The sequence below is a fragment of the Martelella sp. AMO21009 genome (genome assembly GCF_053484295.1).
The window spans coordinates 113114-204056 of the sequence record NZ_JBAKFR010000007.1; the positions used below are offsets into that span (position 1 = coordinate 113114).

General features: G+C 62.6%; 86 protein-coding genes and 1 tRNA gene (1 of these 87 only partly in view). 46 read left to right on the forward strand and 41 right to left on the reverse strand.

From position 1 onward, the window contains the following. Nucleotides 1-670, reverse strand: partial view of a LysR substrate-binding domain-containing protein gene (locus V6766_RS10785; protein ID WP_448466277.1) — the 5' portion only. The gene continues 344 nt to the left of window position 1, outside the view; 670 of the gene's 1014 nt are visible here — the first part of the coding sequence; it begins with the start codon at nucleotides 668-670; its stop codon lies off the left edge, out of view. A 259-nt stretch (nucleotides 671-929) separates the two neighbouring features. On the opposite strand from V6766_RS10785, the gene ytfQ reads away from it, so the two are divergent. The 8 genes from ytfQ (at nucleotide 930) to V6766_RS10825 (ending at nucleotide 10452) form a co-directional block, all read left to right on the forward strand. Then, nucleotides 930-1880, forward strand: a complete 951-nt coding sequence (gene ytfQ, locus V6766_RS10790; RefSeq protein ID WP_448466279.1) for a galactofuranose ABC transporter, galactofuranose-binding protein YtfQ — start codon at nucleotides 930-932, stop codon at nucleotides 1878-1880. Between the two features lie 140 nt (nucleotides 1881-2020). Next, nucleotides 2021-3532: a sugar ABC transporter ATP-binding protein gene (locus V6766_RS10795; RefSeq protein WP_448466281.1), complete on the forward strand. Its 1512-nt coding sequence runs from the start codon at nucleotides 2021-2023 to the stop codon at nucleotides 3530-3532. Beyond that, the gene (locus V6766_RS10800; RefSeq protein ID WP_448466283.1) at nucleotides 3532-4545 is read left to right on the forward strand and encodes an ABC transporter permease; all 1014 of its coding nucleotides are present in this window, start codon (nucleotides 3532-3534) and stop codon (nucleotides 4543-4545) included. The genes V6766_RS10795 and V6766_RS10800 overlap by 1 nt, the downstream gene beginning before the upstream one ends. Next, nucleotides 4542-5513: a galactofuranose ABC transporter, permease protein YjfF gene (gene yjfF / locus V6766_RS10805; protein WP_448466285.1), complete on the forward strand. Its 972-nt coding sequence runs from the start codon at nucleotides 4542-4544 to the stop codon at nucleotides 5511-5513. Before V6766_RS10800 ends, yjfF begins: the two co-directional genes overlap by 4 nt. A gap of 67 nt (nucleotides 5514-5580) precedes the next feature. After that, a complete protein-coding gene (locus V6766_RS10810; RefSeq protein ID WP_448466287.1) occupies nucleotides 5581-7242 on the forward strand; it encodes a ribulokinase in 1662 nt (553 codons plus the stop codon). An 89-nt stretch (nucleotides 7243-7331) separates the two neighbouring features. Beyond that, nucleotides 7332-8840 carry an L-arabinose isomerase gene (gene araA / locus V6766_RS10815; protein WP_448466289.1) on the forward strand — a complete coding sequence of 503 codons (1509 nt, stop codon included), beginning with the start codon at nucleotides 7332-7334 and terminating at the stop codon, nucleotides 8838-8840. Nucleotides 8841-8850: 10 nt separating this feature from the next. After that, nucleotides 8851-9543: an L-ribulose-5-phosphate 4-epimerase AraD gene (gene araD / locus V6766_RS10820; protein WP_448466291.1), complete on the forward strand. Its 693-nt coding sequence runs from the start codon at nucleotides 8851-8853 to the stop codon at nucleotides 9541-9543. A 114-nt stretch (nucleotides 9544-9657) separates the two neighbouring features. After that, entirely contained in the window at nucleotides 9658-10452 is a 795-nt protein-coding gene (locus V6766_RS10825; RefSeq protein ID WP_448466293.1) for a metallophosphoesterase, read from the forward strand. Nucleotides 10453-10455: 3 nt separating this feature from the next. Here the strand turns inward: V6766_RS10825 and V6766_RS10830 are convergent, their stop codons facing one another. Both V6766_RS10830 and V6766_RS10835 read right to left on the reverse strand, forming a co-directional pair. Next, a complete protein-coding gene (locus V6766_RS10830; RefSeq protein WP_448466295.1) occupies nucleotides 10456-11715 on the reverse strand; it encodes a surface lipoprotein assembly modifier in 1260 nt (419 codons plus the stop codon). Between the two features lie 244 nt (nucleotides 11716-11959). Beyond that, nucleotides 11960-12754 carry a transferrin-binding protein-like solute binding protein gene (locus tag V6766_RS10835; RefSeq protein ID WP_448466297.1) on the reverse strand — a complete coding sequence of 265 codons (795 nt, stop codon included), beginning with the start codon at nucleotides 12752-12754 and terminating at the stop codon, nucleotides 11960-11962. A gap of 204 nt (nucleotides 12755-12958) precedes the next feature. Between V6766_RS10835 and V6766_RS10840 the strand changes: the two genes are divergently transcribed. After that, nucleotides 12959-13711 carry a SapC family protein gene (locus V6766_RS10840; protein WP_448466299.1) on the forward strand — a complete coding sequence of 251 codons (753 nt, stop codon included), beginning with the start codon at nucleotides 12959-12961 and terminating at the stop codon, nucleotides 13709-13711. Nucleotides 13712-13753: 42 nt separating this feature from the next. Here the strand turns inward: V6766_RS10840 and V6766_RS10845 are convergent, their stop codons facing one another. From V6766_RS10845 to V6766_RS10860, 4 genes are all read right to left on the reverse strand, one after another. Next, nucleotides 13754-14518 (reverse strand): SDR family NAD(P)-dependent oxidoreductase, encoded by a 765-nt coding sequence (locus tag V6766_RS10845; RefSeq protein WP_448466301.1) that lies wholly within the window; start codon nucleotides 14516-14518, stop codon nucleotides 13754-13756. Nucleotides 14519-14657: 139 nt separating this feature from the next. Further along, nucleotides 14658-15161, reverse strand: coding sequence for an invasion associated locus B family protein (locus V6766_RS10850; RefSeq protein ID WP_230721064.1), 504 nt, complete (start codon nucleotides 15159-15161; stop codon nucleotides 14658-14660). Between the two features lie 224 nt (nucleotides 15162-15385). Further along, a complete protein-coding gene (locus V6766_RS10855; protein WP_448466303.1) occupies nucleotides 15386-15763 on the reverse strand; it encodes a YkvA family protein in 378 nt (125 codons plus the stop codon). Nucleotides 15764-15802: 39 nt separating this feature from the next. Next, complete coding sequence (locus V6766_RS10860) at nucleotides 15803-16108, reverse strand: 4a-hydroxytetrahydrobiopterin dehydratase (protein ID WP_448466305.1); 306 nt, start codon at nucleotides 16106-16108, stop codon at nucleotides 15803-15805. 47 nt (nucleotides 16109-16155) lie between these two features. Here V6766_RS10860 and V6766_RS10865 point away from each other — a divergent pair, with 47 nt between their 5' ends. Then, the gene (locus V6766_RS10865) at nucleotides 16156-16626 is read left to right on the forward strand and encodes a low molecular weight protein-tyrosine-phosphatase (protein ID WP_448466307.1); all 471 of its coding nucleotides are present in this window, start codon (nucleotides 16156-16158) and stop codon (nucleotides 16624-16626) included. On the opposite strand, the gene thpR is transcribed toward V6766_RS10865, so the two are convergent. Both thpR and V6766_RS10875 read right to left on the reverse strand, forming a co-directional pair. Beyond that, nucleotides 16578-17171, reverse strand: a complete 594-nt coding sequence (gene thpR, locus V6766_RS10870; protein ID WP_448466309.1) for an RNA 2',3'-cyclic phosphodiesterase — start codon at nucleotides 17169-17171, stop codon at nucleotides 16578-16580. The two genes, V6766_RS10865 and thpR, sit on opposite strands and share 49 nt — an antisense overlap. Before the next feature lie 65 nt (nucleotides 17172-17236). Then, nucleotides 17237-17890 (reverse strand): arylesterase, encoded by a 654-nt coding sequence (locus V6766_RS10875; protein ID WP_448466311.1) that lies wholly within the window; start codon nucleotides 17888-17890, stop codon nucleotides 17237-17239. Nucleotides 17891-17994: 104 nt separating this feature from the next. On the opposite strand from V6766_RS10875, the gene V6766_RS10880 reads away from it, so the two are divergent. Then, on the forward strand, nucleotides 17995-18687 hold the full coding sequence (locus V6766_RS10880) for an ABC transporter ATP-binding protein (protein ID WP_448466313.1): 693 nt from the start codon (nucleotides 17995-17997) through the stop codon (nucleotides 18685-18687). Next, entirely contained in the window at nucleotides 18684-21233 is a 2550-nt protein-coding gene (locus tag V6766_RS10885; RefSeq protein ID WP_448466315.1) for an ABC transporter permease, read from the forward strand. Before V6766_RS10880 ends, V6766_RS10885 begins: the two co-directional genes overlap by 4 nt. A gap of 18 nt (nucleotides 21234-21251) precedes the next feature. Here V6766_RS10885 and V6766_RS10890 read toward each other — a convergent pair whose 3' ends face one another. Then, nucleotides 21252-21455, reverse strand: coding sequence for a YqaE/Pmp3 family membrane protein (locus tag V6766_RS10890; protein WP_230721072.1), 204 nt, complete (start codon nucleotides 21453-21455; stop codon nucleotides 21252-21254). Between the two features lie 276 nt (nucleotides 21456-21731). Here V6766_RS10890 and V6766_RS10895 point away from each other — a divergent pair, with 276 nt between their 5' ends. The 5 genes from V6766_RS10895 (at nucleotide 21732) to phnN (ending at nucleotide 25739) form a co-directional block, all read left to right on the forward strand. Continuing rightward, a complete protein-coding gene (locus V6766_RS10895) occupies nucleotides 21732-22487 on the forward strand; it encodes a Bax inhibitor-1/YccA family protein (protein ID WP_448466317.1) in 756 nt (251 codons plus the stop codon). Nucleotides 22488-22608: 121 nt separating this feature from the next. Further along, nucleotides 22609-23142 carry an N-acetyltransferase family protein gene (locus tag V6766_RS10900; protein WP_448466319.1) on the forward strand — a complete coding sequence of 178 codons (534 nt, stop codon included), beginning with the start codon at nucleotides 22609-22611 and terminating at the stop codon, nucleotides 23140-23142. Between the two features lie 131 nt (nucleotides 23143-23273). Continuing rightward, nucleotides 23274-24029, forward strand: a complete 756-nt coding sequence (locus V6766_RS10905) for a DUF1045 domain-containing protein (RefSeq protein WP_448466321.1) — start codon at nucleotides 23274-23276, stop codon at nucleotides 24027-24029. Then, on the forward strand, nucleotides 24026-25165 hold the full coding sequence (locus V6766_RS10910; protein WP_448466323.1) for an alpha-D-ribose 1-methylphosphonate 5-triphosphate diphosphatase: 1140 nt from the start codon (nucleotides 24026-24028) through the stop codon (nucleotides 25163-25165). Before V6766_RS10905 ends, V6766_RS10910 begins: the two co-directional genes overlap by 4 nt. 4 nt (nucleotides 25166-25169) lie before the next feature. Then, nucleotides 25170-25739 carry a phosphonate metabolism protein/1,5-bisphosphokinase (PRPP-forming) PhnN gene (phnN, locus tag V6766_RS10915; RefSeq protein ID WP_448466325.1) on the forward strand — a complete coding sequence of 190 codons (570 nt, stop codon included), beginning with the start codon at nucleotides 25170-25172 and terminating at the stop codon, nucleotides 25737-25739. A 3-nt stretch (nucleotides 25740-25742) separates the two neighbouring features. Here the strand turns inward: phnN and V6766_RS10920 are convergent, their stop codons facing one another. The 3 genes from V6766_RS10920 to V6766_RS10930 all read right to left on the reverse strand — a co-directional run bounded on the left by V6766_RS10920 (nucleotide 25743) and on the right by V6766_RS10930 (nucleotide 28557). After that, entirely contained in the window at nucleotides 25743-26828 is a 1086-nt protein-coding gene (locus tag V6766_RS10920; RefSeq protein ID WP_448466327.1) for a 2Fe-2S iron-sulfur cluster-binding protein, read from the reverse strand. Between the two features lies 1 nt (nucleotide 26829). After that, nucleotides 26830-28074 carry an aromatic ring-hydroxylating oxygenase subunit alpha gene (locus tag V6766_RS10925; RefSeq protein ID WP_448466329.1) on the reverse strand — a complete coding sequence of 415 codons (1245 nt, stop codon included), beginning with the start codon at nucleotides 28072-28074 and terminating at the stop codon, nucleotides 26830-26832. Between the two features lie 114 nt (nucleotides 28075-28188). Beyond that, complete coding sequence (locus V6766_RS10930; RefSeq protein ID WP_448466331.1) at nucleotides 28189-28557, reverse strand: RidA family protein; 369 nt, start codon at nucleotides 28555-28557, stop codon at nucleotides 28189-28191. A gap of 67 nt (nucleotides 28558-28624) precedes the next feature. Between V6766_RS10930 and V6766_RS10935 the strand changes: the two genes are divergently transcribed. Both V6766_RS10935 and V6766_RS10940 read left to right on the forward strand, forming a co-directional pair. Continuing rightward, a complete protein-coding gene (locus V6766_RS10935; RefSeq protein ID WP_448466333.1) occupies nucleotides 28625-29608 on the forward strand; it encodes an L-threonylcarbamoyladenylate synthase in 984 nt (327 codons plus the stop codon). Next, nucleotides 29609-31033 carry an FAD-binding oxidoreductase gene (locus V6766_RS10940; protein ID WP_448466335.1) on the forward strand — a complete coding sequence of 475 codons (1425 nt, stop codon included), beginning with the start codon at nucleotides 29609-29611 and terminating at the stop codon, nucleotides 31031-31033. Nucleotides 31034-31056: 23 nt separating this feature from the next. Here the strand turns inward: V6766_RS10940 and V6766_RS10945 are convergent, their stop codons facing one another. Further along, nucleotides 31057-32466, reverse strand: coding sequence for an MATE family efflux transporter (locus V6766_RS10945; RefSeq protein ID WP_448466337.1), 1410 nt, complete (start codon nucleotides 32464-32466; stop codon nucleotides 31057-31059). A gap of 561 nt (nucleotides 32467-33027) precedes the next feature. Further along, a complete protein-coding gene (locus V6766_RS10950; RefSeq protein ID WP_448466340.1) occupies nucleotides 33028-33846 on the reverse strand; it encodes an aspartyl/asparaginyl beta-hydroxylase domain-containing protein in 819 nt (272 codons plus the stop codon). A 167-nt stretch (nucleotides 33847-34013) separates the two neighbouring features. Between V6766_RS10950 and V6766_RS10955 the strand changes: the two genes are divergently transcribed. Both V6766_RS10955 and V6766_RS10960 read left to right on the forward strand, forming a co-directional pair. Next, on the forward strand, nucleotides 34014-37385 hold the full coding sequence (locus V6766_RS10955) for a hybrid sensor histidine kinase/response regulator (protein ID WP_448466342.1): 3372 nt from the start codon (nucleotides 34014-34016) through the stop codon (nucleotides 37383-37385). Then, nucleotides 37378-38286, forward strand: a complete 909-nt coding sequence (locus V6766_RS10960) for a response regulator (protein ID WP_448466344.1) — start codon at nucleotides 37378-37380, stop codon at nucleotides 38284-38286. The genes V6766_RS10955 and V6766_RS10960 overlap by 8 nt, the downstream gene beginning before the upstream one ends. A gap of 356 nt (nucleotides 38287-38642) precedes the next feature. Here the strand turns inward: V6766_RS10960 and cysK are convergent, their stop codons facing one another. The 3 genes from cysK to dut all read right to left on the reverse strand — a co-directional run bounded on the left by cysK (nucleotide 38643) and on the right by dut (nucleotide 41600). Beyond that, entirely contained in the window at nucleotides 38643-39611 is a 969-nt protein-coding gene (cysK, locus tag V6766_RS10965; protein ID WP_448466346.1) for a cysteine synthase A, read from the reverse strand. Between the two features lie 159 nt (nucleotides 39612-39770). Continuing rightward, complete coding sequence (locus V6766_RS10970) at nucleotides 39771-41039, reverse strand: MgtC/SapB family protein (RefSeq protein WP_448466348.1); 1269 nt, start codon at nucleotides 41037-41039, stop codon at nucleotides 39771-39773. Between the two features lie 102 nt (nucleotides 41040-41141). Next, complete coding sequence (dut, locus tag V6766_RS10975) at nucleotides 41142-41600, reverse strand: dUTP diphosphatase (RefSeq protein ID WP_448466350.1); 459 nt, start codon at nucleotides 41598-41600, stop codon at nucleotides 41142-41144. Between the two features lie 386 nt (nucleotides 41601-41986). On the opposite strand from dut, the gene V6766_RS10980 reads away from it, so the two are divergent. Together V6766_RS10980 and V6766_RS10985 are read left to right on the forward strand one after the other, a co-directional pair. Then, nucleotides 41987-43570 (forward strand): peptide chain release factor 3, encoded by a 1584-nt coding sequence (locus V6766_RS10980; protein ID WP_448466352.1) that lies wholly within the window; start codon nucleotides 41987-41989, stop codon nucleotides 43568-43570. Nucleotide 43571: 1 nt separating this feature from the next. Then, nucleotides 43572-44441, forward strand: a complete 870-nt coding sequence (locus tag V6766_RS10985) for an NAD(P)-dependent oxidoreductase (RefSeq protein ID WP_448466354.1) — start codon at nucleotides 43572-43574, stop codon at nucleotides 44439-44441. Between the two features lie 3 nt (nucleotides 44442-44444). Here V6766_RS10985 and V6766_RS10990 read toward each other — a convergent pair whose 3' ends face one another. Continuing rightward, nucleotides 44445-44849 (reverse strand): GFA family protein, encoded by a 405-nt coding sequence (locus V6766_RS10990; protein ID WP_448466356.1) that lies wholly within the window; start codon nucleotides 44847-44849, stop codon nucleotides 44445-44447. Nucleotides 44850-45001: 152 nt separating this feature from the next. Between V6766_RS10990 and cueR the strand changes: the two genes are divergently transcribed. Next, nucleotides 45002-45403, forward strand: coding sequence for a Cu(I)-responsive transcriptional regulator (gene cueR / locus V6766_RS10995; RefSeq protein ID WP_448466358.1), 402 nt, complete (start codon nucleotides 45002-45004; stop codon nucleotides 45401-45403). Nucleotides 45404-45407: 4 nt separating this feature from the next. Here the strand turns inward: cueR and V6766_RS11000 are convergent, their stop codons facing one another. Continuing rightward, nucleotides 45408-46289 (reverse strand): 3-hydroxybutyryl-CoA dehydrogenase, encoded by an 882-nt coding sequence (locus V6766_RS11000; protein ID WP_448466360.1) that lies wholly within the window; start codon nucleotides 46287-46289, stop codon nucleotides 45408-45410. 196 nt (nucleotides 46290-46485) lie between these two features. Between V6766_RS11000 and dxr the strand changes: the two genes are divergently transcribed. Next, the gene (gene dxr, locus V6766_RS11005; protein WP_448466362.1) at nucleotides 46486-47649 is read left to right on the forward strand and encodes a 1-deoxy-D-xylulose-5-phosphate reductoisomerase; all 1164 of its coding nucleotides are present in this window, start codon (nucleotides 46486-46488) and stop codon (nucleotides 47647-47649) included. Here dxr and V6766_RS11010 read toward each other — a convergent pair. Both V6766_RS11010 and hemA read right to left on the reverse strand, forming a co-directional pair. Beyond that, nucleotides 47639-48766 carry a serine hydrolase domain-containing protein gene (locus V6766_RS11010; protein ID WP_448466364.1) on the reverse strand — a complete coding sequence of 376 codons (1128 nt, stop codon included), beginning with the start codon at nucleotides 48764-48766 and terminating at the stop codon, nucleotides 47639-47641. The genes dxr and V6766_RS11010 overlap by 11 nt on opposite strands. A gap of 121 nt (nucleotides 48767-48887) precedes the next feature. After that, nucleotides 48888-50102: a 5-aminolevulinate synthase gene (gene hemA / locus V6766_RS11015; protein ID WP_448430676.1), complete on the reverse strand. Its 1215-nt coding sequence runs from the start codon at nucleotides 50100-50102 to the stop codon at nucleotides 48888-48890. A 416-nt stretch (nucleotides 50103-50518) separates the two neighbouring features. Between hemA and V6766_RS11020 the strand changes: the two genes are divergently transcribed. The 11 genes from V6766_RS11020 (at nucleotide 50519) to V6766_RS11070 (ending at nucleotide 66761) form a co-directional block, all read left to right on the forward strand. After that, nucleotides 50519-50800 (forward strand): glycine zipper domain-containing protein, encoded by a 282-nt coding sequence (locus tag V6766_RS11020; RefSeq protein ID WP_230721098.1) that lies wholly within the window; start codon nucleotides 50519-50521, stop codon nucleotides 50798-50800. Between the two features lie 208 nt (nucleotides 50801-51008). Beyond that, nucleotides 51009-52931 carry an autotransporter assembly complex protein TamA gene (locus V6766_RS11025; RefSeq protein WP_448466366.1) on the forward strand — a complete coding sequence of 641 codons (1923 nt, stop codon included), beginning with the start codon at nucleotides 51009-51011 and terminating at the stop codon, nucleotides 52929-52931. Nucleotides 52932-53035: 104 nt separating this feature from the next. Next, nucleotides 53036-57202, forward strand: a complete 4167-nt coding sequence (locus tag V6766_RS11030) for a translocation/assembly module TamB domain-containing protein (RefSeq protein WP_448466368.1) — start codon at nucleotides 53036-53038, stop codon at nucleotides 57200-57202. 159 nt (nucleotides 57203-57361) lie between these two features. Next, nucleotides 57362-58513: a calcium:proton antiporter gene (locus V6766_RS11035; RefSeq protein ID WP_448466370.1), complete on the forward strand. Its 1152-nt coding sequence runs from the start codon at nucleotides 57362-57364 to the stop codon at nucleotides 58511-58513. 20 nt (nucleotides 58514-58533) lie between these two features. After that, nucleotides 58534-59655 (forward strand): transporter substrate-binding domain-containing protein, encoded by a 1122-nt coding sequence (locus tag V6766_RS11040; RefSeq protein ID WP_448466372.1) that lies wholly within the window; start codon nucleotides 58534-58536, stop codon nucleotides 59653-59655. A gap of 159 nt (nucleotides 59656-59814) precedes the next feature. Further along, a complete protein-coding gene (locus tag V6766_RS11045) occupies nucleotides 59815-60696 on the forward strand; it encodes an aldo/keto reductase (protein ID WP_448466374.1) in 882 nt (293 codons plus the stop codon). 97 nt (nucleotides 60697-60793) lie between these two features. Further along, entirely contained in the window at nucleotides 60794-61774 is a 981-nt protein-coding gene (locus V6766_RS11050; protein ID WP_448466376.1) for an aldo/keto reductase, read from the forward strand. 402 nt (nucleotides 61775-62176) lie between these two features. Further along, the gene (locus V6766_RS11055) at nucleotides 62177-63442 is read left to right on the forward strand and encodes an ABC transporter substrate-binding protein (protein ID WP_448466378.1); all 1266 of its coding nucleotides are present in this window, start codon (nucleotides 62177-62179) and stop codon (nucleotides 63440-63442) included. A 256-nt stretch (nucleotides 63443-63698) separates the two neighbouring features. Beyond that, complete coding sequence (locus tag V6766_RS11060) at nucleotides 63699-64769, forward strand: carbohydrate ABC transporter permease (protein WP_448466380.1); 1071 nt, start codon at nucleotides 63699-63701, stop codon at nucleotides 64767-64769. A gap of 3 nt (nucleotides 64770-64772) precedes the next feature. Next, entirely contained in the window at nucleotides 64773-65654 is an 882-nt protein-coding gene (locus V6766_RS11065) for a carbohydrate ABC transporter permease (RefSeq protein ID WP_448466382.1), read from the forward strand. A gap of 12 nt (nucleotides 65655-65666) precedes the next feature. Beyond that, on the forward strand, nucleotides 65667-66761 hold the full coding sequence (locus tag V6766_RS11070) for an ABC transporter ATP-binding protein (RefSeq protein WP_448466384.1): 1095 nt from the start codon (nucleotides 65667-65669) through the stop codon (nucleotides 66759-66761). A gap of 52 nt (nucleotides 66762-66813) precedes the next feature. Here the strand turns inward: V6766_RS11070 and ampH are convergent, their stop codons facing one another. Next, nucleotides 66814-67917 (reverse strand): D-alanyl-D-alanine-carboxypeptidase/endopeptidase AmpH, encoded by a 1104-nt coding sequence (gene ampH, locus V6766_RS11075; protein WP_448466386.1) that lies wholly within the window; start codon nucleotides 67915-67917, stop codon nucleotides 66814-66816. A 262-nt stretch (nucleotides 67918-68179) separates the two neighbouring features. Here ampH and V6766_RS11080 point away from each other — a divergent pair, with 262 nt between their 5' ends. Continuing rightward, a complete protein-coding gene (locus tag V6766_RS11080; RefSeq protein WP_448466388.1) occupies nucleotides 68180-69040 on the forward strand; it encodes an SDR family oxidoreductase in 861 nt (286 codons plus the stop codon). A 33-nt stretch (nucleotides 69041-69073) separates the two neighbouring features. On the opposite strand, the gene V6766_RS11085 is transcribed toward V6766_RS11080, so the two are convergent. The 7 genes from V6766_RS11085 to V6766_RS11115 all read right to left on the reverse strand — a co-directional run bounded on the left by V6766_RS11085 (nucleotide 69074) and on the right by V6766_RS11115 (nucleotide 73820). After that, the gene (locus V6766_RS11085; protein ID WP_448466390.1) at nucleotides 69074-69496 is read right to left on the reverse strand and encodes a secondary thiamine-phosphate synthase enzyme YjbQ; all 423 of its coding nucleotides are present in this window, start codon (nucleotides 69494-69496) and stop codon (nucleotides 69074-69076) included. 82 nt (nucleotides 69497-69578) lie between these two features. Continuing rightward, nucleotides 69579-70508 (reverse strand): electron transfer flavoprotein subunit alpha/FixB family protein, encoded by a 930-nt coding sequence (locus V6766_RS11090; RefSeq protein ID WP_448466392.1) that lies wholly within the window; start codon nucleotides 70506-70508, stop codon nucleotides 69579-69581. A 14-nt stretch (nucleotides 70509-70522) separates the two neighbouring features. Then, nucleotides 70523-71272, reverse strand: coding sequence for an electron transfer flavoprotein subunit beta/FixA family protein (locus tag V6766_RS11095; protein ID WP_448466394.1), 750 nt, complete (start codon nucleotides 71270-71272; stop codon nucleotides 70523-70525). 191 nt (nucleotides 71273-71463) lie between these two features. After that, nucleotides 71464-72030: a cob(I)yrinic acid a,c-diamide adenosyltransferase gene (locus V6766_RS11100; RefSeq protein WP_448466396.1), complete on the reverse strand. Its 567-nt coding sequence runs from the start codon at nucleotides 72028-72030 to the stop codon at nucleotides 71464-71466. A 93-nt stretch (nucleotides 72031-72123) separates the two neighbouring features. Further along, a complete protein-coding gene (locus V6766_RS11105) occupies nucleotides 72124-72321 on the reverse strand; it encodes a twin transmembrane helix small protein (RefSeq protein WP_018064827.1) in 198 nt (65 codons plus the stop codon). A 144-nt stretch (nucleotides 72322-72465) separates the two neighbouring features. Beyond that, nucleotides 72466-72975, reverse strand: a complete 510-nt coding sequence (locus V6766_RS11110; RefSeq protein WP_448466398.1) for an O-acetyl-ADP-ribose deacetylase — start codon at nucleotides 72973-72975, stop codon at nucleotides 72466-72468. An 11-nt stretch (nucleotides 72976-72986) separates the two neighbouring features. Next, nucleotides 72987-73820 carry an SDR family oxidoreductase gene (locus V6766_RS11115; RefSeq protein WP_448466400.1) on the reverse strand — a complete coding sequence of 278 codons (834 nt, stop codon included), beginning with the start codon at nucleotides 73818-73820 and terminating at the stop codon, nucleotides 72987-72989. Between the two features lie 80 nt (nucleotides 73821-73900). On the opposite strand from V6766_RS11115, the gene V6766_RS11120 reads away from it, so the two are divergent. After that, on the forward strand, nucleotides 73901-74815 hold the full coding sequence (locus V6766_RS11120) for a YihY/virulence factor BrkB family protein (protein ID WP_230721117.1): 915 nt from the start codon (nucleotides 73901-73903) through the stop codon (nucleotides 74813-74815). Here the strand turns inward: V6766_RS11120 and gluQRS are convergent. Continuing rightward, nucleotides 74780-75658: a tRNA glutamyl-Q(34) synthetase GluQRS gene (gene gluQRS / locus V6766_RS11125; protein ID WP_448466402.1), complete on the reverse strand. Its 879-nt coding sequence runs from the start codon at nucleotides 75656-75658 to the stop codon at nucleotides 74780-74782. The genes V6766_RS11120 and gluQRS overlap by 36 nt on opposite strands. Nucleotides 75659-75699: 41 nt before the next feature. Between gluQRS and V6766_RS11130 the strand changes: the two genes are divergently transcribed. Both V6766_RS11130 and V6766_RS11135 read left to right on the forward strand, forming a co-directional pair. Continuing rightward, nucleotides 75700-76344, forward strand: a complete 645-nt coding sequence (locus V6766_RS11130) for a DNA-3-methyladenine glycosylase family protein (RefSeq protein WP_448466404.1) — start codon at nucleotides 75700-75702, stop codon at nucleotides 76342-76344. Nucleotides 76345-76459: 115 nt separating this feature from the next. Beyond that, nucleotides 76460-77017 carry an HNH endonuclease gene (locus V6766_RS11135; protein WP_018064833.1) on the forward strand — a complete coding sequence of 186 codons (558 nt, stop codon included), beginning with the start codon at nucleotides 76460-76462 and terminating at the stop codon, nucleotides 77015-77017. Between the two features lie 860 nt (nucleotides 77018-77877). Here the strand turns inward: V6766_RS11135 and amt are convergent. The 3 genes from amt to tesB form a co-directional block, all read right to left on the reverse strand. Beyond that, the gene (gene amt / locus V6766_RS11140) at nucleotides 77878-79212 is read right to left on the reverse strand and encodes an ammonium transporter (protein WP_448466406.1); all 1335 of its coding nucleotides are present in this window, start codon (nucleotides 79210-79212) and stop codon (nucleotides 77878-77880) included. Nucleotides 79213-79234: 22 nt separating this feature from the next. Further along, a complete protein-coding gene (locus V6766_RS11145; RefSeq protein ID WP_018064835.1) occupies nucleotides 79235-79585 on the reverse strand; it encodes a P-II family nitrogen regulator in 351 nt (116 codons plus the stop codon). Between the two features lie 329 nt (nucleotides 79586-79914). Then, nucleotides 79915-80811 (reverse strand): acyl-CoA thioesterase II, encoded by an 897-nt coding sequence (tesB, locus tag V6766_RS11150; protein ID WP_448466408.1) that lies wholly within the window; start codon nucleotides 80809-80811, stop codon nucleotides 79915-79917. A 99-nt stretch (nucleotides 80812-80910) separates the two neighbouring features. Here tesB and V6766_RS11155 point away from each other — a divergent pair, with 99 nt between their 5' ends. Beyond that, nucleotides 80911-82125, forward strand: a complete 1215-nt coding sequence (locus tag V6766_RS11155; RefSeq protein ID WP_448466432.1) for a ubiquinone biosynthesis hydroxylase — start codon at nucleotides 80911-80913, stop codon at nucleotides 82123-82125. Between the two features lie 121 nt (nucleotides 82126-82246). Here V6766_RS11155 and V6766_RS11160 read toward each other — a convergent pair whose 3' ends face one another. Together V6766_RS11160 and V6766_RS11165 are read right to left on the reverse strand one after the other, a co-directional pair. Then, nucleotides 82247-82813, reverse strand: coding sequence for an RNA polymerase sigma factor (locus V6766_RS11160; RefSeq protein WP_257789098.1), 567 nt, complete (start codon nucleotides 82811-82813; stop codon nucleotides 82247-82249). Nucleotides 82814-82818: 5 nt separating this feature from the next. Beyond that, nucleotides 82819-82977 (reverse strand): NepR family anti-sigma factor, encoded by a 159-nt coding sequence (locus V6766_RS11165; protein WP_230721132.1) that lies wholly within the window; start codon nucleotides 82975-82977, stop codon nucleotides 82819-82821. A gap of 206 nt (nucleotides 82978-83183) precedes the next feature. On the opposite strand from V6766_RS11165, the gene V6766_RS11170 reads away from it, so the two are divergent. Continuing rightward, nucleotides 83184-83978, forward strand: a complete 795-nt coding sequence (locus V6766_RS11170; protein ID WP_230721128.1) for a response regulator — start codon at nucleotides 83184-83186, stop codon at nucleotides 83976-83978. A gap of 112 nt (nucleotides 83979-84090) precedes the next feature. Next, nucleotides 84091-84255: a DUF1328 domain-containing protein gene (locus tag V6766_RS11175; protein ID WP_174802119.1), complete on the forward strand. Its 165-nt coding sequence runs from the start codon at nucleotides 84091-84093 to the stop codon at nucleotides 84253-84255. Nucleotides 84256-84377: 122 nt separating this feature from the next. Here the strand turns inward: V6766_RS11175 and V6766_RS11180 are convergent, their stop codons facing one another. Further along, nucleotides 84378-84578 carry a CsbD family protein gene (locus V6766_RS11180; protein WP_448466410.1) on the reverse strand — a complete coding sequence of 67 codons (201 nt, stop codon included), beginning with the start codon at nucleotides 84576-84578 and terminating at the stop codon, nucleotides 84378-84380. Nucleotides 84579-84854: 276 nt separating this feature from the next. Between V6766_RS11180 and V6766_RS11185 the strand changes: the two genes are divergently transcribed. After that, nucleotides 84855-86582, forward strand: coding sequence for a CHASE domain-containing protein (locus V6766_RS11185; RefSeq protein WP_448466412.1), 1728 nt, complete (start codon nucleotides 84855-84857; stop codon nucleotides 86580-86582). 43 nt (nucleotides 86583-86625) lie between these two features. Here V6766_RS11185 and V6766_RS11190 read toward each other — a convergent pair whose 3' ends face one another. From V6766_RS11190 to V6766_RS11200, 3 genes are all read right to left on the reverse strand, one after another. After that, nucleotides 86626-87417 (reverse strand): DUF3037 domain-containing protein, encoded by a 792-nt coding sequence (locus V6766_RS11190; protein WP_448466414.1) that lies wholly within the window; start codon nucleotides 87415-87417, stop codon nucleotides 86626-86628. Nucleotides 87418-87420: 3 nt separating this feature from the next. Beyond that, a complete protein-coding gene (locus V6766_RS11195) occupies nucleotides 87421-88230 on the reverse strand; it encodes a HipA family kinase (RefSeq protein WP_448466416.1) in 810 nt (269 codons plus the stop codon). 105 nt (nucleotides 88231-88335) lie between these two features. Beyond that, nucleotides 88336-88420: transfer RNA gene (locus V6766_RS11200), tRNA-Leu, on the reverse strand. Nucleotides 88421-88591: 171 nt separating this feature from the next. Between V6766_RS11200 and V6766_RS11205 the strand changes: the two genes are divergently transcribed. Together V6766_RS11205 and V6766_RS11210 are read left to right on the forward strand one after the other, a co-directional pair. Continuing rightward, nucleotides 88592-89173 (forward strand): YqaA family protein, encoded by a 582-nt coding sequence (locus V6766_RS11205; protein ID WP_448466418.1) that lies wholly within the window; start codon nucleotides 88592-88594, stop codon nucleotides 89171-89173. A gap of 39 nt (nucleotides 89174-89212) precedes the next feature. Then, nucleotides 89213-89716 carry a disulfide bond formation protein B gene (locus tag V6766_RS11210; RefSeq protein ID WP_448466420.1) on the forward strand — a complete coding sequence of 168 codons (504 nt, stop codon included), beginning with the start codon at nucleotides 89213-89215 and terminating at the stop codon, nucleotides 89714-89716. A 6-nt stretch (nucleotides 89717-89722) separates the two neighbouring features. On the opposite strand, the gene V6766_RS11215 is transcribed toward V6766_RS11210, so the two are convergent. Next, nucleotides 89723-90715 (reverse strand): KpsF/GutQ family sugar-phosphate isomerase, encoded by a 993-nt coding sequence (locus V6766_RS11215; RefSeq protein WP_448466422.1) that lies wholly within the window; start codon nucleotides 90713-90715, stop codon nucleotides 89723-89725. Nucleotides 90716-90943 lie beyond the last annotated feature (228 nt).

Below are 90943 nucleotides of genomic sequence, written 5' to 3' on the forward strand. Positions count from 1 at the left end.
GCCGCAGCGGCGTGCCGACAGGCTGCATCACCCAGTCATAGTCAAGGCACTCGCCGATCGAGATCGACTCCCGGCCGGCGAGCGGATGGTGAACGCCCGCAATCATGGTCACCGGCTCGACGCCGAGCGGCCGCATGGTCACGGATTTCGCGTCCATATCCTCCGGCAGGCGACCGATGTAGAAATCGACAGCGTGGGAGAACAGCGCCTCGGCGAGCTTGTCCGAGGTATCCACCTGCACCGAAACTTCGATCTCGGGAAAATCTCTCCTGAGCTGCCGGATCACCGGCATGATCAGTTGCAGCGAGGGGCCGGTCACCGCGCCCATGCGCACCAGCCCGCGCGCGCCCTCGACGATCTGCGCGATCTCGCGATGGGCGTAATCGAGCTGGTTGAGGATAACCAGCGCCTGCTCGGCCATCGCCTGGCCCGCCTCGGTCAGTTCGACGCCGCGGCCGTGGCGCTCATAGAGCTTGGCGCCCACCGTGTGCTCCAGTTCCGACAACAGCCGGGAGGCCGCGGACTGGGTCATGCCGAGCTGGGCGGCGGCCGATGATATCTGGCCCTTGCGGTCGAGCAGCGCGATCAGACGCATCTGAGAAAACCGCAGTCCGCGCCGGATGAATTCGTCCTGTCCGCTGTAGCGCTCGCCGTCTGACGTCATATCCATACCATTTCTGCTATATCAGAAACACGATTATTCATTTGTCCCTATAGCGGTAAATTGCAACACTCCCCTCATCGCAAGGACATTTTTTGCGGGAAGCCGGGCCGGGAAACCTGCCGGCTGCCGCAAGACGAACGGTCGTGGCGGGAGGACATGCCCCCGACCGTGCGGAATGTCTCGGCGTATTGCCGGGCGGCTCATAGGCGCCGCCCGCATCTGCGGCAAAGCCTTGCCGCGTTCTGTTAACGGGAGGACATAACAGATGAAGTCTCTATTGCTTACAACCGTCGCCGCCATCACCATGACGGCAGCCGCCGCCTCGGCCCAGACCGTCGGCTTCTCGCAGATCGGCTCCGAATCGGGCTGGCGCGCAGCGGAAACCACGCTCACCAAGCAGCAGGCCGAAGAGCGCGGCATCGACCTGAAATTCTCCGACGCCCAGCAGAAGCAGGAAAACCAGATCGCCGCCATCCGCGCCTTCGTGGCCCAGGGCGTTGACGCCATCCTGCTCGCGCCGGTCGTTGCCACCGGCTGGGACAGCGCGCTGGAAGAAGCCAAGGATGCCGACATTCCGGTCGTCCTGCTCGACCGCCAGGTCGACAGCTCCGACGATCTCTATCTGACGGCGGTCGGCTCCAACCTCGTGCATGAGGGCGAAGTGGCCGGCGGCTGGCTGGTCGACGAGGTCGGCGACAAGGATTGCCGCGTTGTGGAACTTCAGGGCACGACCGGCTCCTCGCCGGCGATCGACCGCGCCACCGGGTTCCGCAATGCCATCGATGGCCATTCCAACATCGAGATCGTCCGCAGCCAGACCGGCGACTTCACCCGCTCGCAGGGCAAGGAAGTCATGGAAAGCTTCCTGCAGGCCGAAAACGGCGGGGCCGATATCTGCGCGCTCTATGCGCATAATGACGATATGGCCGTCGGCGCCATCCAGGCGATCAAGGAAGCCGGCCTGAAGCCCGGTTCCGATATCCTGATCGTCGCGATCGATGCCGTTCCGGACTATTTCCAGGCCATGGCCGCCGGCGAGGCGAATGCCACCGTGGAGCTGACGCCGAACATGGCGGGCCCCGCCTTCGATGCTCTGGAAGCATACTGGGCCGACGGCACCATGCCGCCGAAATTCATCCAGACGGAATCCAAGCTCTACACCCAGGCAGACGATCCCGCGGGTGAGGCGGAGCGCCGCAAGAGCCTCGGCTACTAAGCCATCCTCCCGGGCGCGGTCGGGGTCATCGGGGTCCCGGCCGCCTCGGCACGCCTGGAGCATATTTCGGTCGGGCGTCTCGCCCGCCGACATTGCTTGCAAGACAAAGGCGCCGCGCGATCGATCCAGGGTGCTCGAAAATGCTTCTGACAATTCAAAACCTCACCAAGAGCTTCGTCGGCATGAAGGCGCTCGACGATGTCGGCTTCGAGCTTGCCGCCGGCGAAGTGCACGCCCTGCTCGGCGAAAACGGCGCTGGCAAATCCACGCTGATCAAATGCCTGACCGGCGCCTATAGCCGCGACGAAGGCACGATCACGCTGGAGGGCCAGACCATTTCCCCCCGCTCGACGCTGGAGGCGCAGGATCTCGGCATCGGCACGGTCTATCAGGAGGTGAACCTGCTTGCGAACCTCACGGTCGCGCAGAACCTCACCTTCGGCCGCGAACCACGCCGCTTCGGCATCATCGACGGCGGCGCGATGCGCCGCGAGGCCGAAGCGATGATCGCCGGCTACGGCCTCGACATCGATGTCAATCGCGATCTCGGCAGCTATTCGGTCGCCGTCCAGCAGATCGTCGCCATCGCCCGCGCGGTGGCGCTTTCCGGCAAGGTGCTGATCCTCGACGAGCCGACCGCCAGCCTCGACGCCCGCGAGGTCGAGATGCTTTTCGACGTGGTGCGCAAGCTGCGCGATCAGGGTCTCGGCATCATCTTCGTTTCCCACTTCCTCGATCAGGTCTTCGCGCTCACCGACCGCGTGACCGTGCTGCGCAATGGCTGCAAGATCACCACCGAAAAGACCGCCGAGCTCGACCGGGTGCGGCTGATTTCCCACATGCTCGGCCGCGAGCTGGACGAGAGCGAAGCCGACGCCCAGCGCCGCGGCACCGAAGGCCGGGTGGGCAGCGAACCGCTGATCAAGGTCCGCGATTTCGGCAAGCGCAATTTCATCGAACCCTTCGATCTCGACATCCATCGCGGCGAGGTGGTCGGGCTTGCCGGGCTGCTCGGTTCCGGCCGCACCGAAACCGCGGAACTGATCTTCGGCGTGCGGAGCGCCCAGTCCGGCTCGATCTCCGATGACAACGGCAAGATCTCGATCGCCAATCCGCGCGATGCGATCGCGGCCGGCTTCGGCTTTGCGCCGGAAGACCGCAAGACCGACGGCATCATCGCCGATCTGTCGGTACGCGAGAACATCGCGCTGGCGCTTCAGGCGCGGCGCGGCTGGGCCCGCCCGATCAGCCGCGCCGAGCAGGACCGGCTGGCCGCAGAATATATCGAGAAGCTCGATATCCGCACCTCCAGCGCGGAAAAGCCGATCGGCGAACTCTCCGGCGGCAACCAGCAGAAGGTGGTGCTTGCCCGCTGGCTGGCCATGAACCCGCGCTTCCTGATCCTCGACGAGCCGACGCGCGGCATCGATGTCGGGGCGCATGCCGAGATATTGCACCTGATCCAGACCATTACCGAGGAGGGCATGGCGATCCTGATCATTTCATCCGAGCTTGACGAACTGATCGCGGTGTCCGACCGCGTGATCGTCGTGCGCGACCGCCGCCATGTCGCCGAACTGACCGGCGCGGAGATCGCCACCGACAATATCGTCAAGACGATCGCCTCCTCCAAGAAAACGGAGGCCGTGTAATGCCCGCCGGACTGAAACGCGTCGTCCCGCAACTGATCACGCTCGCGGTTCTGGTGGCCCTCGTCAGCCTGTTCTTTCCGAGCTTCCTGCAGATCGAATATTCGTCCGGCCGCTTCGTCGGGCCGGTGATCGATGTTCTGAAGCGCGGCGCGCCGGTGGCGCTGCTCGCGATCGGCATGACGCTGGTGGTCGCCACCCGCGGCATCGACCTTTCCGTCGGCACGGTGATCGCGATTACCGGCGCGATGGCGGCCGCCACCATCGGCGCGGGATATGGCCTTGCGGCAGCCATCGCCATGGCGGTCATTGCCGGTCTCGCGGCGGGCCTCTTCAACGGCGTGCTGGTCGCCTTCATCGGCATCCAGCCGATCGTCGCCACGCTGATCCTGATGATCTCCGGGCGCGGCATCGCCCAGCTCATCACCGAGGGGCGGATCCTCACATTCAACCTGCCGGGCTTTGCCTTTCTCGGCTCCGGCTCCGTGCTCGGCATGCCGGTGCCCGTGTGGATCTGGGTGCTGACGGCGGCGCTTGCGATCCTGCTGGTGCGGCGCACGGCGCTCGGACTTCTGATCGAGGCGATCGGCGTCAACCGGCGGGCGAGCGCGCTGGCCGGCATCAATGCCCGCGTCCTGCTGATCGCCGTCTACATGGCCTCCGGCTTCTGCGCGGCGCTGGCCGGCATCATCATCACCGCCGATATCCGCGGCGCGGATGCCAACAATGCCGGCCTCTGGCTCGAACTCGACGCCGTGCTCGCCACCGTCGTCGGAGGCAACTCGCTGATGGGCGGGCGGTTCTCGATATCGGCTGCGGTGATCGGCGCGATGATCATCCAGACCATCGACACCGGCATTCTGCTCGCCGGCTTCCCGTCGGAATACAATCTGGTGATCAAGGCGGTGTTGGTGATCTTCATCCTGGTTCTGCAATCGCCCAATATTACCGGCGACCTGAAATATCTGCGGCAGAAACTGCTTGCCCGCAAAACCGCACAGGAGGCGGGAGAATGAGAAATCCGCGCCTCTATCCGCTCTATGCGACGATCGCGATCTTCATCGTCGCCTATGCGATCTGCTACATCCAGTTCCCGTTCATGCTGTCGACGCGGGTGGTGGGCAATTTGCTCACCGACAATGCCTATCTCGGCATCGTCGCCGTCGGCATGACGGTGGTGATCCTGTCGGGCGGCATCGATCTTTCGGTCGGCTCGGTGATCGCGTTTTCCGGCGTGTTCATCTCGGTTCTGCTGCGCGATACCGGGCTCCATCCGCTGGTGGTTTTCGCACTGCTTCTGGCCGTTACCACGGCCTTCGGCGCGGCGATGGGCTGGCTGATCTACACGCTCGGCATGCCGGCCTTCATCGTCACGCTTGCCGGCATGTTCCTGGCGCGCGGCGTCGCCTATATGCTGACCATCGATTCCGTGCCGATCGACAATGAATTCTTCAACATGCTGCAGAAGACCTACTGGGTGATGCCCGGCAAGGGCCGGCTGACGCTGATCGGCATCGTCATGCTGCTGTCCTTCGTCGCCGGACACCTGGTCGCGCACAAGACAAGGTTCGGCGCCAATGTGTTCGCGCTTGGCGGCGGCGAGCAGACGGCGCGGCTGATGGGCTCGCGGATCGGGCGCACGACGGTCTCGATCTATGCCTTTTCCGGCTTCATGGCCGGGCTTTCCGGCATCGTGTTCGCGATCTACACCGGCTCCGGCTATCCGCTCGCAACCGTCGGCACCGAGCTGACGGCGATCGCCACCGTCGTGATCGGCGGCACGCTGCTGACGGGCGGCGCGGGCTATGTGTTCGGCACGCTGTTCGGCGTGCTGACCATGGGCCTGATCCAGACCTACATCGTCTTCGACGGGACGTTGTCGAGCTGGTGGACCAAGATCGCCATCGGTATTCTTCTGCTCCTGTTCATCCTGCTGCAGAAAGGCTTGCTGCGCTTGACCACGGAGCGGGCAACAGCACAATGAAAACAACAGCACAGTCTCCGGCCTGCCGGGGACCCGCGAATAAATGAATGGTTTAGGCGAGGCACCCATGTTCTCCATCGGTATCGATTACGGCACAAACTCGGTGCGCGCTCTGGTCGTCGGTTGCGATGACGGGTTTGAATACGGCACCCATGTCTTCGATTATCCAAGCGGCGATCAGGGCGTAATGCTCGACGCGGATGATCCGCTGCTGGCGCGCCAGAGCCCGGCCGATTATCTGCAGGGCCTGGAAGCGAGCGTTCGCGGCGCGCTGGAACAGGCGGCCCGGCACGAGAAATTCGATGCCGCGAAGGTGATCGGCATCGGCGTGGACACCACCGGCTCCAGCCCGCTTCCGGTCAACGCGCAAAACGGCGCGCTGGCGATGGACCCGGAATTTACCGACAATCTCAACGCCCATTGCTGGCTCTGGAAAGACCATACGAGCTGGCGCGAGGCCGAGAAGATCACCGCGCTCGGCAAGGCCGAACGGCCGCATTATCTCGCCATGGTCGGCGATACCTATTCATCGGAATGGTGGTGGTCGAAGATCTGGCACTGCCTGAATGTCGACCGCGCTGTCTTTGATGCGGCGGCCTCCTGGGTCGAGCTTGCCGACTGGATCCCCTCGGTGCTTTCCGGCGTCAAGGCGCCCGTCGATATCAAGCGCGGCGTCTGCGCGGCCGGCCACAAGGGGCTCTACAACCCCAAATGGGGCGGCCTGCCGGACAAGGAATTCCTGGGCATGCTCGATCCCGCGATCGCCGACCTGCGCGACCGGCTTTATGACACCGCGCAGGACATTTCGGTGCCCGCCGGCACGCTATGCGCCGAATGGGCGGAGAAACTCGGCCTGCCGGAGGGCATCGCGATCGCCACCGGCGCTTTCGACAACCATCTCGGCTCGATCGGCTGTGGCATCGAGGAGGGCATGCTGGTCAAGGTCATCGGCACGTCCACCTGCGACTGCGCGATCGTCGATCTGTCGAAATCGGACACCATTCCCGGCCTTTGCGGCATTGTCGAGGGCTCGATCCTGCCGGGTTTCTACGGCATCGAGGCGGGACAATCCGCCGTCGGCGATATTTTCAAATGGTGGGTCGAGCGCGTCTGCCAGGGCGGCCCGGCGCTGCATGACGAGCTTTCGCGCGAGGCGGCTGGCATGAAGGCCGGCCAAAGCGGGCTCCTGGCGCTCGACTGGAACAATGGCAACCGCACCATTCTGGTCGACCAGCGCCTGACGGGTCTCATTCTTGGCCAGACGCTATATTCGACCCGGGCGGAGATTTACCGCGCGCTGGTGGAGGCCACCGCCTTCGGCGCGCGCGCCATCGTAGAGCGCATGACCGATTACGGCGTGCCGATCGACAAGGTCGTCTGCGCCGGCGGCATCGCCGAGAAGAACCCGATGCTGATGCAGACCTATGCCGACGTCATGAACCGGACGATGCTTGTGACCCGTTCGGCGCAGACCTGCGCGCTGGGCGCGGCCGTGGCCGCCGCCTCCGTCGCCGGCGCCCATGAGGACATCAAGGCGACCACGCGGGCGATGACCGGGCTGAAGGATATCCGCTACGACCCGATCCCCGAAAACGTCGCGGTCTATGAGGAGCTCTATGGTCTCTACCTGACCCTGCACGACGGTTTCGGCGGGATTACCCGCGATTCCGACCTGTCGAAGATCATGAAGGACCTGATCGAAATCCGCGACAGGGTTCGCGCCGCATAACAGGGCGCGAAAGCGCCACACACTTGCTTCACGCGCGTCAGAACGGAAAACGACAATCCACCGACGCGCTCACATTCCGGAGGATAAACATGATCGGCCTCAAACCACTGAAAATCTGGTTCGTCTGCGGCTCGCAGCATCTCTATGGCCCCGAAACGCTCGCCCAGGTCGACGCACAATTCACCGAGATCGCCACCGCGCTGTCGACGGATGGCAATCTGCCGCTCGAAATCGTGCCGCAGCCCGTGGTCAAAAGCCCGGCGGAAGCGACCGAACTGGCGGTGCGCGCCAATTCCGATCCCGAATGCGGCGGTCTGATCCTGTGGATGCACACCTTCTCGCCGTCGAAAATGTGGATCCGCGGGCTCAACCTGCTCAACAAGCCGTTCCTGCACTTCCATACCCAATATGCCCGCGACCTGCCGTGGGACACGATCGACATGGACTACATGAACCTGAACCAGGCCGCCCATGGCGACCGCGAAGCAGGCTTCATCCACACCCGCATGCGGCTCGGCCGCAAGGTGGTCGCGGGCCACTGGAGCGACCCGGAAGTGCATGCCCGCATCGACGCCTGGATGCGCGCCGCGCGTGCCTGGGACGACTGGCAGGGCGGCCGGTTCTGCCGCTTCGGCGACAATATGCGCGAAGTCGCCGTCACCGAGGGCGACAAGGTCGCGGCCGAAATGAAGCTCGGCTTTTCGGTCAACGGCTACGGCATCATGGATCTCGTCGACGTGATGAACACGCTCTCCGACAGCGATGTCGCCGATCTCGCGGCGAGCTATGAGAACGAATACAATGTTGCCGACGTTCTGAAAAAGGGCGGCGATCGCCATGACAGCCTGCTGAACGCCGCACGCCAGGAGCTCGGCCTCAAGACCTTTCTCGAGGCCGGCGGCTTCAAGGGCTTTACCGATACGTTCGAGGACCTGCACGGCATGGAGACCCTGCCGGGCATGGCGACCCAGCGGGTGATGGCGGCCGGCTACGGCTTTGCCGGCGAGGGCGACTGGAAGACGGTCGCGCTGGTGCGCGCGCTGAAGGTGATGGGCCACGGCATGAGCGGGGCGACCTCTTTCATGGAGGACTACACCTACCACATGGCGCCCGGCCACGAGCAGGTACTCGGCTCGCACATGCTGGAAATCTGCCCGTCGATCGCGGATGGCAAGCCGTCGATCGAAATCCACCCGCTCGGCATCGGCGGCAAGGCCGATCCGGTGCGCATGGTCTTCAACGCGAAGCTCGGCCCGGCACTCAACGCCAGCCTGATGGACATGGGCAACCGCTTCCGCCTGCTGGTCAACGAGGTGACCTCGGTTACGCATCCCGATCTGCCGAAGCTGCCGGTCGCCCGCGCCGTGTGGGAATGCAAGCCGGACTTCAAGACCGCGCTTTCCGCCTGGATTCTGGCCGGCGGGGCGCACCACACAGCCTATTCCAACGACGTGACCACCGAAATGCTTGAGGATTTCGCCACCATGGCCGGCATCGAGCTCGCCGTCATCAACGACGACACCCGCCTCGACCGGTTCAAACAGGATCTCAGGAACAACGAGATCTACTGGCATCTCGGCCTCGGCATCAAGGCTTGAGGAGAAAGCCATGTACAAGGAAATCCGGCGCGAGGCCTATGAGGCCAATATAGCGCTTCCGAAACAGGGGCTGATCAACCTCACCTTCGGCAATGCCAGCGCGGTGGATCGCGACAGGGCCGTGTTCGCGATCAAGCCGAGCGGGGTCGGCTATGCCGATCTCGCGCCGGAGAACATGGTGATCGTGGATTTCGATGGGAAGATCGTGGAGGGCAATATGCGCCCCTCCTCCGATACGCCCACGCACCGCTGCCTGTTTCTGGCCTTCGAGGAGATCGGCGGCGTGGTTCACACCCATTCGACCCGCGCCACCGCCTTTGCCCAGGCCGGCCGCGCCATCCCAAATTTCGGCACCACCCATGCCGATTATTTCTACGGCGAGATACCGGTGACCCGGAAAATGACGCCGGAGGAGATCGCGTCCGCCTATGAGTGGGAGACCGGCAATGTCATCGTCGAGCGGTTCAAGAACCTCAATCCGCTCGATTTTCCCGCCGTGCTCGTCAACCGCCATGCGCCGTTCACCTGGGGCAAGACCGTCGCCAAGGCTGTCGAGGTTGCCGTCGCGGTGGAATGCATCGCCGACATGGCGCTGTCTTCGCTGCAGCTTGAGCCGAACCTTCAGCCGATCGAGCAGGAACTACTCGACAAGCACTTCCTGCGCAAGCACGGCGCGACCGCCTATTACGGACAGCCGGAATAGCGAGGCAATCTGCCGGCCGGCAGGGTTCTTGCCCGCCGGCCCTCATCTCTGTTAGCGTCGGTGCATGTTTTCCGGTCGCGTCCGCGACCCATGCTGTCTTGCGCTGGAGCGCCGATGAAATCGCTACGCCGCCTGTTCTCCCGTCCCGCCCCGGCAAGTCCGGAGCCCATGCCGCCGTCCTTTTGCGGCGGTCTGCCGACGCCGGACGAGGGCTTTGCCGCGATCGGCGATGTTCATGGCTGCGCCGATGCGCTCGCGGCGCTGTGGGACAAGATCGCCGCCGCCGCGCGCGGTATGAAGATCATCCATGTCGGCGATTATATCGACCGCGGCGAGGATTCCGCCGGCGTGTTGAAAATGCTCCACGAGCGCCAGACCCGCGACGGCGATATCCTCTGTCTCAAGGGCAACCATGAGGAAATGCTGCTCGACTTCCTGAGAGCGCCGGAAGAAAAGGGCGAGCGCTGGCTGCGCAATGGCGGGCTGCAGACGCTTCAGAGCTTCAAGGAAATTTCCCTCGGCAACGCGCTGGCGGACCGCAATTTTTCCGTGGTTCGCGATGCCCTGCTCCAGCAGCTCGGCGACATGACCGGCTTTTTGGAGGAAATGCCACGGCTCTGGAAAAGCGGCAATGTCGCCGTGGTGCATGCCGGCGCCGACCCCCGCAAGCCGCTGGAGAACCAGCGCCCGGCCAACCTGACCTGGGGGCATCCGGCGTTCGGGCAACTGCCGCGCGAGGACGGCACATGGATCGTCCACGGCCATACCGTGGTCGACCGGCCGATCATCGCCAACGGCGTGATCTCGATCGACACCGGCGCCTATGCCAAGGGCCGGCTGACCGCCGCGATCATCCGCCCGGGACGCGAGGTCGAGTTCCTGCAGGCTGCCGCGCAGCGGCAGGGTTGAGCCCTAAAACTGCTTGGTCACGAACAGCGAGACCGTGCTCTTGTTATAGTCGTAGAGCTCGACATTCGAGAAGTTCTGCGAATAGGCGTATTCCAGCCGCGGCGCGAAGCCCTTCATCGCCAGCGTGCGGAACGTCGCGCCGACTTCGATATCGATGCGCCGGTCGAGACGCGACTCGGTCATCAGCGGAAAATCGCCGACATAATCGAGAAGCGTGCCCGAAACCGCGATATCGGTGAGGATGCCGCCCGACCATTCGCGTGCATATTTGGCGTTCAGATTGTAGCCATCATAAGAGTTGATGTCGTTTTCGGCATGGACATAGTTGTAGCCGCCGCCGAGGCGGATGCTGCTCGCCGCCGTCAGCGCATAGCGGTGGTTGAGGCTGAAACCGACCTGATAGCCGTCAAAGGCATCGACCTCGTCGTAATCCAGCCACTGATAGGAAACGCTTGCCGAGGTGACGCCGAAGGCGCCGAACGACCGCCGCACCGAAAACACCGGACCATAGCCCACGCGATAAGGCTCATTGCCCAGGAGCACCCGCTCCGCCGCGATGCCGCCGCTGAAGATCCAGGGATCCATGCGCCAGGAAAGCTGCGAGAAGCCGCCAAACTGGGTCTGGTTATAGACGGTTTCCTTATAGGCGAGGCCGGTGACCGAGCCGCCGAAGGTGAGCGAGAGATCGTCGACAAGTTCGAACGTATAGGTGCCGTTCACGCCATAGTTCAGCCCGACGCCGCTTTCGGCCTTTTCGCCGGGCACAAGCGGAATGCCGCCGATATGAACGAGGTCCTCGTCGGTCGAATTCGAGATGTTGGTGCTGGGGGCGATCGCCACATAACCGCCGAGCGTCCATGGCCGATCGAGGTTCACGCGATCGATGAAATCCTCGTAGAAGGAGCGCAGCGATTCGCTCGGCGCATTGTCAGCCAGGATCGAAAAATGGTAGATCGCGGCCTTCTTCTCGCCCATCAGCGAAAGCGTATGGGCAAGTTCCTGGCGCACGCGCGACAGGTTCGGCTTTTCCGCGAGGATCGCGCGCATGATCCCCGCTGCCTCTTTCAGCTTGCCCTGGCGCTTCAGGATCAGCGCATAGGTGAATTTCTGCGACAGGGCGGACATTTCCGGATCCCGGGTCAGATGCGCCGAGAGCGCCATCGCCTGATCATACTGACCCGATTCGATCAGCATCTTGATCTCGGGAAACGGGTTGGCGGCCAACGCCGCGCCGCCCGAAAGGCCGATGACCAAGACTGCCATGGCGGCCGCCGCCGCCTTTCGTTTCATACGGAGAATGAGGCGCGAAAACTGCATCCGATGACCGCGAACTCTGTACCACTGCGTTTCGCGACCGGATGGGGTTTGCCCGAGGTCTGCGAAAAGGCTTGAATTACATGCCTAGAACGAACCCGCACACTTGCGGAAGGCGACCGCTCCATTGACCGGGATATCTCCCGATGAATGACCGCGGGCCGAAAGCGACCCGCGATCACAATGGCGACAGTCAGTCCCGGTCGGCGACGAAGGCGCCGACGGCGCCCGCGCCATCCAGCGACCCCTGCCCGTTCAGCTTATAGGTCCCCGCCATGCCGGCAGCGCCAGCGCCGTAGAAGCCGCCCTCGACGGACGAAGCCCCCTGGTTGATGACGCCATAATCATTGCCGATCGCGATCGAATTGGCGTTCGAGTTGAACTCGGCCCCGGAAATGGTGGCATCGAAGGTGATATCGCCGAGATCGCTTTGCATGGCGCCGGCAAGCTGACCGGCGCCGAAATCGACATTGGCCTGGAAACCGCCCTCGATATAATCGAGATACTGGCCGGGGATCGTCGCCCCGCCCAGATGGCTGCCGGTATAGGTGGCAAAGCCGGAGAGCGGCATGTCGGATTCGGCCGTCATGTCGTTGCTCGAGCGGAGCGCCATCAGGGTTAGCTCTTCGTCATCACCACCAACGTCGATCAGGGCCACCACCGGACCATCCTTGACGTTCGGATTATCGAAATAGCCGAGCTGCAGATAGGCATCGGCATCGTCGGAATAATAAACGCCGTCGCCATCGTAATAGAATGTTGTGGTTTCTCCGGAATAGGGCCCCTCATTGATCTGAACGGTCACGCTGTCATCGTCGTTGACACGAATGCCGGCCTCCGCCGTCCCCGACCCGTCGATCCGGCCCGTGTCCCAGTTCACGTCCCCGTAATAGCCAAGCGCGTTGGTCGCGATGCCATCATTGCCATTGTTGCCGCAGCCAGCCGCGAGCGCGGCCGCGCCCAGCACGACACATGTCAGATATTTCATTGTCCCTCTCCAGTCACTCGTCAGATTAACAAGTAGTTAACTTTCTCAATCTCCGCTTGTAATGTCAACCAGAGGTAAAGGGAATTATAACCTGCAACTCAGGCAAGACGAATCGAGAAGAGATCAGCGATTGTTCCGTTCCGGCAACCCATGTAAGAGAGCGGTACGTCATACCGGACAGGGCCGAGAGGAGACCATAATTCAATGACCACCCAAACCCAGTTGCCGCTTTTCTACAGGAAGCCGCAGGTGCTGCGCTTCGAGGACCACAAGGCGATGGGGCTTGTCGGCAGCCAGGATTTTTCCTTCACGGCCGAGGCCACGGCAATCCCGCTTTCGGTCAGCGAATTCATGCCCTCGATCCGGCATTATCCGATCGTGTTCGTCGGGGACAAGGAACCCTCGCCGGTCGCGATCGTCGGCTTGAAACAGGGCCGCAACCTGATGCTCGAGGAAGGCGGCGCCTGGGCGGCGCACACCTACATTCCGGCCTATATCCGCCGCTATCCCTTCATTCTGGTGCAGTCGCCGGACCAGGACACCCGCTACCTCGCCTATGACAGCGAGAGCGGCCGGATCAAGCCGCTTTCCGAAGCGCCGGATGCAGCGCCGATCTTCAACGAGGATGGCACCGCCAGCAAGGCGGTCGAGCCGATGCTGCATCTGTGCGAGGCCTATCACCAGCACCGCGCGCAGGATACCGCCTTCCTGAAGGCGATTTCCGAGGCGGATATTCTGGTCGCCCGCCATGTCGACATGGATTTCCCGGACAAGTCGCGCTACCGCCTCGACGGCTTCAGCGTGATCGATATCGAACGTTACCGCGCGCTGCCCGCCAGAACCCTGAAGCAATGGACGGAAAAGGGCTGGACGGACGCCATCGCTCTTCACCTCGCTTCCGCCCAGAACTGGGGCCTATTGATGGAACGCAACCAGCGCTTCGTCAAAAGCGCCTGATCGGCCCGATGCGGCGCCGCGAAGAAAGCCGGCGCCGCCAACTTACGGCATATACTGCCCGCCATTGATGTCGATGATCTGGCCGGTGATAAAGCCGGCCATGGTCGGCGAGGCCAGGAACACGAAGCTCCAGGCGCAATCCTCCGCCGTGCCGAGGCGGCCGAGCGGAATCGCGTTCAGCGCCGCGTTCATGGCCGCATGCGGCGTCTCGTCGTGAAACGGCGTCTCGATGACGCCCGGCGCGAGCGCATTGACGCGGATGCCGTCGCCGGCAAGCTCCTTGGCAAGGCTGCGCGTCAAGGAATGGACGGCTGCCTTGGCCGCGGCATAGACCCCCGACCCCTTGTTGCCGCCATGGCGCGCGGCGATGGAGCCGAGATTTATGATCGAGGCGCGATCGCTTTCCCTGAGCAGGGGTGTTGCGTGGCGCACCATTCTGAGGATCGAGCGGGTGTTGAGATCGAAGACCTGCTCATAGATCGCCTCATCGAAATCGGAGACCGCGACCCGGCCGATAGCGCCGGCATTGTTGACCAGGCAATCGAGCCCGCCCATCAGCTCCGCCGCTTCCTTGACGATCCGCTCGGTATCCGGCGCGCGCGAGACATCGCCGCCAACCACATGGGCCTTGCCGCCAGCCGCTCTCAGCTCCGCCGCCAGCGTTTCGGCCGCCTCCCTGCCGCTGTAATAGTGCAGGCACACCTCGGCCCCGGAGCGGGAAAAGGCGACTGCGGCCGCAGCGCCAATGCCGGAGCTTGCGCCCGTTATCAGAACCTTCATTCCAACGAGATCGTCGACAGGTATCATGGGATCGCCCTTTCAATCGAGAGTGCGGGTTTTATAGACCGGAAGCCGCCGGCGATGCCACTGATGATTTCCTCGAAGTCTGCCGCTGAAATGCAAAAACCCGGCCGGAGCCGGGTTCCTGGCGTCAGTCAGCGCTTGATCAGTTGCAGGTGCTGATCTTGTTCAGCGCCGCGGTGATGCCGATCAGGGAATAGGTGTGGGACGTCTTGGTGCCGCGGGCGGAGGTGGCGTCCACCTCCATGGTGCGGCCGGCCTTCATGGCGGCCACCAGCGTCGGCTCCTGCGCGGCGTTTTCAAGCCAGCCGCCCTTGCCCTTGTGGTACATCGGGAAGCTCTTGCCATCGACCACGACATCGATAGTCGAGCCTTCCTTGAGGGTGAAGCCCATCATCGCCTGCGGCTCCAGCGAGACGTTCTGGCCCGGATATTTGGTCACCACGAAGAAATTGTCGCCGTGATCGACATTGGACGGTTCCTTCTTGGCCGGCACCGAAAGGGCGTAGCAAACCTTGCCGGCATCCGACTGGTAGGAATAGGCGACCCACGCATCGAATTTCTGGATGGGCGTCGGCGTCTGCGCGGAAGCGATCGAGGCGCCGGTGAATAGAAGTACCAGTACGAGGACGATTCTTTTTGCAAACATGTGATCCTGCCGATTTTCTCTGCTTTGGGCCGGTCGCGGCACCATAAAGATGCGCGCCCCGCGACTTTGAGACTTGTCCGAATACATACGCAAGCGAGGTTACCAAAATCTCAACACCGAAACGGTTTCCGGCCTGGTCTCGCGCATGTGCGTCCTGACGATTATGCCACGACAAATGCCGCCAATCACGGCAAGATTGCGGCAGAGGGGGAATCGCATTCCAATCAGCGCTTGCGGATCGATGTCAGCGCCGAATCCGCGCGATCATAGTGCTCATCCTCGATGTTCCTGCGGATCATGGTCAGGGCCGTGGTCAGCACCGCCAGATCGTCGGTAAAGCCGACGAACAGGAAGATATCCGGAATGAGATCGGCGGGCATGATGAAATAGGCCAGCGCCGCATAAAGCACCACCCGCGCGCCGAGCGGGGTGTTTCGGTCGGTGGCGCAGTAATAGGCGGCCACCGCGTCGCGCGCAAAGGGAATGCGCGCCGCCGTGCGGGTCAGCTTGCGCCAGAAGCCCTCGCGCACGATCCGCTCGTTTTCGGCCTGCGTCTCCTCGTCGCCCGGCTCAAGAATGTCGCCATATTTGATATCGCTCATGACAAACTCCGTGTTACCGGCGATATAGGGCGTGTACGATCAAATGCCATAGCGCCGGGCCGCCGCATCCATGATCTTCGACATTTCGATGTCGCGGGCGGAAACGCCGCCGGAGGAATGGGTGGTCAGCGACACGCCGACCCTGTTATAGACATTGTTCCAGGAGGGATGATGATCCATCCGCTCGGCGGCAAGGGCGCATTCGCTCATAAAGGCGAAGGCCTCGCGGAAGTCGGCGAACTTGAAATCGCGGGTGATCGCGGTCTCGTCTTCGGCAAGCGCCCAGCCCTCGCGCGCGTCAAGCGCTGTGCTCAGCTCTTCCGGTTCCAGTCGGGTGTCATCCATGGCATCCTCCATTTCGAGAATATCGTTCATGAAATTGCGCAAACATCATGGCACAACCGCATAAACACGCCGTCCTGTTCGTCTGCAGCGGCAATATCTGTCGCTCGCCGCTGGCCGAGGGCCTGTTCGCCCATCTCGCCGAAAACGCCGGGCGGCGTGACGAATTCAGGCTGGATTCCGCCGGCATCGGCCACTGGCACCAGGGCGAACTGCCCGATCCGCGCTCACGGGCGACGGCGATCCGCCATGGCTTCGATATCGCAAATCAGCGCGCCCGCCAGATCACCCGGCAGGATTTCAGCCGGTTCTCGCTGATCCTCGGCATGGATTTCAACAATGTCACGGCGCTGAATCGACTCGCCGGCCCCGCTCCGGATGCGACCGTGGTGCTTTTCAGCGAATACGCGCTCGGCCGACGCGAAGAGATCCCGGATCCCTATTACGATGCGGAAGACGGGTTCGAGACTGTCTACCACATGCTGTTGGCGGGCTGCCAGTCGCTGTTATCGAAGCTATAGGCATCCTGCGGATCGTAGAGATCGAACGCCTCCTCGACCTTGTAGGGCCCACCGCCGACGGAATCGCGCGATGACATCAGCACGAACCGGCCGACCGTGAACGGCAGGGTCTGGAAATTGCCGCGCGCCGAAAGGTAATCGACGACATCGGACACCTTGGCGCCGCGCAGCCGCGCCAGCGTGACATGGGGCATGAACTTGCGCGGATCGGCCTTCAGCCCGAGCCTCTGACAGATGCGGTCGATATCGGCCTGCAGCGCGAAAAGCTCCGGCGAGGGCGACACGCCGGCCCAGATCGAATGCGGCTTCTTGGAGCCGAAATGGCCGGTTCCGGCGAGGCTGAGGCGAAAGGACGGACGCTCGATCCGGTCAAGCCAGTGAACGACCTCGTCGGCGGTGCGGAAGTCGACATCGCCGATGAACCGCAAGGTGATGTGGTAGTTTTCCACATCGATCCAGCGGGCCCCGGGCAGGCCGCCGCGCAACAGCGAAAGACTTAACGCCTGTTCGCGCGGGATTTCGAGGGCGGTGAAAATTCTCGGCATGGCGAGCTCCCCGAATCTGCTAGTCGTAACCTCAGCGAATCATTTAACCCGCCATGAGGCAAGCGTTAATTTGATTGTCCCCCGCTCTGTGGCCTGATCGACCGGATGAAGTCTTCGACGCTGGGGAGGGTGTTTTCGACCATCACGTCCACGCCAGCGGCATTGGGATGCATGCCATCGGCAAGCTGATATTCGGCATGTGTGGCAACGCCATCGAGGAAGAACGGATAGAGGTCCAGCCCGTACTCGCTGGCAAGTTCGGGGTAGATCGCGTTGAAGTCCGCGCCATAATCGGCGCCCATGTTCGGCGGCGCCATCATACCCATCAGCATCACCGGAATTTCTCGGTCCCGCAGCCGCTCGATGATCGTCGACAGGTTTTCGGCGGCCTGGTCGGGCGAAAGGCCGCGCAGCGCGTCATTGGCGCCAAGCTCCAGGATCACGGCATTGGCGCTGTCGGGCACCGACCAGTCGAGCCGGGCCAGACCGCCGCTGGTGGTATCGCCCGAAACGCCGGCATTGGTGATCGCGACATCGTAGCCGGCCTCCTTGAGCGCGGTTTCAAGCTTTGACGGGTAATCCTCGCCGGGCGCGAGTTCGTAGCCGGCGACCAGACTGTCGCCGAGCACAACGATTTCGAGCGGCGTTTCCGCTCTTGCCGTTGTGGCCGTAATCGCCAAAGCGGCAAAAACAATCGGCGCTGTCGCTTTTAATCGCATGGTCGAACTCCTAAATCCAGTTTTCTACCCAGTCCATCGGGACCGAAGCTGCGTATTCCTCTATGTGTTGAGCCGATCATCGAATTTCAAAGCGGGAAGCGAATTTGTCCGAAAATCTGATTGCACTTGAAGACGCCCACCTGACATTAGGCAGGGGCACTGCCGCCGTTCATGTGCTGAAGGGCATGTCGCTTGACATCGGCAGCGGCGAATCTGTCGGCATTCTCGGCCCCTCCGGCTCCGGCAAATCGACGCTGCTGATGGTGATCGCCGGCCTCGAGCGGCTCGACAGCGGCGAAATCACCATTCTCGGCACCCCTTTGTCCGGCCTTTCGGAAGATGCGCTTGCCGCATTCAGGGGCGAGAATATCGGCATCGTGTTCCAGTCCTTCCACCTGATCGCCAACATGACGGCGCTGGAAAACGCCGCGATCCCGCTGGAGCTTGCCGGCAAGCGCGACGCCTTCGAGCGCGCCCGCGCCGCCCTTGAAAGCGTCGGCCTCGGCCATCGCCTCAGCCATTATCCGGGCCAGCTTTCCGGCGGCGAGCAGCAGCGGGTGGCGATTGCCCGCGCGCTTGCCCCGGAACCGGCGGTGCTGATCGCCGACGAGCCGACAGGCAATCTCGACGGCGATACCGGCGCGCAGATCGCGGACCTGCTTTTCGCTCGCCAGCGCGAGATGGGCACCACGCTGGTGCTGGTGACCCATGATGCAACGCTTGCCGCGCGCTGCGACCGGCAGGTCCATGTCCGCTCCGGCGAGATCGTTTCTCCCGCCGGGCTCGCCGCGCAATGAGGCAAAACCGGCTTAACCTTCTCCTCGCGCTGAAATTCGCGCTGCGCGAAATGCGCGGCGGGCTTTCGGGCTTCTACATTTTCCTCGCCTGCATCGCGCTCGGCGTTGCCGCGATCGCCGCCGTCAACTCGGTGTCCGACGCCGTCAATGCAGGGATTGCCGAACGCGGCCGCGAGATTCTCGCCGCCGATATCCGCTTCGAGCGCGACAACGAGCCGCTATCCGGCGATGCGCTCGCCTGGATCGAGACGCTGGGGCCGGTGTCGCAATCGGTGACGATGCGCTCAATGACGCGGCTTCCCGACGGCACAGACCAGTCGCTGGCGGAGATCAAGGCCGTGGACGGAGCCTATCCGCTCTATGGCGAAGTCATAGCCGATCCCGCCATGCCCGTCGGCGAAGCGCTTGCCGAGACCGATGGCCGATACGGCGTTCTTGTCGCGCCACTCCTGGCGGAGCGGCTGGGGCTTGCCCCCGGCGACAGCCTACTGCTTGGCAATGCCGAACTCGCCGTCTCCGGCACGCTGGTGCAGGAGCCCGACGCTTTGTCGGAAGGCTTCGCCTTCGCCCCGCGCATCCTGATCAGCCGGGAGGCGCTTGAAGCCTCGGGCCTCGTCCAGATCGGCAGCCTTGCCGAATACGGCTACCGCGTGCGGCTCGCCGATCCGTCGACAACGCCGGAAGCGGTAAAGACCGAGGCGGAGGAAAAGTTCCCCGATACCGGCTGGCAGATCCGCACCAGCGACCGCGCGGCGCCCTCGCTCAGCGAGAATGTCGATCGCCTTTCGGAATTCCTGACGCTTGTGGGCCTTGCCACGTTGATCACCGGCGGCGTCGGGATTGCCAATGCCGTCAGCGCCTATCTCGAAAGCCGCCGCCGCGCGATCGCCGCCTTCAAATGCATGGGCGCGCCCGCCGATATGGTGGTCGCGATCTATTTCCTGCAGATCATGCTGGTGGCGCTGATCGGCATCGCGATCGGCCTCGTTTTCGGGGCCATCATCCCGCTGATCGCGCTGCCGCTGCTCTCCTCTCTGCTCGAAATCGCGATCCCCGCCGGCATCTTCCCTCTCGCTCTATCGCTTGCGGCGCTGTTCGGCATCCTGACCGCGCTCGCCTTCGCGATCCTGCCGCTCGCCGCCGCCCGCAATGTGCCGGCGACCGCACTGCTGCGCGAGCACAGTTTCGACGAGGGCGGCCGCCCGGCATGGCCGTTTCTGGCGGCCACCGGCGTGACGCTGGCGCTGCTTGCGGCACTTGCGATCTTCACCGCCGAGGAACGGTTCGTCGCCGCCGTGTTCCTCGCCTCCGTCGCCGGCGCCTTCGTGGTGCTGCGGCTGGTGGCGCTCGCCATCAAATGGCTTGCCGCGAAGTCCCCGCGTCCGCACGCGCCATCGCTCAGGCTCGCGGTCGGCAATATCCACCGCCCCGGCGCGCTGACGGGATCGGTCGTGCTCTCGCTCGGCCTCGGACTGACGCTGCTGGTCGGCCTGGCGCTGATCGACGGCAATCTCAACCGCGAGCTTTCGCGCTCGCTGCCGGAACGCGCGCCGGATTTCTTCTTCGTCGATATCCAGGGCAGCGAGGTCGACGACTTCAAGGCGTTGATCGCCGAGGAAGCGCCGGAAGGCGAGCTCGCGCTGGTGCCGATGCTGCGCGGGCGCATTCTGAGCCTCAACGATATACGGGCGAGCGAATGGGACGCCCCTTCGGAAGACGCCAAATGGGTGCTGAGGGGCGATCGCGGCATCACCTATGACGCCGACCTGCCGGAAAACTCGACCCTTGCCGGGGGCGAATGGTGGCCGGAGGATTACAGCGGCGATCCGCTGGTGTCGTTTTCCGCCGAGGAGGGCCAGGAGCTCGGCCTCAAGCTCGGCGACACCGTGACCATCAGCGTGCTCGGCCGCGATATCACCGCGACGATCGCCAATTTTCGCAACGTCGAATGGGACTCGCTGTCGATCAATTTCGTGATGGTGTTTTCGCCCAACACCTTCGCCGGCGCGCCGCATGCCTGGCTCGCCACCCTCACCGATCCGGGCTCCGACACCGCCAAGAATGCCGAAATCCTGGGCGCCGTCACCCGCGCCTTCCCGACCGTCACCACGATCGAAGTAAAAGCAGCCCTTGAAATTGCGGGCGATCTCGTCAGCCAGCTTGCGACCGCGATCCGGGCGGCGGCGGCCATCGCGCTGATCGCCTCGGTGCTCGTGCTCTCCGGCGCGCTTGCCGCCGGCAACCGCCGGCGCGGCCATGACGCTGTGGTCATGAAGACGCTGGGCGCGACCCGCCCGGCGCTGATCCGGGCCTTCGTCTACGAATATCTGCTCTTGGGGCTCGCAACCGGCGTCTTCGCGCTCGCCGCCGGTTCGGTTGCGGCATGGTATGCGCTGACAAAGATCATGATGCTGCCCTTCGCGCTGCTGCCGGCGGTGGCACTTGCCACCGTCGCCGGGGCGGTGATCGTCACCGTCGCCATCGGCCTTGCCGGCACCTGGCATCTGCTCGGCCAGAAGCCCGCGCTTTACCTGCGCGAGCTTTGAGGGCCTAAAGAAACGAGACTATTTGTCGCGGCGCAGCGCGTCCATCAGTTCGGCGTTACGACGGTCGGCCCAGTAGTTCTGGACGGCGAACAGCGCCCAAAGCGCGGCTACCGGCCAGCCGATCAGCGTGATCTGCAGGATCAGGCAGATGATTCCCGAAAACGGTTTGCCGATGGTGAAAAACGAAAGCCACGGCAGAATGACGGCGATGAAATAGCGCATGAATATCCTCTTATATCGCATTCGGCAGTATTGCCGGATGTAGGGGCTTTGCAGGAGAAATGGTGCTTGCGATAGCGGTTTTGCAGGCCGCCGGCGCGTTTCTTACGAAAAATTGAGGATTTGCCGACGGATTCCAAACGGATATGCCTTGTATCGCGTTGCCATTCCCCTCATATTATCGCCAGGCTTGCTGGAGCCCCCCAGCGGCGCCTGGGCTGTCGCCTTGCGGCGATGCCCGACACCGTGAACAACGAGGGGCTTTTTTAGAGGAACTCAATGGCTGATCTTCGCAACTATCAGAACCACGCTCAGGCGGGAGCCCAGGCGAGTGCTGAAATCGATCAGGGACTGCGCGCCTACATGCTGCGCGTCTACAATCTCATGGCTCTTGGCCTCGTGATCACCGGTATCGCGGCTTTCGGAATCTTCACGGCTTCGGTATCGGGCGATGCCAGCGGCCAGGTTCAGCTTACCCAGTTCGGTCAGGTCATGTACGCCTCGCCGCTGAAGTGGCTCGTCATGTTCGCTCCGCTGATCGCCTTCTTCTTTCTGGCGTTCCGCATCAACAAGATGAGCGTCGCCGCCGCCCAGACGGCGTTCTGGGTCTATGCCGCGCTGACCGGCATTTCGCTGTCGACGATCTTCCTGGTTTATACCGGCCAGAGCATCGTCCAGACCTTCTTCATCACTGCGGCCTCGTTCGGCGCGCTGTCGCTTTACGGCTACACCACCAAGCGCGACCTGTCGGCGATGGGCTCGTTCATGGTGATCGGCCTGTTCGGCGTGATCATCGCCATGATCGTCAACATCTTCCTGCAGTCGAGCGCGCTCGGCTTCGCGATCTCGGTTCTCGGCGTGCTGATCTTCGCCGGCCTGACCGCGTGGGACACGCAGAAGATCAAGGAAATGTATTATGAAGGCGACGGCCATGAAGTGGCTGGCCGCAAGGCGGTGATGGGCGCTCTGACGCTCTACCTCGACTTCATCAACATGTTCCTGTTCCTGCTGCGCCTGCTCGGCAACCGGAACTAAGTCGGTTGATGATGGAATACTGATCGAGGCGGCCTCCGGGCCGCCTTTTTCATACCCGCTTTTCCCGGCCCCGAAAGCGGTCTATCGTTCTCCGAAGCTTTCAACCGCCGCGACAGAAATCATGACCATAACTCTCCGCCCCGCCTCGCCCGCCGACCTTACCGCGATCACCGAGATCTATGCCGAATGCGTGCTGAACGGCGTCGCGAGCTATGAGCTGGAGCCGCCGGGCCGGGACGAAATGGAAGCGCGGATGTCTGCAATCACCGCCGCCCATTACCCCTATCTCGCCGCCGTCGAGGGCGACCGCGTCATCGGCTATGCCTATGCCAGCGCCTTCCGCACGCGGCCTGCCTATCGCTGGCTGGTCGAAAACTCGGTCTATCTCTCTCCGCAAGCGCGCGGCAAGGGCGTCGGCAAAAGCCTGCTCTCGCGGCTGATCGAGGAATGCGAACAACGCGGCTTCCGCCAGATGGTCGCCGTCATCGGCGGCGCCAGCCCGGCCTCGATCGCGCTTCATACCGCGCTCGGCTTCACCGAGGCCGGCCGGCTGACGGGCACCGGCTTCAAGCACGGGAGATGGCTGGACACCGTGTTCATGCAGCGCCCGCTCGGCGAGGGCAACCGGAGCGATCCGCTGCCCTTGTCGCTTTGAGCGCCTGCGACATCACCGCGCGCGGAACCAACGGCTCGGGCCGCGCATTGAAGAAGACGGGACGCCTTGCAAAGAGGGACGAATCCCTGCACTTTCCTCATCCTCCCTTCATTTCGGGCAAGGAAAACGATTTGCGCTACGCCATCTATTTCACTCCCGCCATCGACCATCCCCTGACGATTGCCGCCAGCCGCTGGCTCGGCTACGACGCCTTTGCCGGCGAGGAACGGCCGTTTCCAGACAGTATCGCGCTCGCCGCCGGCCGGATGAGCGCCGTGACGGCGGCGGCCGCCCGCTACGGCTTCCACGCCACGCTGAAGGCGCCGTTCCGGCTTGCCGACAACGCCACGCCGGCAGCGCTGGAGGCCGCCTTTGACGTGTTCTGCCGCAAGCACAGCCCGTTCGACATACCCGAACTGAAACTCGGCAAGCTCGGCAGGTTTCACGCCCTCGTCCCGGCGCAAGAGAGCGATACGCTCCAGGATTTCGCCGCCGATGTGGTGCGCTATTTCGAGCCGATGCGCGCGCCGCTCGCCAACGAGGAGATCGCGCGGCGCAAGCCGGAGGAATTGAGCGAGACGGAGCGCGACAATCTGGAGCGCTGGGGTTACCCTTATGTCTTCGACGACTTCCGCTTCCACATGACGCTGACCGGACCGGTGACCGGAACCGACATGCACGTGATCGAGACCGCCATCGAAGACTATTTCGCCCCCTTTGTCGGCAAGCCGCTTGAAATTTCCGGCATCGGCCTGTTCATGGAGGAGCGGCGCGGCGCGCCCTTCGTCATCCGCCGCTGGCAACCGCTGACGGGCGGCCAGACCACGCTTTTCGGGGCGGAAGACACAGGGACAAGTGAGACCGGGGCCGGAGAAAGCGAGGAATGAGCGCCGAAGCCGTTTTCACCAATGCGCGGATCGTGCTTGAGGACGAAATCGTACACGGCGCGCTCCTGGCGCGCGACGGTGAAATCGTTGACATCTCGGGACACCCGACCCGCCATGGCGAGGACATGGAGGGCGACTACCTGGTCCCCGGTCTGATCGAGCTTCACACCGATCATCTCGAAGGCCATTATGCGCCGCGTCCCGGCGTGCGCTGGGACAAGATCGCCGCCGTCCAGGCCCATGACAGCCAGATCATAGCGTCCGGCATCACCACCGTTTTCGACTGCCTGCGCATGGGCTCCGACGATACCGACGGCTTCGATCTCGGCGAGATGCGCGACATGGCCGACGCGATCCAGCAGGCCGAGCGGGAGAACCGGCTGAAGGCCCAGCACTTCCTGCATCTGCGCTGCGAGGTCTCAGCCGCCAATGTGATGGAGCATTTCGCCGGCTTCGAGAACGATCCGCATGTCAGGCTGACCTCGCTGATGGACCACGCGCCGGGCCAGCGGCAGTTTTCAGATCTCGATCAGTACGAGCTCTTTTACAAGCCGAAGCGTGGGCTTTCCGACGCGGCTTTCGCCGCCTTCATTGCCCGTCGGCAGGCGGAATCCGAAAAACATTCCGACCGCCACAGGCAGATGATTTCCGATCACTGTGCCGCCCGCGGCATCGCCATTGCCAGCCATGACGACGCCACCGTGGCCCATGTCGAAGAGGCAATCGGCCACGGCGTTGCGGTTGCCGAGTTTCCGACAAGCCTCGAGGCCGCCAACGCCTCGCACAAGGCTGGAATGTCGGTGCTGATGGGCGCGCCCAACGTGGTGCGCGGCAAATCGCATTCCGGCAATATCGCCGCGCGCGATCTGGCCGAGCGCGGCGTGCTGGACATTCTGTCATCGGATTACGTGCCCTTCAGCCTGCTCTATGCCCCTTTCATTCTCGCCGATACCATCGAGACGATCAGCCTGCCGCGGGCGCTCAGGATGGTGACGGCGACGCCGGCCAGAACCGTCAAGCTCGACGATCGCGGGCGGATCGCGCCGGGGCTGAGGGCCGATCTGGTGCGCGTCCACCGCCCCGCCGGCGCGCCGGTAACCCGCGCGGTCTGGCGCGCGGGCAAGCGGGTGGCCTGACCGGATGGCCGAGCCGGGCAGGATTATCGTCGTGGTCGGCCCCAGCGGAGCCGGCAAGGACAGCATGATCAACTACGCGGCCGGTATTCTTGGCGACCACCCGCGCTTTGCGGCGGTCCGCCGAGCCATCACCCGGCCCAGCGACCACGACAGCGAAATCCACGACACCATGGCGCCGGACGCCTTCGCGGCAAAAAAGGCTGCGGGCGGCTTTGCCGTTTCATGGTCGGCGCATGGCCTGGACTACGGCATTCCGGCCGAACACCGCGCCTTTGTCGCCAATGGCGGGGTGGCGCTCTGCAACGGTTCGCGCAAGGCGCTTGATGATTTCCGCGCGGCCTTTGCCCGGCTCACCGTGGTCAATGTTACCGCACGGCCCGAAATCCTTGCGGCAAGACTTGCCGCGCGCGGTCGCGAAAGCGGCGATCAGATCACCGCCCGGCTGGCCCGCTCGACCATGGCGGTTCATGGCGATTTCGATGTGGTGACGATCGACAATTCCGGTTTGCTCGAAACCGCCGGCAATCAGCTGGTCGCGCTTATCAGGGAAAGCCTTGCGGCCAACGAGCCCTGAACGTCAGGCCTCGACCTCGACATCGGTCAGCGGCCGCGAGCAGCAGGCGAGGATATAGCCCTCCTCGATCTCGTCATCGAGAATGCCGCCATTGTGCTGCATGTCGACCTTGCCGGATTTGCACATGGTGCGGCAGGTGCCGCAGATGCCGCTCTCGCAGGCGGCGGGAATGCGGACCCCGGCATTGCGGGCGGTCTGCAGGATCGTGAAGCCGGGCGGCACCTCGGCGCGCACGCCCGAATCGGCGAATTCGATCACCAGCCGCCTGTCCTCGTCCGCGCTTTCGCCGACAAAGACCGCCGGCGTCGGCGCTTCCGGCTTGAAGGTCTCCTGGAAATAGTTGTTTTCCATGTCGAAGCTGGAGCTTTCAAGCGAATCCCGGACCGTCGCCATGAACGGGTCCGGCCCGCAGCAGAACACCCGCCGCTCCAGGAAATCCGGCACCAGCAGCGCGATCTTGGCGCGGTCGATAAAACCCTTCAGCCCGGACCAGAGCTGGGTGCGCTCCAGCTCGGTGACGATGAAGCCGAGATTGAAGAACGGCATGTAGCGCGCCTTGTACTCCAGCTCCCAGCGGAAGATGATGTCGTTCGGCGAGCGGGCGCAGTGGATGAAGGCGATATCGGTATCGGGATCGCGGTCGCCGAGATCGCGCGTCATCGACATCATCGGCGTGATCCCCGAGCCCGCCGAGATGAACAGGTATTTCTCTGCCGGCTTGGTAACGTAGGAGAAATCGCCGAGCGGGCCGATCGCCTTCAGCTTCATGCCCGGATGCAGGTTCTCGAACATCCAGCGCGTGCCGATGCTGTCCTTCTGCGCCTTCACCGTCACCGCGATGGTGAAGGGACGGGTCGGGCTGGAGGAGATCGTGTAGGTTCTCAGAATCGGCTCGGGGCCGACAGGAAGTTCCAGCGTGATATACTGGCCCGGCATATAGCGGAACCAGATGTTTTCCTGCTCCGCCTTGAAGGTGAAGGTCATCACGTCCGGCGCTTCCGGCGTCCAGGCCACGCATTCGAGCATATGCTCGCGGCCATTCCACGGCACCATCTCGTCGATATGCTTGAAGGGCTGCGGCTTGATCATGTCAGGCAACGATCGACAGCGGCGCGGCGGTGTCGGAAAGCCGCGAAATCGAGGTGTTCGCGTACCATTCGACGAACTGCATCACGCCGCCCTCATCCTCTTCGCAATAGGGGCCGGGCTCATAGGCGGGCGAGCGGATGCCGCGCGCGTTCTCTTCCACGATCTGGCGGTCCTGGTCGTTGGTGAAGGTCCAGACATGGGTGAGTTCCTCGAGATCGTAGTCGATGCCCTCGACCGCGTCCTTCGGCACCAGCCAGGTGGTGGTAACCTCGGTTTCCTCTGGCCCGAGCGGCAGCACACGGAACGAGATCGCGTGGTCGCCCAGGAAGTGGTTCCAGGTGGTGGGATAATGAAACAGCAGGAGCGCGCCGATGCCGGCGGCGTTGGTCTTCGGCCCCATCGGCTTCTTCACCGCGCGCTGGCCCGACATGGTGTAGCTTTCCGCCCCCGCGATCAGCGGCATGCGGGTGATGCGGAACTGGCCGTCCGGATTGATGAAGAACTTCGCCTCCAGCCCCGCTGCCTCGCAATGGGCCCAGTGCGCCTGGATTTCCGGATCATCCGCCATGCCCTGCACCCCGGTGACGGAGGCGGCTTCGGGATAGGTCCGGCAAAGCTCCGGGTGATTGGCGGCGCAGTGATAGCACTCGCGATTGTTCTCCCAGACGAGCTTCCAGTTGCCCTTCTCGACGATCGAGGACTTGAAGGCCACTTTGGTTTCGCGAATATTGTGGGGCGCGATATAGGGCGCGATCCTGTCCCTCAGCGGCGCGATATCGGGCGCGTCATCGGCGAGACAGATGAAGATATAGCCCTCGATGCTCTCGCAATGGACCGGTTTCAGCCCGTATTGCGCCTTGTCGAAATCCTCGCCCATGTGGCGGACATATTGCAGCGATCCGTCGAGATCGTAGGTCCACTGGTGATAGGGACAGACGAGCTTGGCGGTGGTGCCCTTTTCCGCGGAGCAGACGCGCGAGCCGCGATGGCGGCAGGAATTATGCAGCGCCCGAATGACCTTGTCGCGACCGCGCGTGATGATCACCGAATAATCGCCGATCTGGATCGTCAAGTAATTGCCCGGACGCGGCAGCTCGCAATCATGGGCGACGAACAGCCAGTCGCGATAATAGAAATTCTCCATGTCGACGCGGAAATAGTCCGGGTCGGTATAAAACGGCCGGGCGAGCGTGAAACCGTCGCGGCGGTTCTTCAGCTCTTCCAGCATCTTCTGGCGTATCGTCATGGCGGCCTCCGGGGCGAAGACGGGCAATAGTTTTCATTTAATCACCCGCGCCCTTCGGCATGCATTCCATTCACGACATGACTTTCAGAAAAGACGACACGCGTCTTTTGCGCGTCACCCGCGCGCCAGCGCCGTGACTTCGATCTCGATCCGGTATTTCGGGTCGATCAGGCCGCATTCGATCATGGTCGCCGCCGGCGGGTTGTCGCCGAAGGTTGCCGCCAGCAGCGGCCAGCAGGCCTCGAAATCCGGCGCATGCGGCAGGTAATAAGTGACCCGCACGACATCGGCAAAGCTCGAGCCGGCCTCGCCGAGCGCCTTCTCGATGGCCGCCAATGCTGAGCGGCACTGGCCTTCGACATCCTCGGGAATATCGGTGCCCTGTGCGGTGGTGCCCGCCACATGCACGAAGCCGCCCGCGACCACGGCGCGGCAATAGCCGATCTTCTTCTCGTAAATCCCGCCCGAGAAAATCCGTCGCATCAGAAAATCCTTTGTTCAGCGTTTGGGTTGTTTTAAACGATGATGGAACAGGAAGGGCGGGATTACCATGGCGCGGATCATCGATATCAGCCGGGAAGAAGAGCTTGCGCTGGCGGAGGGCCGGCAGTTGCTGATCGCCGGCGAACTGGTCGCGATCCCGACCGAAACCGTCTACGGCCTTGCCGGCGACGCCACCGACGCCGACGCGATCGCGAAAATCTACGCCGCCAAGAACCGCCCCGCCTTCAACCCGCTGATCTGCCATATGGCAGACCTCGCAATGGCGGAGCGCTACGCCGACTTCTCGCCGCTGGCGCGCGAACTTGCCGAGGCCTTCTGGCCCGGTCCGCTGACGCTGGTGCTGCCGCTGAAACCGGAGGCCGGGATCGCAACCGCGGCCACCGCCGGGCTTTCCACGGTCGCTGTCCGAGTGCCGCGCGGCTTCGCCGGCCGGCTGATCGCCGAAACCGGCCGCCCGCTGGCAGCCCCCAGCGCCAATCGCTCCGGCCGGCTGAGCCCGACCACGGCCCATCATGTGGAGGCCGATCTCGGCGATCGGCTGCAACTGATCATCGACGCCGGCCCCGCGATCGTCGGCGTCGAATCGACGATCCTCAAGGTCGATGGCGAGACCATCACGCTTCTGAGGCCCGGCGGCATACCGGCCGAGGCAGTCGAGCGGCTGACGGGGCTTTCGGTGACACGACCTGCCACCCCCGGCGCGATCGAGGCGCCCGGCATGATGGCCTCGCATTACGCGCCGAACGCCGCCGTGCGGCTTAATGTCAGCCATGTCGAGCCCGGCGAGGCGCTGATCATGTTCGGCGCGCCCGTGATCGACAATGCCGCGGCCGCCCATGTCACGCTGCAGCTCTCCAAGACCGCCGACACGGCGGAGGCGGCAAGCCGGCTCTATGACGTGATGAAACAGGCGGACCAGAGCGGCGCCAGCGCGATCGCCGTGACGCCCATTCCCCATGATGGCATCGGCGAGGCGATCAACGACCGGCTTGCTCGCGCCGCGGCCCCCCGCCCCAAGGATTACGACTGAATGCCCGGCCCTGAGAAAGACCTGATCGCCCGTTTCGTCGAAATTGTCGGCCCCGGCCACGCCCTGACCGAGTCCGGCGATATCGCGCCCTACCTCACCGAGACCCGGGGGCTCTATCACGGCGCGACGTCGCTGGTGCTGAAGCCCGGTTCCACCGCCGAGGTCGCCGCGATCATGAAGCTCGCGAGCGAGACGAAAACCCCGGTGGTGCCCGCCTCCGGGCGCACCGGCCATGTCGGCGGCGCGGTTCCGCGCGAGGAGGGCACCGATATCGTGCTCTCACTGGAACGCATGACCACGATCCGCAAGATAGATGTCGCCGGCAATTTCATGGTGGTAGACGGCGGCGTGATCCTTGCCGAGGCGCAGAAGGCGGCGGCCGACAATGACAGGCTGTTTCCGCTGTCGCTCGGCTCGGAGGGCTCGGCCCGGATCGGCGGCAATCTTGCGACCAATGCCGGCGGCACGGCGGTGCTGGCCTATGGCAATATGCGCAATCTCTGCCTCGGCCTCGAAGTCGTACTGCCCACCGGCGAGATCTGGAACGGGCTGCGCTCGCTGAAGAAGGACAATACCGGCTACGATTTGCGCGACCTGTTCATCGGCGCGGAAGGCACGCTCGGCATCATCACCGGCGCGGTGCTGAAACTGTTTCCCCGCCCAAAAGGCCATCAGGTGGCCTTTGCCGGGGTCGCCTCCCCGGAAAAGGCGCTGGCGCTGTTCAATCTCGCCGCAAACCGCTGCGCGTCCGCGCTGACAGGCTTCGAGCTCATGGCCGAGATGGCCTTCGCGTTCACGGTCAAGCATACCGAGGGCGCGCGCAATCCGTTGGCGACGACTTATCCGTGGTACACGCTGATCGATGTTTCGACCTCTGACAGCCAGGAATCGGCCGACGCCATGATCACGGCATTGCTGGAAGAGGCCTTTGAACAGGGCCTGGTGGAAGACGCCGTGATCGCCAAGTCCGACGCCGAAATCGCCGAACTCTGGCATATGCGCGAAACCATGTCGGAGGCGCAGAAGCCGGAGGGCGGGTCGATCAAGCACGATGTCTCGGTTCCGGTCTCTTCGGTCCCCGCCTTCCTGCAAGAGGCGGATGCGGCAGTGATGGCGGCCGTGCCGGGCGCGCGCATCTGCGCCTTCGGCCATCTCGGCGACGGCAATATCCACTACAACATCTCGCAGCCGGAAGGCGCCGAGAAGGCCGCCTTCCTTTCGCGCTGGGGCGAGGTCAACGCAATCGTCCACGCCATCGTGCTTGCCCATGGCGGCTCGATTTCCGCCGAGCACGGCATCGGCCGGCTGAAACGCGATGAGCTGGCGCGCATTCGCGAGCCGATCGAGATCGACCTAATGCAACGGATCAAGAAAGCCTTCGACCCCGCGGGCATCATGAACCCGGACAAGGTATTGAAGGCCTGACGCGCCCTTAGCCTCGGCGCGGTTCAGGCCGTCTTTGCGAGGACGGCGGTTTCCCGGTCTCCGTAAAACAGGCCAAGCCGCGCCCTGCGCCGGTTCAGCCACAACACCGTGAGCGCGATCGCCAGCATGCCGAGATCGCTGATCGGCGCGGCCATCCACAACCCCGTTTCGCCGAATATGAACGGCAGGATGAAGATCAGCGGCAGGGTGAACACATAGGTGCGACCCAGCGTGATCGCCGCCGCCCTGGAGGCCATGCCGAGCGCCTGGAAATAGCCGGCAAGCACCATCAGCGGCGCGACGAGGACATAGGCGGCGGTGACGATCCGCACGATATGCACGGCCTCGTTGATCACCGCCGGGTCGGTCACGAACAGCGCGGCGATCGGCCTTGCCCCGACGATAAAGGCAAGCTCGACGGTAAACCCGTAGCCAAGCCCGGTGGCGAGGCCCACCAGAAGCGTCCGGTCCGAGCGGCCGAACAGATGCGCGCCGAAATTATTGCCGACGATCGACTGGCAGGCGAAGTTCAGCCCCAGGAGCGGCAGGAAGGCGAAGGTCAGAAGCCGCGAGGCAATGCCATAGGCGGCGATCGCGATATCGTGGTTATCGCCGCTCCAGATGCCGATGCCGATAATATAGCAGCCGGCCGAGAGGCTGGTGCCGGCAAGCCCGAGAGACGGCGGCAGGCCGAGCGCCAGGATGCGCGGCCACGCCTCCGTCAGCCGATGGCCGGTGCGGCGCAAAAGCGCAAGCGGCGTGCGGCCCGAAAGCCTGAGCCAGATCACGACGCCCATGGCCACCGCCTGCGCCGCAAGCGTGCCGATCGCCGATCCGGCAACGCCCCAGCCAAGGCCGGCGATCAAGACATAGTTGAAGCCGATATTGGCGAGCGTGACCAGAACGCCGATCCCGGCCATCACCCCCGGCTTGCCTTCCGAACGCAGGGCATCGCCCTGAATCGAGATCACGAATTGCAGCGGACTGCCGAAAATCACGAATGCCAGATAGGTTTTCGCCATGGTCGCAAGCCCGGCATCGCCCTCCGAAAACCAGTCAACGAGCCTGACGCCGAGCGTGAGATAGAAGGCCATCAGCAATACGGCCACAACCAGCGACAGCGTCATCGCCGATTGCAGCACCGCCTGCGCGCCGTCATCATCGCCGGCGCCGAGCCGTCGCGCCAGAATGGAGGCCATGCCGGAGGACACCAGCGTCGACAGCGCCGCCACCGCCATGAAGATCGGAAAGACCAGCGTGACGGCCGCGAGCGCGCGGGGACCGACGAGCAGGCCGAGAAAGATCGCGTCGACGATGGTGTAGAGCCCGCTGACGAGCATCAGCAGAACGATGGGCGCGGCGGTTCTCAGAAACAGCGGCCCGACCGGGCCCAGAAGATAAGGATTCGCGCGGGGCGAAGCGACATCAGACATTTTCGTTGCCCTTCAAGGACACTCATGCCGCCGGAACGGCCACGCACGGTACCCGCATTGCCTTATGCTTCGAGTGTCGCTGGAGAAACGAAAAACCGAAGATCGGACTGACTTCACCATCACCATTTCGGCGCGCGGGCGGCAGGCGTCAGCAGCCGCGCGCAATTAGCCCGCGTGATGGTCGCAAGTCAAGCGGGCGGGCACGCAGACCGTGTTGGCTTTCGTCTCACGCGCCCGCCGTTACCCCAGGGTCCTGGCCTGTCCGAATCTCAGCAAACGTCTGACTGTCTTTGTTTCCCGAACCTCTCGGCCAACAATCTCTCCCCTTGAGGGAGAGATGTCGCGAAAGCGACAGAGAGGGGTAAAGGGCGTAAGCCCTAAAAGCCGCAAACACTGTGCTCTCGGAGAGGGTTCACCCCTCTCTGCCCCTGTCGGGGCATCTCGCCCTCAAGGGGGGAGGTTGTTTGCCGGGCGGCGAGGCTTTGGCAGGAACCGCATGTTCCGCGCATAATCGCAACGCCGGCAAGGTGTATCCGGCCGTCGCAGAGCAACCCCCATGCCTCACGGCCGGTTCCTGAGCGCCTCGGCCTCGGCGTAGAACTTCTTTTCCCAGTCCTTGTGGTTATCCAGCCCCTCACGGATGAAGGGCGTGAACACGGCGAGGTTCATCAGCATCCAGTTGACCATTTTGGCCGGGAAACGGGTCGGCTTGACGAAATCGACGAACAGCACCACGCGGGTCTTGTCGGTGTGGTTCCAGGCCTCGTGCTCATAGGCATCGTCGAAGATCAGCACCTTGCCCTCCTCCCAGTGGCAGATCTGGTCCTTGACGCGGATTGCGAGTTGATCGGGTTCGGCCTCGGGCACGATCATGCCGAGATGGAGGCGCAGCACGCCGTTATAGGGGCCGCGATGCGCCGGCAGATGCTTGCCGGGCTCAAAGATCGAGAACATCACCGTGGTGAGGCCGGGGATTTTTTGCATCGCCTCCCAGGTCTTCGGGCAGGCCTTGATGTTCTGCTCCGATTTCAGCCCGTATCCGAGCAGGAAGAAGGTCTTCCAGTGATTGTCGTCGGAGATCGTCTTCACATCGGTGGAGATGTCCTGAAAGCTCGGCAGCTCCGCCTGGCGCAGCAGCACCTTGTCGAGTTCGGCGCGGATCGCGGGCGCTGCCGCCTCGATCTCCTTCGACCACGGGAATGTGGCATTGTCATATACCGGCGGGTTGCCGTGGATGGCGTATTTCAGGTTGAGCTTCTCGGCCCAGTTGACGATGCCCATGAAGAAGCGCGTGACGGCGCTCGGGCGATCCATCGGCGCAATGCCCTCGGTACCGAAGGTCTGGCCGTGACCGGCGGTTTCACTCTCTGCTTTTGCCATGATGCCCCTCTTTGATGCTGCGCGTTGGTCCTTCCTGCACGCGATCAGCATAACATTGTAACGAAAAAGGAAAAAGTGCGGCGGCAAGGGCGGATATCCACGCGTTTTTGCTTGCCAAGCGCCCGGTATGCCGAAACATTTGTCCCACCTCTCCTTGCGAGCGATTGATGACACCACGCCAACGCATCATACCGGTCCGGCGCGAATATAATCGCTGGGTCGCCAACCAGACGCTGGAAGACTACGCCCTGCGCTTTACCGCCAAGAGCGCGCGGCGGTTTTCATCGAGCCGGATTTCGCAGACCGCGATAGGCGCGATCTCGTTTCTGGCGCTGGAAGCGATCGGCGGCACGATCACGCTCTCCTATGGCACCACCAACGCGTTTTACGCCGCGATCGTCGCCTCCGTCGTGATGCTGCTGGCGGGTCTTCCGATCGCGCGCTACGCAATCCGCCACGGCGTCGATATCGATCTGCTGACGCGCGGCGCATCCTTCGGCTATATCGGCTCCACGGTCACATCGCTGATCTATGCCAGCTTCACCTTCATTCTGTTCGCCATCGAAGCCTCGATCATGTCCGGCGCGCTGAAGCTCGCTTTCGGCATACCGCTCTGGATCAGCTACATCATCTCCGCTGTGGTGGTGATCCCGCTGGTGACCTATGGCGTGCAGATGATCTCGCGGTTCCAGTTGATCACCCAGCCGTTCTGGATCGTGCTCAACATCGCCCCCTTCATCTTCATCGCCTTCATGGATTTCGAGAAATTCCAGCTGTGGCGGGCCTTTGGCGGCCTGAACGCGGCCGCGGCGGAGCCGGGCATGGCCGCGCCGTTCACGCTGGCCGGCTTTGCGGCCGCCGCCGGCGTGATCTTCGCGCTGATGCCCCAGATCGGCGAGCAGGTCGACTTCCTGCGCTTTCTGCCCGCCACCGGCAAACGCAAGCTCCGTCACCGCATCGCGATCTTCCTCGCCGGCCCCGGATGGGTCGTGGTCGGCGTGCCGAAGCTGATGGCAGGATCGTTTCTGGCCGTGCTGGCGCTTTCCACCGGCATGCCGGCGAGCGAGGCCGCCGATCCCGCCCATATGTACCTGACGGCCTTCGGCTACATGATCCCGAACCAGACGGCAGCGCTGATGCTGATGGCCGCCTTCGTGGTCGTCTCGCAGCTCAAGATCAATGTGATGAACGCCTATGCCGGCTCGCTCGCCTGGTCGAACTTCTTCTCGCGGCTGACCCACAGCCATCCCGGCCGGGTGGTGTGGCTGGTGTTCAATGTCGCGATCGCGCTGCTTTTGATGCAGCTTGGCATCTACCGGCTGCTGGAGGCCTCGCTCAGCGTGTTCTCGATCGTCGCCATGGCCTGGCTTTCGACGATTTCCGCCGATCTGTTCATCAACAAGCCGCTCGGCCTGTCGCCGCCCGGCATCGAGTTCAAGCGCGCCCATCTCTACGACATCAATCCCGTTGGCCTGGGCGCAATGTTCCTCTCCGGCGCGATCGCCCTTGCCGCCCATTTCGGCCTGTTCGGCGCGCTCGCGGTCTCCTTCGCGCCGTTCATCGCCCTTTTCGTCGCGCTGATCGCCTCGCCGCTGATCGCCTGGGGAACGGGCGGGCGCTACTACCTCGCCCGCCGCCAGCGCAAGGGCTGGCAGGAAAAGACGGCGATCACCTGCTCGATCTGCGAACACGCCTTCGAACCCGAAGACATGGCGTGGTGTCCGGCCTATGCGGGTCCGATCTGTTCGCTGTGCTGCTCGCTCGACAGCCGCTGCCATGACCTCTGCAAGCCGAATGCGAAATTCGAGGCCCAGCTTGGCACCGTCGCCCACAAGCTGCTGCCGGCGCGGATCGTTGACCAGCTTGCCACACGGCTCGGGCGTTACGGCATCACGCTCGCGCTTTCGATCACCGCCATCGGCGCGATCCTGGCGATGATCGCCTATCAGACCGCGCGCGCGGCGCCGGAAACGCAGGTGGTGGTCTACAACACCGCGCTGATCGTATTCTTCGTCTTCGCCCTGATTGCCGGCGTGGTCGCCTGGTTCTTCGTGCTGGCCCAGGACAGCCGAAAGGTCGCCGAGGAAGAATCCTCGCGCCAGACCACGCTGCTGCTCAAGGAAATCGCGGCGCATGAAAAAACCGATGCGGCGCTACAGGCCGCCAAGGAGGCCGCCGAATCCGCCAACCGCGCAAAGAGCCGCTATGTGGTGGGCCTCTCCCACGAGCTCAGAACGCCGCTCAACGCCGTCTCCGGCTATGCCCAACTCCTGGAGCGCGACCCGTCGATCCCGGAAGCGCGCCAACCGGCGATCCAGTCGATCCGCCGCTCCGCCGATTATCTTTCCGGCCTGATCGACGGGCTGCTTGATATTTCCCGGATCGAATCCGGTCGGCTGCAGGTCTATTCCAACGAGATCAATCTCGGCGAATTCCTCGACCAGATCGTCGATATCTTCGAGACTCAGGCCCGGGCCAAGGGTCTTGCCTTCCGTCACGGCCGCGACCGGAACCTACCCGCCTATGTCCGCACCGACGAAAAGCGGTTGCGCCAGATCCTGGTCAATCTGCTGTCGAACGCGGTGAAGTTCACCGATCATGGCACGGTTACCTTCGATGCCCGTTACCGTAGCCAGGTCGCCACCTTCACCGTGACCGATACCGGCAGCGGCATCGACGAAAAGCATCTCGGCCGGATCTACGAGCCGTTCGAGCGCGGGGGAACGCGCGACAAGCCGGGCCTCGGTCTTGGCCTCACGATCACCAAGCTGCTGGTCAACACGCTTGGCGGCGATATCGCGGTCAAGAGCCGCCCCGGCGAGGGCGCGACCTTCTCGGTGCGGCTGATGCTCGCCTCCGTCGACCGCCCGACGCCGCCGCAAGCCGGCGCGGACGCCGGCGTCTATGACGGCCCGCGCCGCACGATCATGGTTGTCGACGACAATGAGGATCACCGTGCGATGATGGCGGATATCCTGCACCCGCTCGGCTTCAACGTGATGCTGGCCGAAAGCGGCGCGGCCTGTCTCGAACAGACCGCGATCGAACCGCCGGACCTGTTCCTGCTCGATATCCGCATGCCCGGCATGAATGGCTGGCAACTGGCAACAGCGCTGCGCGAACGAGGCGTGACGCGGCCGATCATCATGCTCTCGGCCAATATCGGCGACGACGCCGAGATCGGCCACGGCGATGACAGCCATAACGACACGCTGTCCAAACCCGTGAACCTGAAGCGGCTGAAGGACGTTCTCGGCATGCATCTCGGCCTGACATGGCGGCAGGCGGCGGACGCTGCGCCGGTCGAGGCGGCAAAAACGCCGGAACGGGTCGACCCGCCGCCGAAAACTGAATGCGCGGAATTGATCCGTCTGGCGGAGATCGGCTATCACCGGGGCATCAAGGACAAGCTCATGACGCTCGCGGCCACGCACAAGCCGTTTGTCGAGGCGGCGACAGGCTATGTCGATCGTTTCGATCTCGATGGCTTCCTGCGCTTCATGAGATCGCTTCCGGCCGAGGGGGACGGGGATGGCTGAGCCACAGGAAATCGTTCTCCTGGTCGATGACAGTCCGGATGCGCTGAGTTTTCTGACCGAGGCGCTGGAAGCCTCCGGCTATTCGGTGCTGATCGCAACCTCGGGCGCGAGCGCGCTGTCGATCGTCGAGCGGATCACGCCCGATATCGTGCTGATGGACGCGGTAATGCCGAAGATGGACGGGTTCGAGGCCTGCCGCAGGCTGAAGGCCGGACCCTCCGCCGAAACGCCGGTGATCTTCATGACCGGGCTTTCGGAGACCGAGCATATCGTCCACGCGCTGGAATCGGGCGGGGTCGATTACCTCACCAAGCCGATCAATATCGATGAGCTGCGCGCCCGCATCCGCGTCCATCTCGCCAATGCCCGCTCGACCCAGAGCGCGCGGGTGGCGCTGGATGCGACCGGCCGCCACCTGCTGGCCGCGGATGCCCAGGGCGGGCTCCGCTGGATGACGCCGCAGGCAAGCCGGCTGATCCACGATGCGGTCGGCGCCGGCGCCGATCTCGGTTTCGTCTCGCGCCAGCTCGCGGACTGGCTTGCAGGCGGCGAACCGGTGGCGAGCCCCGACGCCATCCTGCCGATCACCGAAAACGGCAAAAAGCTGTTCCAGCTCGCCTTTCTGGAGAAGACCGGAACCAGCGAATACCTGTTCCGCGTCACGCCCGCCAACCCCGTCAGCGACGACGAGGCGCTGCGCAAGGAATTCCCACTGACCGCGCGCGAGGCCGAAGTGCTGGCCTGGATCGCCAAGGGCAAGACCAACCGCGATATCGGCGAAATTCTCGGCCTTTCCACCCGCACGGTGAACAAGCATCTCGAAACCATCTATGTGAAGCTCGGGGTGGAAAACCGGGCGTCTGCCGCCGTGAAGGCTGCCTATGTGCTGCACGGGATGTGAGCGGGGCCGTCTCGGCCGAGATACCGGCGCGCCTCTGCCTTCCTCGGACAGCCCCTATCGCTCCGCCGCATAGCCCCCAAATCTTCTCGCCCCGGAGGGAGAGATGTCGCGAGAGCGACAGTGAGGGGGGAGCCTATCACTGCGAAAGCCCTCACGAGACGAGAGGCCGCGCCACCCTCACTACCCCTGTCGGGGCATCTCTCCCGCCAGCGGGAGAGAGTATTGGGAGCAAGACCAGCCGCCATCGACTTTTACTCAGGCGGGGGAACCGGCGAACAGCGAGCAATACAGCCCCTAGGCATACAAAAAAGGCGCGCAACTCTCGCCGCGCGCCTTCCATCAAAACCTGGGCGTCCTTACTGCCCGAGCCCCTCGAACAGCGCCGTCGACAGATAACGTTCGGCGAAGGACGGAATGATGACCACGATGGTCTTGCCTTCATTCTCGGGCCGCGAGCCGACCTCGATCGCCGCCTTCAGCGCAGCGCCCGAGGAGATGCCGACCGGCACGCCTTCAAGACGGGCCACTTCGCGGGCGAGCGCGAAGGCGTCGTCGTTTTCGACCTGCACGATCTCGTCATAGACCGAAGTGTCGAGCACGCCCGGCACGAAGCCGGCGCCGATGCCCTGGATCTTGTGCGGGGCGGGCGAGCCGCCCGACAGAACCGGCGAGGCGGTCGGCTCCACCGCCACCACATGGATATCCTTCTTCTTCTGCTTCAGCACCTGGCCGACGCCGGTGATCGTGCCGCCCGTGCCGATGCCGGAGACGAAGATATCGACATCGCCATTGGTGTCGTTCCAGATTTCCTCGGCCGTGGTCTTACGGTGGATTTCCGGATTGGCCGGGTTTTCGAACTGCTGCGGGATTACCGCGTTTTCGGTTTCGGCGGCGATTTCCTCGGCCCTGGCGACCGCGCCCTTCATGCCCTTCGGCGGCTCGGTCAGCACCAGTTCGGCGCCGAGCAGCGCCAACATCTTACGGCGTTCTATCGACATCGATTCCGGCATGGTGAGGATCAGCCGGTAGCCCTTGGCGGCCGCCGCGAAGGCGAGCGCGATACCGGTATTGCCGGATGTCGGCTCCACCAGCACGGACTTGCCGGGCGTGATCTTGCCGGCCTTTTCCAGCGCGTCGATCATGGCGAAGCCGATACGGTCCTTCACCGAGGCGATCGGGTTGAAGAATTCGAGCTTGGCGAGCAGGTTGGCCTTGACGCCATGTTCCTTCGCCAGTTTGTCGAGGCGAACGAGCGGCGTATCGCCGATTGTCTCGAGGATGGATCCGTATACCTTCCCGCGTCCGGGCTTGCCGTTCTGTTCCATGACTGTGCTCCCTTGAATTCGTTACAATCTAGGTAGGGTCGCGGGAGAGGAAATTCGAGGCAAGAACAGGTCACGCTCCGCATCCCCGGGGAATGCGATTCCAATTACCGTCCAACTGCCGCAAATTCATTCCACATCGCGCAACCAACCGGCCCGTCTTCACTGGAAGAACGTGCTGTACCACCAGAAACACGCGCCGCCGACCACGATCGCAATCAACGTCACCAGACCGAGAAGCCCGCCATAGGCCCGCGTGCCGCTGCCATAGGCCAGCACCACCTTGGTGACGAGGTTGGAGACCGTCGCCGTCAAGACCGCAACCGCGGCGGTATGAGCGGGCACCGCGTTGCCGGCCAGATGCGCGGTCGAAAGCGTGATGGCATCGAGATCCGGAATCCCGGACACCAGCGCGATGAACACGATACTGGCCGGCCCCAGAAACCCGACAAGAACCTTCGCAACGAAACCGACGACGCCCAGCAAAGCGCCGAACCGCAAAACCGATTGCAGTTCGAACGGATTGGAAAGCTCGAGCTCGGACCTAGCGCCGGCGCTTTTGCCGTTACGGCTCAGGATGAGGCTCGCCGCGAGGAAGGCGCATAGCCCCGGCGCAAGGGCCACGGCCAGCGGTTTCATCAGCACCGGGGCCACGACCGAGGCAATGACGAAGCAGCGCACCAGCGACAGCCCGCCGGCGATCGACGCCGCGCCCGCGAGCCTTTGCGCCAGCGCCGGCTGACCGACGGAAATGCGCGCGAAGGAGAGCGTCGTCGCCGTGGAGGACACGACGCCGCCGGTGGCGCCGGCAAACAGGATGCCGCGCTCCGGACCGCCGATGCGCATCGCCACATAGCCGGCATAGGAAAGGGCCGCGATCATCACCGTCATCAGCCAGACGGAAAACGGATTGAACCCGCCCCATGGGTCGATCGCGCGGTTGGGCAGAAGCGGCAAAGCCACGAAGCTCATCGTCAAAAGCACCAGGGCCGAGCGCAGTTCCACCCAGGTCATGGACTTGAGAAAGCCGTGCAGCGCGTGGCGGGCAGCCAGAAGAACGGTGGTGACGACCCCGCCGGCGGCCGCGAGCCGCATATCGCCGGTGGCAGAAACAATGCCGAGCGCAAACACCACGAGCGCGGCGATCACGCCGGTCACGCTGAAATCATGCCGCGGGGTCGCGGCCAGATATTCGAACACGACAAAGGCGACCGTCAGCCCGGCGGCCAGCATCGCCGGCACCGTCGTGCCGGTCACAACGCCGAGATAACCGGCCAGCCCGCCCAGAAGCCCGACAAGCGCAAAGGTGCGGATGCCGGCGACGCGCTGCCCGTCGGCAAGATCCCGCTCCTGCCAGCCGCGCTCGATCCCGGCCAGGAGCCCGATCGCCAACGCCAGCCCGACCCGCTGGAATGCTTCCATCATGTCCATGGACGAACCTCCGTGCCCGCGTTGCGTCAGCTTTCCGGAAAGCCTACACCACAGGCAAGAATGCGGAAATACGTCGATTTGGCGGTACCTTGAGAGCGCGCATCAAACACCCGTCGACCCGAATCCGCCCGCGCCGCGCTGCGTTTCCGTCAGCGCATCCACGACGGTCACCGGCATCTGCGTGACCGGGGCGATGATGACCTGGGCGATGCGCATGCCGCGTTCGATGGTGAAGGCCTCCTCGCCGAGATTGACGAGCAGCACTTTCACCTCGCCGCGATAATCGCTGTCGATCGTGCCCGGGGTGTTGAGGCAGGTTATGCCGTGCTTGAAGGCGAGGCCGGAGCGCGGGCGGATCTGGGCCTCGTAGCCTTCCGGGATTTCGAAAATGAAGCCGGTCGGCACCAGCGCGCGTTTGCCGGGCGCAAGCGTCATCGGCGCGTCCAGCGCGGCGCGGATATCCATGCCGGCGGAACCGGAGGTTTCGTATGCAGGCGGCTCTATGCCCTCGGCGTGTTCCAGGCGTTTCAGCTTCAGCGTCATTTTCGTTTCCATGTTCATTGCAGTCACCCGGGACCTGTCACGTTGCACGGCCACCTCACCTCTGGCCGATCTCCCTCGCATAGCCCCCCAATCTTCTCGCCCCGGAGGGGAGAGATGTCGCGACAGCGACAGTGAGGGGGGAGCATATCATCGCGAACGACCTCACAGCTCTGGTATGCAGCTTCACCCTCACTGCCCCTTTCGGGGCATCTCTCCCGCAAGCGGGAGAGAGAATTGGGAGCAAGCTGCGCCATAGGCGATACCCCTGCCCTTAAGGGGGAGATTGTGGGTTGCGAGGCCCCCGTCAATCTCGTCTGCATCCTTCGCCATCGGCGTGCGACAGGTCAATTGCATCTTGTAGCCCAAATCGCTACATAGGCCGCCATCAACAGGATATTCGACCGATGCCCGAAACGCTTGCCGAGGCGGTTGCCCGCCGCCGCACCTTCGCGATCATCTCGCATCCCGACGCCGGGAAGACCACACTTACCGAAAAGCTGCTGCTTTTCGGCGGCGCGATCCAGCTTGCCGGCGAGGTGAAGGCGAAGAAGGACCGCATCCAGACCCGCTCGGACTGGATGAAGATCGAGCGCGAACGCGGCATTTCGGTGGTCACCTCGGTGATGACCTTCGAATATGACAACACCGTCTTCAACCTGCTCGACACGCCCGGCCATGAAGACTTCGCCGACGACACCTACCGCACGCTGACGGCGGTGGACGCGGCGATCATGGTGATTGACGCCGCCAAGGGCATCGAGCCGCGGACGCTGAAGCTGTTCGAAGTCTGCCGCTTGCGCGATATCCCGATCATCACCTTCGTCAACAAGATGGACCGCGAGGCCCGCGACACGTTCGAAATTCTCGAGGAAGTGCAGGAGAAGCTCGCGCTCGATACCGTGCCGATGACCTGGCCGATCGGCCAGGGCAAGAGCTTCGCCGGCACCTATCACCTGAAAGACAGCGCGGTCCGCTATGGCGACAGCCAGACGGACCTGATCAAGGTGAACGGGCCGGAAGTCGTGTCCGACAAGCTGCCCGAGCACGAGCGCCAGGACTGGGCGGAAATGGCGGAACTTGCGATCGACGGCTATCCCGCCTTCGACCGGCAGGCGTTTCTGGAAGGCCACATGACGCCGGTCTATTTCGGCTCGGCGTTGAGGAATAACGGCGTGCGCGACCTGATCCACGCGCTTTCCGATTTCGCGCCTGCGCCGCGCGCGCAGGTGGCGGATGTCCGCACCGTGGAAGCGACCGATCCGAAGATGAGCGCCTTCGTGTTCAAGATCCAAGCCAACATGGACCCGAACCACCGCGACCGCATCGCCTTCGTGCGCGTGTGCTCCGGTACGCTGACGCGCGGCATGAAGGCGCGGCTCGCGCGCACCGGCAAGCAGATGGGCCTCACCGCACCGCAATTCTTCTTCGCCTCGCAGCGCCAGCTTGCCGATACCGCCTATGCCGGCGATGTCGTTGGCATTCCGAACCACGGCGCGCTGAGGATCGGCGACACGCTGACCGATGGCGAGGCGCTGGTGTTCCAGGGGGTGCCGAACTTCGCGCCGGAAATCCTCCGTCGCGTGCGGCTGGAAGATGCGATGAAGGCCAAGAAGCTGAAGGAAGCGCTGCAGCAGATGGCCGAGGAAGGCGTGGTCCAGCTCTTCACCCCGGAAGACGGCTCGCCGGCGATCGTCGGCGTTGTCGGCGCGCTTCAGCTCGACGTGCTGAAGGAGCGGCTGAAGGCGGAATACGGCCTGCCGGTGTCCTTCGAGATGGCGCGTTTTTCCGTCTGCCGCTGGATTTCGGCCGAGAAGAACGCCGATCTGGAAAAATTCATCTCCGGCCATCGCGGCGATATCGCCCGCGACCTCGACGGCGATCCGGTGTTCATGGCGCAGGACGGTTTCTCGCTGAATTACGAGAGCGAGCGGGCGCCGGAAATCCGGATGATCGCGATCAAGGAATATCATCAGGCAAAGGCGGCCTGACATGGCGGACAAGGAGACGATCGGCATTTGCGGCATGGGCCGCATGGGCACCGCCATGGCGCGCCGGCTTTCCGCCTATGGCTTTCCGCTGGTGGTGTGGTCGCGCGGCGGCGTTTCGATGGAGCTTGCTTCAGAGACTCATGCCGAAGTGGCGCTGAACCCGGCCACGCTTGCCCACAAGGCCGATATCATCCTCACCTCGCTGATCGACGACGCGGCGGTGGAAGCGGTGCTCGACGCGCTGCTGACCACCTCGCTTCCCGGCAAGCTGGTGGTCGAAACCTCGACCGTCAGCCCCGCGCTGCTGAAGCGCTATTCGGCGGGCATCAAGGCCAAGGGCGGCAGCGCCATCGACGCGCCGATCTCCGGCGGGCCGGAACTGGTGATCTCCGGCAAGGCCGGGCTTTATATCGGCGGCGCGGATGTCGATTTCGAACGCTTCATGCCGGTTGCCGACACGCTCTCCGACCGCATCCACCACACCGGCCCGCTCGGCACGGGGGCGGCGGCCAAGATCGTCAACAACATGGTGCTGTGCGGCTATTGGGAAGTGCTGCGCGAGGCGCTGATGACCGGCAAGCGCGCCGGCCTCAGCCTCGACAAGATGCTCGATATCCTGATGACCAGTCCCAGCGGAACGCCCGCACTGAAGGCCCGCGCGCCGCGCATTCGCGGCCATGACAGGAGCGTGGGCTTTCCCGTGCGCGGCGCGGTGAAGGACGCCACGCTTTTCGCCAGCGTCGCCGACAGCTACGATGTCGATACGCCGGCGATCGACGCGGCCCTTGCCAGCTACAAGGCCTGCCTGGAGAACGGCAGCGGCGATGAAGACCTCTCGGCGATGTTGCGCATGGCGCTGTCGCAGGATTGAAGCCTATTCCGTTGCTTCACTCGGCAGCGCGGTGACCCGGTCAAGCCAGGGAGCGGCAGAGCGACACCATATCTGCCGTTTCGGCGGCAGCGCAGCGCGCTGGTCGATCATGCCCCAGCGGATTCCCCAATCGTCTTCATCGGCGCCTTCGCCGCCCGTGAACAGCGGCGAGCCGCAGTCTTCGCAGAAAAACTGCTCGCGTTTGCGTCCGCTCTCGGCCATTTTCCAATAGCTGCGGGTCACGCCGGACGTGATCTCGACATCGGCACGGGGCACGAGAACAGTGGTGCGATAGGGCGAGCCGCTCAGGCGCTGACAATCGGTGCAATGGCAGATCACCACAGCATCCGGATCGATTTCGGCTTCGAAGCGGACCTTGCCGCAATAGCATCCGCCGGTGATCTTCATGCGAACTCCGTTTCTTGAAGGTTCATCACCGTCGCACGAAGACAGGCGGCGAGACAACGGCCACGGACTTGAAGATTTTTGAAGCAGGCATCACATCTGCTGAACAGAGCGTCGGTTTTATGGCCGATGTTCAGATGAGCGGAGAATTTGAGATGAACATCGGACAGGCTGCAAAACAATCGGGACTTCCGGCAAAGACCATCCGCTATTACGAGGAAATCGGCCTCGTCATCGCGGACCGGGCCGAGAATGGCTATCGCGATTATTCCGCCAATCATGTCCACCGGCTGAACTTCATTCACCGATCGCGCGATCTCGGCTTTTCGGTCGAGGAATGCCGCCTGCTGCTGTCGCTTTATGACGACGACGCCCGCGAGAGCGCCGAGGTGAAGGCGCTGGCAACCGCCAAGATCGCCGAGATCGACGAAAAGCTTGCCCGTCTCGCCGGGCTGAAGGCAACGCTCCAGCACCTCGCCGACCATTGCCACGGCGACCACCGGCCCGACTGTCCGATCCTGGAAGAACTGTCGTCCGGCAGCAATTGTTGCAACTGACGCCTTACCGCGTCGGCACCGGCTCCTCGCCGCGATAATCGTAGAACCCGCGGCCGGATTTGCGGCCGAGCCAGCCGGCATCGACATATTTCACCAGCAGCGGGCACGGGCGATACTTGTTGTCGGCCAAGCCTTCATGCAGCATCTGCATGCCCGAAAGGCAGGTGTCGAGACCGATGAAATCGGCAAGCTCCAGCGGTCCCATCGGGTGGCGGGCGCCCAGCTTCATCGCGGTGTCGATGTGGTCGACGGTCCCAACGCCTTCATAAAGCACGTAGATCGCCTCGTTGATCATCGGCAGCAGGATTCGGTTGACGATGAAGGCCGGGAAATCCTCCGAAACGGTCGGCGTCTTGCCGAGCGAACGCACGAATTCCCGCGCGGTCTCGAAGGTCGTCTCCTCGGTCGCGATGCCGCGCACCAGTTCCACAAGCTCCATCACGGGGACGGGGTTCATGAAATGCACGCCCATGAACCGCTCCGGCCGATCGGTGGCGGCAGCAAGACGGGTGATCGAGAAGGACGAGGTATTGCTGGCAAGCAGCGTTTCCGGCTTCAGGATCGGGCAGAGTTTCGCGTAAAGCGCCCGCTTTTCCGTCTCGTCCTCTGTGATCGCCTCGATCACGATATCGGCGGAGGCGAGGTCCTGAAGATCGGTCGAGGCGGTGATCAGCTTCAGCGCCTTCTTGCGCTCGTCATCGCCAAGCTTGCCGGACGTCACCTGCCGCGCAAGATTGCCGTTGATGGTGGCAAGCCCGCGCTCGATCTGCTGCTGCCCAATGTCAATGAGGTGGACGTCGTAGCCGGCGACTGCGCAGACATGGGCGACGCCGCAGCCCATGGCCCCGGCGCCGATCACGCCGACGCGCTTGATAGTATCGGCCATCTCGCACTCCCTCGTTCCTCGTCTCTCGGTCACCGCAGGCGACCCCGGACTTTGATAAAGCCTCGGGTCCGGTTTTTCCAGTGCCTTGCGGCATGACGGCAGGCGGCGGCACAAAGCAAGGGAATATCCACTCGCCCCCTGTTGTCGCACCGAAAAACCCGCTAGAGCCTGACGGACAGGAACGACAGGCGGAAACATGCAGACGCGACGCATCGCAATCTTCGGCGCGACCGGCTCCATCGGTATCAACACGCTCGACGTCATCGCCCAACTTGGCGGACGGGAAGCCTTCGAGATCACCGCGGTGACCGGCAATTCGAATGTCGAGGCGCTCGCCCGGCTCGCGATCGAACACGGCGCCGCCATGGCGGTGACCGCCGATGAAAGCCGCTATGACGACCTGAAGCAAGCGCTTTCCGGCACCGGCATCGAAGCGGCTTCGGGCGCCAGCGGTCTCGACGAGGCGGCCAGCCGCAACAATGACATCGTGATGGCGGCGATCGTCGGCACGGCCGGCCTTGCCCCGACGTTGAAGGCGGCCGCCGCCGGCGCGGATATCGCGCTTGCCAACAAGGAATGTCTGGTATCCGCCGGGCCGCTGTTCATGGAGGCGGTGAAACGCGGGGGCGGCATGCTGATCCCGGTCGACAGCGAGCATTCCGCGATCTTCCAGGTCTTCGAGGAAAACCAGCGCCGCGCGCTCGACCGGGTGATCATCACCGCATCCGGCGGCCCGTTCCGTCAGATGTCGCTCGACGAGATGCGCCATGTCGATGCGGCGACCGCGCGCGCCCACCCCAACTGGTCGATGGGCCTGAAAATCTCGATCGACAGCGCCTCGATGTTCAACAAGGCGCTGGAAATGATCGAGGCGCAGCACCTGTTCGACCTTGCGCCCGAACAGGTGGAGGTGGTGGTCCACCCGCAATCGATCATCCATTCCATGGTCGGTTATGCCGATGGCTCGATCCTGGCCCAGCTCGGCGCGCCCGACATGCGCACGGCGATCGGCTATGCGCTCGCCTACCCCGAACGCCGCCCGCTTTCGGTGGAACGGCTGGACTTCGCCAAGCTCGCGCGGCTCGACTTTGAAGCGCCGGACGAAATCCGCTTTCCCGCGCTCCGGCTTGCCCGGCTTGCCATGGCGCGCGGCGGTCTGCAGGGCGCGGTGCTGAACGCCGCCAAGGAAGTGGCACTCGAAGCCTTCATCGAAGGCCGCTGCGGCTTTCTGGAAATGGCCGAAATCACGGAAGGCGTGATGGCGGAGATGGACAATCTCCCGGCCGCGACGACGATCGAGGATGTCTATCAGGCCGACAGCGAAGCGCGCCGGCGGGCCGCTGGTCTGATCAGGCGCTGAAAAGCGCCCGCCATATCTCCTCGGGAAAGGCGCCGTTGCATCCTTCGACCGCGGTATTTGTCATGATAACCGCCGCCGTGCCGGTTGCCGGGTCCAGAGCCCAGCAATTGCCGTAGACCCCGCCCCAGGTCACGGCCCCTTCTGGCAGGACCGTTCCGCCTTCCGCCGGATTGACGACAACCGATCCGACATAGCCGAATGACTTGCCCGGGCGCACGGCAAGCGATCCGGTCTGCGCGGAAAGCGCCGCCTTGGCGGTCTCAGGCGTCAGCAGCCGGTGCTTGCTGACAAGCTCTTGCAGCAGTTTCAGGAAATCGCCCGCCGTGCCTGCCATGCCGGCGCCGCCGGACTGATAGGCACGCGGATTGAAGATGCGCGACGGCTCGAACGTGAGGGCGATGCCCTCCGCGTCATGCACCGTATGGCGCGTGCCCATGCGCACCGGCTCGGGCGCGCCGTCGCCATAGGGCGTTGCCAGCCGTCGCGCGTCGGTCACGGAAAACCGCGTGTCGTCCATGCCGAGCGGGTCGACGACATGCTGCCGGATAACGGCTTCCAGCTCGACGCCGGCGACAGAGGACAGCATCGCGCCGAGAATGTCGATCGCCACGGAATAGGCCCATGCCGTGCCTGGCGCAAAGGCGAGCGGAAAATGGTTCAGCCTGGAAAAATTCTGCTCGAAGGTAAGATCGGTATCGGTCAGGCCCGTATTTACCGTTTCGTCGGGCGGCAATTGCCCAGCGCCGCCGGTATAATCCAGTCCGGCCGTATGGGTGAGGAGGTGACGAACGCGGATATCGGCCGGCGCGCCATCCGGACCGGTCGGTTGAAACCAGGGCAGATAATCGCTCACCCTGTCATCAAGCGAAAACAACCCCTTCTCCATCATCACCAGAGCGGTCGTCGCGACAATCGGCTTGGTGACGGAGGCAAGACGGAAAATTGTGTCTACGGCAACAGGTTGGCCGCTTTCGCGATCGGCGAGACCGGCGGCGCGGGAAAAGATGAGTTCATCGCCGCGCGCAACCATGACGACTGCGCCCACGATGCGCTTCTCGCCGATGGCCTGGTCGATGGCTTTGTCGATGGCCGCGTTTACACGTGTTTCAATTGTCATGAGAAAAGTCTCCGCTACGGTTTTGCCAAAGCAGAACGCCGAAGGCCGAAAACTTCAAGAAAAAAGCGGGCCGTGTTCCGCCCGCTTCTGAAAAAACGTCCCGGCGCGGATGTTGCCGCCATCAGGCGACGGCGCGCGCCAGGGCACACTGCGACCACAGCGAATGCAGCGCCGAAACAAGGTGGTCCATGTCGGCATCGGTGTGCAGCGGGGTCGGCGTGAAGCGCAGGCGCTCGGTCTTGCGCGGCACGGTCGGATAGTTGATCGGCTGGACATAGACGCCGAAATCATCGAGCAGAATGTCCGAAATCCACTTGCACTTGGAGGCATCGCCGACCATCACCGGCACGATATGGCTCGGATTGGCCATATGCGGAATGCCCTGACGATCGAGCTTCGCGCGCAGCGTCTCGACCCGTTCGCGGTGGCGGGTCCGCTCGATCTGGCTGACCTTGAGGTGGCGGATCGAGGCGACAGCACCGGCGGCAAGCGCCGGCGGCAACGCAGTGGTGAAGATGAAGCCCGAGGCAAAGGAGCGGATGAAATCGACGACCGCCTTCGACCCCGTGATATAGCCGCCCATGACGCCGAAGGCCTTGCCGAGCGTGCCTTCGATGATCGTGATCCGGTCCATCAGCCCCTCGCGCTCGGCAACGCCGCCGCCGCGCGGGCCGTACATGCCGACGGCATGGACCTCGTCGAGATAGGTCATCGCGCCATATTTGTCGGCGAGATCGCAGATTTCCTTGATCGGCGCGATGTCGCCATCCATCGAATAGACCGATTCGAAGGCGATCAGCTTCGGCGCATCCGGATCGGCGGCCTTCAGCTTGGCCTCGAGATCGTTGAGGTCGTTATGGCGGAAGATCGCCCGCGCCGACTTGCCGTGGCGGATGCCCTCGATCATCGAGGCGTGGTTGAGCGCGTCGGAAAAGATGATCAGGCCCGGGATTTTTTCGCCCAGCGTGCCAAGCGTCGCCCAGTTGGAGACATAGCCGGAGGTAAAGATCAGGGCTGCTTCCTTGTGGTGGAGGTCGGCCAGTTCCTGCTCAAGCTGGACGTGGTAGTAATTGGTGCCGGAAATATTGCGTGTGCCGCCGGCTCCTGCCCCGCAAGCCTCGATCGCCTCCTGCATGGCGGCGATCACGGTGGGACACTGGCCCATGCCGAGATAATCGTTGGAACACCAGACGGTGACGTTGGAGGCGGCGCCATCCTTGAACCGGGAGGCGCGCGGGAATTCGCCGCGATGACGCTTCAGTTCGGCGAAAACGCGGTAGCGGCCCTCATCATGCAGTTCCGCCAGCTCGTTTTTGAAGAATGCTTCGAAATCCATTACCCTGATGCTCCACCACCGGCCTTGTTGTTTTCCGACAGGATTTGACGAAGAGCGCGCCCCGTCAACCCGTATCGCGGCCTGTTTCCTGATCCTGCGACAATCAGCCCTTAGTTTGAACTATTCCAAACTTTACCTACGCGCAACCGCCTGACCAAAACTTGATCAGGGTCAATTTGCCGCACAGATTCGGATTTTTCGGAAATTTGGAACCTATCGCCTCCCCGGACATTAATCATCTACCTAAGGCGTAACAGGCCGGCGCAAGACCTTTTTGCTTTTCGCCGGAACGCTATTCGGGTATGTGTTGGAAGAGCGGCCGCAGGCTGCATGTGAGGGACGGCGGCGATCGGGTCCGGGACAATGGAGCGGTCGGATCGCGGCGGAACCAAAGCGCAAAAGGTGATGAGGGAATCATGAAAAAGATTTTTGCAGGAATTGTGATCGGCGTTGCTTCGCTTGCGGCAACGGCCTGCACGCCCACCCAGGAAGGTGCGGCCATCGGCGCCGGCACCGGCGCCCTGGTCGGCACGGCGATTGACGGCGGCGGCCTCGGCGGCGCGCTCGTCGGCGGCGCAATCGGCGCAGGCGCCGGCGCTCTCGTCGGCCGTGCTGTCGAGAACCAGCCCGGCAAGTGCTACTATCGTGACCGCTACGGCCGCGAATACACCGACGATTGCCCCCCCGGCTACCGGTAAGAGACAGGGCCGCCGCCTCAAAAGGACGCGGCCCCGCCAAGGCGCGTCAATTGCGGCGATTGTCCATGGCAAACGAGACCCGACATACAGCGACCGTAACCAACGGTTAATGCTGTTGCCGGGTTTTCGGTTTTCTTGGGCTATGCATTTGGAAACCTGCTAATATTTTATCGCATATGTACATTTTGCGATCCGGTTCGAGTTGAAGATGGTACCCCGTTCAAAACGGCAAAGTTCAGGAATATCCCGCGCGCTCAGGCTGCTGCCGGCGATATCCGTTGCGATCTTCGCCGCCGGCGGCGAGGCGCAGGCGTTCAGCCTGTTCGGCATCCATCTCTGGGGCGAGGAGGAGGTGGATATTTCCTCCATCCAGGACCCCGTCCACTATACCGTTACCTTCAGCGTGACCGGCGGCGACAGCGAGCTGGAAAGCTTCCTGCGCAGGCGCTCGGCGCTGGTCAGCGACGAGCGCCAGCCCGTTGACGGCGATCTCGGCGTGCTGGTGAAGGCGCGCGACGACCTGCAGATTCTCGTCGGCTCGCTGTTCGAGAAGGCCTATTATGGCGGGCTGGTGAATATCACCGTCGACGGACAGTCGATCGAGGATATCGTCGGCCTGCCCGATTTCGGGCGCGAGGATCCCGTTCCCGTCAACGTCTCCATTGAGGCCGGGCCGATGTTCACCTTCGCGCGGATCAACCTCGAAGGCGCGCCGGCAAGCTTCAACCCCGCAAAGCTCGATCTCGTGGCCGGAAAGCCTGCCTATTCGACCACCATTCTCGCGGCAGCGCGCGAGATCACCACCGAGCTCAAGGATCAGGGCCACCCGTTCGCGACCATCACCCGGCGCGAGGTGATTGCCGATCACGCGAATTCCACGGTCGATGTCGATATTCGCGCCGATGACGGGCCGGTCGCAGACCTCGGAGCAATCGCCGTGAAAGGCTCGGAGGCCGTCGAACCCGATTTCATCCGGCGCTATTCGCGGCTGAAGCCCGGCGAGCAGTATTCGCCCGAGCAGCTCACCGCCGCCGCCAACCGCCTGCGCTCGCTGAACACCTTCGATTCGGTGACGATCACCACCGCGAGCGCGCTGGACGATAACGGCCAACTGCCGACGACGATCACGGTGCGCGACGGCAAGTTCCGCTATTACGGCTTCGGCGCCACCGTATCATCGATCGACGGGCTCGGGCTGGAAGGCTATTGGGGCCACCGCAACCTGTTCGGTCAGGCCGAGGGGCTGCGGCTTGAAGCCGGCGTGTCGCGGATCGGCGCGTCGGACGATTACGGCGTCAACTCGCTCGATCTCGCCGGCGGCATCACCTTCACCAAGCCCGGCCTGTTCCATCCGTCCGGCATGTTTACCGCAAGCCTGCTGACAGCGACGGAGAACCCGGACGCCTATAATGCCAAATCGGTGGCCGGCAGCGTCAGCTACACCTATGAGCAGAACGAGTACAACACGATCAGCGCCGGCCTGACGCTCGACTATTCGCACATCAAGGACGCCTTCGGCACCGAGGACTACCTGACCTTCTCCGCACCGATCGGCTTCGACCGCGACACGAGAAACGACCCGCTGAACCCGACCGAGGGCATCTACCTGATCACCACGGCAGAGCCTTCCTATGATTTCCTGGGCGGCAATTTCTTCACCTCCTTCGATGCCGTCGGTTCCACCTATTTCTCGGCCGGCGAGGATGACCGTTTCACCCTTGCAGCCCGCGTGGGCGCCGGCACGATTGTCGGCGGCGGCGACCTCAAGGACATTCCCGCGAACGACCGCTTCTATGCCGGCGGCGGCGGCAGCGTGCGCGGCTATGCCTACAAATCGATCTCGCCGCGGCTCGCCAATGGCGAGGAGACCGGCGGCCGCTCCTATGTCGAGGCGACGCTGGAGGCCCGCATCGGCGTGACCGAAAACATCCAGGTCGTGCCGTTCATCGATGCCGCCGATGTCTCCGCCGACCAGTTCCCCGACTTTTCCGATATCCGCGCCGGCGCCGGCATTGGCGTGCGCTATCTGACCGGCTTCGGCCCGATCCGCCTCGATGTCGCCGTTCCGCTCGACCGCTATCCCGATGGCGACCATTACGGAATCTATGCCGGTATCGGACAGAGTTTTTAGTCACCTCCTTGCAATTGACGATGCATTCATGCCTTTCATGGCATGATTGGAAAAGCGCGCAAATCGCTCTAAATGCTTAAGGAAAATTGCGCCCGAGGAGTTTCATGGCGGTGTTCTTCAAACGACTGTTTCAGGTGGTGGCAAGCCTTCTGGCTTTGGTGATCGTGATTGTCGCCGCAGCGGTCATCCTGATCGGCTATACCGATGCCGGCGCGAATTTCGCCGTCCGCCAGATCACCAAACGGATCGCCTCCCCGGATTTCGCCGTTCATGTTGGTCGCGTCAGCGCGCCGCTGACCGGCAATTTCACCGTCGACAGCGTCACCATCTCCGACGTCAAGGGTCCCTATGCCACGGTCGAGGACATCGCGCTCGACTGGTCGCCGATGGCGCTGTTCAGGGGACGGTTTGCCGCAGAAAACCTGTCGGCGCGCACGGTTTCGCTTGCCCGCTTGCCCGTTCCGGGCAAGCCGGCGCCGGAAAAGGCACAGTCGAGCGGCGGCTTCTCCCTGCCGATCGGCGTTGATATCGAAAAATTCGATTTTCCGCAGATCGACATCGCCGAGGCCGTTGTGGGCGAAGCCTATCCACTTTCCGCCTCCGGCCATGTGAGCGCCGTCTCCGACAGGATATCGACCGCGCTCGACATCGAGCACCGCGCCCGCGCCGGCACCTATGTGAAGGCCGATATCGACTATGCGCCGGGCGAGAACCTCCTCGATGTCACCGCCGAGGTAAACGAGCCGGAAGGCGGCATGGTCGCGACCCTGCTGAAACTGCCGGGCACGCCGGCGCTCAACATCGCGATCGACGGCGACGGCGCGCTCTCGGATTGGAAGGGACGGCTGACCGCGGCGCTTTCCGGGGAGAGGCTCGGCGAAATCGACGTCCGCCACCAGCTGAACGAAAAGGACGAGCGCACCGTTACCGTGACCGGCCAGGGCGAATTCGCCGCGCTGACGCCGCCGGAATTCCAGTCGCTGGTCGAGGGCCAGACCGGCATCGATGTCCAGGCAACCCTTTATCCCGGCGGGCGGATCGCGATCGGCAGGGGCCAGATCGAGACTGGCAGCTTCGTACTGAACGCCTCAGGTGCCTATGATCCGAAGGGCGAAAACGATCTCGACGTCACGCTTGAGGGCGTCAATGGCGGTTCCGTGCCGTTTTCCATGCCGATGGGCGATGACGGCACGCTGTCGCTTTCCCTTGAAAACGCCAGCGTCAGCCTGCACGGGGCGGCCGAAAGCGCCGACCTGTCGGCATCGGTTACGCTTGCCCAGCTTTCGCTGCCGCAGCTTTCGACAAGCGGCGTTTCGCTGGCCGCCAACGGCAAGGGCTTCAACCTTGCAACCCGCACCGGTGCTTTCAACGCCGGGCTTTCGCTTGAAAGCCTTGCATTCAGCGATGAAAGCCTCGACCGGATGATCGAGGCGCCGCTTTCCTTCAAGACGCGGGTGACACTTGCAAAAGAGAGCGTGAAGCTCGACGATATCGCGCTTGAAAGCGGCAGCATCGGCGCCACGGCCAATGTCGATTACGACCTTGAGGCACAGGAGGCCACCGGCCACGCCAAACTGTTCGTGCTCGCGGACGCGCTTCCCGATGCGGCCGGCGGCCTGATCGACGACATGACCCGGATCGAGAGCGATTTCTTCCTCTCGACCGCATCGGGAGCCGTGGCGCTCTCCAATCTCGAGGTCGAGAACGGGCTGCTGACCGCCGGCGGCGATGTCCGCGTCAGCGGGGGCACGATCGACGCCACGCTGAAGGCGACGGTTGCCGAACTTGGACGGCTCGCGCCACAGGTCAAGGGCTCGGCCGTGCTTGACGCCACGATCGGCGGCGAACTGACCGCGCCCGAAATCGACGCCACGGTGAAAGCCGACAGTCTCGACATCACCGGCGAGACGCTGGAGAATTTCGTCGCCACGATCAAGGGCAAGGCGGACATGACGTCGCCCTCCGGCGCGCTCACCGCCAAGGGCAGCTATGCCGGCGCGCCGCTTTCGCTGTCGGCAAACGTCACCTCCAATGACGGCCAGATCGAGATCGCGGGCATTGAGGGCGCGGTTGGCGGCAACACGCTTTCCGGCGACATCATCCTGAATGAAAAGTTCCAGCCCGCCGGCGGCATCAGCTTCGATTTCCCGGACCTGAAGCTGCTCGCCGGCCTTGCCGGCCAGAAGGCCGAAGGCGCGATCTCCGGCCGCGTCGAGCTCGACAACGCCAATGACAGGCTCGGCCTGTCGATCGACGCCAGAAGCGACAGCATCACCACCAACGGCATAACGGCAAGAAACCTCGACGCCGACATGACGGTTGCCGATGTCGCGGCGCTGAAGGCAAGCGGCAAGATCACGCTCGGTTCCGTCGCCGTTGCCGGACAGACCGTCACCGACATCACGCTTACCGCCAGCAACCAGGACACGACCACGAACTTCGACCTCGCGGCCCGCTATGACGGTCAGCCGGTATCGCTGGAAGCGGCCGTGAACCGCGGCGACACGATGACGATCGACCTCACGCGCCTCGAAGGCTCGCCGATGGGCCTCGGCCTGCGGCTGGTCGAACCCGGGCGGATCACCATCGCGAACGGCACAACCAATATCGAAAGCCTGAGGCTCGGGATCGGCGGCGGCACCGTTGCCGTGAACGGCAGCGTCGGCGACAGGCTGAACCTGACGGCCAATATCAACGGCGTCTCCGCCGCGATCGCCAACCAGTTCGTTCCCTCGCTCGGGGCCAGCGGCACGATATCGGGCACGGTGACGGCGGGCGGCACCACGGCCAACCCGACGGCCGACTACAATCTCCGCCTCGACAACGGCAATCTTGCCCAGACGAGCGCGCTTGGGGGACAGCCCTTCAACATCACCACAACCGGCCGCTATGACGGCAGCCAGGTGACGACCGATACCACGATCACCAATGCGCAGGGCATCAACGCGCGCGCGACCGGCTCGGTCGGGCTCACCGGCAACAGGCCGCTGAACCTGTCCGTCAACGGCCGCCTGCCGATGCAGATCGCCGCAGCACTTGCCGCCAATTCCGGTTTCGCCATTTCCGGCAACGCGGATGTCAACATGACGGTGGGCGGCACGCTGACGAGCCCGAGCTATTCCGGCGGGGTCGACCTCGCCATCAGCGCGCTGACCGACATCAGGCGCGGCATTTCGCTCAACGATATCGGCGGGCGCATCGCCCTTTCCGGCGATCAGGTGCAGATCGACGGCATCACCGGCAGGCTTGCCGCCGGCGGCACGCTCACGATCAGCGGCAGCGTCGGCCTGACCGGCGGCTTTCCCGCATCGCTCAAGCTCGTTGCCGATAATGCAGTCATCAATGACGGACGACTGCTGACGACCACGGCCAACGGCACGTTGACGCTGGAAGGGCCGATCCTGACCCAGCCGACGCTTGCCGGCCGGCTGACGCTCGCCCGTACGGCGATCGTCATTCCCGACCGGCTGCCGGCGTCGATATCGCAGATCGACATCGTGCATCAGGACGCCTCGAAGGCCGTGCTCAGGCAGGCGGAGGAGCTTTCTCCGCCTCAGGCCAGCGAAGCCCGCTCCACCATGGCGCTCCACCTCACCATCTCGGCCCCCAACGCAATCTTCGTGCGCGGGCGCGGCGTCGACGCCGAGCTTGGCGGCAATGTGCGGATCACCGGCACGACCCAAAACCCGGTCGTCAGCGGCGGCTTCGACCTGATCCGCGGCCGGCTTTCGATCCTCAACCGCAGGCTCGATTTCACGCAAGGGCGGATCACTTTCGGCGGCGCGCTGATACCGATGATCGACCTCAGGGCGAATACCAATGCCGGCTCCACCGCCATCACCATCGCGCTCGAAGGCGTGGCCAACGACCCGCAGGTGAAGCTGAGCTCGACGCCGGCGCTGCCGGATGACGAGATCCTGGCGCAACTGCTGTTCAACCAGTCCTCATCCCAGCTCTCCGCGCTCCAGATCGCCCAGCTCGCCGATGCGGTCATTCAGTTGACGGGCGGGACCGAGCAATCGCTGTTCGGCTCGATCCGCGACGTGCTCGGCGTCGACAATCTCGACCTGACGACGGATTCGACCGGCAATACCGCGGTCAGCGTCGGCAAATACCTGAACAGCAACACCTATCTCGAAATCGAGCAGAGCCGTGATACGGGCACCAGGGCGAGCGTCAACATCGATATCGGCCGCAACTTTATCCTCAAGGGAGCGGCAGGATCGCGGGGCGAGGCTTCCGGCGGCATCTTTTACGAGAAGGAATACTAGTCCCGGTCCACCCTCGGCCCAAGACAAGCGCCAAATGGCGGTTCCAGTTCCTCCAGAAGCCCCGCCGGAAGCGCTCGCCAGTTGAAAAGATGGCGATAACATGGCAATCGGATAGGTAGAGCCGTCTTAAGGCGACGGCACCGTCCGATATCAGGAGGCATGCCCTTGACCAGCGAGCACAGCGCGCCCGAGGCCGCAGGGTCGTCCTCGTTTCTCGCCTTCGTCAGACGCGAGCGCGTCCTCGGCATTGCCGTCGTCACCAGCATTATCGCCTTCCTGTTCGAAGACAGGCTGTTTCACGACATGGGCCACCCGGTGAAGCTGGCCTTTTTGCTCGCCTGGTTCTTTTTCGTGATTCTCGCCTCCGCCATCGGCGTCGTGCGCCATGCCGAGGCGGTTTCCGCGCGGCTGGGCGAGCCCTTCGGAACGCTTGTGCTGACGCTGTCGATTACCGGCATCGAGGTCTTGAGCATCACAGCGGTCATGCTCAACGGCGAGAACAACCCGGCCCTGGTGCGCGATACGCTGTTTTCCGTTGTGATGATCATCATGGGCGGCATGCTGGGCATTTCGCTGCTGCTCGGCGCGCTACGCCATCGCGAGCTCACCTTCAACCTGCAGGGCGCCAACGCCTATCTGGGCGTGATCATTCCGCTCGCCGTGTTCAGCCTGATCCTGCCGAACTTCACCCGTTCCACCGAAGGGCCGACCCTGAGCGACCTGCAAAAGGTGATGCTCGGCTTGATGGCGGCGGGGCTCTATCTGATTTTCCTGATGATGCAGACGGGACGGCATCGCGGCTATTTCTCCCAGCCGGAAGAGGAAGGAGCGCCCATCGAAGAGCACGAGAAGCCGTCCGGACCGCTGTGGCTGAGCGTCGCCCTGCTGTTCTGCTACATCGTGCCGGTGGTCTATCTGGTCGAGCAGCTCGCCAAGCCGGTCGACTATATCATCGAAACCCGCGGCGCGCCCGGGGTGATCGGCGGGGTGCTGATGGCCATCCTGGTCACCACGCCCGAAGGCATTGGCGGGGTCAAGGCCGCGCTCAACAAGCGGCTGCAATCCTCCGTGAACATTTTCCTCGGATCGGTGCTCGCCACGATCGGCCTGACCGTGCCGATCATGCTTGCGGTTTCGAGCGCGCTGGGCCTCAACCTGCAGCTCGGCCTGGCGCCGACGGACGCGCTGCTTCTGGTTCTGATTCTCGTCGTCAGCATCGTCACATTCTCCAGCGGGCGCACCAACCTGCTGCAGGGCGCGGTGCATTTCCTGCTCTTCGTCGCCTTCCTCCTCTTGATCTACAGGGGATAACCGAAAGGACCGCCCGACAGATGTCACAAGCAAGCCAATGCCTGAAACTCTACCGCTGGGGCCTTCTTTTCGCATCGTTGTTTCTCGCGGTCTGCGGATCGGCCGCGCCATCCTTTGGCCAGCAGACAGGCGAGCCGCTGCAGATCAGGGTCGGCTATCGCGTCCTGCCGCCCTTCATCACCAAACATGACGACGGCACCATTACCGGCATGGCGAGCGAACTCTGGCGGGAGATCGAGGAAGGCTTCAACATCCAGCCGACCTATATCGAATATGAGACCGTCGCCGACCTGCTCGCGGCGACGGCGGCGAGAGAGGTCGATGTCGCGGTCGGCGCGATCTCGATTACCGAAGAGCGCGCGGAACTGGTCGATTTCACCCAGCCCTGGTTCGATTCCGGTCTGCGCATCATGATCGACAACCGGACCACGTCGTCCCTCGTCAATGTCTGGAACGGTCTCGCGGAGGCCGGCTACCTGCGCTACTACGCCTGGCTGCTTGTGTTCATCCTCATCGGCACGATCGGGCTGACGGTGTTCGACCGGCACTTCGACAAGAATTTCCCGAAGCGCTGGCGCGACGGCATAGCCGAGAGCTTCTATGCCGTGATGCTGGTCGTGACCCGGGGCACGCTTCCCGGCCGCGCCAAGCTATTCGGGTGGTATGGCAAGATCTTCTCGGCCTTCTGGCTGATCATCGGCATCGCCGTGGTCGCCTATATCACCTCATCGGTCACAAGCGTGATGACCAGTATCGCGATCACCGGCAACATCACCGGGCCGGACGATCTGCCAGGCCGCACCGTGGGGGTGTTCCGCGGCTCGACCGCCGAAATCCGGATGCGCCGCAACGGCATCGACTTCATCACCTATACCGGTATGGACGATGCCGTCACGGCGCTGCGCAGCGCCGAGATCGACGCGATCGTCGGCGATGCGCCGGTGCTGGAATATTACAAGGCCCAGAACCCCGAACTCGGCCTCGATGTCGTCGGTCGCATCTTCGCGCCCGACAAGTTCGGCTTCGCCCTGCCCTATGGCCAGGACACGCTGATCCAGCCGATCACGGTGCGCCTGCTGGCGCTGCAGGAGGATGGCGTGGTGCGGGAGCTCGCGCAGCAGTATTTCGGCAATGAGCGTTAGCGAGGATTCCGAGGCGGCGGCGCTTGCCGCGTGAGAAACCGCCGCCTTGAAATCGCGTCCGGCCTGTCCCAAGTCAAATGGAAGATTGAAATCCCTCATGCACAGCAGACCACCTTCTCGCGGGCCTGCGCTATTCATTTTCCATCACGGGAGACAATAATGGCTGACAAAATCGCCGACAAGGCCGGCACATTTTCGATCGGCGGCAAGCTGAAGGTCAATCGCCTCGGCTATGGCGCCATGCGGATCACCGGAAAAGGCATCTGGGGCGAACCGGATGATCGCAAAGGCGCGATTGCCACACTGAAACGCCTGCCGGAGCTCGGCGTCGATTTCATCGATACCGCCGACAGCTACGGTCCCGACATTTCCGAATGGCTGATCAAGGAAGCGCTCCATCCCTATAACGAGGTAAGGATCGCCACCAAGGGCGGGTTGACCCGCACCGGGCCCAATGTCTGGATCCCTGTGGGGCGACCGGAATATCTGCGCCAGCAGGTTCACAAGAGCCTGCGCAATCTGGGCGTAGAGCAGATCGACCTCTGGCAGCTTCACCGCATCGACGACAAGGTGCCGGCCGACGAACAGTTCGGCGCGATCAGGGAGTTTCTCGATGAGGGCCTGATCGCCCATGCGGGGCTATCCGAGGTGTCGGTTGACGAAATCGAGGCCGCCAACAAAATCTTCCCCGTCGCCACCGTCCAGAACCGCTACAACCTTGTCGACCGCGCCAGCGAGGCGGTGCTGGATTACTGCGCGGACAACAATATCGGCTTCATTCCGTGGTTCCCGCTGGCAGCCGGCGACCTTGCCAACAAGGGCTCGCTGCTGGACGAGATCGCCACGAAGCACGACGCCGCCCCGAGCCAGATCGCGCTTGCCTGGGTGCTGAAGCGCAGCCCGGTCATGCTGCCGATCCCCGGCACCTCCAAGGTCAAGCATCTGGAGGAAAATGTCGCGGCGGCCAATATTACGCTGTCGGACGAGGAGTTCGCGGCCCTCGATACCGAGGGCAGGAAGGCCTTCGAAAAGGCGGCCTGATCCGCGACCTCCAAAGACCATAGCGTCGCCGGCTGCATTTTCGCCTTGCCGGCGGCGGAAATATCGTCAACCCTGACGAAAACGGGGATTTCCTGCCATGAAATATGTCAAGCTCGGCCGCACCGGCCTCGATGTCTCCCGCCTTTGCCTTGGCTGCATGACCTATGGCGCGCCCGACAAGGGCAGCCATCCATGGTCGCTTACCGAAGAGGAAAGCCGGCCCTTCATCCGCAAGGCGGTGGAGGACGGGATCAACTTCTTTGATACCGCCAATGTCTATTCCGCCGGCACGTCCGAGGAGATCGTCGGTCGCGCGCTGAAGGACTTTGCCCGGCGCGAGGAGATCGTGCTGGCCACCAAGGTGCACGGGCGCATGCATGAAGGCCCCAACGGCGCGGGCCTTTCGCGCAAGGCGATCATGCAGGAAATCGACAACTCGCTGCGCCGGCTCGGCACCGATTATGTGGATCTCTACCAGATCCACCGTTTCGACTACGACGTGCCGATCGAGGAGACGCTGGAAGCGCTCCACGACGTGGTGAAGGCTGGCAAGGCGCGTTATATCGGCGCTTCCTCCATGCATGCCTGGCAGTTCGCCACCATGCTCGCCACCCAGAAGGCCAATGGCTGGACGAAATTCGTGACAATGCAGAACTACGTCAACCTGCTTTACCGCGAGGAAGAGCGGGAGATGCTGCCGCTGTGCGAGGCCGAGGGCATCGGCGTCATTCCGTGGAGCCCGATGGCGCGCGGTCGCCTGACACGGCCCTTCGACACAGCAACCAACCGCACCGAAACCGACGAATTCGGCAAGACGCTGTTTGCCGAAACCGCCGAGGCGGACCGCAAGGTGGTCGAAGCCGTTGGAGCGATCGCCAAGGAACGCGGCGTGCCGATGGCTGAGGTGGCGCTTGCCTGGGTGCTGTCGAAGAAGGTCGTCTCCGCGCCGATCATCGGCGCCTCCAAGCCGCATCATCTGGATGATGCCGCGGGCGCGCTGGAACTCTCCCTCACCGAGGACGAGATCTCCCGGCTCGAAGCGCCCTATATCCCCCACCGCGTCATGGGCTTCAAATAGCAGCCGGCGCGCTATTTCGACCGGGCCCCGGCACCGGTTGCGCCGAGACGGAGTCCGGTGGCGGAAGTGATTGCGCCCGCCGGTTGAGCCCGGGGGAACTTTCGTGTTAGTAATCCGTTAACCATCAGATGTGTCCCGCCTCTGGCAGGACACTGGCGGGGTGGCTTTGTCCTGGCACGGGGAGGGTGTCATGACATGACGCGCGCGCGGAACGTTTTACCGTTCGTCTGTGCGCCGGAAGGCCCCCGCCACCTCTTCCCTCGTGGGTCCCGGCCTCGGCCGGGGAACAGTCCCGCCCGCCGCTTGCGCGGCATTCCCTCCCGAAGACCGTTCACTGCGGTGGCCACGCCACCGCGCCTTCCAGGCAATTCCGCCTGAGCGCAGTTTATCGGAGGAGATAACATGCAGAAGACAGCTTTCATCCTGGCCTCGCTGATGGCGACCACGGCGCTGCCCGCGACCGGCTTTGCGGCGACGGAACTGACGATGTGGTATCACGGCGCCGGCAACGAGACGGAATCGAGCATTCTGAAAAACATCGTTTCCGACTTCAACGAAAGCCAGGATGACTGGGAAGTGGTGCTCGAAAGCTTTCCCGAGGATTCCTACAATGATTCCGTGACGGCGGCAGCCCTTGCCGGCAATCTGCCGGATATCATTGATGTCGACGGCCCGATCATGCCGAACTGGGCATGGTCCGGCTATATGCAGCCGCTGCCGATTGATGAATCGAAGCTCGAAGGCTTCCTGCCCGGCGCGATCGGCGAATGGGACGGAAAGATCTACTCCGTGGGCCTGTGGGACGCAGCGCTCGCAATGATGACCCGGCAGTCCTATCTCGACAAATACGACATCCGCAAGCCGACGCTGGAAGAGCCTTGGACGGCCGAGGAATTCGACAACATTCTGGTCAAGCTGAAGGAGAGCGGCGATTTCGAATATCCGCTGAATCTCGGCATGGCGGATGCCGGCGAGTGGTACACCTATGCCTTCCTGCCCTTCCTGCAATCCTTCGGCGGCGACCTTGTCGACCGCTCCGACTACCAGAGCGCCGAGGGCGTGCTGAACGGCGAGGCGGCGATTGCGTTCGGCGAATGGTGGCAGTCGCTGTTCGAACGCGGTCTTGCGCCCGGGCCGAGCCAGGACCCGGCAGACCACCAGAACGGCTTCATCAACGGCGATTACGCCATCGACTGGAACGGCAACTGGACGGCGCGCGCCAAGCTTGATGCCTTCGATGACGTTGTGTTCCTGCCCGCGCCCGATTTCGGCGAGGGTCCGAAGATCGGCGCGGCGAGCTGGCAGCTCGGCATTTCGGAATCCTCCGAGCATCCGGAGGGGGCCGCTGCCTTCATCGAATTCGCGATTCAGGACCAGTATCTGGCGGATTTCTCCAACGGCATCGGTCTCGTGCCTGCCACGCAGGCTGCCGCCGACATGTCTGACTTCTATAAGGAAGGCGCGCCGCTTGCCGTGTTCTACGGGCTTTCGGATGCGCAGGGAACACTGCGGCCGGTCACGCCCGGCTATGTGGTTGAAACCAGCGTGTTCCAGAAGGCGATCGCCGATATCGCCAATGGCGCGGATGTCGCCGATACGCTCGACGGCGCTGTCGACGAGATCGACACCGACATCGACCGCAACCAAGGCTACGGCCATGGCGGTTAAGGGGAAGGGGCTGGCTTCGGCTGGCCCTTTTGCGTGATGGGAAGGCGGCTTGCGCGCCAATCTCCCCCTTCCGCGGGACGAGAGGATTTTGGTGAATTTACGGAGCGGCGGCTGTGCGATGCCCCTCCTCCTCGCCGGGTCATCCTCGGGCTTGACCCGAGGGTGACGCGGAGTGAAGAGCAGGCGTTTGTCGCACCAGATGAGCGAACGACGTGGGGCAATCAAGCTCGCCCGAGGCGATAGACAGGACAGACACATGAGCCGGAGACTGACGGAGAATAACGGGGCGGGGTGGGCGTTTGCGGCGCCGTCGATCCTGCTGATCGGCCTGTTCATCATCCTTCCGTTCTTTCTGGCGATCGCCTTCTCGCTCACCGATCAGCGGCTGATCTCGCCCAACCCGACGCGCTATGTCGGCGCGGAGAATTATCGCGACCTGCTGGGCCTCAATGTCATCAAGTTGGAACCGGAAACCGCCGATGATGGCAGTCTGGCGCGCGATGAAGACGGCAATCTCGAATATCCGCGCGTACGCTCCCTCACCCGATCCGACGACTACCCGCAGTATTTCGGCATGCGCGAATGGTTCCGCGTCCATGCCGGCAACACCGCCTATGTGGTGGTGGCGCGCGATGTCGTGTTCATGCGGGCGCTGGTCAACACGCTGATCTTCGTTGCGGTCACGGCACCCGTGCAGGCGGGACTGGCGCTGGGGCTCGCGCTTCTGATCAACCAGCGCATACGCGGCGTGAATGTGTTCCGGGCCGTGTTCTTCATGCCGGTCGTGGTATCGATCGTGGTCGTGTCGCTGCTCTGGCGGTTTATCTATGACGGCAATGACGGGCTTTTGAACGCGCTGCTATCCGGCCTGACCTTCGGCCTGTTCCAGCCGGTGGACTGGCTCGGCAACACCCACACGGCGCTCGGTTCGATCATCGCCATGTCGATCTGGCAGGCGGTCGGCTTCCACATGGTGATCTGGCTTGCGGGGCTGCAGACGATACCGCCGACGCTCTACGAGGCGGCGGCCATCGAAGGCTCGTCGAAATGGCAGACCTTCCGCTACGTCACCTGGCCGGGGCTCCGCAACACCGCCGTTCTGGTGCTGGTGGTGATCACCATGCAGGCCTTCGCCGTCTTCGCCCAGATCGACGTGATGACCAAGGGCGGGCCGCTCGACAGCACCCAGACGCTGGTGTTCCAGGCGGTCGAGCGCGGCTATGGCCGGCAGGATATTTCCGGCGGTTCCACCATCTCGGTCGTGCTGTTCGTGCTGGTGCTCGCGATCTCGCTGGCGCAGCGCTATTTCACGCGGGAGAGGAATTGAGCCATGGCCAACGTCAAGCATGACAATCACGGCCTGAGGCTCGCCGTCCGCTATCTCGTTCTTGTGCTGGTGGCGCTGGTGTTCCTGCTGCCGCTGCTGTTCATGGTGATGTCGTCGCTGAAGCCCGACCAGCAGCTCCTGAACGACACGTCCTCGCTGCGCGCCTTCCTGCCGGTCGGCGATATCAGCCTCGAAAACTACGCCGGCGCGTTCCGCCGCGCGCCGATCGGCCTGTTCGTGTTCAATTCGGTGATGATCACCACGATCACCGTGCTGGCCTCGCTGTTCCTCTGCTCGCTCGGCGCGTTCTCGTTCACCTTCGTCCGGTGGCGCGGCAATGCGGTGGTGCTGTCGATCGTGCTCGCCACGCTGATCATCCCGTTCGAGACGATCGCGATCCCGCTGCTCTTGTTCGTCTCGCGCCTGCCCTGGATCGGCCTTGACGGGTTTTCCTGGGGCTGGCTCAACACCTATCGGGTGCAGATCATTCCGTGGATCGCCGATGCGCTGACGATCTTCCTGTTCGTGCAATATTTCAAGGATCTGCCGCGCGAGCTGATCGAGGCCGCGCGCGCGGAAGGCGCGAGTTGGTGGCAGATCTACCGCCGGGTGGTGATGCCGCTTTCCGGCCCGGTGATCGCCACCGCCGCCATTTTGAAGGCGCTGAAAATGTACAATGAACAATATCTCTGGCCGCTGATCGTGGTGCAGGACGAGGCCCACCGGCCGATCATGGTCGGGCTCGGCTATTTCTTCCAGCTCAACGTGCCGTGGGGCGAGGTCATGGCCTATCTGTCGCTGATCACCTTGCCGGTTCTGGCCTTCTATCTGGTGCTGCAGCGCGCATTCATCGCATCGATCGCGTCAACAGGCGTGAAGGGCTGAGGGAGGAAAACAATGGCAGACCTGTCACTCAAATCGGTCCGCAAATCCTATGGCAAGGTCGAGGTCATCAAGGGAGTCGATCTCGACATAAAAGATGGCGAATTCGTCGTCTTCGTCGGGCCCTCGGGCTGCGGCAAGTCCACGCTTCTCAGGATGATCGCCGGGCTTGAGGACATCACCGACGGCACGCTGGAGATCGGCGGCAGGAAGGTCAACGACCTGCAGCCCAAGGAGCGCGGCATCGCCATGGTGTTCCAGACCTATGCGATCTTCCCGCATATGTCTGTGCGCGAAAACGTCGCCTTCGGGCTGACGATTGCGGGCGTGCCGAAGAAGGAGAAGGAAGAGGCTGTGCAACGGGCCGCCCGCATCCTGCAGATGGAGCATCTTCTCGACCGCCGCCCCTCGCAGCTTTCCGGCGGACAGCGCCAGCGGGTCGCGATCGGCCGCGCCATCGTGCGCAATCCATCCGTCTTTCTCTTCGATGAGCCGCTCTCCAACCTCGATGCGGCACTTCGGATGGACATGCGCATGGAGATCGGCAAGTTGCACAACCAGCTCGACGCAACGATGATTTACGTGACCCACGACCAGGTCGAGGCGATGACGCTTGCCGACCGGATCGTGGTGCTGAAGGATGGCGTGGTGCAGCAGGTCGGCACGCCGATGGAGCTTTATCACGAGCCCGCCAACCTGTTCGTCGCCGGCTTCATCGGCTCGCCCTCGATGAATTTCATGGATGTCGATATCGTCGAAACGGACGGCGAGGGCATACCCGTCAGGTCGGAGGCGCTCGACCCAGTCACCATCCCGAAGACCCGTTTCGACTTCGCAGGCAGGACCACGGCCCGGCTGGGTCTGCGCCCGCAATATCTCGATGTCGTGGAAAGCGGCACGGCCGGCGGGCTGCACGGCAAGGTCACGCTGGTGGAACGGCTCGGCACCGAAACCGTGATCAATGTCGAGCTCACCCGCGGCGGCCGCATCGTCGCAGCACTTGCGGAAGATCGCCCCCTTGCGACCGGAAGCGAGATCACGCTCGTCTTCGATCCGGAAAAGGCGCATCTGTTTCCGGTGGAAAGCGAGACGCGCGAGACTTTATCCTGAGGGAGCAAGAAAGGACGGGAAGGCAGCAAAGGCCGCCTCCCCTAGGCTGGGTTTAACGTGGGGCGAGCGTGGCGATAAGGTCATTGACCATGCCCGCCATTTCCATGCCCGCGGAAAAATTGAACTGATTGATGGCAATGAACACGCCAATATCGCGCGACGGCGCAAACGCCAAATAGCTGAAGACGCCATTGGTGCCGCCGGCCTTCTGGATGATCAGCGGACGGTCGCCCTCGGGCATCATGATCACCCAGCCGAGCCCCATGGCGTTCATATGGCCTGATTCATCCAGGCCGATAACCGGGTTGAGGCCGTCGCGCATCAGCCATGCCGCATGACTGATGGCGCGGACTTCGGCGTCGTCCTTTCCGAAACGGTCGAGATTCCATTGCAGATAGCGCACCATGTCATTGGCCGTGGTGTAAAGGCCCGATGCCCCCTCGCGGTTCACAATCGGTTCGCCGGGATCGATTTCATTTCCGTTCCAGTCATAGCCGGTCATGGCGTTTTCGCCCGTGGGCCGGTCGTAACCTGTCGACGTCAGACCGATCCGGTCGAGGACCCGGGACTTGAGCAGAGCCGCATAGTCCTGCCCGCCAATGTCGGCTAGCGCCATCGCCAGCACGTCGAAGCCGACATTGGAATAGGCCATGCCGCTGCCCGGCGCGAACAGGAGGGGATTTTCGGAAAGATTGGCGGCGAAGGATTCATCGCTGTATTTCTCGACGCCATCGACGTCTGCAAGCTCGCGCGGCAAGCCGCTCGAATGGGTGGCGAGGTCGATCAGCCGGATTTTCCGGCCGTCCGTCTCGGGCAGCGCATCGACCACACGCGCATGCGGACCGACGGGATCGGTGAGCGAGACGGCGCCATCCGCGGCAAGCGTTGCTAGGGAAAGGCCGGTAAAGGTCTTGGTCACCGACCCGACGCCGATCCTGGTGTCGCCATCCGGCTCCCGCCCGCTGCCCTTGGCGATCTCCCCGAAGCCGAAGACGGCGCTCTCCCCGCCGCGAACCGCCGCGATGACGAGGCCAGGTACGCCGGTATCGAGCTGGAAGATCTGACCTGTAAACTCGACGGCCTCATCAATTATCGGATCGCTGGCGGCCGCGGGTGTTGCCGCCAGAAGTGCGATTGCAGCAAAGGCATATCTCATTTGAACTCCAATCTTCTGCTTTGAAAAAGTGGCGCTGTCGCAGAGGCCCCCTCCCGGACCTCCTCCCTCATCAGGCATATAAGCTTAAGCTAACACACTTCGCGAAGAAATGCCGGGAAAACGGAGCGGTGCACGCCGTTTATGAAAACTCCAACAGGTCTTCATATCCACGCGGGGCTGGAACAAGACGGCGGCCTTATCGCTTTAGCAGACAGACAGGCGCGGCAACCGCGTCGTACAAGCTCAGGTAAAGGACAGGCACATGGCCGACACGAAAGCCCCCGTGGCGCAAGTTCAGGATCACCAGCCCGGTTCGGAAGCGGAGATGCATCCGCAGCCCGACTACATGCCCCGTTACCCCGGTTCGGGCCGGCTGAAGGACAAGGTCGCCATCATAACCGGCGGCGATTCCGGCATCGGGCGGGCGACCGCGGTTCTCTACGCCCGCGAGGGCGCCAGGCTCGCGATCCACTACAAGGACGAGCACGAGGCGGACGACGCCGAAAAGACGCTGAAAGCCGTTGAGGAGGAAGGCGGCGAGGCGTTTCTGTTCGCCGGCGACATCGGGGACGTCGCGACGTCGGAAAAGCTCGTCGACAAGACGATCGAGCGTTTCGGGAAGCTCGATGTCGTCGTCAACAATGCCGCCGAGCAGCACGTGCAGGAAGATATCGCCGATATTCCGGAGGAGCAGCTCGAGCGCACATTCAGGACCAATATCTTTGGCGCCTTCCACCTGCTGAAATATGCCCGCCCGCACCTGAAATCCGGTGCATCGATCATCATCGTGACATCGGTCACGGCGTTCCGGGGCCAGCCGCTGCTGCTCGACTATTCCTCGACCAAGGGCGCCCTGCTGGCGCTGATCCGGGCGCTGTCGGGCAATCTCGCCTCCGAAAACATCCGCGTCAACGGCGTCGCCCCCGGCCCGATCTGGACGCCGCTCATTCCCGCTTCCTTTCCAAAGGACAAGGTTGCGGAGTTCGGCAAGGATTCGCCGCTCGGTCGCCCCGGCCAGCCGAACGAGGTGGCGCCGAGCCTCTTGTTCCTTGCCTGCCAGGATTCATCCTACATCACCGGCCAGGTGCTGCATCCGAATGGCGGCGACCTCGTCGGCGGCTAGAGCCGTTCCGAGACATGCGGGCCGGCTTTTCGGTTACGGAGAAAGATGCAGCACAAGCTCGCGGCGGTGCGGGCGGTCGCGGTGTTCGAACAGGTAGATGCCCTGCCACGTGCCAAGCGCCAGCCGCCCGTCAAACACCGGGATGGAAACCGAAACCTGCGTCAGCGCGGATTTGATATGGGCCGGCATATCGTCCGGGCCTTCAAGTCGGTGGACGAGATAGTTCATCGACGGATCATCGGCGGGCGGCGCGATCCGCGAGAAATAGGCCTTCAGGTCGCGCTTGACATCGGGATCGGCATTTTCCTGGATCAGCAGCGAGCACGAGGTATGCCGCACGAACACCGTCAGCAGAGCCTCGTTCATCGCCTCGTTGCGCACAAAGCGTTCGGCGTCCTCGGTGAATTCGTAGAGACCCTGGCCGCTTGTCTCGATGGTCAGGCTGGTCTGGGGCATGATTTCCTCCGCGCTTTGACAACGGGCGGACCCCGTCGAAATCCCCGGCCGGCGGGCCGGGGATCAATCGCAAGATCGCGCCTCAGAGCGCCTTTTCAAGCTCCGGCAGAACCGTGAACAGATCGCCGACAATGCCGTAATCGGCAACCTGGAAGATCGGGGCTTCCTCGTCCTTGTTGATCGCAACGATCACCTTGCTGTCCTTCATCCCGGCCAGGTGCTGGATCGCGCCGGAAATGCCGCAGGCGATGTAGAGATCGGGGGCGACCACCTTGCCGGTCTGGCCGACCTGCCAGTCGTTCGGCGCAAAGCCGGCATCGACGGCGGCGCGCGAAGCGCCGACGGCCGCACCCAGCTTGTCGGCCACCGGCAGGATGACCTCCTGGAATTTCTCCGAGGAGCCAAGCGCGCGGCCGCCGGAAATGATGATCTTCGCGGACGTCAGCTCCGGCCGTTCGGAGGCCGAGATCGCGTTTTCGACGAAGCTCGACAGGCCCGGATCGGCGGCGGCGGAGACCGTCTCGACCGGCGCGGAGCCGGTCATTTCGGCGGCGGAGAAGCTTGCCGTGCGCACGGTGATCACCTTCTTGGCGTCGTGCGATTTCACCGTCTCGATGGCGTTGCCGGCATAGGTCGGGCGCTTGAACGTGTCGGGCGCGATGACCTCGATGATTTCGGACACCTGCATCACGTCGAGAAGCGCCGCCACGCGCGGCATCACATTCTTGCCGATCGCGGTCGCCGCCGCGATGATCACGTCATAGCCGCCGGCAAGGTCGAGGATCGTGGCCGCAAGCGGCTCGGCGAGAGCCTCGGCCAACGCGTCGCTTTCGGCGATAAGCACCTTGGAGACGCCGGCGATCTTCGCCGCATCTTCAGCGGCGGCCGCGCAACCCTTGCCCGCCACCAGCACGTGAATGTCGCCGCCGATCGCGGCAGCGGCGGTGGCGGCTTTCGCGGTCTGTTCGGAAACGGCGTTGCCGTCATGTTCGGCGAGAAGAAGTATGGTCATGTTCTGGGCTCCCCTTACAATACGCCGGCTTCGTTTTTCAGCTTGTCCACCAGTTCGGCGGCGGAGGCGACCTTGATCCCGGCCTTGCGCGCGGCCGGCTCCTCGGTCTTCAGTACTTCCAGCCGGCGGGCGCAATCGACGCCGTAATCGGCGGGCGTCTTCTTGTCGAGCGGCTTCTTCTTGGCCTTCATGATGTTCGGCAGCGAGGCATAGCGCGGCTCGTTGAGGCGCAAATCCGTGGTCACGATCGCCGGCAGCTTGATCGAGATCGTCTGCAAGCCGCCATCGATTTCGCGGGTGACCTTCGCATCGCCATCGCCGAGTTCCAGCTTGGAGGCAAAGGTCGCCTGGCTCCAGCCGAGCAGCGCCGCCAGCATCTGCCCGGTCTGGTTGCTGTCGTCATCGATCGCCTGCTTGCCGAGGATGATGAGCTGCGGCGCTTCTTCCTCGGCCACCTTCGTCAGCAGCTTGGCGACTGCCAGCGGCTCGACGGTCTCGTCGGTGGCGATCAGGATCGCGCGGTCGGCGCCCATGGCAAGCGCGGTGCGCAGCGTCTCTTCCGCCTTGGCGGGGCCGATCGAGACGGCGACGACTTCTTCCGCCTTGCCGGCTTCCTTCAGCCTGAGCGCCTCTTCCACCGCGATTTCATCGAACGGGTTCATCGACATCTTGACATTGGCGAGTTCGACGCCGGTGCCATCCGGCTTGACGCGGATCTTGACGTTGTAATCGACAACCCGCTTGACCGGGACCAGAATTTTCATGTTCAACCTCCAAACTCACGGCCGTTGCCGGCCGAACGCGCAAAATCTTTCACCGGAACCGCCGCCGGCTTCATGCAAGGGACCATGCTGCCATTCATGGCATGATCGCTTGCCAATCGGCGACATGGATAGTTTGTTTTCCCGCCTTTCGCAAAAAAACTTCGCCGCAATTTGACCTCATTCGCAAAAAATCAGCGGTTCTTTCCAGGCACCCACAACACGTCGCGTTCTCCCTGACCATTGGCGTGACGGGCCGCGACGAACAGCAGGTCGGAGAGGCGATTGATATATTGCAGTGCCGGCTGTGATACGGCTTCCGTCTCCGCAAGCCGCGTCATCGCCCGTTCCGCGCGCCGGCAAACCGTGCGCGCCATGTGCAGATGCGCGGCCAGCGCGCTGCCGCCCGGCAGAATGAACGAGGTCAGTGGCGAAAGCGCGTCATTCAGCCGGTCGATTTCGGCTTCCAGCCACGCTACCTGACCGGCAACAATCCTGAGCGGCTCGTAGGAAATCGCCTCGCCTGTCTCCGGCGTTGCCAGATCGGCGCCGAGATCGAACAGATCGTTCTGGATGCGGGCAAGCGCCGCGTCATAATCGCCGGCCTCCTGCAACCGCGCAAGGCCGATCGCGGCGTTGGTCTCGTCGACATCGCCGATCGCCGCCATCCGGACATCCGCCTTCTTGCGGCGCGGTCCGCTCGCAAGTCCGGTGGTGCCGTCATCGCCGGTGCGGGTATAGATCTTGTTGAGTTTGACCATGATTGTGTCGCAGTTCTTTCAGTCCGTCGCTATTGAGCGAAGCCGGTTGCAAAAGGCAAGACCATACAACGTATTTTCAGCCTGCCGGCGAAATCAATGACCGGATTGCATCAACCAGAGCGTGATCATGATCAGGATGATGGCAAGCGCCTGGAACGCGACGCGGGCCTGCATCATCTTGTTGGAATGCTGGGGACTGCCGCCGAGCATCATGTTGATGAGCCCGCGCGCCAGAAAGAACACCACCAGCAGCATCACGATGACAGTGGCGAAAACGAATACCGTGGACATTTTCTCTCCCGGAGCGTGGCCGCCTCACATCAAGGCGCTCACCCGCTCCATCTCTTTGTCTTGCCGCATTCCGATGCTGACAGCGGAATGCTTCGGAAATCGGCGCCATCAGACGACAAAACAGCCGCGCTTGCAAGGGCTGGCTCAGCGCGCCTCGAACGCATCGCTGAGCAGGCGCGCGACATCGGGACTGAAGGCAACCAGAAAGACCATCGCGATTTCCGGCAGGTCTTGAAGCCCGTTCGAAACCGTCTCGACGGCAATGCGCGCGGCGCGGTCAGCCGGAAAGCCGTAAACGCCGGTGGAAATCGCCGGAAAGGCGATCGTGCGACAATTATGCGCCGCGGCCAGCTCCAGCGAATTCCGGTAACAGAGCCGCAGCTTTTCGGCCTCGCCATTGCCGCCTCCATGCCAGACGGGGCCGACCGTGTGGATCACGTAACGGGCCCTCAGATCGTAACCTCCGGTGATCTTGGCTTCGCCCGTTGCGCACCCGCCGAGCGTCCGGCATTCATCCAAGAGCCCTGGCCCCGCCGCGCGGTGGATGGTGCCATCCACCCCGCCGCCGCCGAGCAGCGAAGAATTGGCGGCGTTGACGATCGCATCGACGTCGTAAGCCGTGATATCGCCCTGTTCTACGGTGATCCTTCCCATATCGTCCTGCCTCAGCTCAACCGTCCCATCAGCCGGTAGAACCAGTCGGCGGGCATGATGCGCTTCAGGATCATGCCCTGCTTCGCCGGCGTCGTGACGGGATAATGCGGACGCGGCCTTTTGGCCGTCAGCGCTTTAAGCAGAACGGCGTGGACGGCGTCTGGTTCCAGCCTGCTCTTGTTCTCGGGCCCGGTTCCATTCAGGCGGGCAAGCTGTTTCTTGTACTCCGCCGCGTGATGGGAGCCCTCAAGGTCGATATTCTCGTGGATATGCTTCAGCGCATTGGCGGTGAAGCGCGAGGCGATCGGCCCGGGCTCGATCAGGCTCACGAAAATGCCGGTGCCCTCCAGCTCCATGCGCAAGGTCAGCGACATCGCCTCCAGCGCATATTTCGAGGCCGAATAGGGGCCGCGATAGCGATAGGGCAACAGTCCGAGAATGGAGGAGCACTGCACGATGCGGCCATGACCCTGCGCCCGCATGAATGGCAGGATCTGCCGCGTCAGCTCGTGCCAGCCAAAGAAATTGGCCTCGAACTGGGCGCGCAGCACATCTGTCGAGATATCCTCTACCGCCCCCGGCTGGCCATAGGCGCCATTGTTGAACAGCGCATCGATGCGCCCGCCGGTTCGCTCCGCCACAGCCTCCACAAGGGCGGTGATCGACGCCTGATCCGTGTAATCGAGATAGAACGCCTCAAGGCCATCGACTTCAAGCGCGGCGATATCCTCCGGCCTGCGCGCCGTGGCGAATACCCGCCAACCATCCTTCGCCAGCGCGCGGGCGCACCAGGCCCCGATACCGCTGGAACAGCCGGTGACGATTATCGTGGATTGCTCGGCCAATGAGATACTCCGGTACACGAACGCGTTGTCTTTCCTATATAAGGATCGCAAGCCGACCGCGAAACGCCTTTGGAGCAAGAATGAGAAAGCCGATCCGCACGACCTTCAAGGTGGCCTATGATGCGCTCTACCACTTCAGCGAGGACGACGGCTGGGCCATGGCAAGCCATGTGGCGCTTTCCACATTGCTTGCATTGTTCCCCTTCCTGATCTTCGGCACCACGCTCGCGGGCTTTCTCGGCGCCGACCAGTTCGCCGACATCGCGATCAACACGATCGTCGGCGCATGGCCCAAGGAGATCGCCGAACCGGTTTCCAACCAGATCCGCCAGGTGCTGACCGTGCCGCGCGGCGGACTGCTGACCGTCTCGGTGCTGGCCGCCGCCTATTTCGCCTCCAATGGCGTGGAGGCTGTCAGGCTTTCGCTGAACCGCGCCTACCGCGTGGAAGAGACCCGGACATGGTGGTGGCTTCGCATCAAGAGCCTCGGCTTCGTGCTTCTGGCCTCGATCATCTTCGCCTTCCTCAGCATCATGTTCGTGGTGGTGCCGATCGCGCTGCACTTTGCCGAGCGCTGGTTTCCGTGGCTGGAGAACGGGTTGACGACGCTCGCCAATGCCCGCCTCGTCGGCACCTTCCTGCTGCTGATGTTCGGTCTTGTAATCGCCCACCTGTTTCTGGCGGCCGGCCGTCGCCGGCTGGTCGACGTGCTTCCCGGTATCATTCTAACGTTGGTGTTCTGGGCGATCTTCGCCTCCGGCTTCGCCTATTATCTCGGCACCTTCGCGCAATACAGCGCCACCTATGCCGGTCTTGCGACGCCGATGATCCTGCTGGTGTTTCTCTATTCGATCGGCGTGATCCTGCTTTTAGGCGCGGAGGTGAACGCGGCACTTTTGAAATACAAGGTGATCAAGCATGCGCCATGGAGCCGGCACCGCTCGCGCCGGGCCAAGCATTCAGATCCCGCAAAGGATACGGATATCAGCCACTGACCGCCCTTCGGCGCGCAACTGCCTGAGCGCCGTATCGCCGTTCGATTTGGAAAGCTTGCGTCCGTCGGGGCCCAGAATCAGCCGGTGGTGATGATAGACCGGCGCGGGAAGCCCCAGCAGCTCCTGCAAAAGGCGGTGGATCGCAGTGGCGTGATAGAGATCGAGGCCGCGCACCACATGGGTAATGCCCTGGGCTGCATCATCGGTGACCACCGAAAGATGATAGCTCGACGGCGCATCCGAGCGCGACAGCACAACATCGCCCCAGACTGCGGGATCGGCCGGGATATCGACAATCCCGCCATCCCTTTCCTCGCGCCAGCAGAGCGGCTTGCCGATGCGCGCGACCGCCGCTTCCATGTCCAGCCGCCAGGCATGGCGCCTGCCCGAGGCAAGCAGCGCCTGGCGCTCCTCCTCGCCCCGCAGCCGGTCGGCGGCCGGATAGAGCGGCGCGCCGTCGGGATCGCGCGGCCAGTCGCTGCCGTCCGCCTCAAAGGCCTCGACCTGCCGGCGCACCTCGCCACGGGTCATGAACGCCGGATAGGCAAGGCCCGCGACAATCAGCCGGTCGAGCATGGCCTGATAATCGGCGAAATGCTCCGACTGGCGGAAGACCGGGGGCTCGAAGGCGATGCCGAGCCAGTCGAGATCCTCAATCAGCGCCGCCTCGAGTTCCGGCGTCGCCCGGGTCTGATCGATATCCTCGATCCTGAGCAGGAGCCTGCCGCCCGCAGCCTCTGCCCTCCGCTGATTTTCAAAGGCAGACAGGGCGTGGCCGAGATGCAGGTAGCCGTTCGGGCTCGGCGCAAAGCGGAAAACGGGTCGATCCTGATCTGGTTTCATGCGATGAACTATCCGGTTTTTCAACAAAAGGGGTAAGGCGGATGGAGCGGCTGCGCAATGGCGACGATCTTGACAAGGCGCGCGCGGCTCTTTGCGAAAACGCGCCTCTGCTTGCCGACCTTGCCGCAACCTGCCCCGAAATTCCGCTTCGCCTGCTGCCTACCGGCTTTGCCGGGCTTGCGGAAGTGGTGGCCGGCCAGATGATTTCCAAACAGGCGGCCGCCGCGATCTTCGCCCGGCTTCGCGCCGCCTGCGACCCGCTGACGGCCGAGACCTATCTAGCGCTTTCGCCCGAGGCCCATGCCGGCATCGGCCTGACACGCGCCAAGCAGGCGACGCTCGACGGCATCGCACGGGCGATTGCCGGCGGCACGCTCGATCTCGCCGCCATTGACGCCCTGCCGGCCCACGAGGCGATGGCGCTGCTGACGGCCTATCGCGGCATCGGCGTCTGGACGGCGGAAGTCTATCTGATGTTCTGCGCCGGCCATATCGACATATTTCCGGCCGGCGATCTGGCCCTGCGCATCGCCGCGGCGGACGCGTTCGGGCTCAGTGAACGGCCCGATGCCGCGACGTTCAGGACGCTTGCGCGAGACTGGCAGCCCTACCGTTCCGTGGCCGCCCGGATTCTCTGGGCGCATTACGCGCAGATGACAAAAAGAGACGTCCTCCCGGTGGGATAAGGCTTTTGTGGTATTTGGCAGTCGAAACGGATGAGGCGATTAATCAGGCTTCACAATACTGTAACAACGAGCCTAATATACAGGAGACAGATGCCGAATCGATCAGGAGAGCAACTTGACGATTGCAGTCTCGCCTCAGGCCTTGCCGGCGCTCGTTCTGAATGCCGACTACAGGCCGCTGAGTTATTATCCCTTGTCGCTCTGGTCCTGGCAGGACGCGATCAAGGCCGTGTTCCTCGACCGTGTCAACATCATCGCCGAGTATGATCAGGCCGTGTCCTCGCCCAGCTTCTCCATGCGGCTGCCGAGCGTCGTCTGCCTGAAGACCTATATCAAGCCCTCGCGCCACCCGGCCTTCACCCGCTTCAACGTGTTTCTGCGCGACCGCTTCCAGTGCCAGTATTGCGGCAGCCGCGAGGAACTGACCTTCGACCACGTGATCCCGCGCTGTCGCGGCGGCGAGACCACGTGGGAAAACGTGGTCGCGGCCTGCTCGCCATGCAATCTGAAAAAGGGCTCGCGCCTGCCGAAACAGGCCGGCATGATCCCCTTCCAGAAACCCTTCCAGCCGACGGTGCAGGACCTACACAACAATGGCCGGCAGTTCCCCCCGAACTACCTGCATGAAAGCTGGCTGGACTATCTCTACTGGGACAGCGAACTGGAACCGTGACAAGGCGCCTTGCGCGCCGGCGAATGCGGAATCAGAGGCCTCCAGCCATACTCTGGCTCGCGGGAGAGTCCGATTCGGCTGCGCTCAGCGTTTCGTCAAAGCCGAAACCGAAAAACTGCAGTGACACCACCGCGATGACGAGCAGCAAAGCCGCCCAAAACGGAATGCGATTGTAAAACGGCGTGGGCCGGAAGCAATACGAACAGTTTTTCGTTCCAAACCGCAGAGGGTGATGACAGGAACATTTGAAGAGTCTGAGATTTTTCACATTCAGTCCAAATCTTGCGGTGTTTCCATCTCGGCAGAACCAGTCCCTGCCTGTCCCCTGGACTTTTTTTGGTACTTCACCTACCTGGCACACGCCATAAAAACAATCACACATCCACGACAACAAGAAGATTTGATTATCGATAACAGCGTGCACATTCATACTGAACGAAGCCGCGGTCCGGAAAGTTCCCGCTCGGGCCGACCATCCGGTCGAAAAACCATCCAATCGGGGTTGAGCCCGCGTGGAACCACAACACCTTCAGCGATAAACATACATTAAATTGCACGTATGCGTGTGGTCAATACCGAGTAGGGCAGGCTCGTTTCCGAAGTGTTCGTTCTTTTCACTGCAAGCTTTCACGCCTCGCATAGAGGCTATCCGCCACGCGGCAGGAAACAGCGGATTCGGTTTTGGCTCGGGGCGCACCCTTGAAGCAGCGCCTCTCCCGATCTTCATGTTTCCGGCCGCTTCGTGGATATCTGCGGCTTTCGCCTCGCCGCGAAACAAAAGAGCCCGCCGGACTGGCCGGCGGGTTCTGCGATGCATTCTGGAATCGCCCGGGGCCGCCGCATGACGGCCCCGGTCGGGCTTACATGAATTCCGGATAGGCTTCGACACCGATCTCGGACTTGTCAAGACCCATTTCTTCTTCCTCAGGCGAGACACGGATACCCATGACGGCCTTGAGGATGAACCAGATGACGAACGACACGATGAAGGTGAAGGCGCCGATGGCGACGATACCGATGATCTGGGTGCCGAAGGAGGTGCCGTCATTGGTCAGCGGTACGATGAACGTGCCCCAGATACCGGCAACAAGGTGGACCGGGATGGCGCCGACGACGTCGTCGATCTTCAGCTTGTCGAGCAGCGGCACGACGACGATGACGATCACGCCGCCGATGCCGCCGATGAACAGGGCCGCCGGAACGGACGGGGTCAACGGTTCGGCCGTGATCGAGACCAGACCGGCGAGCGCGCCGTTCAGGACCATGGTGACGTCGACCTTCTTGTAGACGATCTGCAGCAGGATCATCGTGACAACCGCACCCGCAGCAGCGGCCAGGTTGGTGTTGACGAAGATCTTGGAGACATCGCCGGCATCCGCAATCGAGCCGATGGCAAGCTGCGAAGCGCCGTTGAAGCCGAACCAGCCGAGCCACAGGATGAAGGTGCCGAGAACGGCGAGCGGGATGTTGGAGCCCGGCATCGGATGGACCGAACCGTCAGCGCCGTATTTGCCCGTGCGCGCGCCAAGAACCAGCGCGCCGGCAAGCGCGGCCCAACCGCCGACCGAGTGAACCAGAGTCGAACCGGCGAAGTCGGAGAAGCCCATTTCGGAAAGCCAGCCGCCGCCCCACTGCCAGGAACCGGTGATCGGGTAGAGAATACCGGTCAGGATGACGGTGAAGATGATGAACGGCCAAAACTTGATGCGCTCGGCAACCGTACCGGACACGATCGACGCGGTGGTTGCGCAGAACACCATCTGGAAGAACCAGTCGGAGGCGACGGAATAACCGGCCGCGCCGTCATCCATGCCGGGTCCCGGGAAGACGTAGGGGCCGAAGGAGCCCATGAAGCCGCCGTCAACGCCGGTGTACATCAGGTTGTAACCGGTGAACCAGAACATGATGCCGCCGACCGCATAAAGGGCGATGTTCTTCAGGCCCTGCATCGAGGCGTTCTTCTTGCGCACCAGGCCCATTTCCAGCATGGCGAAGCCGGCGGCCATCCACATGACCAGGAAGCCGCCGATGAGGAACAGCATGGTGTTGAAGATCACGACCGTATCAGCGGCGGGCGCGCCCGAGGCCACTTCAACCACGGCCTCTGCGGCCTCTTCCTGAGCGAAGGCAGGAAAGGCGGCGGTTGCTGCGGCAAGGGCAGCAAAACCCGCGATATATTTGAGTTTGGAAGACATAGACTGATTACCCCCTGCTGATTTACAGCGCTTCGGAATCGGTTTCGCCGGTGCGGATGCGCACGGCCTGTTCGATGGAATAGACAAAGATCTTGCCGTCGCCGATCTGTCCGGTCTTGGCGGAGGAGGCGATCGCCTCGACAGCCTTTTCGACCACATCGGCGGCGACCGCGACTTCGATCTTCAGCTTGGGAAGAAAGCTGACGGCATATTCGGTGCCGCGATAGATCTCGGTGTGCCCCTTCTGCCGGCCGTAACCTTTCACCTCGGTCACGGTCAGGCCCTGAATGCCGACGGCGGTGAGGGCCTCACGCACCTCATCCAGCTTGAACGGCTTTATGATGGCCATCACAATTTTCATCTGGTTTCCCATCCTTTGTTACCCGCAGCTTCGAAAAGCCGGTTCTCCTTACCGCCCTCGAACAGAAATTCGTCAGCGGCCTATCGCAGACATACAAAGACCGTGCCAGTTTCGAACTGGCGTCACAAGCTGTTGATATCAATGGGATATTTTCAGGGAGATATGTGCGACGAAATGCCCGCCGCAAAGTTGCGGCGATTCCGTGCGCTATTTTTGGCAATTGCCTTTTTTTTGTGCAAATGCCGGAATGAGGATCAGCCGCGCCGTTCCAGACCGTCGATCAGAAGGTCCGGCATGCGCGCAATATGGGCATTTTCATCCTCTGCGCCTGTCCTGCCGGACTACGCCTTCTTGTAGAACGGCCAGGCATGATCGCGGATGCGGATCAGGCCTTCCTGTGCGACCGAGGCCACCAGCGTGCCGTCGCGACTGAAGATGCGGCCATGGGCAAAGCCCCGGCCGCCGTTTGCCGAAGGACTTTCCTGCGAATAAAGCAGCCAGTCTTCGGTTTCGAAAGGCCGATGGAACCAGACCGCATGATCGAGGCTCGCCGCCTGCACCCGATCGGAAAAGACCGAGCTCTGATGCGGATAGAGCGTGGCATCGAGCAGGGTCATATCCGACATGTAGGCCAGGAAAGCGGCCTGATAGTCGCGCCCGTGCGGCGACGGGCCGTTGGCCCGAATCCAGATATTCTGCTCGCCGCCGGGCTTCCTGCGCCAAAGAAAATTTTCCAGATCGACGGGACGGATCTCTATCGGCCGCTCGCGCATCCAGTAATTGCGCACCGGAGCCTGCGCATTCTCGGCATCATTCATGATGTCGCTCCCTGCCAGTTCTTCAGGCGGCGGAACGTCGGGCATGGCATGCTGGTGCTCAAAGCCGTCCTCCTCCACCTGAAACGAGGCGGTCATGACGAAAATCGGCTGGCCGTGCTGGATCGCGCGCACGCTGCGTGTCGAAAAACTCCGTCCGTCGCGCAACCGCTCGACCTGGAAGATGATCGGCACCTCGGTATCGCCGGGCCGCATGAAATAGCCATGGAGCGAGTGGACGAGATGGCCTTCCGGCGCCGTCCTCTGGGTCGCCACCAGCGACTGGGCGACAACCTGCCCGCCGAACACGCGCTGCCAGGTGGTGACAGGGCTCTGGCCGCGATAGAGGTTCTCCTCGAGCCGCTCGAGATCAAGGAGAGCAGCGAGCGCCTTGCCGCCATAGTTGTTGCCGGGCTGTGACATTTGAACGCGGTCCCTATATATCCCATGAGTAACGCAATGGCCTATAACAGCTTTGCCGAGAGGGAGCGAGATATGGCGAGACGCAGAAAGGACCGGGATATGAAGGATATCGTCATCGTTGGCGGCGGCTATGTGGGGCTCTCGGTCGCGGTCGCGGTCAAGAAAGCGGCGCCCCATCTCGAAATCGAGCTGATGGAGGCGGCCCCCGCGCATGTGTGGGAAAAGGACGAGCGCGCCTCGGCCATTATCGCCGCCGCGATCAACATGCTGAAGACACTGGAACTGTGGGACGAGATCAAGGAACACGCCCAGCCGATCAACGAGATGATCGTGACTGACTCGGAAACCGGCGAGCCGGTCAAGCCGGTCTTCCTCACCTTCGGCGAAGGCGGCGAGACCGGCGATCCCTTCGCCTACATGATCCCGAATGTCGCCATGGTCAGGGCGTTGCGCAGAGCGGCGGACGAACTCGGCATCACGATCCGCCACGACGCCGCCGTGACCGATTTTTCGGCCGAGGGCGGCCACGCGAAAATCACCCTTGCCGGCGGCGAGGAAATCGCGACCCGGCTGGTGGTTGCCTGCGACGGCGTGCGCTCAAGGCTGCGCGACATGGCCGGCATCAAGACGGTCAAATTCGACTATGGCCAGTCCGGCATTGTCACCACCGTCGCCCATGAGCGCCCGCATCACGGCCGGGCGGAAGAGCATTTCCTGCCGGCGGGCCCCTTCGCCATCCTGCCGCTGACCGGCAACCGTTCCTCGCTGGTCTGGACAGAGCGCACGGAAGATGCCCAACGCCTTGTCGAAAGCGACGACATGGTGTTCGAGGCCGAACTGGAGCGTCGCTTCGGGCATCATCTCGGCAAACTCACGCTTGCCGGCGGCAGGCGCGCCTTTCCGCTGGGTCTCACGCTGTCGCGCTCGTTCATCGCGCCGCGGCTGGCGCTGGCGGGCGATGCGGCCCACGGCATCCACCCGATTTCGGGCCAGGGCCTCAATCTCGGCTTCAAGGATGTCGCGGCCTTGGCCCAGACCATCGTGGAAGCGGACCGCAATGGCCTCGATATCGGTGCGCTCGACACGCTGGAGCGTTATCAGCGCTGGCGGCGGTTCGACACGGTGCGCATGGGCATGACCACCGATGTGCTGAACCGGTTGTTTTCCAACGATATCGGCCCGCTGCGCATGGCGCGCGATTTCGGCCTCGGCATCGTCGACCGCATGCCCCGGCTGAAACGCTATTTCATCGAGGAAGCTTCCGGCCGGACGGCGCGAGACCTGCCGAAACTGCTGGCCGGCGAAGCGCTCTGAGTAAGGCGAGGCTGGGCGACCTGATTTGCAGGCATGGCTCCCTAACATCAAAGCTGACCAAAATCGAAAGGGCCGGCCAATGACCGGCCCTTGGCAGTATCGGGTTTGCGCCCGTCGCGTCTCAGCCCGGACGCGAGACGAATGCGCGGCTGACCACGCTTGCGGAATTGGCGTCGGGGCCGAATTCGGTTTCGCCGGTAATGTCCAGCAGCTCCTGCAGCTTGCCGCGGGCGCGGGCAATGCGGCTCTTGATCGTGCCGATCGCGCAATGGCAGATTTCGGCAGCCTCTTCGTAGGAAAAGCCCGAAGCGCCGACAAGAATGATCGCCTCGCGCTGGTCGCTCGGCAGCTTGTTCAGCGCTTCGCGGAAGTCCCGAAGGTCCATCGCGCCATATTGCGCGGGATGGGTGGAAAGCCGCTCGGTGAAGACATTGTCGGAATCCTGGATTTCGCGACCGCTCTTGCGCATCTGGCTGTAGAACTCGTTGCGCAGGATGGTGAACAGCCAGGCCTTGATATTGGTGCCCGCGGCAAAGCTGTCCTGCTTGGCCCAGGCCTTCATGATCGTGTCCTGAACCAGATCGTCGGCGAGGTCCTGATGGCCGCAGAGCGAGACGGCGAAGGCGCGCAGGCTGGGCACCGTCTTCAGCATATCCCGCTTGAAACTCGTATCTTCGACTGTTGCCACGGCGGTTACCCCTTTTTTCTGGGCGTGGATGCGGCCTCGGCCGCGTCCAGACGCTCGAGAAGATCGAGAAACCGATCCGGGATTTCCTCCTGTTCGACAGCATTGTAAAGAGCCTTGAGGCGTCTGCTGATCGCCTCTTCGGGGCTCTTGGCCGTACCGGGCATGTTCGAACCTTGTTCAAGGTCGCTATTGTTCTTCACCAGTTTTCGCCTCGTTCCATTCCACCAATTCCATTCAAGCCGAAAACGCGACCCAAAATAAAATGTTCCGCTCTTCGGGAACTTTTTTTCGTCTCCCGCATTCTTGCTTCTTGAGGAATGCTCTAAAAGAGATACCCGCAACGACCTATCGAGGCAGGAGACTACCAGACATGTCGCTTTCAACACGTATCGCCGCCCATCTTCCCTACCTCAGGCGTTACGCACGTGCCGTTACCGGCTCCCAGACATCGGGCGACGCCTATGTTGCCGCCGTACTCGAAACGCTGATTGAAGACGTTTCGCTCTTTCCGGAGGACGGCGACGATAAAGTCTCGCTCTATAAACTCTTCTCTCAGCTTTTCAGTTCCACAACGATCGAAATCGAAGAAATCGAATCGCCCTTTTCCTGGGAAAAGCGCGCCGCGGCCAATCTCATGGCGCTGCCGGCCAAGCCCCGCCAGGCCTTTCTGCTGATCTCACTCGAAAATTTCTCCCATGAGGAAACGGCCCAGATTCTGGACGTCGAGAGCGATAGCGTTTCCAACCTCATCGATGAGGCGTCCTCGGAGATCGCGCGCCAGGTGGCGACCGATATCATGATCATCGAGGATGAACCGCTGATCGCCATGGATATCGAGCAGATGGTGGAAAGTCTGGGCCACCGCGTCACCGGCATCGCGCGCACCCACGCCGAAGCCGTGGACCTGTTCAAGTCCTCGCGTCCGCGCATGGTGCTCGCCGATATCCAGCTCGCCGATGGCAGCTCGGGCATCGACGCGGTCAACGATATTCTGGCTGCCGAATCGCTGCCGGTGATCTTCATCACCGCCTTCCCGGAGCGGCTTTTGACCGGCGAGCGTCCGGAGCCGACCTTCCTGGTCACCAAGCCGTTCAATCCCGATATGGTGAAGGCGCTGATCAGCCAGGCGCTGTTCTTTCAGGAACATCACGAACAGGCGGCATAAGCCTTAATACTTCCGTAAGCATGAGGGCGGCTTCGGTCGCCCTTTTTCTTTTAAAGCCGGAACTCCAATGGCGCTTGGGCGTTCTCCTTCTACAAACACAAGGAGAATGTCCATGCTTTACTATGCCGTTGTTTTCCTGGTGATAGCCCTGATCGCTGCCGCACTCGGTTTCGGCGGCATCGCCGGCGCGTCAGCAGGTATCGCGCAGATTCTGTTCTTTCTGTTTCTGCTGTTCTTCGCCGTCGCGGTCATTGTGAACTTCGCGCGCAGCCGCTAAAACAGAGTTTCCTCCCGAAAGCGGGCCGCCTGTTGGCGGTCCGTTTTTTTGTCTTTTGTCCGGACAAACAAAAGGGCGGGAGCGCTTCAGCGCTCCCGCCCGTAAACTCGTTATTCGCCTTATCAGTGCGAACTGTTCATCCAGTTGTCGACGTCGCGTTCGGCCTCGTCGCGCTCCTTGCCGTAACGCTCCTGGATCTTGCCCACGAGCTTTTCGCGGTTGCCGGCAACGACATCGAGGTCGTCATTGGTCAGCTTGCCCCAACGGGCCTGCACTTCACCGGTAAACTGCTTCCAGTTGCCTTCGACACGGTCCCAATTCATAAGCCTGCTCCTTTCAGCTTAGCTTTTCTATGTTGGATAAACGCGTCACCCGTTCGGGGTGTTCCATCCTTCGGACGAAGATTGACAACCCTCCCAAAAACAGGAATGTACGAACGCAGGCACGCGGTGCCGGTGCGCAGAAGTAAAATGAAACAAATGCTTCATCGGTCACGTGCTTCTTTCGGCACATTTACGCAAACAACCGAAGTCGTTTCACTTTTCTGGCGCGTATGAGTGAAATTGGCCGGCCCGTGCCGGCCGGGCTGTGAAGAAAACATGCGATTCGACAAGGCAGACAACGGCACTGTTTCGACCATCAGCCGCATATTGCCCGCGCTGGTGTTTCTGGTGGTCGCCATTATCGGCCTCGGCATGTCGTTCTCGATCTACCGGGCGTCCGAGGTCGAACGCCGCGCCAAGTTCGAGATGGTGGCGGGCGACGCCGCCGACCGGATCGTCAACCGTTTCTACCAGCACATGTCGCTCCTGGAGGCGACCAAGGCGTTCTTCGAGGCGACCGACGGCAATATCGACCGCCCCGCCTTCCGCACCTATGTCGGCGGTCTCGATACCGAAGGGCGCTATGACGGTATCCAGGGCATCGGCTTTGCCCGCATGGTCTACACCGGAAACGAGGGCCGCGCCGAGGACATGATCAGCCGCGCCTATGGCGAGGATCACCCGATCTGGCCCGAGACCGACCAGGATTACCGCGCCGCGATCGTGATGATCGAGCCGGACAATGAGCGCAACCGCGCCGCCATCGGCTACGATATGTACAGCGAGCCCGTGCGCCGCGACGCCATGGCCAAGGCCTTTGCCACCGATACGCCGCGCGCCAGCGGGCCGGTGGAGTTGGTGCAGGAAATCACCGACAACAAGCAGGCCGGCTTTCTGCTCTATCTGCCGTTCAAGATGGACCGCGGCGAGAACAACGCGGACGGCAATTTGCCGCTTTCCGGCTTCATCTACGCGCCGTTTCGCGCCGGCGATCTTTATCGCGCGGTGATGAACGCCTCGCCGGCGCTGCCCGTGGCCATCCACGCCTACGACAAGGATGCGCCCGGAATCCCGCTGTTCGAATCCGCGACCTATGATGCCGCTTTGGAGCGCAGCGCGCTGACCTCGTCCCGCGAGGTCGATATTGCCGGCAGGACGTGGGTGCTGAAGATGACGCCGAGCGCGGCATTCGAAAAGGCCGCCTTCGATATCACGCCCTTCGTCGTCGGCTGCGTGGCGCTGCTTCTGGCGGTCGCGCTGGCCCTTGCCGCGCAGTGGCAGATCAAGGCGCTGGCCGCGGCGCGCGAGGTTCAGCGCGTGACCGAGAAATCCCTGCAGGAACGCGAGCTGATGCTGCAGGAGATGAAGCACCGGATCAAGAATTCGATCGCCCGGATGCTCGCGATCGCTCGCCAGACGGCCCACCATTCGGAAAATCTCGAGCAGTTCGTGGAATCCTATTCCGCCAGGCTGCAGGCCATGTCGACGGCGCAGGACGTGCTGACCCGTTCGCGCTGGCAGCGGGCCGACCTGAAGGAACTGCTGAACAAGGAACTGGAGCAAGTATTCGGCAATGGCGAATCGCATTACGAGGTCTATGGCCCGAATGCGGAGATCGACGAGAAGGCGACCCAGGCCTTCAGCCTCACCTTCCATGAACTGGCCACCAACGCGCTCAAATATGGCGGCATGTCGGGCGACGGCGCGGGTTTGAAGGTGTCGTGGAGCTTTCAGGGCACGGGCGCCGAGCGCAAGCTGAAGCTGATCTGGGCGGAAACCGGCGCCGGACCCGTCGCGCCGCCGGAACGCAAGGGCTTCGGCACGCGGCTGATCGACGCCAACATCATCGGCGAGTTGAACGGCACGATCGACCGGCAATATGGCGAGGACGGTCTGAAGATCGAAATCACCTTCCCGAACCCCGCCACCAGAAAGGCAACATCGCGCCGCTCCCGCTGGCGTCGCACCCGCCGCGCGCGGCTGGCGGAAAAGAAGGGCGAGTGATCCGCTGTCCTTCTAAGAAAATTTTTCCCTTTCTGGCGCAGCACTAATTATGGGACGCATAGTTTCGTCGGATATCCATAACGAGTGGTTGCAAGTCGTCCATCGTATAGAAACGCACGCAGTGAGAATCCATTTGCGAGCTTAAAAGAGATATAAAACTATCGTCATGCATCTCTGAATCGTCTGCAACAACTACAAGGCGTTTTTCGCGGAGAGTTTCGGTGAACAATATGTTACCTTCAATCATATGAGGGCTCGCCTTGCTCAAGGCTTTGTCTGGTTCAGTTCCCAGCGACAACCCCTGAATGAGATTGAAAGCACCATTTTGATAACCATACGGCGCTTCGATCTTTATACCACCCGAAAGTAATACAGGGCTTGGCTTTTCCAATAAACCATCCACACCATACTCCTTTAATTTGCTCGCTAATTTTGTATTGACTCGCTGCCTTCGTTTTTTAAAAGGAAGGTCACCTACTAGGTCAGAAAATATCTCCTGCAAGTCCATTTTTGCATCGCGGATAAGTACCGATCTCAAAGGTAAGAGTCGTATTTTACCCGATCTCTGCAAAATAAACGTGTTAATGTTGTCCAGCTGCCACCCTTCTCCAAACTCCGATAAAAGCCGGCTTTTCAGCGAGTTTTGCAGGAGCTCAAAATGAACGCCGGGACTTACATTAAATGCCGATTTTATACGCTTAGGACGCTCGCCAAATTTGCACAGCACATAGGGCGGCGTTCTCGCGAACAACGCCACTCCGATGTTAATGTATTCGGCGCGCTCAGGATTGTCCGAATACTGTATAATCGAGAAGTACCCCTGTCTGTTATTCATGGCTCAAAATCCCGGTAGTGGCGGCTCGTCTATCAGTTTCGGCGCTAAATTTTTTACGATGTAGTTGGCACGGGCACAGATGAAATCGATCAACCCTGCACGGGCCGGCGGGCCTAGACCCCATTCTAAAGGTACAGAATTAACGATTTCGCTCACGAAACTACGATCCAATGTTCCCAATTTTGTGAGTGCTGCGCTAACGCTTTGGTCAGTTATGAAGCCGTCAAATTCAGGGAATTTTCCGTAAACACCTGCATCTTCTATCCAATCTTGTGGAGCCGCGCCATCCGGAAAATCGGGCTCGACACCTATGAAACAATTCGAATGATCTATTGGAACTAAGTCATATTTATGGACTGAAGCTTGCACATAAAGGAGATTATCAGAGTTCGCCTCCTCTTTGTAATAGCGATCCCAGTTCCTGATCCAAGTATCGAAAACCACCAATCTTGAGACGCAGTCCTTGTTCCGAAGACGCTGCAAGAACACGTCAGTTCCGTCGCGAGGGACACCCTCGACAGCGGATGAGAAGAATAGTGGAGGAGTCATCTTTTGCCCATTTTTGCGCATCACAATTTCAATGTCGCACTTATATATGACAGCAAAAGGTGAGACGCTTAACTCGAACCATGCAGCCAGTTCAGCGGCTACCAATTCCGAAACTAGAGCCGCGCCTCCCATTGGGTTGCCTAAAGATTTTATAAACCCGTCACCTGCATCCGTGGCAACTCTGGCCGGGCTAGTGCTTGAAGAAAAATGCTCGATCTCTCGAGTGATCTCTGTCGGGCAGACCGTCTTGCCACAGGCTAGCACTTCGTCCCTCGATATTCGACTTAGACTAGCTTAGTCTACCTCTCAATACGTATCGCGCAACTAAATAACGAAGAACATTGATTAATCGCGGCGACTTGAGTTCGTTGGTGCCCCTTGCCGGAATCGAACCAGCACTCCTTTCGGAACCTGATTTTGAGTCAGGCGCGTCTACCAGTTCCGCCAAAGGGGCCCTATGCCTCGTCTTGAGGCAGGCATGGCGGAATATAAGGAGATCGGGCCGGGCGTCAACACGCTTCTGGCGCCGGGCCTGCACAAATTTGCGCCGTGCGGCTCTTGAGTGATGGACATGGCGGGCCGGAGACAGCATTCTCCGGCGACACAAATCAACCCCGGACGATCCATGCTGCGCAGACTTTATAACTGGACGCTTTCGCTCGCCGCCAACCGCAATGCCGAACGCGTTCTTTTCGGGATATCATTCGCCGAAAGCTCGTTCTTTCCGATCCCGCCGGATGTGCTGCTGATCCCGATGGTGATAGCGCGGCCGGCAAAATGGTTCCGGATCGCGCTGATCTGCACGATTGCCTCGATCCTCGGCGCGATCGCCGGCTATCTGATCGGCATGTTCCTGTTCGAGCAGGTCGCCCGGCCGATCCTCGATTTCTACGGCAAGCAGGATTCGTTTGAGAAGATCGCCGAGTGGTACAACACCTGGGGCGGCTGGGGCGTGCTGTTTGCCGCCATCACGCCCTTTCCCTACAAGGTGCTGACGCTGTTTTCCGGCGCCACGGGCCTCAATTTCGGAATCTTCTTTCTGGTCAGCGTGATCGGGCGTTCGTTCCGTTTTTTTCTGATCGCCTGGCTGCTCAATCGCTACGGCCCGCCGATCCGCGATTTCATCGAGAAATATCTCGGTCTTCTTTTCACCGTATTCGTCGTCCTTCTGGCAGGCGGGTTCTACCTCGTCAAATACGTGTTCTAGAGCATTTCGCGCGCTGGCGGCGCGCTTCAAGAGGGTTATATGTCCGCGCGTTCTTACTCCCGCATTCCGATCAGCCTGACGCTGTCGACGCTCGCCATGGCCGTCACGGTCGGGACGGCGCTCGGCTTCGAGCATCTCGGCGGCTATATCCCCTGCCATCTCTGCCTTCTGGAGCGTAACCCTTATTATATCGGCGTGCCGGTCGGCATTCTCGGCCTTCTCGCCTGGCGCTTCGGCCTGCCGGGCCTTGTCGCACGGCTGGCGCTCCTCATCATTGCCGGGCTGATGGTCTGGGGCATGGTGATGGGCGTCTATCACGCCGGCGTCGAATGGCACTGGTGGGCGGGGCCCTCCGATTGCTCGGGTTCGATGGCAGGTGTGACCACCAACGCCATGGACCTGCTCGGCGATCTCAACCGGGTGACCGGCCCGAAATGCGACGAAGCGGCGCTGCGCGTGCTCGGCCTGTCCTTTGCCGGCTGGAACGTGGTTGCAAGTCTGGCGATCGCGGCAATCGCGCTCTGGGGCGCGCGCGGAAGGTAATCAGCTTCAGGCCGCGCCGATCCGCAGGAAATCGTGGAAATGGACGATGCCGAGCGGACGGTTGTTGTCGTCGACCACCATCAGCGCGGAAATATTGTGCTTTTGCAGAAGCGCCAGGGCGGCGGAGACCAGCATGGTCTTGCCGACGGTCTTCGGCGCCGCGGTCATCACGTCTTCCACCGCGAGCCTGCTCATGTCGCGGGCAAGATTGCGGGCGAGATCGCCATCGGTGATGATGCCGGCGAGCCGCCCCTCGTCCGTCAGCACGCCGACACAGCCGAAACGGCGCTGCGACAGCACCATGATCGCCTCCGGCAGCGGCGTGCCGGCCGGCACCAGCGGCACCTCCTCGCCGACATGCATGATATCAGCGACGTGGGAGAGCAGCGCGCCGAGCTTGCCGCCCGGATGATAGATCTTGAAATCGACAGCGGAAAAGCCGCGCGCCTCCAGAAGCGCGATCGCCAGCGCATCTCCGAGCGCAAGCTGCATGGTGGTGGAGGTCGTGGGCGCCAGCCCGTGCGGACAGGCTTCCTCCGCCTTGGGCAGGTCGAGCACGATATCGGCCGCCAGCGCCAGCGAGGATTGCCGGCCGGAGGTGATCGCGATCAGCGGGATGGCAAACCGCCGCGTATAGGCGACAAGCGCAGTCAATTCGCTGCTTTCCCCGCTCCATGACAAAGCCAGCACGGCGTCCTTCTGGGAAATCATGCCCATATCGCCGTGATTGGCTTCCGCCGGATGTACGAAGAAGGCCGGTGTGCCGGTGGAGGCGAAGGTGGCGGCGATCTTGGTGCCGACATGGCCGCTCTTGCCGACGCCCGAGACGATCACATGGCCCGCCGTCTGCCTGAGCAGCGCCACGGCCTTCTCGAACGGCTCCGCCAGCCCGTTGCCGAGCGCCGCCGACAGGGCCTCCAGCCCCTTGCGTTCAAACTCGAGCGTCCTCAGCCCCGAAAGGGCCGCCTCGCCCAAACCATTTTCATTCACATCCATCATGCCACGCTGTTAGCGCCTTTGGCGGATGCAATCAATAGAATGATAAGGGAGGCGCTCATTTGCGATGACACGCGTGGCGGCAATTCGCCAGAATGATAAGCGACGCATAGGTCGGAAGACGATGATCAAGGCCGAGTCTTCGGAATGACTGGTCTCCCCACCATCCCAAGGGTGTCATCAACTCTGTTGGATGATTTTCTCTCTGAACCTTGCATTGAGGGTCACGAC

What these genes read in the sequence shown, in the direction of transcription:
- V6766_RS10840 (WP_448466299.1), top strand. Translation starts at nt 12,959, where the DNA reads ATGACCACCCAAACCCAGTTGCCGCTTTTCTACAGGAAGCCGCAGGTG.
- V6766_RS11145 (WP_018064835.1), bottom strand. Translation starts at nt 79,585, where the DNA reads ATGGGAAACCAGATGAAAATTGTGATGGCCATCATAAAGCCGTTCAAG.
- V6766_RS10795 (WP_448466281.1), top strand. Translation starts at nt 2,021, where the DNA reads ATGCTTCTGACAATTCAAAACCTCACCAAGAGCTTCGTCGGCATGAAG.
- V6766_RS10865 (WP_448466307.1), top strand. Translation starts at nt 16,156, where the DNA reads ATGGCACAACCGCATAAACACGCCGTCCTGTTCGTCTGCAGCGGCAAT.
- V6766_RS11215 (WP_448466422.1), bottom strand. Translation starts at nt 90,715, where the DNA reads ATGATGGATGTGAATGAAAATGGTTTGGGCGAGGCGGCCCTTTCGGGG.
- cueR (WP_448466358.1), top strand. Translation starts at nt 45,002, where the DNA reads ATGAACATCGGACAGGCTGCAAAACAATCGGGACTTCCGGCAAAGACC.
- V6766_RS11065 (WP_448466382.1), top strand. Translation starts at nt 64,773, where the DNA reads ATGGCCAACGTCAAGCATGACAATCACGGCCTGAGGCTCGCCGTCCGC.
- V6766_RS10970 (WP_448466348.1), bottom strand. Translation starts at nt 41,039, where the DNA reads ATGGACATGATGGAAGCATTCCAGCGGGTCGGGCTGGCGTTGGCGATC.
- V6766_RS11040 (WP_448466372.1), top strand. Translation starts at nt 58,534, where the DNA reads ATGTCACAAGCAAGCCAATGCCTGAAACTCTACCGCTGGGGCCTTCTT.
- V6766_RS11085 (WP_448466390.1), bottom strand. Translation starts at nt 69,496, where the DNA reads ATGCCCCAGACCAGCCTGACCATCGAGACAAGCGGCCAGGGTCTCTAC.
- V6766_RS11185 (WP_448466412.1), top strand. Translation starts at nt 84,855, where the DNA reads ATGCGATTCGACAAGGCAGACAACGGCACTGTTTCGACCATCAGCCGC.
- V6766_RS11120 (WP_230721117.1), top strand. Translation starts at nt 73,901, where the DNA reads ATGAGAAAGCCGATCCGCACGACCTTCAAGGTGGCCTATGATGCGCTC.
- V6766_RS11025 (WP_448466366.1), top strand. Translation starts at nt 51,009, where the DNA reads ATGGTACCCCGTTCAAAACGGCAAAGTTCAGGAATATCCCGCGCGCTC.
- V6766_RS10935 (WP_448466333.1), top strand. Translation starts at nt 28,625, where the DNA reads ATGGCGCGGATCATCGATATCAGCCGGGAAGAAGAGCTTGCGCTGGCG.
- V6766_RS11165 (WP_230721132.1), bottom strand. Translation starts at nt 82,977, where the DNA reads ATGCCCGGTACGGCCAAGAGCCCCGAAGAGGCGATCAGCAGACGCCTC.
- V6766_RS10920 (WP_448466327.1), bottom strand. Translation starts at nt 26,828, where the DNA reads ATGATCAAGCCGCAGCCCTTCAAGCATATCGACGAGATGGTGCCGTGG.
- V6766_RS10855 (WP_448466303.1), bottom strand. Translation starts at nt 15,763, where the DNA reads ATGAGCGATATCAAATATGGCGACATTCTTGAGCCGGGCGACGAGGAG.
- araD (WP_448466291.1), top strand. Translation starts at nt 8,851, where the DNA reads ATGTACAAGGAAATCCGGCGCGAGGCCTATGAGGCCAATATAGCGCTT.
- V6766_RS10895 (WP_448466317.1), top strand. Translation starts at nt 21,732, where the DNA reads ATGGCTGATCTTCGCAACTATCAGAACCACGCTCAGGCGGGAGCCCAG.
- V6766_RS10930 (WP_448466331.1), bottom strand. Translation starts at nt 28,557, where the DNA reads ATGCGACGGATTTTCTCGGGCGGGATTTACGAGAAGAAGATCGGCTAT.
- V6766_RS10940 (WP_448466335.1), top strand. Translation starts at nt 29,609, where the DNA reads ATGCCCGGCCCTGAGAAAGACCTGATCGCCCGTTTCGTCGAAATTGTC.
- V6766_RS11050 (WP_448466376.1), top strand. Translation starts at nt 60,794, where the DNA reads ATGAAATATGTCAAGCTCGGCCGCACCGGCCTCGATGTCTCCCGCCTT.
- V6766_RS11020 (WP_230721098.1), top strand. Translation starts at nt 50,519, where the DNA reads ATGAAAAAGATTTTTGCAGGAATTGTGATCGGCGTTGCTTCGCTTGCG.
- V6766_RS11205 (WP_448466418.1), top strand. Translation starts at nt 88,592, where the DNA reads ATGCTGCGCAGACTTTATAACTGGACGCTTTCGCTCGCCGCCAACCGC.
- V6766_RS11155 (WP_448466432.1), top strand. Translation starts at nt 80,911, where the DNA reads ATGAAGGATATCGTCATCGTTGGCGGCGGCTATGTGGGGCTCTCGGTC.
- V6766_RS11175 (WP_174802119.1), top strand. Translation starts at nt 84,091, where the DNA reads ATGCTTTACTATGCCGTTGTTTTCCTGGTGATAGCCCTGATCGCTGCC.
- dxr (WP_448466362.1), top strand. Translation starts at nt 46,486, where the DNA reads ATGCAGACGCGACGCATCGCAATCTTCGGCGCGACCGGCTCCATCGGT.
- V6766_RS10950 (WP_448466340.1), bottom strand. Translation starts at nt 33,846, where the DNA reads ATGGCAAAAGCAGAGAGTGAAACCGCCGGTCACGGCCAGACCTTCGGT.
- V6766_RS10850 (WP_230721064.1), bottom strand. Translation starts at nt 15,161, where the DNA reads ATGTTTGCAAAAAGAATCGTCCTCGTACTGGTACTTCTATTCACCGGC.
- V6766_RS11100 (WP_448466396.1), bottom strand. Translation starts at nt 72,030, where the DNA reads ATGGTCAAACTCAACAAGATCTATACCCGCACCGGCGATGACGGCACC.
- cysK (WP_448466346.1), bottom strand. Translation starts at nt 39,611, where the DNA reads ATGGAACAGAACGGCAAGCCCGGACGCGGGAAGGTATACGGATCCATC.
- V6766_RS10860 (WP_448466305.1), bottom strand. Translation starts at nt 16,108, where the DNA reads ATGGATGACACCCGACTGGAACCGGAAGAGCTGAGCACAGCGCTTGAC.
- V6766_RS11030 (WP_448466368.1), top strand. Translation starts at nt 53,036, where the DNA reads ATGGCGGTGTTCTTCAAACGACTGTTTCAGGTGGTGGCAAGCCTTCTG.
- V6766_RS11190 (WP_448466414.1), bottom strand. Translation starts at nt 87,417, where the DNA reads ATGAATAACAGACAGGGGTACTTCTCGATTATACAGTATTCGGACAAT.
- dut (WP_448466350.1), bottom strand. Translation starts at nt 41,600, where the DNA reads ATGAACATGGAAACGAAAATGACGCTGAAGCTGAAACGCCTGGAACAC.
- V6766_RS10985 (WP_448466354.1), top strand. Translation starts at nt 43,572, where the DNA reads ATGGCGGACAAGGAGACGATCGGCATTTGCGGCATGGGCCGCATGGGC.
- phnN (WP_448466325.1), top strand. Translation starts at nt 25,170, where the DNA reads ATGGCCGAGCCGGGCAGGATTATCGTCGTGGTCGGCCCCAGCGGAGCC.
- V6766_RS11180 (WP_448466410.1), bottom strand. Translation starts at nt 84,578, where the DNA reads ATGAATTGGGACCGTGTCGAAGGCAACTGGAAGCAGTTTACCGGTGAA.
- V6766_RS10980 (WP_448466352.1), top strand. Translation starts at nt 41,987, where the DNA reads ATGCCCGAAACGCTTGCCGAGGCGGTTGCCCGCCGCCGCACCTTCGCG.
- V6766_RS10890 (WP_230721072.1), bottom strand. Translation starts at nt 21,455, where the DNA reads ATGCGCTATTTCATCGCCGTCATTCTGCCGTGGCTTTCGTTTTTCACC.
- V6766_RS10875 (WP_448466311.1), bottom strand. Translation starts at nt 17,890, where the DNA reads ATGCGATTAAAAGCGACAGCGCCGATTGTTTTTGCCGCTTTGGCGATT.
- V6766_RS10925 (WP_448466329.1), bottom strand. Translation starts at nt 28,074, where the DNA reads ATGACGATACGCCAGAAGATGCTGGAAGAGCTGAAGAACCGCCGCGAC.
- V6766_RS10900 (WP_448466319.1), top strand. Translation starts at nt 22,609, where the DNA reads ATGACCATAACTCTCCGCCCCGCCTCGCCCGCCGACCTTACCGCGATC.
- thpR (WP_448466309.1), bottom strand. Translation starts at nt 17,171, where the DNA reads ATGCCGAGAATTTTCACCGCCCTCGAAATCCCGCGCGAACAGGCGTTA.
- V6766_RS11010 (WP_448466364.1), bottom strand. Translation starts at nt 48,766, where the DNA reads ATGACAATTGAAACACGTGTAAACGCGGCCATCGACAAAGCCATCGAC.
- V6766_RS11000 (WP_448466360.1), bottom strand. Translation starts at nt 46,289, where the DNA reads ATGGCCGATACTATCAAGCGCGTCGGCGTGATCGGCGCCGGGGCCATG.
- V6766_RS10990 (WP_448466356.1), bottom strand. Translation starts at nt 44,849, where the DNA reads ATGAAGATCACCGGCGGATGCTATTGCGGCAAGGTCCGCTTCGAAGCC.
- V6766_RS10835 (WP_448466297.1), bottom strand. Translation starts at nt 12,754, where the DNA reads ATGAAATATCTGACATGTGTCGTGCTGGGCGCGGCCGCGCTCGCGGCT.
- V6766_RS11105 (WP_018064827.1), bottom strand. Translation starts at nt 72,321, where the DNA reads ATGTCCACGGTATTCGTTTTCGCCACTGTCATCGTGATGCTGCTGGTG.
- araA (WP_448466289.1), top strand. Translation starts at nt 7,332, where the DNA reads ATGATCGGCCTCAAACCACTGAAAATCTGGTTCGTCTGCGGCTCGCAG.
- V6766_RS11035 (WP_448466370.1), top strand. Translation starts at nt 57,362, where the DNA reads ATGCCCTTGACCAGCGAGCACAGCGCGCCCGAGGCCGCAGGGTCGTCC.
- V6766_RS11210 (WP_448466420.1), top strand. Translation starts at nt 89,213, where the DNA reads ATGTCCGCGCGTTCTTACTCCCGCATTCCGATCAGCCTGACGCTGTCG.
- V6766_RS10830 (WP_448466295.1), bottom strand. Translation starts at nt 11,715, where the DNA reads ATGGCAGTCTTGGTCATCGGCCTTTCGGGCGGCGCGGCGTTGGCCGCC.
- V6766_RS11090 (WP_448466392.1), bottom strand. Translation starts at nt 70,508, where the DNA reads ATGACCATACTTCTTCTCGCCGAACATGACGGCAACGCCGTTTCCGAA.
- ytfQ (WP_448466279.1), top strand. Translation starts at nt 930, where the DNA reads ATGAAGTCTCTATTGCTTACAACCGTCGCCGCCATCACCATGACGGCA.
- V6766_RS10945 (WP_448466337.1), bottom strand. Translation starts at nt 32,466, where the DNA reads ATGTCTGATGTCGCTTCGCCCCGCGCGAATCCTTATCTTCTGGGCCCG.
- V6766_RS10960 (WP_448466344.1), top strand. Translation starts at nt 37,378, where the DNA reads ATGGCTGAGCCACAGGAAATCGTTCTCCTGGTCGATGACAGTCCGGAT.
- V6766_RS11070 (WP_448466384.1), top strand. Translation starts at nt 65,667, where the DNA reads ATGGCAGACCTGTCACTCAAATCGGTCCGCAAATCCTATGGCAAGGTC.
- V6766_RS11110 (WP_448466398.1), bottom strand. Translation starts at nt 72,975, where the DNA reads ATGGGAAGGATCACCGTAGAACAGGGCGATATCACGGCTTACGACGTC.
- tesB (WP_448466408.1), bottom strand. Translation starts at nt 80,811, where the DNA reads ATGTCACAGCCCGGCAACAACTATGGCGGCAAGGCGCTCGCTGCTCTC.
- V6766_RS11055 (WP_448466378.1), top strand. Translation starts at nt 62,177, where the DNA reads ATGCAGAAGACAGCTTTCATCCTGGCCTCGCTGATGGCGACCACGGCG.
- V6766_RS10885 (WP_448466315.1), top strand. Translation starts at nt 18,684, where the DNA reads ATGAGGCAAAACCGGCTTAACCTTCTCCTCGCGCTGAAATTCGCGCTG.
- gluQRS (WP_448466402.1), bottom strand. Translation starts at nt 75,658, where the DNA reads ATGAAACCAGATCAGGATCGACCCGTTTTCCGCTTTGCGCCGAGCCCG.
- yjfF (WP_448466285.1), top strand. Translation starts at nt 4,542, where the DNA reads ATGAGAAATCCGCGCCTCTATCCGCTCTATGCGACGATCGCGATCTTC.
- V6766_RS11130 (WP_448466404.1), top strand. Translation starts at nt 75,700, where the DNA reads ATGGAGCGGCTGCGCAATGGCGACGATCTTGACAAGGCGCGCGCGGCT.
- V6766_RS10825 (WP_448466293.1), top strand. Translation starts at nt 9,658, where the DNA reads ATGAAATCGCTACGCCGCCTGTTCTCCCGTCCCGCCCCGGCAAGTCCG.
- V6766_RS11045 (WP_448466374.1), top strand. Translation starts at nt 59,815, where the DNA reads ATGGCTGACAAAATCGCCGACAAGGCCGGCACATTTTCGATCGGCGGC.
- V6766_RS10800 (WP_448466283.1), top strand. Translation starts at nt 3,532, where the DNA reads ATGCCCGCCGGACTGAAACGCGTCGTCCCGCAACTGATCACGCTCGCG.
- V6766_RS11060 (WP_448466380.1), top strand. Translation starts at nt 63,699, where the DNA reads ATGAGCCGGAGACTGACGGAGAATAACGGGGCGGGGTGGGCGTTTGCG.
- V6766_RS11080 (WP_448466388.1), top strand. Translation starts at nt 68,180, where the DNA reads ATGGCCGACACGAAAGCCCCCGTGGCGCAAGTTCAGGATCACCAGCCC.
- V6766_RS11170 (WP_230721128.1), top strand. Translation starts at nt 83,184, where the DNA reads ATGTCGCTTTCAACACGTATCGCCGCCCATCTTCCCTACCTCAGGCGT.
- V6766_RS11095 (WP_448466394.1), bottom strand. Translation starts at nt 71,272, where the DNA reads ATGAAAATTCTGGTCCCGGTCAAGCGGGTTGTCGATTACAACGTCAAG.
- V6766_RS10910 (WP_448466323.1), top strand. Translation starts at nt 24,026, where the DNA reads ATGAGCGCCGAAGCCGTTTTCACCAATGCGCGGATCGTGCTTGAGGAC.
- V6766_RS10955 (WP_448466342.1), top strand. Translation starts at nt 34,014, where the DNA reads ATGACACCACGCCAACGCATCATACCGGTCCGGCGCGAATATAATCGC.
- amt (WP_448466406.1), bottom strand. Translation starts at nt 79,212, where the DNA reads ATGTCTTCCAAACTCAAATATATCGCGGGTTTTGCTGCCCTTGCCGCA.
- V6766_RS10810 (WP_448466287.1), top strand. Translation starts at nt 5,581, where the DNA reads ATGTTCTCCATCGGTATCGATTACGGCACAAACTCGGTGCGCGCTCTG.
- ampH (WP_448466386.1), bottom strand. Translation starts at nt 67,917, where the DNA reads ATGAGATATGCCTTTGCTGCAATCGCACTTCTGGCGGCAACACCCGCG.
- V6766_RS10845 (WP_448466301.1), bottom strand. Translation starts at nt 14,518, where the DNA reads ATGATACCTGTCGACGATCTCGTTGGAATGAAGGTTCTGATAACGGGC.
- hemA (WP_448430676.1), bottom strand. Translation starts at nt 50,102, where the DNA reads ATGGATTTCGAAGCATTCTTCAAAAACGAGCTGGCGGAACTGCATGAT.